Origin of the sequence: Mesorhizobium sp. LNHC221B00, from assembly GCF_000502935.1 — a bacterium.
GTDB lineage: Bacteria > Pseudomonadota > Alphaproteobacteria > Rhizobiales > Rhizobiaceae > Mesorhizobium > Mesorhizobium opportunistum.
In genome coordinates, this window is record NZ_AYWR01000015.1 from 1 (window position 1) to 111,823 (window position 111,823).

General features: G+C 62.8%; 116 protein-coding genes and 1 pseudogene (1 of these 117 cut by a window edge). 46 read left to right on the forward strand and 71 right to left on the reverse strand.

Features of this window, described 5'->3' with window-relative positions; translation table 11 throughout:
* Positions 1-161: 161 nt before the first annotated feature.
* The 3 genes from X741_RS147385 to X741_RS147375 form a co-directional block, all read right to left on the reverse strand.
* Positions 162-1,595: an aldehyde dehydrogenase family protein gene (locus X741_RS147385; RefSeq protein WP_023778935.1), complete on the reverse strand. Its 1,434-nt coding sequence runs from the start codon at positions 1,593-1,595 to the stop codon at positions 162-164.
* A gap of 175 nt (positions 1,596-1,770) precedes the next feature.
* Positions 1,771-2,154, reverse strand: a complete 384-nt coding sequence (locus tag X741_RS147380) for an ACT domain-containing protein (protein WP_023778936.1) — start codon at positions 2,152-2,154, stop codon at positions 1,771-1,773.
* A 27-nt stretch (positions 2,155-2,181) separates the two neighbouring features.
* The gene (locus tag X741_RS147375) at positions 2,182-2,649 is read right to left on the reverse strand and encodes a GNAT family N-acetyltransferase (protein ID WP_023778937.1); all 468 of its coding nucleotides are present in this window, start codon (positions 2,647-2,649) and stop codon (positions 2,182-2,184) included.
* Positions 2,650-3,069: 420 nt separating this feature from the next.
* On the opposite strand from X741_RS147375, the gene X741_RS147370 reads away from it, so the two are divergent.
* Together X741_RS147370 and X741_RS147365 are read left to right on the forward strand one after the other, a co-directional pair.
* Positions 3,070-3,456, forward strand: coding sequence for an ester cyclase (locus X741_RS147370; RefSeq protein ID WP_023778938.1), 387 nt, complete (start codon positions 3,070-3,072; stop codon positions 3,454-3,456).
* 142 nt (positions 3,457-3,598) lie between these two features.
* Positions 3,599-4,675, forward strand: coding sequence for a YeiH family protein (locus X741_RS147365; RefSeq protein ID WP_023778939.1), 1,077 nt, complete (start codon positions 3,599-3,601; stop codon positions 4,673-4,675).
* On the opposite strand, the gene X741_RS147360 is transcribed toward X741_RS147365, so the two are convergent.
* The 3 genes from X741_RS147360 to X741_RS0135360 form a co-directional block, all read right to left on the reverse strand.
* Positions 4,676-5,173, reverse strand: coding sequence for a GAF domain-containing protein (locus X741_RS147360; protein WP_023778940.1), 498 nt, complete (start codon positions 5,171-5,173; stop codon positions 4,676-4,678).
* Positions 5,174-5,625: 452 nt separating this feature from the next.
* Positions 5,626-7,239, reverse strand: coding sequence for a chaperonin GroEL (gene groL / locus X741_RS147355; RefSeq protein WP_023778941.1), 1,614 nt, complete (start codon positions 7,237-7,239; stop codon positions 5,626-5,628).
* Between the two features lie 68 nt (positions 7,240-7,307).
* Positions 7,308-7,691, reverse strand: a complete 384-nt coding sequence (locus X741_RS0135360) for a co-chaperone GroES (RefSeq protein ID WP_023778942.1) — start codon at positions 7,689-7,691, stop codon at positions 7,308-7,310.
* 246 nt (positions 7,692-7,937) lie between these two features.
* Here X741_RS0135360 and X741_RS147350 point away from each other — a divergent pair, with 246 nt between their 5' ends.
* Together X741_RS147350 and X741_RS147345 are read left to right on the forward strand one after the other, a co-directional pair.
* Positions 7,938-8,171 carry a hypothetical protein gene (locus tag X741_RS147350; RefSeq protein WP_013894241.1) on the forward strand — a complete coding sequence of 78 codons (234 nt, stop codon included), beginning with the start codon at positions 7,938-7,940 and terminating at the stop codon, positions 8,169-8,171.
* A gap of 66 nt (positions 8,172-8,237) precedes the next feature.
* Positions 8,238-8,504, forward strand: coding sequence for a DUF1488 domain-containing protein (locus X741_RS147345; protein ID WP_023778943.1), 267 nt, complete (start codon positions 8,238-8,240; stop codon positions 8,502-8,504).
* Positions 8,505-8,681: 177 nt separating this feature from the next.
* Here X741_RS147345 and X741_RS147340 read toward each other — a convergent pair whose 3' ends face one another.
* Both X741_RS147340 and X741_RS1000000171100 read right to left on the reverse strand, forming a co-directional pair.
* Entirely contained in the window at positions 8,682-8,873 is a 192-nt protein-coding gene (locus X741_RS147340; protein ID WP_023778944.1) for a hypothetical protein, read from the reverse strand.
* A 39-nt stretch (positions 8,874-8,912) separates the two neighbouring features.
* Positions 8,913-9,371: a hypothetical protein gene (locus X741_RS1000000171100; RefSeq protein WP_245272746.1), complete on the reverse strand. Its 459-nt coding sequence runs from the start codon at positions 9,369-9,371 to the stop codon at positions 8,913-8,915.
* 124 nt (positions 9,372-9,495) lie between these two features.
* Between X741_RS1000000171100 and X741_RS147330 the strand changes: the two genes are divergently transcribed.
* The 5 genes from X741_RS147330 to X741_RS147310 all read left to right on the forward strand — a co-directional run bounded on the left by X741_RS147330 (position 9,496) and on the right by X741_RS147310 (position 15,974).
* Positions 9,496-10,539 (forward strand): LacI family DNA-binding transcriptional regulator, encoded by a 1,044-nt coding sequence (locus tag X741_RS147330; protein WP_023778946.1) that lies wholly within the window; start codon positions 9,496-9,498, stop codon positions 10,537-10,539.
* Positions 10,540-10,601: 62 nt separating this feature from the next.
* On the forward strand, positions 10,602-11,849 hold the full coding sequence (locus tag X741_RS147325) for a sugar ABC transporter substrate-binding protein (RefSeq protein WP_023778947.1): 1,248 nt from the start codon (positions 10,602-10,604) through the stop codon (positions 11,847-11,849).
* Between the two features lie 312 nt (positions 11,850-12,161).
* Positions 12,162-13,091 (forward strand): sugar ABC transporter permease, encoded by a 930-nt coding sequence (locus tag X741_RS147320; RefSeq protein ID WP_023778948.1) that lies wholly within the window; start codon positions 12,162-12,164, stop codon positions 13,089-13,091.
* A complete protein-coding gene (locus X741_RS147315) occupies positions 13,091-13,948 on the forward strand; it encodes a carbohydrate ABC transporter permease (RefSeq protein ID WP_023778949.1) in 858 nt (285 codons plus the stop codon). The genes X741_RS147320 and X741_RS147315 overlap by 1 nt, the downstream gene beginning before the upstream one ends.
* Before the next feature lie 52 nt (positions 13,949-14,000).
* Complete coding sequence (locus X741_RS147310) at positions 14,001-15,974, forward strand: glycoside hydrolase family 127 protein (protein WP_023778950.1); 1,974 nt, start codon at positions 14,001-14,003, stop codon at positions 15,972-15,974.
* A gap of 96 nt (positions 15,975-16,070) precedes the next feature.
* On the opposite strand, the gene X741_RS147305 is transcribed toward X741_RS147310, so the two are convergent.
* From X741_RS147305 to X741_RS147280, 8 genes are all read right to left on the reverse strand, one after another.
* Positions 16,071-16,475, reverse strand: a complete 405-nt coding sequence (locus X741_RS147305) for a DUF1801 domain-containing protein (RefSeq protein ID WP_023778951.1) — start codon at positions 16,473-16,475, stop codon at positions 16,071-16,073.
* Positions 16,476-16,606: 131 nt separating this feature from the next.
* On the reverse strand, positions 16,607-17,038 hold the full coding sequence (locus X741_RS147300; protein WP_023778952.1) for a DUF1801 domain-containing protein: 432 nt from the start codon (positions 17,036-17,038) through the stop codon (positions 16,607-16,609).
* 22 nt (positions 17,039-17,060) lie between these two features.
* Positions 17,061-17,282, reverse strand: a complete 222-nt coding sequence (locus tag X741_RS147295) for a hypothetical protein (protein WP_023766185.1) — start codon at positions 17,280-17,282, stop codon at positions 17,061-17,063.
* A gap of 37 nt (positions 17,283-17,319) precedes the next feature.
* Positions 17,320-17,505 (reverse strand): hypothetical protein, encoded by a 186-nt coding sequence (locus tag X741_RS1000000171520; RefSeq protein ID WP_280940343.1) that lies wholly within the window; start codon positions 17,503-17,505, stop codon positions 17,320-17,322.
* A gap of 27 nt (positions 17,506-17,532) precedes the next feature.
* Positions 17,533-17,712: a VOC family protein gene (locus X741_RS1000000171525; protein ID WP_280940344.1), complete on the reverse strand. Its 180-nt coding sequence runs from the start codon at positions 17,710-17,712 to the stop codon at positions 17,533-17,535.
* Between the two features lie 77 nt (positions 17,713-17,789).
* Entirely contained in the window at positions 17,790-18,221 is a 432-nt protein-coding gene (locus tag X741_RS147290) for an SRPBCC domain-containing protein (RefSeq protein WP_023766187.1), read from the reverse strand.
* Positions 18,218-18,541 (reverse strand): metalloregulator ArsR/SmtB family transcription factor, encoded by a 324-nt coding sequence (locus tag X741_RS147285; protein WP_013894226.1) that lies wholly within the window; start codon positions 18,539-18,541, stop codon positions 18,218-18,220. The genes X741_RS147290 and X741_RS147285 overlap by 4 nt, the downstream gene beginning before the upstream one ends.
* Before the next feature lie 58 nt (positions 18,542-18,599).
* Positions 18,600-19,367, reverse strand: coding sequence for a gamma-glutamylcyclotransferase (locus tag X741_RS147280; RefSeq protein ID WP_023778953.1), 768 nt, complete (start codon positions 19,365-19,367; stop codon positions 18,600-18,602).
* Between the two features lie 196 nt (positions 19,368-19,563).
* On the opposite strand from X741_RS147280, the gene X741_RS147275 reads away from it, so the two are divergent.
* From X741_RS147275 to X741_RS147265, 4 genes are all read left to right on the forward strand, one after another.
* The gene (locus tag X741_RS147275) at positions 19,564-20,256 is read left to right on the forward strand and encodes a DUF2270 domain-containing protein (protein WP_023766189.1); all 693 of its coding nucleotides are present in this window, start codon (positions 19,564-19,566) and stop codon (positions 20,254-20,256) included.
* A complete protein-coding gene (locus X741_RS1000000171530) occupies positions 20,249-20,371 on the forward strand; it encodes a hypothetical protein (RefSeq protein ID WP_280940345.1) in 123 nt (40 codons plus the stop codon). Before X741_RS147275 ends, X741_RS1000000171530 begins: the two co-directional genes overlap by 8 nt.
* 48 nt (positions 20,372-20,419) lie before the next feature.
* Entirely contained in the window at positions 20,420-21,685 is a 1,266-nt protein-coding gene (locus tag X741_RS147270) for a DUF763 domain-containing protein (protein ID WP_023778954.1), read from the forward strand.
* Positions 21,686-21,865: 180 nt separating this feature from the next.
* Positions 21,866-24,187 (forward strand): cation:proton antiporter, encoded by a 2,322-nt coding sequence (locus X741_RS147265; protein WP_023778955.1) that lies wholly within the window; start codon positions 21,866-21,868, stop codon positions 24,185-24,187.
* A gap of 23 nt (positions 24,188-24,210) precedes the next feature.
* Here X741_RS147265 and X741_RS1000000168785 read toward each other — a convergent pair whose 3' ends face one another.
* On the reverse strand, positions 24,211-24,354 hold the full coding sequence (locus X741_RS1000000168785; RefSeq protein ID WP_023778956.1) for a hypothetical protein: 144 nt from the start codon (positions 24,352-24,354) through the stop codon (positions 24,211-24,213).
* A gap of 307 nt (positions 24,355-24,661) precedes the next feature.
* On the opposite strand from X741_RS1000000168785, the gene X741_RS147260 reads away from it, so the two are divergent.
* Positions 24,662-25,609 (forward strand): helix-turn-helix domain-containing protein, encoded by a 948-nt coding sequence (locus tag X741_RS147260; RefSeq protein ID WP_023778957.1) that lies wholly within the window; start codon positions 24,662-24,664, stop codon positions 25,607-25,609.
* 193 nt (positions 25,610-25,802) lie between these two features.
* Here X741_RS147260 and X741_RS147255 read toward each other — a convergent pair whose 3' ends face one another.
* The 6 genes from X741_RS147255 to X741_RS147230 all read right to left on the reverse strand — a co-directional run bounded on the left by X741_RS147255 (position 25,803) and on the right by X741_RS147230 (position 35,410).
* A complete protein-coding gene (locus tag X741_RS147255; RefSeq protein WP_023778958.1) occupies positions 25,803-26,216 on the reverse strand; it encodes a DOPA 4,5-dioxygenase family protein in 414 nt (137 codons plus the stop codon).
* 495 nt (positions 26,217-26,711) lie between these two features.
* The gene (locus tag X741_RS147250) at positions 26,712-31,046 is read right to left on the reverse strand and encodes a hypothetical protein (RefSeq protein ID WP_023778959.1); all 4,335 of its coding nucleotides are present in this window, start codon (positions 31,044-31,046) and stop codon (positions 26,712-26,714) included.
* 344 nt (positions 31,047-31,390) lie between these two features.
* The gene (locus X741_RS147245) at positions 31,391-31,636 is read right to left on the reverse strand and encodes a MoaD/ThiS family protein (protein ID WP_023778960.1); all 246 of its coding nucleotides are present in this window, start codon (positions 31,634-31,636) and stop codon (positions 31,391-31,393) included.
* Between the two features lie 170 nt (positions 31,637-31,806).
* Positions 31,807-34,071, reverse strand: coding sequence for a xanthine dehydrogenase family protein molybdopterin-binding subunit (locus X741_RS147240; RefSeq protein ID WP_023778961.1), 2,265 nt, complete (start codon positions 34,069-34,071; stop codon positions 31,807-31,809).
* Positions 34,068-34,550, reverse strand: coding sequence for a (2Fe-2S)-binding protein (locus X741_RS147235; protein WP_013894213.1), 483 nt, complete (start codon positions 34,548-34,550; stop codon positions 34,068-34,070). Before X741_RS147235 ends, X741_RS147240 begins: the two co-directional genes overlap by 4 nt.
* Positions 34,550-35,410, reverse strand: coding sequence for a xanthine dehydrogenase family protein subunit M (locus tag X741_RS147230; RefSeq protein WP_023778962.1), 861 nt, complete (start codon positions 35,408-35,410; stop codon positions 34,550-34,552). The genes X741_RS147235 and X741_RS147230 overlap by 1 nt, the downstream gene beginning before the upstream one ends.
* A 248-nt stretch (positions 35,411-35,658) precedes the next feature.
* Between X741_RS147230 and X741_RS147225 the strand changes: the two genes are divergently transcribed.
* A complete protein-coding gene (locus X741_RS147225) occupies positions 35,659-36,102 on the forward strand; it encodes an SRPBCC family protein (protein WP_023778963.1) in 444 nt (147 codons plus the stop codon).
* A 174-nt stretch (positions 36,103-36,276) separates the two neighbouring features.
* Positions 36,277-37,425, forward strand: coding sequence for an amidohydrolase (locus X741_RS147220; protein WP_023778964.1), 1,149 nt, complete (start codon positions 36,277-36,279; stop codon positions 37,423-37,425).
* A 30-nt stretch (positions 37,426-37,455) separates the two neighbouring features.
* Here X741_RS147220 and X741_RS147215 read toward each other — a convergent pair whose 3' ends face one another.
* On the reverse strand, positions 37,456-38,535 hold the full coding sequence (locus tag X741_RS147215) for a LacI family DNA-binding transcriptional regulator (RefSeq protein ID WP_023778965.1): 1,080 nt from the start codon (positions 38,533-38,535) through the stop codon (positions 37,456-37,458).
* Between the two features lie 248 nt (positions 38,536-38,783).
* Between X741_RS147215 and X741_RS01000000166965 the strand changes: the two are divergent.
* The 3 genes and pseudogenes from X741_RS01000000166965 (at position 38,784) to X741_RS147205 (ending at position 42,433) form a co-directional block, all read left to right on the forward strand.
* Positions 38,784-39,625: pseudogene (locus tag X741_RS01000000166965) on the forward strand (ABC transporter substrate-binding protein).
* 90 nt (positions 39,626-39,715) lie between these two features.
* Entirely contained in the window at positions 39,716-41,257 is a 1,542-nt protein-coding gene (locus X741_RS1000000171535) for an amino acid ABC transporter permease/ATP-binding protein (protein ID WP_023778966.1), read from the forward strand.
* Between the two features lie 51 nt (positions 41,258-41,308).
* A complete protein-coding gene (locus tag X741_RS147205) occupies positions 41,309-42,433 on the forward strand; it encodes an FAD-binding oxidoreductase (RefSeq protein ID WP_023778967.1) in 1,125 nt (374 codons plus the stop codon).
* A gap of 24 nt (positions 42,434-42,457) precedes the next feature.
* On the opposite strand, the gene X741_RS147200 is transcribed toward X741_RS147205, so the two are convergent.
* The 8 genes from X741_RS147200 to X741_RS147165 all read right to left on the reverse strand — a co-directional run bounded on the left by X741_RS147200 (position 42,458) and on the right by X741_RS147165 (position 49,223).
* Positions 42,458-43,438 carry a branched-chain amino acid ABC transporter permease gene (locus X741_RS147200; RefSeq protein WP_023778968.1) on the reverse strand — a complete coding sequence of 327 codons (981 nt, stop codon included), beginning with the start codon at positions 43,436-43,438 and terminating at the stop codon, positions 42,458-42,460.
* A gap of 5 nt (positions 43,439-43,443) precedes the next feature.
* Positions 43,444-44,340, reverse strand: coding sequence for a branched-chain amino acid ABC transporter permease (locus tag X741_RS147195; RefSeq protein WP_013894205.1), 897 nt, complete (start codon positions 44,338-44,340; stop codon positions 43,444-43,446).
* Between the two features lie 2 nt (positions 44,341-44,342).
* Entirely contained in the window at positions 44,343-45,053 is a 711-nt protein-coding gene (locus X741_RS147190; RefSeq protein ID WP_023778969.1) for an ABC transporter ATP-binding protein, read from the reverse strand.
* Entirely contained in the window at positions 45,046-45,783 is a 738-nt protein-coding gene (locus X741_RS147185; protein WP_031250233.1) for an ABC transporter ATP-binding protein, read from the reverse strand. The genes X741_RS147190 and X741_RS147185 overlap by 8 nt, the downstream gene beginning before the upstream one ends.
* 78 nt (positions 45,784-45,861) lie before the next feature.
* Positions 45,862-47,163, reverse strand: coding sequence for an amino acid ABC transporter substrate-binding protein (locus X741_RS147180; RefSeq protein ID WP_198023983.1), 1,302 nt, complete (start codon positions 47,161-47,163; stop codon positions 45,862-45,864).
* A 55-nt stretch (positions 47,164-47,218) separates the two neighbouring features.
* Positions 47,219-47,608 carry a nuclear transport factor 2 family protein gene (locus tag X741_RS147175; protein ID WP_023778972.1) on the reverse strand — a complete coding sequence of 130 codons (390 nt, stop codon included), beginning with the start codon at positions 47,606-47,608 and terminating at the stop codon, positions 47,219-47,221.
* Between the two features lie 17 nt (positions 47,609-47,625).
* Positions 47,626-48,420, reverse strand: a complete 795-nt coding sequence (locus X741_RS147170; protein WP_023778973.1) for a MoaF C-terminal domain-containing protein — start codon at positions 48,418-48,420, stop codon at positions 47,626-47,628.
* Positions 48,421-48,434: 14 nt separating this feature from the next.
* Positions 48,435-49,223 carry an SDR family oxidoreductase gene (locus X741_RS147165; RefSeq protein ID WP_023778974.1) on the reverse strand — a complete coding sequence of 263 codons (789 nt, stop codon included), beginning with the start codon at positions 49,221-49,223 and terminating at the stop codon, positions 48,435-48,437.
* A 198-nt stretch (positions 49,224-49,421) separates the two neighbouring features.
* Between X741_RS147165 and X741_RS147160 the strand changes: the two genes are divergently transcribed.
* From X741_RS147160 to X741_RS147150, 4 genes are all read left to right on the forward strand, one after another.
* Entirely contained in the window at positions 49,422-50,924 is a 1,503-nt protein-coding gene (locus tag X741_RS147160) for an aldehyde dehydrogenase family protein (RefSeq protein WP_023778975.1), read from the forward strand.
* A 1-nt stretch (position 50,925) separates the two neighbouring features.
* Entirely contained in the window at positions 50,926-52,515 is a 1,590-nt protein-coding gene (locus X741_RS147155; protein WP_245272747.1) for a GMC family oxidoreductase N-terminal domain-containing protein, read from the forward strand.
* A gap of 248 nt (positions 52,516-52,763) precedes the next feature.
* Entirely contained in the window at positions 52,764-52,904 is a 141-nt protein-coding gene (locus X741_RS1000000169925; RefSeq protein WP_156937918.1) for a hypothetical protein, read from the forward strand.
* Positions 52,895-54,106 (forward strand): alpha-D-ribose 1-methylphosphonate 5-triphosphate diphosphatase, encoded by a 1,212-nt coding sequence (locus X741_RS147150; RefSeq protein ID WP_023778978.1) that lies wholly within the window; start codon positions 52,895-52,897, stop codon positions 54,104-54,106. Before X741_RS1000000169925 ends, X741_RS147150 begins: the two co-directional genes overlap by 10 nt.
* Before the next feature lie 113 nt (positions 54,107-54,219).
* Here X741_RS147150 and X741_RS1000000171540 read toward each other — a convergent pair whose 3' ends face one another.
* Positions 54,220-54,342 (reverse strand): hypothetical protein, encoded by a 123-nt coding sequence (locus X741_RS1000000171540; protein WP_280940346.1) that lies wholly within the window; start codon positions 54,340-54,342, stop codon positions 54,220-54,222.
* A 368-nt stretch (positions 54,343-54,710) separates the two neighbouring features.
* On the opposite strand from X741_RS1000000171540, the gene X741_RS147145 reads away from it, so the two are divergent.
* On the forward strand, positions 54,711-56,735 hold the full coding sequence (locus X741_RS147145) for an amidase (protein ID WP_023778979.1): 2,025 nt from the start codon (positions 54,711-54,713) through the stop codon (positions 56,733-56,735).
* 153 nt (positions 56,736-56,888) lie between these two features.
* Here the strand turns inward: X741_RS147145 and X741_RS147140 are convergent, their stop codons facing one another.
* The 3 genes from X741_RS147140 to X741_RS147130 form a co-directional block, all read right to left on the reverse strand.
* Positions 56,889-57,233: a hypothetical protein gene (locus X741_RS147140; RefSeq protein ID WP_023778980.1), complete on the reverse strand. Its 345-nt coding sequence runs from the start codon at positions 57,231-57,233 to the stop codon at positions 56,889-56,891.
* Positions 57,234-57,294: 61 nt separating this feature from the next.
* Entirely contained in the window at positions 57,295-57,942 is a 648-nt protein-coding gene (locus X741_RS147135; RefSeq protein ID WP_023778981.1) for a ThuA domain-containing protein, read from the reverse strand.
* Positions 57,943-57,987: 45 nt separating this feature from the next.
* Complete coding sequence (locus X741_RS147130; protein ID WP_023778982.1) at positions 57,988-59,010, reverse strand: LLM class flavin-dependent oxidoreductase; 1,023 nt, start codon at positions 59,008-59,010, stop codon at positions 57,988-57,990.
* Positions 59,011-59,174: 164 nt separating this feature from the next.
* Here X741_RS147130 and X741_RS147125 point away from each other — a divergent pair, with 164 nt between their 5' ends.
* Together X741_RS147125 and X741_RS147120 are read left to right on the forward strand one after the other, a co-directional pair.
* Complete coding sequence (locus X741_RS147125; protein WP_023778983.1) at positions 59,175-60,260, forward strand: CaiB/BaiF CoA-transferase family protein; 1,086 nt, start codon at positions 59,175-59,177, stop codon at positions 60,258-60,260.
* Positions 60,261-60,274: 14 nt separating this feature from the next.
* The gene (locus X741_RS147120; RefSeq protein ID WP_023778984.1) at positions 60,275-60,787 is read left to right on the forward strand and encodes a peptide deformylase; all 513 of its coding nucleotides are present in this window, start codon (positions 60,275-60,277) and stop codon (positions 60,785-60,787) included.
* Between the two features lie 118 nt (positions 60,788-60,905).
* Here X741_RS147120 and X741_RS147115 read toward each other — a convergent pair whose 3' ends face one another.
* The 11 genes from X741_RS147115 to X741_RS147065 all read right to left on the reverse strand — a co-directional run bounded on the left by X741_RS147115 (position 60,906) and on the right by X741_RS147065 (position 70,890).
* Positions 60,906-61,967, reverse strand: coding sequence for an ABC transporter ATP-binding protein (locus tag X741_RS147115; RefSeq protein WP_023778985.1), 1,062 nt, complete (start codon positions 61,965-61,967; stop codon positions 60,906-60,908).
* Between the two features lie 10 nt (positions 61,968-61,977).
* Positions 61,978-62,790 (reverse strand): carbohydrate ABC transporter permease, encoded by an 813-nt coding sequence (locus tag X741_RS147110; RefSeq protein ID WP_023778986.1) that lies wholly within the window; start codon positions 62,788-62,790, stop codon positions 61,978-61,980.
* On the reverse strand, positions 62,790-63,665 hold the full coding sequence (locus X741_RS147105) for a sugar ABC transporter permease (RefSeq protein WP_023778987.1): 876 nt from the start codon (positions 63,663-63,665) through the stop codon (positions 62,790-62,792). The genes X741_RS147110 and X741_RS147105 overlap by 1 nt, the downstream gene beginning before the upstream one ends.
* Before the next feature lie 75 nt (positions 63,666-63,740).
* On the reverse strand, positions 63,741-65,033 hold the full coding sequence (locus X741_RS147100; protein WP_031250237.1) for a sugar ABC transporter substrate-binding protein: 1,293 nt from the start codon (positions 65,031-65,033) through the stop codon (positions 63,741-63,743).
* 62 nt (positions 65,034-65,095) lie between these two features.
* Positions 65,096-66,118, reverse strand: a complete 1,023-nt coding sequence (locus X741_RS147095) for a Gfo/Idh/MocA family oxidoreductase (RefSeq protein ID WP_023778989.1) — start codon at positions 66,116-66,118, stop codon at positions 65,096-65,098.
* A complete protein-coding gene (locus X741_RS147090; protein ID WP_023778990.1) occupies positions 66,115-66,822 on the reverse strand; it encodes an N-acetylmannosamine-6-phosphate 2-epimerase in 708 nt (235 codons plus the stop codon). Before X741_RS147090 ends, X741_RS147095 begins: the two co-directional genes overlap by 4 nt.
* Before the next feature lie 65 nt (positions 66,823-66,887).
* A complete protein-coding gene (locus X741_RS147085) occupies positions 66,888-67,784 on the reverse strand; it encodes an N-acetylmannosamine kinase (protein WP_023778991.1) in 897 nt (298 codons plus the stop codon).
* Positions 67,768-68,595 carry a MurR/RpiR family transcriptional regulator gene (locus X741_RS147080; protein ID WP_023778992.1) on the reverse strand — a complete coding sequence of 276 codons (828 nt, stop codon included), beginning with the start codon at positions 68,593-68,595 and terminating at the stop codon, positions 67,768-67,770. Before X741_RS147080 ends, X741_RS147085 begins: the two co-directional genes overlap by 17 nt.
* A gap of 15 nt (positions 68,596-68,610) precedes the next feature.
* Positions 68,611-69,759 carry a GNAT family N-acetyltransferase gene (locus X741_RS147075; protein ID WP_245272748.1) on the reverse strand — a complete coding sequence of 383 codons (1,149 nt, stop codon included), beginning with the start codon at positions 69,757-69,759 and terminating at the stop codon, positions 68,611-68,613.
* Positions 69,760-69,975: 216 nt separating this feature from the next.
* Positions 69,976-70,251 (reverse strand): hypothetical protein, encoded by a 276-nt coding sequence (locus tag X741_RS147070; protein ID WP_023778994.1) that lies wholly within the window; start codon positions 70,249-70,251, stop codon positions 69,976-69,978.
* A 201-nt stretch (positions 70,252-70,452) separates the two neighbouring features.
* The gene (locus X741_RS147065) at positions 70,453-70,890 is read right to left on the reverse strand and encodes an Lrp/AsnC family transcriptional regulator (protein ID WP_013894172.1); all 438 of its coding nucleotides are present in this window, start codon (positions 70,888-70,890) and stop codon (positions 70,453-70,455) included.
* A 130-nt stretch (positions 70,891-71,020) separates the two neighbouring features.
* Here X741_RS147065 and rocF point away from each other — a divergent pair, with 130 nt between their 5' ends.
* From rocF to X741_RS1000000168795, 4 genes are all read left to right on the forward strand, one after another.
* Entirely contained in the window at positions 71,021-71,953 is a 933-nt protein-coding gene (gene rocF, locus X741_RS147060) for an arginase (RefSeq protein ID WP_023778995.1), read from the forward strand.
* Positions 71,954-71,955: 2 nt separating this feature from the next.
* Positions 71,956-73,011 carry an ornithine cyclodeaminase gene (locus X741_RS147055; protein ID WP_023778996.1) on the forward strand — a complete coding sequence of 352 codons (1,056 nt, stop codon included), beginning with the start codon at positions 71,956-71,958 and terminating at the stop codon, positions 73,009-73,011.
* Between the two features lie 123 nt (positions 73,012-73,134).
* Positions 73,135-74,106: an SDR family oxidoreductase gene (locus X741_RS147050; protein WP_023778997.1), complete on the forward strand. Its 972-nt coding sequence runs from the start codon at positions 73,135-73,137 to the stop codon at positions 74,104-74,106.
* Between the two features lie 40 nt (positions 74,107-74,146).
* Entirely contained in the window at positions 74,147-74,293 is a 147-nt protein-coding gene (locus X741_RS1000000168795; RefSeq protein ID WP_084018751.1) for a hypothetical protein, read from the forward strand.
* A gap of 56 nt (positions 74,294-74,349) precedes the next feature.
* On the opposite strand, the gene X741_RS147045 is transcribed toward X741_RS1000000168795, so the two are convergent.
* From X741_RS147045 to X741_RS147030, 4 genes are all read right to left on the reverse strand, one after another.
* Positions 74,350-74,856, reverse strand: coding sequence for a ferritin-like domain-containing protein (locus tag X741_RS147045; RefSeq protein ID WP_023778998.1), 507 nt, complete (start codon positions 74,854-74,856; stop codon positions 74,350-74,352).
* A 326-nt stretch (positions 74,857-75,182) separates the two neighbouring features.
* Entirely contained in the window at positions 75,183-77,462 is a 2,280-nt protein-coding gene (locus tag X741_RS147040) for a xanthine dehydrogenase family protein molybdopterin-binding subunit (protein WP_023778999.1), read from the reverse strand.
* Between the two features lie 3 nt (positions 77,463-77,465).
* Positions 77,466-78,488 (reverse strand): xanthine dehydrogenase family protein subunit M, encoded by a 1,023-nt coding sequence (locus tag X741_RS147035; RefSeq protein WP_023779000.1) that lies wholly within the window; start codon positions 78,486-78,488, stop codon positions 77,466-77,468.
* A gap of 1 nt (position 78,489) precedes the next feature.
* A complete protein-coding gene (locus tag X741_RS147030; RefSeq protein WP_023779001.1) occupies positions 78,490-79,107 on the reverse strand; it encodes a (2Fe-2S)-binding protein in 618 nt (205 codons plus the stop codon).
* A gap of 196 nt (positions 79,108-79,303) precedes the next feature.
* Between X741_RS147030 and X741_RS147025 the strand changes: the two genes are divergently transcribed.
* Both X741_RS147025 and X741_RS147020 read left to right on the forward strand, forming a co-directional pair.
* Positions 79,304-79,621, forward strand: a complete 318-nt coding sequence (locus tag X741_RS147025) for a hypothetical protein (protein ID WP_013894164.1) — start codon at positions 79,304-79,306, stop codon at positions 79,619-79,621.
* Between the two features lie 32 nt (positions 79,622-79,653).
* Positions 79,654-80,097, forward strand: a complete 444-nt coding sequence (locus tag X741_RS147020; protein WP_023779002.1) for a PPC domain-containing DNA-binding protein — start codon at positions 79,654-79,656, stop codon at positions 80,095-80,097.
* A 16-nt stretch (positions 80,098-80,113) separates the two neighbouring features.
* Here the strand turns inward: X741_RS147020 and X741_RS147015 are convergent, their stop codons facing one another.
* Positions 80,114-80,722, reverse strand: coding sequence for an isochorismatase family cysteine hydrolase (locus X741_RS147015; protein WP_023779003.1), 609 nt, complete (start codon positions 80,720-80,722; stop codon positions 80,114-80,116).
* 735 nt (positions 80,723-81,457) lie between these two features.
* Here X741_RS147015 and X741_RS147010 point away from each other — a divergent pair.
* Entirely contained in the window at positions 81,458-81,877 is a 420-nt protein-coding gene (locus X741_RS147010) for an HD domain-containing protein (RefSeq protein WP_023766241.1), read from the forward strand.
* A gap of 47 nt (positions 81,878-81,924) precedes the next feature.
* Here the strand turns inward: X741_RS147010 and X741_RS147005 are convergent, their stop codons facing one another.
* The 5 genes from X741_RS147005 to X741_RS146990 form a co-directional block, all read right to left on the reverse strand.
* Positions 81,925-82,353: a DUF427 domain-containing protein gene (locus tag X741_RS147005; protein ID WP_023779004.1), complete on the reverse strand. Its 429-nt coding sequence runs from the start codon at positions 82,351-82,353 to the stop codon at positions 81,925-81,927.
* A 434-nt stretch (positions 82,354-82,787) separates the two neighbouring features.
* On the reverse strand, positions 82,788-83,465 hold the full coding sequence (locus tag X741_RS01000000166975) for an alpha/beta hydrolase (RefSeq protein ID WP_245272749.1): 678 nt from the start codon (positions 83,463-83,465) through the stop codon (positions 82,788-82,790).
* Entirely contained in the window at positions 83,462-83,644 is a 183-nt protein-coding gene (locus X741_RS147000; protein ID WP_023779005.1) for a hypothetical protein, read from the reverse strand. Before X741_RS147000 ends, X741_RS01000000166975 begins: the two co-directional genes overlap by 4 nt.
* Positions 83,645-83,720: 76 nt before the next feature.
* The gene (locus X741_RS146995) at positions 83,721-83,915 is read right to left on the reverse strand and encodes a DUF2934 domain-containing protein (RefSeq protein ID WP_023779006.1); all 195 of its coding nucleotides are present in this window, start codon (positions 83,913-83,915) and stop codon (positions 83,721-83,723) included.
* A gap of 210 nt (positions 83,916-84,125) precedes the next feature.
* Positions 84,126-84,365, reverse strand: coding sequence for a hypothetical protein (locus tag X741_RS146990; RefSeq protein WP_023766246.1), 240 nt, complete (start codon positions 84,363-84,365; stop codon positions 84,126-84,128).
* Positions 84,366-84,551: 186 nt separating this feature from the next.
* Here X741_RS146990 and X741_RS146985 point away from each other — a divergent pair, with 186 nt between their 5' ends.
* On the forward strand, positions 84,552-85,271 hold the full coding sequence (locus tag X741_RS146985) for a Crp/Fnr family transcriptional regulator (RefSeq protein ID WP_023779008.1): 720 nt from the start codon (positions 84,552-84,554) through the stop codon (positions 85,269-85,271).
* Positions 85,272-85,372: 101 nt separating this feature from the next.
* Here X741_RS146985 and X741_RS01000000166980 read toward each other — a convergent pair whose 3' ends face one another.
* Positions 85,373-85,591, reverse strand: a complete 219-nt coding sequence (locus tag X741_RS01000000166980; protein WP_032928045.1) for a hypothetical protein — start codon at positions 85,589-85,591, stop codon at positions 85,373-85,375.
* A gap of 172 nt (positions 85,592-85,763) precedes the next feature.
* Here X741_RS01000000166980 and X741_RS146980 point away from each other — a divergent pair, with 172 nt between their 5' ends.
* Complete coding sequence (locus X741_RS146980; RefSeq protein ID WP_023779010.1) at positions 85,764-86,438, forward strand: DUF1236 domain-containing protein; 675 nt, start codon at positions 85,764-85,766, stop codon at positions 86,436-86,438.
* A 163-nt stretch (positions 86,439-86,601) separates the two neighbouring features.
* On the opposite strand, the gene X741_RS146975 is transcribed toward X741_RS146980, so the two are convergent.
* The 4 genes from X741_RS146975 to X741_RS146960 all read right to left on the reverse strand — a co-directional run bounded on the left by X741_RS146975 (position 86,602) and on the right by X741_RS146960 (position 89,814).
* Positions 86,602-87,219 (reverse strand): NAD(P)H-dependent oxidoreductase, encoded by a 618-nt coding sequence (locus X741_RS146975; RefSeq protein WP_023779011.1) that lies wholly within the window; start codon positions 87,217-87,219, stop codon positions 86,602-86,604.
* Between the two features lie 59 nt (positions 87,220-87,278).
* Positions 87,279-88,628 carry a sorbosone dehydrogenase family protein gene (locus tag X741_RS146970; RefSeq protein ID WP_031250238.1) on the reverse strand — a complete coding sequence of 450 codons (1,350 nt, stop codon included), beginning with the start codon at positions 88,626-88,628 and terminating at the stop codon, positions 87,279-87,281.
* Positions 88,625-89,071, reverse strand: coding sequence for a DUF2231 domain-containing protein (locus X741_RS146965; protein WP_023779013.1), 447 nt, complete (start codon positions 89,069-89,071; stop codon positions 88,625-88,627). The genes X741_RS146970 and X741_RS146965 overlap by 4 nt, the downstream gene beginning before the upstream one ends.
* 131 nt (positions 89,072-89,202) lie before the next feature.
* Positions 89,203-89,814 (reverse strand): alpha-ketoglutarate-dependent dioxygenase AlkB, encoded by a 612-nt coding sequence (locus X741_RS146960; RefSeq protein WP_051410490.1) that lies wholly within the window; start codon positions 89,812-89,814, stop codon positions 89,203-89,205.
* 289 nt (positions 89,815-90,103) lie between these two features.
* Here X741_RS146960 and X741_RS146955 point away from each other — a divergent pair, with 289 nt between their 5' ends.
* Positions 90,104-90,706 carry a hypothetical protein gene (locus X741_RS146955; protein WP_023779015.1) on the forward strand — a complete coding sequence of 201 codons (603 nt, stop codon included), beginning with the start codon at positions 90,104-90,106 and terminating at the stop codon, positions 90,704-90,706.
* 151 nt (positions 90,707-90,857) lie between these two features.
* Here X741_RS146955 and X741_RS146950 read toward each other — a convergent pair whose 3' ends face one another.
* The 6 genes from X741_RS146950 to X741_RS146925 form a co-directional block, all read right to left on the reverse strand.
* Complete coding sequence (locus X741_RS146950) at positions 90,858-92,099, reverse strand: NAD(P)/FAD-dependent oxidoreductase (protein ID WP_023779016.1); 1,242 nt, start codon at positions 92,097-92,099, stop codon at positions 90,858-90,860.
* A 4-nt stretch (positions 92,100-92,103) separates the two neighbouring features.
* Positions 92,104-92,820 (reverse strand): methyltransferase domain-containing protein, encoded by a 717-nt coding sequence (locus tag X741_RS146945; RefSeq protein WP_023779017.1) that lies wholly within the window; start codon positions 92,818-92,820, stop codon positions 92,104-92,106.
* Positions 92,817-93,884, reverse strand: coding sequence for a type III polyketide synthase (locus X741_RS146940; RefSeq protein ID WP_023779018.1), 1,068 nt, complete (start codon positions 93,882-93,884; stop codon positions 92,817-92,819). The genes X741_RS146945 and X741_RS146940 overlap by 4 nt, the downstream gene beginning before the upstream one ends.
* A 228-nt stretch (positions 93,885-94,112) precedes the next feature.
* On the reverse strand, positions 94,113-95,117 hold the full coding sequence (locus tag X741_RS146935; RefSeq protein ID WP_023779019.1) for a L,D-transpeptidase: 1,005 nt from the start codon (positions 95,115-95,117) through the stop codon (positions 94,113-94,115).
* A gap of 163 nt (positions 95,118-95,280) precedes the next feature.
* On the reverse strand, positions 95,281-96,459 hold the full coding sequence (locus X741_RS146930) for an acetate/propionate family kinase (protein WP_031250239.1): 1,179 nt from the start codon (positions 96,457-96,459) through the stop codon (positions 95,281-95,283).
* Complete coding sequence (locus X741_RS146925) at positions 96,456-98,777, reverse strand: phosphoketolase family protein (RefSeq protein WP_023779021.1); 2,322 nt, start codon at positions 98,775-98,777, stop codon at positions 96,456-96,458. The genes X741_RS146930 and X741_RS146925 overlap by 4 nt, the downstream gene beginning before the upstream one ends.
* A gap of 302 nt (positions 98,778-99,079) precedes the next feature.
* Here X741_RS146925 and X741_RS146920 point away from each other — a divergent pair, with 302 nt between their 5' ends.
* The 4 genes from X741_RS146920 to X741_RS1000000170460 all read left to right on the forward strand — a co-directional run bounded on the left by X741_RS146920 (position 99,080) and on the right by X741_RS1000000170460 (position 102,130).
* Positions 99,080-101,071: a protein-L-isoaspartate(D-aspartate) O-methyltransferase gene (locus tag X741_RS146920; RefSeq protein ID WP_023779022.1), complete on the forward strand. Its 1,992-nt coding sequence runs from the start codon at positions 99,080-99,082 to the stop codon at positions 101,069-101,071.
* 91 nt (positions 101,072-101,162) lie between these two features.
* Positions 101,163-101,369 carry a hypothetical protein gene (locus X741_RS146915; protein ID WP_013894139.1) on the forward strand — a complete coding sequence of 69 codons (207 nt, stop codon included), beginning with the start codon at positions 101,163-101,165 and terminating at the stop codon, positions 101,367-101,369.
* Positions 101,370-101,411: 42 nt separating this feature from the next.
* Positions 101,412-101,882, forward strand: coding sequence for a YbhB/YbcL family Raf kinase inhibitor-like protein (locus X741_RS146910; RefSeq protein ID WP_023779023.1), 471 nt, complete (start codon positions 101,412-101,414; stop codon positions 101,880-101,882).
* 86 nt (positions 101,883-101,968) lie between these two features.
* Entirely contained in the window at positions 101,969-102,130 is a 162-nt protein-coding gene (locus X741_RS1000000170460; protein ID WP_023779024.1) for a hypothetical protein, read from the forward strand.
* Between the two features lie 62 nt (positions 102,131-102,192).
* Here the strand turns inward: X741_RS1000000170460 and X741_RS146905 are convergent, their stop codons facing one another.
* Positions 102,193-102,621, reverse strand: coding sequence for a hypothetical protein (locus tag X741_RS146905; RefSeq protein WP_023779025.1), 429 nt, complete (start codon positions 102,619-102,621; stop codon positions 102,193-102,195).
* Between the two features lie 226 nt (positions 102,622-102,847).
* Here X741_RS146905 and X741_RS146900 point away from each other — a divergent pair, with 226 nt between their 5' ends.
* From X741_RS146900 to fabG, 5 genes are all read left to right on the forward strand, one after another.
* Positions 102,848-105,118, forward strand: a complete 2,271-nt coding sequence (locus X741_RS146900; RefSeq protein WP_023779027.1) for a propanediol/glycerol family dehydratase large subunit — start codon at positions 102,848-102,850, stop codon at positions 105,116-105,118.
* Positions 105,115-105,534 carry a diol dehydratase small subunit gene (locus tag X741_RS146895; protein WP_023779028.1) on the forward strand — a complete coding sequence of 140 codons (420 nt, stop codon included), beginning with the start codon at positions 105,115-105,117 and terminating at the stop codon, positions 105,532-105,534. The genes X741_RS146900 and X741_RS146895 overlap by 4 nt, the downstream gene beginning before the upstream one ends.
* Positions 105,535-105,543: 9 nt before the next feature.
* Positions 105,544-106,242 carry a cysteine hydrolase family protein gene (locus tag X741_RS146890; RefSeq protein WP_023779029.1) on the forward strand — a complete coding sequence of 233 codons (699 nt, stop codon included), beginning with the start codon at positions 105,544-105,546 and terminating at the stop codon, positions 106,240-106,242.
* 98 nt (positions 106,243-106,340) lie between these two features.
* Positions 106,341-107,867: an APC family permease gene (locus tag X741_RS146885; RefSeq protein WP_023779030.1), complete on the forward strand. Its 1,527-nt coding sequence runs from the start codon at positions 106,341-106,343 to the stop codon at positions 107,865-107,867.
* A gap of 82 nt (positions 107,868-107,949) precedes the next feature.
* Positions 107,950-108,714, forward strand: coding sequence for a 3-oxoacyl-ACP reductase FabG (fabG, locus tag X741_RS146880; RefSeq protein WP_023779031.1), 765 nt, complete (start codon positions 107,950-107,952; stop codon positions 108,712-108,714).
* 81 nt (positions 108,715-108,795) lie between these two features.
* On the opposite strand, the gene X741_RS146875 is transcribed toward fabG, so the two are convergent.
* Both X741_RS146875 and X741_RS146870 read right to left on the reverse strand, forming a co-directional pair.
* A complete protein-coding gene (locus X741_RS146875) occupies positions 108,796-109,806 on the reverse strand; it encodes a phosphotransferase enzyme family protein (RefSeq protein ID WP_023779032.1) in 1,011 nt (336 codons plus the stop codon).
* 117 nt (positions 109,807-109,923) lie between these two features.
* The gene (locus X741_RS146870; protein WP_023779033.1) at positions 109,924-111,207 is read right to left on the reverse strand and encodes an aspartate aminotransferase family protein; all 1,284 of its coding nucleotides are present in this window, start codon (positions 111,205-111,207) and stop codon (positions 109,924-109,926) included.
* 100 nt (positions 111,208-111,307) lie between these two features.
* On the opposite strand from X741_RS146870, the gene X741_RS146865 reads away from it, so the two are divergent.
* Positions 111,308-111,823, forward strand: partial view of an SDR family NAD(P)-dependent oxidoreductase gene (locus X741_RS146865; RefSeq protein WP_023779034.1) — the 5' portion only. 246 nt of this gene lie beyond the right edge of the window; 516 of the gene's 762 nt are visible here — the first part of the coding sequence; the start codon lies at positions 111,308-111,310; the stop codon falls past the right edge of the window.

Sequence of the window (111,823 nt, forward strand, 5' to 3'; positions counted from 1 at the left end):
CGGCTTAATCCTGTCCGGCCCGAGGGGCGCACTCCAGTATCCGGTTCAAAGTGTTACCTATCTATCGGCTGGACACCGGCAGGGCGATGAGGGGCGGCGCCGACCTCCGATGGTCCGGCTCAAGCAGGCTGAGTGCCGTTTCGAACGAAACCGCGTCGTACCTACTCCGCCGCCTCATACCCAGCGATACCCTTGATCTCGAGGAAATCCTCGAGCCCGTATTCGGCGTATTCGCGGCCGTTGCCCGACTGCTTATAGCCGCCGAAGGGCAGTCCGGCGTCCCAGGTCGGGTAGTTGATGTAGACGTTGCCGGAGCGCATGCGCGCCGCCACGTCGCGCGCTTTCTGGATGTCCTTGGCCTGGATGTAGGAGGCAAGGCCGTAGACCGTGTCGTTGGCCTGCTCGACCGCCTGCTCGACCGTGTCGTAGGGCATGATCGCCAGCACCGGCCCGAAGATCTCTTCGCGCGCGATGCGCATGTCGTGGGTGACGTCGGCGAACACGGTCGGCCTGACAAAGTAGCCGCGGTTGAGTTCGGCCGGGCGGCCGGGGCCGCCGGCGACCAGCGTCGCACCCTCGTCGATGCCGGCCTGGATCAGGTCCTGGATCTTGTCGAACTGCACCTGGCTGACGACAGGGCCAAGCTTGGTGCCGGTGGCGTCTGCCGGGCCGACGGTGAACTTTTCCGCCGCCGCCTTGGCGTAGGAAGCCGCCTCGTCATGACGGTCGCGCGGCACGAACATGCGCGTCGGCGCGTTGCAGGACTGGCCGCTGTTGCCGAAGCAGCCTGCGACGCCCTTGCTGACGGCGGTGGCGAGGTCGACGTCCGGAAACAGGATGTTGGCCGACTTGCCGCCAAGCTCCTGATGCACGCGCTTGACCGTGTCGGCGGCGGCCTTGGCGACCAGGATGCCGGCCCGGGTCGAGCCGGTGAACGACATCATGTCGATGTCGGGATGGCTGGACAGCGCCTGGCCGACGCCTGGGCCGTCGCCGTTGACAAGGTTGAACACGCCCTTCGGCACGCCGGCCTCGTCGAGGATCTCGGCGAAGATGATGGCATCGATCGGCGCGATCTCCGATGGCTTCAGCACCATGGTGCAGCCGGCGGCGAGCGCCGGGCCCACCTTGCAGGTGATCTGGTTCAGCGGCCAGTTCCACGGCGTGATCAGGCCGACGACGCCGATCGGCTCCTTGACGATCAGCGAGGAACCCTTGACGTGGCGAAACTCGAACGATTTCAGCACTTCCGCCATCTTCGTCAGATGCGCGAGGCCGACGCCCACCTGGCTGTCGAGCGCGAACTGGCGCGGCGCGCCCATCTCGCGCGACACGGCGAGCGCCAGGTCGGAACTGCGCTTCTTGTAGACCGCGATGACGCGGTTCAGGATGTCGAGGCGCTCTTCCACCGAGGTGAAGCCGAACGTGTTGAAGGCGCGCTTCGCAGCGGCCACCGCCTTGTCGACATCGGCCCTGGAGCCGAGCGAGATCTGCGCGAAGGCATCCTCGGTCGACGGATCGATGACATCGAGCGTGTTGGGCACAACAGGATCGACCCACGCGCCATCGATATAGAACTGCAGATTGTGTGACATGGTTTCTCCTGGGGGCGCGTCGCGTGGCCGTTTCGGCCGTGATATATGGCTAGAAATAACGATGCGCAAACGCCGCTGTCAAACGCAACCCCCGAAGTGGTTGAGCCAGCACGCCAGTGATTGAGCCAGACGCGTTGGCCCAGCGAACCCAGCCGTTTTCGATGACATGGATGAACTACAGCAGCGTGTGTCCTGCCTCAACCAGACGCTGTCTCGCCGCATCCCGGTCCGCCGCTTTCACCAGCAGATGATCGCCGTCGAAGGTGGACACCAAGAAGATGCCCAGCCCGTTTTCCGACAGCGGCTGGATGACCGACAACACGATGCCGGTTTCGTCGAAAGCAAACGGCCCCTGCAATTTGAAGGCGACCCAGTCGCCGTCGTGCTTGACCGTGCCTGGAACGCGATCCTGCAGGCACGTGATCGAGAGCTCGTCATCGGTCCTGGTGATGCTGACGAAGCCCGGCCCGTCCGCCCAGCCGGGAATGCTGTCGCTCGCCCCGAGCCGTGAAATCGCGTACAGCCCTGGAAGTTGCTTCAATTTGATCCTGGCAGCCATCGTCGTATCCATTCCTCCGCTTGCCCGCTATCGTGTCAATTTCTTGCTCATATAGACCGTCAAGCCGCCCATGAACGGCTCCTCCCTGTCGATCGTATAATCGTGCCATTTATACAGCGACACATTGGCCTCGAAAGCGCCGTTGGTCAGCAGGCGCAACTCCCGATGGCCTGCTTCGATCGCCTTCCGCTCGGCCCGTTCCAGCAGCAGCCGCCCGATCCCCCTGCCCTGCGCCTCCGGCGCGACGCAGACATTCTCGATCCACAAATGGTCGTCGGCAAGCATGGTCTCGATCATCCCGACAATGCGGCCCTCTTCGATGGCCAAATCGAACGGATGCTCGGCAACAGCCTTCTCATAGTCGGCGCGCATCGGCAGCGGCTCGCGGCCGATCACCGGCACCCATTTGCCATAGGCTGATCGAACGATATCCCGGATCGCAGCGGCGTCGGCGGGTTCGGCCGGCCGGAACCGGATGGAAGAATTGATGGTCATGACAGGGCTCCAGACATGGAAAACCCCGCCGGCGGGTGTCGCGGGCGGGGCTGGAAACGAACGAACCGGATCTATCCTGCCGGGTCTTGTCGTCGCGCAATCAGCCTGCCGCTTCGCGCTGAATTGCGGCGGCGTCGTTGGATGCTGGCGGGGGCGGAAATGAGCATGGCGCCAAGCTGGCGCAAGTGGCGCGGCGCTGTCAAGCCAGGGCCAACTTGTCGGGAAACATCAAGGCGCTCTCCTCGGCCTGCGGGGCCCTTATCCCCGTGGTGACGGAACGCTGGCTCCGGTATCGACGCCAGGGCAATTCCAGGAACAGTGTGAAACGGTTTCCCTTGGGAATTGCGCTAAAGCTGGACCCCTCCCGGGTCCGTCCTATCTGATCCCTATCCTCTCCACGACAAAAGGGAGCGACCGCCCGTGACAGATATCGACCTTGCCGACACCTATCGTGGCTACATCGCCTGCCTCAATGCCCAGGACTGGCAGGACCTCGAACGCTTCGTGCACGGCGAGGTGCACTACAATGGCGACCGGGTCGGGCTGACAGGATACCGTGACATGCTGGAACGTGATTTCCGGGAAATTCCGGACCTTTATTTCGACATCCAACTGCTGATCTCCGATACGCCTTTCATAGCCAGCCGGCTGCAATTCAACTGCACGCCGAAGGGAAGTTTTCTCGGCCTCCCCGTCAATGGCCGGAAAGTCTCTTTCAGCGAGAACGTCTTCTACGAGTTTCTCGATGGCAAGATCAGGCATGTCTGGTCGGTCATCGACAAAGCGGCCATCGAAGCGCAGTTGTAGGCGTCTTCGCTCCTTGAACGGAACGATTTCGGCGCGGAGTCGGCAATCGTTCGTCAGAATCGATCATTCTAACGAAAATAATTCGTTGGAAAGATCGTTTTAGGAATGGCATTCTCCTGAGGCACTCGCCTGGAGAATTGCATTGTCTTCCACCGCCCGCGCTACGAACGATATTCCGAAAAGCACGATTTCCGCCGATCTGGCGGCAAGTCGGAAGCGCCTCGATTCGGCGTGGAACGGCATCATCCCCGGCATCGTCCTGGTGGCGATGATCACCGCCGTCGCCTTTTCGGCCCGCAATGTCTCCGGCTTCGCCCTGTTCAGCCCGATGATTCTCGCCGTCGTCGCCGGCATGGTCTATTCCAATGTGCTCGGCACGCCCGCCCATGCCAAGGCCGGCATCGCCTTCTCGCAAAAACGCCTGTTGCGCTTCGCCATCGTGCTGCTCGGCTTCCAGCTGACGCTCGGCCAGGTCGTCTCGATCGGCGCCGGCGGCGTCGGCATCGTGGCGCTGACCCTAGGCGCCACCTTCGTCTTCACCATCACGCTCGGCCGCCTGATCGGCGTCGACGCCAAGCTGGCGCAGCTGATCGCCGCCGGCACCTCGATCTGCGGCGCCTCGGCCATCGTCGCCACCAACATCGTCACCGATGCGCATGACGAGGACGTCACCTACGCCGTCGCCTCGATCACGCTGTTCGGCACCGTGGCTATGCTCGGCTTTCCGCTGCTGGCTCCCGTGCTCGGCCTCGACCAGCACGCTTTCGGCCTGTGGGCAGGGGCCTCGATCCATGAGGTGGCGCAGGTCATCGGCGCCGGCTTCCAGAACGGCACCCAGTCCGGCGAGATCGCCACCGTCGCCAAGCTGACCCGCGTCGCCATGCTGGCGCCGATGGTCATCGCGCTCGGCCTGATGGCCCGCCGCGGCAGCCGCGATCAATCAAGCGACCAATCCGGGACGCGGCCGCCCATGCCGTGGTTCGTCGCCGCCTTCGTCGCCGTCGTGGCGCTGAACAGCCTTGTCGCGATCCCCGCCGAAGTGAAGACGGCGATGGCGCTCGCCACCACCATCATGCTGACCATGGGCCTGGCAGCCATGGGCCTGCAGGCCGACATTTCGCAGCTGCGCTCGCGCGGCCTGCGCCCGCTGGCCCTCGCCTTCTCGGCCTTCCTGTTCATCGGCGGCTTCAGCCTGACGCTGGTGAAGTTTGTAGGCTGATTAGTCCTCGAACGAACTCGCCGCGACATAGATCGCGGCCAGCGCCTCGATGCCGGACTGGTCGGCCTTGTCGAAGCGGCCGGGCAGCGGGCTGTCGAGATCGAGCACACCGAAGACGCCGTTGTCGTCTTCCAGGAGCACGACCAGTTCCGAGCGCGAATCGGCGTCGCAGGCGATGTGGCCGGGGAAATCGTGGACGTCCTTGATCAGCATCGAGGTGCCGAGTTCGACCGCGGTTCCGCACACGCCCTTGCCGACGGCGATGCGCACGCAGGCCGGCTTGCCCTGGAACGGGCCCAGCACCATCTCCTCGTCCGACGCCAGGAAATAGAAGCCGGCCCAATTGAGGTCGGGCACCATCTGGAAGATCAGCGCCGAGGTGTTGGCGGCATTGGCGATCGAGTCGCCCTCGCCGTCGAGCAGCGCCTTCAGTTGCGTGGCAACGTCGCGGTAGAACGCGGCCTTGTCCGAGGTGTCGATGGCCTTGGCGGCAAACATGGCTTGTCTCCGAACTGAGAATCGCGGTTCCGTTTCCGGCAAGCTGCACCAAACGACCACCGGGCCATATTAGCGTGAATTCCAGCCCCCGCGAAAGCCGCAAGATCAGGATCGCCGCCGCAATTATCGCGGACGTGTGGCTCGATCTTGCCGCCGGGCTGCATGAAGGCGCTGGTGCTGCGGTTGAGTGGGAAGTAGCAGCTTCAATACGAGCGTCCTTCTCCCCGTTCACGAGGAGAAGATGGCGGCAGCCAGATGAGGGGCAACGCGACGCTCGCAACAGGCCCGTTACCGCAGCGAAGGACTGGATATGGAAAGGTCGCATTCTCCTTGTGGAGCGTTGGCGCCGCCCCTCACCTGCCTGCCGGCATCCTCTCCCCGTATAGTGACGGGGAGAGGGACGACGTTGTCGCCGCTTTCGCCAATCATTGGCGTCGCAGGTCGTCTGAAACCTAGAAGCCGCCGCCCGCCGGTGCTGCATCCTTCGGCGGAACGTCGCTGATCATCGCTTCGGCGGTGATCAGCAGGGCCGCGATCGAGCCGGCGTCCTGCAGTGCGGTGCGTACGACCTTCGCCGGGTCGACGATACCGGCCTTGATCATGTCGACATAGGTCTCGTTCTGGGCGTCGAAGCCCTGATTGTGGTCCTTGCTGTCGGCGAGCTTGCCGACCACGATCGAGCCTTCGACGCCGGAATTCTCGGCGATCTGGCGGATCGGCGCTTCGAGCGCCCGCAGAACGATCGAGATGCCGGCGGTGACATCGGCATTGGCGCCGTTCAGGCCTGATAGCGCAGATTTGGCGCGCAGCAGGGCCACGCCGCCGCCGGGCACGATGCCTTCCTCGACCGCCGCGCGCGTTGCGTTCAGGGCGTCGTCGATGCGATCCTTCTTTTCCTTCACTTCCGACTCGGTGACGCCGCCGACGCGGATGACGGCAACGCCGCCTGACAGCTTGGCCAGCCGTTCCTGCAGCTTTTCCTTGTCGTAGTCGGACGTCGTCTCCTCGATCTGGCCCTTGATCTGGGCAACGCGCGCCTGGATGGTCGCCTTGGTGCCGGCGCCGTCGACGATCGTGGTGGTGTCCTTCTCGATCAGCACGCGCTTGGCGCGGCCGAGCATCTCGATGGTGACGTTTTCGAGCTTGATGCCAAGATCCTCGGAGATCATCTGGCCTGCCGTCAGTACCGCGATGTCTTCCAGCATCGCCTTGCGACGATCGCCGAAGCCCGGCGCCTTGACCGCCGCGACCTTGAGGCCGCCGCGCAGCTTGTTGACGACCAGCGTGGCCAGCGCCTCGCCTTCGACGTCCTCGGAGATGATAAGCAACGGCCGGCCGCTCTGCACCACGGCTTCGAGGATCGGCAGCATCGCCTGCAGATTGCCGAGCTTCTTTTCGTGGATGAGCACATAGGGCTCTTCCAGCTCGACACGCATCTTGTCGGCATTGGTGACGAAATAGGGTGAGAGATAGCCGCGATCGAACTGCATGCCCTCGACGACGTCGAGCTCGGTTTCGGCGGTCTTGGCTTCCTCGACGGTGATGACGCCGTCATTGCCGACCTTGTCCATCGCCTTGGCGATCATGGCGCCGACGCTGGCATCGCCATTGGCGGCGATGGTGCCGACCTGGGCGATCTCGGCCGACGACTTGACCTTCTTGGCCTTCGCCTTGATTTCCACGACGACAGCGGCGACGGCCTGGTCGATGCCGCGCTTCAGGTCCATCGGGTTCATGCCGGCGGCGACCAGCTTGGCCCCTTCGCGCAGGATCGAGGCGGCCAGCACCGTGGCGGTGGTGGTGCCGTCGCCGGCGAGGTCATTGGTCTTCGAGGCCACTTCGCGCACCATCTGCGCGCCCATGTTCTCGAACTTGTCGGCAAGCTCGATTTCCTTGGCAACGGTGACGCCGTCCTTGGTGATGCGCGGCGCGCCATAGGCCTTGTCGATGACGACATTGCGGCCCTTGGGACCGAGAGTCACCTTGACGGCGTTGTTGAGGAGCTCGACGCCGCGCAGCATGCGGTCGCGCGCGTCGGTGGCGAATTTGATTTCCTTGGCAGACATTTTTTCAATCCCGTTCGTGTGAGTGGACCCGTTCGCCACCGAGCCGCTGAGGCTCGGTGTTTGCCGGGTCAGGCGGCCTTCTTGGCCCCAGGCTTGTCGGTGACGGCCGTCTCGCTCTTGTCGATGACGCCAGTCTCGCTCTTGTCGATGACGCCAGTCTCGCTCTTGTCGATGACGCCCATGATGTCGGCTTCCTTCATGATCAGAAGATCCTCGCCGTCTATCTTGACCTCGGTGCCCGACCATTTGCCGAACAGGATGAGGTCGCCGGCCTTGACGTCGAGCGGCACCAGCGCGCCGTTTTCGTCGCGTGCGCCGGGGCCGACGGCGACAACTTCGCCTTCCTGCGGCTTTTCCTTGGCAGTGTCGGGGATGATGATGCCGCCCTTGGATTTGATGTCGCCTTCGGCGCGCCGGATGACGACGCGATCGTGGAGTGGCCGAAACTTCATGAGAACTTCTTTCTGGGGCCGGCTTAGGCGGCCGCACCCATCCTATAGGCGCTTTGGCACTCGATAGATAGGAGTGCCAAAATTATTCGCGACCAAAATTAAATATTGAAAAGTATTATTTCGGCACCCGGTTTCGTGGTACCGAAAACCGGTCAAATAACTCAAAAAATTGAATTTTGCCGGTCGAGTGCCTATTTATCGGACAAGTTCACTTTCACGATTTCAGGGCACAAGGAGATTTCCACAATGGCCGACGGCAATCAGACGATCATGGAAAAAGCTGAAGCCCGCTTTGTCGACAAGCAGAAGAAGACGGCGGAGCGCAACAAGGCCACCGCCGAGTACATGTCCGAGGCAAGGGCCAGGGAGATCAAGACGGCAAGGCTGAGGCAATTGCGCCTGGCCAAGGAAGAGGCCGACCGCGTCGCGGAAGCCCTGAACCCGACGCCGAAGAAGAAGCGGGCTGTGAAGAAAGCCTAAGCAATTCCAGGAAAAGTGCGAAGCGCTTTCCCTTGGGAATGGCGCCAAAACAAAGGAGGCAAGAACATGAGCCTGACCTTTCCCAACCGCAGCCGCAGCTATGACGAAGCCGGCAAGCGGATCCGCTTCGTCGGCCATGACGGCATGTTCCAGATTTCCTTTTCCGTCGCCGCCGACGCGATGACCAAGATCCAGCCGCGAACCAGCGCCACCGAAGCCGGCTACCTCGCCACCTTCGACATCGAAAGCAGCGTCATTCGCGATGTGGCGTCGAAGGCCTACGATCGCACACGCAAGAGCATGTATGTGTTGACATCGGACGATTTCGGCTGAGACCTGCTTCCGAATGCGGTGATCCGGATCAGGGCTTGCGTTCTGCTCCCCGCATTGCAGTTGCACTGACGGCCAAAGCATGTCGCCCAAAAGTACCTGGGGTTTGGGGAAACGACATGAAAACAAAGACCTAAAGCAATTCGCATGAATCCGCTTCAGCACGACGCGATTTAGGAATCAGCTCTTTCGTTCCGCCCTCTCCCGGCGTTTGACGTCGCGGACATTCATCTGCACCACCATGTCCTCGGCATCCCGCGGGCTCATGCCCACCATCACTCTTTGCCGTACCACGGCGGGCTGGCCGGTGAAGACATCAATGATGGTCCAGCTCTGGGGAAGCTCCATTCGCAGTGCGTAGCGATTTGCCATCTGGCGTCCCGTCTTTCGGCCCGGCCGCTCTGTCGAGCCTCAACCCTTGATCAAGAAAAACACGGCAGCCAGGATTGTTACCGTCCAGGCGATGACCGACAGCTTCAACGCCATGCCGCCATGCGTGACCAGGACCTCGCGCAGTCGCGGCACGATACCCGCCGGCCGGGCTCGCACCGCCGCCCCGGCGGCGGGCGCCTTGACGCCCTGTTTCCCAAAGACCGGCAGCAGCGATGGTTCACGCACGAAGATGGCCTCGAATGTCAGGGAAAAATCGGCAGCAAGGATGCTCGCGTGACTTCCATAGCACTCTTTTCGCCGGCGCCCGCATGCCAAATCAAGAATAGGCGCCACGGACCCAATGGGACGATGGTGCCAGCCGGAACCGTTCCACATCTTCAACGCCGAACCCGGCGGGAAAGGCCGCAGCGCCGCGGCTTGATCCGCGGCGGCGCTTGCCCCTGCCCAACCATTTTTCCCTCTTGAACGCTCACCCAATCTGGCCTAGCCTTGGCTTGAGAAAAGGTTTTTCCAAACATTTCCGATCAAGCTCGGCCATCGACCGGGCTCTGTTTCGACTTGTAAGAGAAAACCTTTTCTCAAGCTAAGGATTTTCGGCGCGATGCCATCGGACGATCAGCCTGTTCCGGTCTTTCCCAAGCCCGTCACCTTGCGTGACGTGGCTGCGCAGGCCGGCGTCAGCGTCGCCACCGCCTCGAAGGCGCTCAACGACCAGGGGCGCATGACCGCCGAGACCCGCGAGCGTATCCGCGAGACGGCGCGCAGCCTCGGCTTCCGCCCCAATAGCCTGGCGCAGAGCCTGCTACGGCGCCGCAGCTTCACCGTTGGCCTGCTCACCAACGATACTTATGGCCGCTTCTCGCTGCCGCTGATGTCGGGCATTTCGGACGCGCTGGTCGACAAGGGTGTCTCGGTGTTCCTGTGCAATGTCGAGGAGGATCCGCGGCTCGGCCAGATGCATGTGGACGCCATGCTCGACAAGCGCGTCGACGGCATCATCGCCACCGGCAAGCGCATCGACCGCCATCTGCCGATCGACCTCTCCAACCTGCGCGTGCCGGTGATCTATGCCTTCACCCAGCCCGATCCGGACGCCGTCGCCTTCGTCTCCGACGACGCCGGCGGCGCGCGGCTGGCCGTCGAGCATTTCTGCCGGCTCGGCCGCCGACGCATCGTCCATGTCAGCGGACCGGCGAGCTTTGCCGTGGTCCACGCCCGCGCCCAGGCCTATCGCGACGTGCTCGCCGAAAACGGCCTGCCGGTCACCGAACCGCTGCTCGGCTCCTGGTCGGAAGCCTGGGGGCACCAGGCGGTGGCGCAGCTGTTCGACGGCAAAAGCGACAGGCCGGACGCCGTCTTTTGCGGCAACGACCAGATCGCGCGCGGCGTCATCGATGCGTTGCGCGAGCGCGGCCTCGACGTGCCCAATGATGTCGGCGTGATCGGCTTCGACAATTGGGAGATCGTGGCGGAAGCGACGCGGCCGCCGCTGACTTCGGTCGACATGAACCTGACCGCGCTCGGCCGCGAGGCCGGGCTGACCCTGCTTTCACTGGTCGGCGGCACAGCCGCCGCGCCGGGCATTCGAAAACTGCCGTGCCGGTTGGTGGTGCGGCATTCCTGCGGCCGTCCGATGGACGGCTGAAAACGAGGCGCCGCGCGAGCGGCGCCAAGCCGCGGACAGCGGCCAACCTGGAGGAGGAGAACATGAGGAACCTGATTGCCAAACTGGCCCTGGCCGCTGCCGTTCTGGGCGGAGGCCTCGGCACTGCCGCCGCTGAAACGGCCAACATCTGGGTGCGCGCCGACGGCTCGAATTTCATGCCGAGGATCGTCGACGCCTTCAACAAGGCGCACAAGGACCAGGTCAAGCTCGACATCATTCCCAATGCCGAGATCATCCCGAAATACGGTGCGGCCGCCGCTGGCGGCACCGCGCCCGACGCGCTGTCGCTCGACCTGATCTATACGCCCTCCTTCGCTGCCGCCGGCCAGTTGGAGGACATCACCGACTGGGCCAAGTCCCTGCCCTATTTCTCCAGCCTGTCGCCGGCGCATGTGAAGACCGGCACCTACAAGGATCATATTTACGGCCTGCCGTTCTCGGCCGACGCCTCGGTGCTGATCTGGAACAAGAAGCTGTTCAAGCAGGCCGGGCTCGATCCTGAAAAGGGCCCGGCCAACTGGGCCGAGATCGCCGCCGACGCCGAAAAGGTCAACGCGCTCGGCGGCAACATCAAAGGCTTCTACTTCTCCGGCAATTGCGGCGGCTGCAACATCTTCACCTTCACGCCGCTGATCTGGGCCGCCGGCGGCGACATCCTCTCCGCCGACGGCTCGAAGGCGACACTCGACAGCCCGCAACTGCGCGGCGCCATCGATCTCTACCGCTCGATGGTCAAGAAGGATCTGGTGCCGGCCGGCGCGCAGACCGATACCGGCGCCAACTTCTTCGCGGCGTTTGCAGCCGGCAATATCGGCATCTCGCCGTCCGGGGCCTTCGCCATCGGCGCGCTCAACACCCAGTATCCCAATGTCGACTACGGCGTCACCTTCCTGCCGGGCAAGGATGGCGGCTGGTCGTCCTTTGCCGGCGGCGACAATTTCGTCGTCACCAAGGGCACCACGAAGCTCGCCGTGGTGAAGGAATTCCTGGACTTCGCCTATTCGCTGGAAGGCCAGACCATCCTGGCGAAATATGGCAGCCTGCCGGTACGCGGCGACATCGCCAAGGACGCGCTGAAGGATCTCGATCCCCGCTACCAGGTCGCCGCCGAGGCCATGGCCAAGGGCAAGACGCCCTATTCGGTGGTGTTCAACGACTTGATCAACTCCGCCAACGGCCCGTGGACGCAGATGATCAACGAGGTCTTCTTCGGCGACGACGTCGACGGCGCGATCGCCAACGCCCAGGAGACCATGCAGTCGATCATCGATCAGGCGCCGCAGAAGTAAGCGGCCGCCTGCCGGCCGCCCGCCTGTCTCCCTGGGCGAGCGGCCGGCGCGTTTTTCGTTCAAATGGCAGAGTAAGGCGTTGAGAACACTTACTTGTATTGGCAGTTCGGGGCGTCGCAAGTTGCGCTCCCCCTTCTCCCCTTGCGGGAGAAGGTGGCCTCGCGCAGCGAGATCGGATGAGGGGTGTTCCAGCTTGGCGACAGGTTCGAAATTGCCGTTGCCTCATTCCATGGCGCACCCCCCATCCGTCTCGGCGCTGCGCGCCGATCCACCTTCTCCCACAAGGGGAGAAGGAAAAGTAGGCGCCCAGACATGACAACCATCGCAACCACGACCACCGCCCCGTCCCGCGCCCGAAAACTGGTCGGCGCCGGGCGCCGGCAATGGATTGGCCTCGTCTATGTCGCGCCGGCCGTGGCGTTGGTGATGGTGTTCTTCGTCATCCCGCTCGGCATGACGGCGTGGATGTCGCTGCACAACTGGCCGTTGATGGGCGAGCACTCCTTCATCGGCCTCGACAACTATTTCGCGATCCTGCGCGACACCAGGTTCTGGAACGCGCTCAAATTCACCGGCTACTACACCGTCATCGTCACCATCGCGATCTTCGCCATTGCTTTTCCGCTGGCGATCTTCATCGAGAAACCGCGGCCGCTGACCAACCTCTACCGCACCGCCTTCTTCATGCCGGCGGTCGTCGGCTTCGCCTCGGCGAGCCTGCTCTGGTCGTGGCTGCTCAATGTCGATTCCGGCCTGTTCAGCCCCGCCGCCTACGATCTCGGCCTGATCGACAGGAAGTTCAACCTTCTGGCCACTTTCCAGCCGGCCTTCTGGTCGATCATCGCCATGGTCGTGTGGAAGGTCGCCGGCTTCACCATGATCATCCTGATGACCGGCCTGCAATCGATCCCGCAGGATCTGCAGGAGGCGGCCGTCATCGATGGCGCCGGGCCGTTCGCCCGCTTCCGCGCGATCACCTTGCCGCTGATGCGCCGCACGCTCGCGCTGGCGCTGATCCTGTCGGTCGCCGGCTCGATCCTCGCCTTCGACCAGTTCTACATCATCCTGCGCGGCGGCCCGCGCAACCAGACGCTGACGGCGGTCTACTGGATCTTCAACCAGTCCTTCGTCTCGTTCAAGCTCGGCTATGGCGCGGCGCTGTCCATGGTGCTGCTGGTGATCCTGGTGGCGCTCAGCCTCATCCAGCTCTGGCTGCTGCGCAAGCCGGAAGGGCTCGACTGATGGCGCAGGCAATATCAGCCCGAGGCAAGCTCGCCGCCCGCTTGGCCAGGCACTCCACCAGCATCGTCGCCTCGGTGCTGTTCGTGGCGCCGATCGTCTGGACCGTGCTGTCGGCCTTCAAGCCGGCCGCCGAAGCACGCCTGCCGCCGCTGCCGCCATGGCCGACCACGGGCTTCTCGCTCGAAAACTACGCCACGCTCAACTCCTTCGGCGACGGCCTGTGGGCCTCGGCGCAGAACAGCATCTACGTCTCGGTGATGACCGTGGTGCTGTCAGTGATCGTCAGCGTCTTGGCCGGCTATGGCTTCTCGCGCTTCCGCTTTCCGTTCAAGGACCTGTTCTTCGTCCTCATCCTGTCGACGATCATGATCCCGTTCCAGTCGATCCTGACGCCGATCTTCCTGGTGCTGACCAAGCTTGGCCTGCACAACACGCTGACCGGGCTGGTCGGCGTCTATGTGACGCTGCAACTGCCGTTCTCGATCTTCATGATGCGCAACGCCTTCGACGCGGTGCCACGCGAGATCGAGGAGGCCGCGCGCATGGACGGGGCCGGCAACGCCACCATGCTGGTCAAGGTGATGCTGCCGCTGGTCTGGCCGGGCGTCGTCACCATCGCGCTGTTTGCCTTTCTCGGCGCCTGGAACGAGTTCCTCGCAGCCCTCGTGCTGATGACCGACCAGTCCAAATTCACGCTGCCGGTGATGATGACCGCGCTTCAGTCGGGCCGCTTCGGCGCCATCGACTGGGGCGCCGTGCAGGCGGGCGTTACCGTGATGATGGTGCCGTGCCTGATCCTCTTCCTCGCTCTGCAACGCTTCTACATCCGCGGCCTGATGGCCGGGGCCGTCAAATAGTCGCCTGACGGCCGGGGCCGTCGAACAATCGAAAGAGTAATGGAGTAAGTTCATGACCGCATCGCCATCCGTAAAAACCGGAAACCCGAAGCTCGCCTTCCGTCCGCTGCCGGTGCCGCAGGTCGACGTGCACGGCTTCTGGGGCGATCGCGCCGACGCGGTGGCAAAGCGCACCGCCGAGATCCTCTACGAGCGCTGCGTCGAAGCCCGCATGCTGGAGCAGATCGACCCGGACCGCCCCTCGCCCGGCGTCGTGATTCCGTTCCATTCGCCCTCGCCCGACGAAGCGGACCGCCAGGGCGCCGAGTTCACCGGTTCGACGGTCACCACGCAGATGTTTTGGGATTCCGATCTCGGCAAGACGATCGAGACCGCTGCCTATTCGCTTTACCGGCGCAAAAACCCAGAGCTGGAGAAGAAGATCGACGCCGCCATCGATATGTATGGCAAGCTCCAGCAAGAGGACGGCTATCTCTCCAGCTGGTACCAACGCATCCAGCCCGGCAAGCGCTGGACAAACCTGCGCGACTGCCACGAACTCTATTGCGCCGGGCACCTGATCGAGGGTGCGGTTGCCTACTACCAGGCGACGGGCAAGCGCAAGCTACTCGACATCATGTGCCGCTATGCCGACCACATCGCCTCGGTGCTCGGACCCGAGCCCGGCAAGAAAAAGGGCTATTGCGGCCATGAGGAGATCGAACTGGCCCTGGTCAAGCTGGCGCGGGTGACGGGCGAGCAAAAATATATGGAGCTGGCGAAATACTTCATCGACCAGCGCGGCCAGCAGCCGCATTATTTCGACGAGGAAGCGCGCGCCCGCGGCGCCGACCCGAAAGCCTATCATTTCAAGACCTACGAGTACAATCAGTCGCACATTCCGGTGCGCGAGCAGGACAAGGTCGTCGGCCATGCGGTGCGGGCCATGTACCTCTATTCGGGCATGGCCGACATCGCCACCGAATATGGCGACGACACGCTGCGGGTGGCGCTCGACCGGTTGTGGGACGATCTCACCACGAAAAACCTCTACATCACCGGCGGGCTTGGACCGTCGGCGCACAATGAGGGTTTCACCAGCGACTACGACCTGCCCAACGAGAGCGCCTATGCCGAGACCTGCGCGGCGGTCGGCCTGGTGTTCTGGGCGAGCCGCATGCTCGGCATGGGACCGAACAGGCGCTATGCCGACATGATGGAGCGCGCGCTCTACAACGGTTCCATCTCGGGTCTGTCGCTCGACGGCTCGCTGTTCTTCTACGAGAATCCGCTGGAAAGCCGGGGCCGGCACAACAGATGGAAATGGCACCGCTGCCCGTGCTGTCCGCCCAATGTCGGGCGCATGGTGGCTTCCATTGGCAGCTATTTCTACAGCCTGGCGGACGACGCACTTGCCGTTCATCTCTACGGCGACTCGACCGCCCGCTTCGAGATTGCGGGCACGCCGGTCAGCCTGACGCAGGCGAGTCGCTATCCTTGGGACGGCGCCGTCGAGATCACGCTCGAACCGCAGGCGCCGGTGGAGTTCACCCTTCACCTGCGGGTGCCGGTTTGGAGTTCCAGCGCGACGCTTCAGATCAACGGCGAGACGGTCGAACTCGCCGGGATGACCAGCGACGGTTATGCCGCGATCCGGCGTGTTTGGAAGAAGGGCGACAGCGTCCGGCTCGATCTCGAAATGCCGATCGAGCGGCTCTACGCCAATCCCGAGGTCAGGCAGGATGCCGGCCGCGTCGCGCTGTCGCGCGGACCGCTGATCTACTGCGTAGAAGCGACGGACAATGAGACCCGGCTGCACCGCCTCGCTCTGCCGCGCACAGCAGATATAGAGGCGCATGATCAGCCCGGGCTTCTCGGCGGCGTGGTGGCGCTTTCAGCCACGGCACAAGCCGACGCCGGCTGGCAGGACGGGCTCTACCGCTCGAAGCCGCCAGCAAGCGTCGAGACGCGGTTGACCGCCATCCCCTATTTCGCCTGGGACAACCGCGAGCCCGGCGAGATGCTGGTGTGGCTGCGGGACGGATGACGGCCCCTCCCCACGCGATACCATCCGGCTTTGGGGAAAATATCGTCCGAACAAAGGGCTAGAGCCGGACTCTGACTCAATCCGGCATCGAAATCTCTAGCGTTTGGCCGTGGCCTTGGACTTGTTCAAGGCGATCGCCGCGCGCACCAGTGCCTTGAATGCCTCCTCGTCCACTTCCTCGCCTTTCTGGAAATCGATGGCACGTCGTGTATTGCCTTCGAGGCTGGAGTTGAACAGGCGCGTCGGATCGGGCAGTGCAGCCCCCTTGGCGAAGGTCAGCTTGACGAGGCTCTTGTAGGTCTCGCCGGTGCAGATGATGCCGTCATGTTCCCACACCGGAACACCGCGCCATTTCCACGTCTCGACCACCTGGGGATCGGTTTGCCGGATCAGGGCGCGCAGCCGGCCGAGCATCTCGCCGCGCCAGTCGCCGAGTTCCTCGATCCTGCCGTCTATCAGCTGGGTTGGAGATTTACCGTCCTGCGTCTCGGTGTCTGTCATGTCGTTTCTCCTCCGAGCTTCGATGGATAGAGCAATCCCGGCAAAGTGTGCAGCGGTTTTGCATCCGCAATTGCGTAGAACATCAAGACAGGGCATTGGAGGCGACCTTCGCCGGAAATGCCCTGGAGTACTCACATGCGCTCGCCAGGCAATTGGCTGGCCTGCTTCACCCAGGCGCTGAATTGGGCCCCGTCGAACGCATCGTCCTCATGGATGTCGAGATAGCGCGTGTCCTTGCTCTTGGATTCGCCCGGCGGCACCGGATCGAGCGACAGGCCGCGGAAGAAGGCCACCTTGATGTAACGGGTGAAGCAGTGAAAGCTCAGGAACCAACCCTCGCCTTCGACGCCGTAGAACGGCGAGTTCCATTTGACGGCCTTGTGCACGCCGGGCACCGCGCGCTCGATGAGCGCATCGAGGCGCTCTCCCACCTCGCGCTTCCAGCCCGGCATGGCCGCGATATAGGCCTGCACCGGAGCATCGCCATAACCCTTGGCGATCTGCGGGTTGCCGCCCGAAAGCAGCTTCGGCTCTGCCTTGGCGGATTTGGTCGACTTTGCCATGCCTTCCTTCCTGTCCGCTGACCTATCCGATGGCACGCTGCACGTTGCGCGTCTTCGCAACATAGGGCAGCACGAACATATAGAGGCCGCTGAACAGCAAAAGGAAGAGCGGCGGGAGTGGCGAATAGACCACCCAGGCAGGCGGCTGCCCGAACGCCATGGTGACGAAGTTGGCGACGACGGTTGCCGTGAAGATGATCGACAACCAGCGATGCGTTTGCCTGATCCATTTGCTCCAGTCCAAGATTACCTCCCTTGAAAAACGCGTGAAATAGGACGCCTTACCAGCGCGCCAACTGGGTGATCTGCACGAGATTGCCGCAGCCGTCGTTCAGTTTGGCGATGGTCGAGCCGGTCACCTCGGTCGGCGGCATGGTGAACGTGCCGCCGTTCGCCGCGATGCGCTCGTGGTCGCCCTTGATGTCGCCGGTGAAGAACATCACCGCCGGCTGGCCCTGATCGAACATCGCCTGCTGGTAGGCCTTGGCCGCCGGCTAGTCGTTGAGCGCCAGTTGCAGTTCGGTGCCCTCGGGCTCGTCCGGCGAGGCGACCGTCAGCCAGCGGAACGGCCCGTTGCTGAAATCGGCCTTCTTGGTCAGGCCGAGCACGCCGGTATAGAAGGCAAGCGCCTTTTCCTGGTCGTCCACGTAGATGCTGGTCAATTTGATCTTCATCGTCTTCCTCCATAGGTTTTGCTGGCGGCGAACCGCCCTGTGAAATCAGCTGTGGTTTTCAATTTGACCGGCGGACCTCAGTCCGTCCGGTCCAGAAGCTGTTCCAGCTTCTCGAAAAATTGCGGCCAACCCATCTTGGCGCCGCCATAGGCACGCCTCTGCTCGGGCCGGAAGCCGGCTTGCTCCATGCGCAAATGGGTTCCCGCCGGCGTCGGGGTGAGCGTGAAGGTCACCACGCTTCTGAGATCGAAGGCCGGGTCCTGGTGCGCGAGGTTCCAGGTGTAGGACAGCGTCTTGTGCGGCTCGACGGCAAGCACCTCGCAATCCAGCACGCCACCCCAATCGGCGCTGATGTTGAAGCGATGGCCGACGACCGGATTGAAATTGTTCTTCATCAGCCACTCCTCGATCAGATGTGGTTGCGTCAGCGCGCGCCAGAGTTTTTCGGGCGGATGGGAAATCTGCCGCTCGACGACGACGGTGCGGGTCTCCTCGGCCCTATCGTTCACTGGTCCATCCTTTTGAGCAAATCCTCCAGATCGTCGAACCGGCTTTCCCAAAACCCCGCCATCTGGCGTGTCCAGTCCATCAGCGGTGCCAGCGCGCCGAGCTGCGCGCTGTAATGCGTCTGGCGGCCTTGATGGCGGTCGCGCACCAGCCCGGCCTGTTTCAGCACGCCAAGGTGCTTCGACACCGCCGGTTGCGAGACGCCGGACTGCGTCGTCAGCGCCCCCACGGTCTGCTCACCCTGCCGGCACAGGCGTTCGAAGATCGCCCGCCTGGTCGGGTCGGCGAGCGTCCTGAAGAGCATGTCGTGAGCGTCCGGCATTCGCAATCGATAACCCATTGGCTATTGGTTGACGTATAACCGCAGGGATATGTGTTCGTCAAGTAGGAGATTTGGAGAGGCCGGCGGGAAGCTGGACTGCGGCGTGGGCACGCCCGATCTCTTGCGCCACCAGTTCCTGCAACTGCCACAGATTGCGGTCGCGGATGCCGCAGGCGTCGAGATGTCGGATCGTCTCGAACAGATACTCGGCTCCCGAGCCCCAGTGGCCGACGGCCCTGGCGAGCGTCGCCGCGATCTCAGACTTGTCGAGCTTGCCGGCATAGCGCGGATTGGCGGGATCGACGACGAAGCCGAGCGCCTGGCTCACCCCACCCCCGGTTATCACCTGCAGCCAGCGTGGTACGTTGACGGCGGGCAGGATGGTCATCTCCCGGCGCAGCAGCGCTTCGAGATTGGCGGCTACAGGCTCGGCGATCTCGAACACCATGCCCTGGCACTGGCCGCCACGATCGAGCGCCATCATCAGGCCGGGCTGCTCGAGCGTGCCGCGAAAGCGCTGCACCGTGAAGCAGAACGACCGGTGCCAGCCTCGCGCCACCGCCCGCTCACCGCCTCGCACCTCGCCGGCCGGCTTCCACAGCAACGAGCCGTAGGCGAACAGTTTCAGCGGCCCGGCGGGTGCCGAGCCCAGGATCTCGTCGCGAAATCGCGCATAGTCGGCGTCGGTCATGTAGACCATGCCCGGCGTCGGCCCGGCATCCTCGACAACGCGCATTGTACGGGCCACCAGCGCCTCGGTCAGCGCCATCGGCGCCTTGCGCTGGGCCGATTTGCGTGACGATACAGACGAAATAGGATCGTTCATCTCAGCGCTCCCAACCTTGCCGCCATGTTGCCGAAGGTTGGGGGGACTCTCAAGGGCCCGTCGATGGGCGCGAATCCGGCGGCGAATCCATACTGTCGCCGCAGGATTACGCGCCTGCGAATCGTCCCGCGCGGACGCCGTGAGGTTGCGGAACGAGATCGCCTTCGAGACGTTCTATTCAGGTCGGAGGAACCCCATGAACGACGCCCCGGCAACGCCCATCGGCAGGTCCCTGTCGCCGGGCGAGCTGGTTACCGTGATGTCCCATTTCCACCGCGCCGAAATTGCGCGCATGGCCGGTTGGCGTGACCGCATCGACCGCACCAGCAACTGGGCGATCACCGTAGTCGCGGCCATGTTGTCCGTGTCGCTGTCGACGGCCAGCGCACATCACGGCGTCCTGCTGTTCGCCATGCTGCTGGTCCTGCTGCTGCTGTGGATCGAGGCGCGGCGCTACCGTTTCTTCGATGTCTATCGTGCCCGCGTGCGCCAGTTCGAGCGACACTATTTCGCACAGATCTTCTCGCCCCAGCCCGACTTCGCGTCCGACTGGCTGCTGATCCTCGGTGAAAGCCTGCGGGCGCCCAAATTCCTCGTCTCGCAGCGTGTCGCGCTGGCGCGTCGTTTGCGCCGCAACTACATCCACATGATGCTGATCCTGCTGCTCGCCTGGATACTCAAACTCTCGACACCGAGCCTGATCGACCAAGGCGTTCCGGCCGGTTTCGTCGGCACTCTGCGCCAAGCCGTCAGCGCTGCGGCCCTGGGCCCGATTCCGGGATATGTCATCGTAGTGGCGATCGCGGTCCTCTATGCCGGACTGTTCGCCGCAGCCTTCCTGACACCCGGGGATGATGGCGAACTGTCCTTCGGCGACGTGCATGTCTAGCCTGAAGCAGGGCGCAAAAATTATTGCCGAACAGCTGGATGGGCAGAAATCCGGAATCAATATCCGAACGGCATGTTCACCTCAGCTTGTAAAATACAGCGCCGATGCCATCTAGTTCGATGGATGCCGGCGCGAATCGTCGGCCAAGGGAGACGTAGACGAAGTGACACAGCGAAGCGGCAGCGCCGACCTGCCGCTGCATGGCGGACGGGTTCCGAAATGGCTGGGCGATCGCATGACGCGCCTGGGCGCGGTGCTGTGCGAGGCGATCATCCATCACTATGGCCGCGACGAATTGCTGCGCCGGCTGGCGCATCCTTTCTGGTTCCAGTCCTTCGGCGCGGTGATGGGCATGGACTGGCACTCCTCCGGCATCACCACCAGCGTCATCGGCGCGCTGAAGCGCGGGCTGACGCCGCTGTCAGGCGAACTCGGCGTCCATGTCTGCGGCGGCCGCGGCACCCATTCGCGCAAGACCCCGCATGAGCTCGAGATGATCGGGGAGCGCGTCGGCATCGACGGCACGGCACTGGCCACCGCCAGCCGGCTGGTCGCCAAGGTCGACAGCGCCGCCGTCCAGGATGGTTTCGATCTCTATCTGCACGGCTTCATCGTCACCGACGACAGCCGCTGGGTGGTCGTCCAGCAAGGCATGAACGGCGACAGCAAGCTGGCGCGCCGCTACCACTGGCTCTCGGAGGGCCTGAAAAGTTTCGTCGACGAGCCGCATGCAGCGATCGAAGGCGAGCGCCAGGGTGAGATCGTCAACCTGACCGACCACCGCGCCGAGGCTTCGCGCAGCGGCCAGCTCGACCTGTTGCGCCAGCTCGGCCCCGACAGGATTGTGCGTGAATTCGCCGCCATCGAACCGCCGGCGGCTCCCGTCACCGCCCAGCCGATGCTGCCCAACCTGATCATGCCGGCCCACCATGATGTGCGTGAAAGCGACATCGTCATGCGCCGCCTGCACGGCAATATTTCCGCGGCGATCGAGAGCGGCCCGGCGGATTTTCCCGAACTGCTGCTGGTGCCCGGCGTTGGCGCGCGCACCGTGCGGGCACTGGCCATGGTGGCGGAGGTCGTGCATGGCGCGCCGTGCCGCTTCTCCGATCCGGCGCGGTTCTCGCTGGCGCATGGCGGCAAGGACCGGCACCCCTTCCCGGTGCCGCTGAAAGTCTATGACGAGACCATCGCGGTGATGAAGTCCGCGGTGCGCAAGGCCAAGCTCGGCAACGAGGAAGAGCTAGGCGCCCTGCAGCGGCTCGACGGACAGGCGCGGCGGCTGGAGCGCTACGTCACCGGGCCAAGCCTGAAGGAAATCGTCGCCGGCGAGTTCGACCAGTCGCACCAGCTCGGCGGCCGCAGCGTCTTCGGCTGGGAGCCGCCTCCAGGCGAGGCTTTGCCGGGCGGCGCCAAAAAGTCAGGCTAGATCGCTCGGTCGCTGCCTATCCGCGACAGCGTCTTTCTCCCGTATGGCGGCGGGGCGAACGCAGCTTGCCGCCTATGTCGGCATTTGCCCAAACTGATTGGCCCGATCCCGTCGCAACCTTGCGCTACATCGCACGTTTATCGGCAATGCGTGCGGACTTGATCCGCGTTGAGGGGTTGGATGACCAGGCACTGCCCGCAAGCGAGATTTCTCCCTGCCATTCTCATCCCGTTCGCCGTCCTTGAATTTGCCGGCACGGCCTGGGCCGCGCAGCCGGCGGGACACGCCTCCGGCATGGGCGGCTCGGCGGAAGGATTGTTCGTCGCCGAGATCGTACTTCTGCTGCTGGTCGGGCGTGGGCTGGGTGAAATCTTCCAGCGTTATGGCCAGCCCGCGATCATGGGCCAGCTGATCGGCGGCATCTTGCTCGGCCCTTCGCTGTTCGGCTGGATATGGCCCGGCGCGCAGCACCTGATCTTCTCCACCGACCCGGCGCAGAAGAGCATGATCGACGCCGTCTCGCAGCTCGGCATCCTGCTCCTCCTGCTGTTGACCGGCATGGAGACGGATTTGCGCCTCGTGCGCCGCGTCGGTGCCGCCTGCTTCTCGATCTCGATGTCAGGCGTCGTCGTGCCCTTCGCCTGCGGTTTCGCGCTGGCGCAGGTCCTGCCGGGCTCGCTGCTGCCCGACCCGACGCAGCGCATCGTCGCCGGCCTGTTCCTCGGCACCGCGCTGTCGATCTCCTCGGTCAAGATCGTCGCCATGGTCGTGCGCGAGATGAACTTCATGCGCCGCAATCTTGGCCAGGTCATCATCTCCTCGGCCATCATCGAGGACACGATCGGCTGGCTGATCATCGCCGTCACCTTCGGCATCGCCACCAATGGCAGCCTGCAGGTGCTGCCGCTCATCACCACCGTGGCCGAAGTGGCGCTGTTCATGGTGTTCTCCTTCACCATCGGCCGCCGCCTGGTGTTCACCCTGATCCGCTGGAGCAATGACAGTTTCCGCAGCGAATACGCCGTCATCACCGTCATCCTCATCATCATGGGCGTGATGGCGCTGATCACCAACCTGATCGGCGTGCATACCGTGCTCGGCGCCTTCGTCGCCGGCATACTGGTCGGGGAATCGCCGATCCTGTCGAACCACATCGAGAGCCAGCTGCGCGGCGTCATCACCGCGCTGTTCATGCCGATCTTCTTCGGCATGGCCGGCCTGTCCGCCGACCTCACCGTGCTTGCCGATCCGACGCTGGCGTTGCTGACGCTGGCTCTGGTGACGATCGCCAGCGTTGGCAAGTTCGGCGGCGCCTTCATCGGCGGCCGCTTCGCCGGCATGTCATTGAAGGAGGCGACGGCCGTAGGCAGCGCCATGAATGCGCGCGGCTCGACCGAGGTCATCGTCGCCAGCATCGGCCTATCGATGAACATCCTGTCTCACAATTTGTTCACGATGATCGTCACCATGGCGGTCATCACCACGCTTGCCATGCCGCCCATGCTGCGCTGGGCGCTTGGCCGGCTGCCAGTCGGCGATGCCGAAAAGCAGCGCGTCGACCGCGAGCTGCTCGACGAGCGCGGCTTCGTCTCCAGGCTGGAACGTCTGCTGCTTTTGGTTGATGACAGCCCGGCCGGCAAGTTCACGGCCTATCTCGCCGGCCTTATCGGCGGCGGCAGCGGCATGCCGACCACGCTTCTCCACCTCGAGGGCGGGCAACTGCCCGGCGCTGTCCGCGACAAGGGTCCGGAACGGGCCTCCAGGGAGGTCAAGAAGGGTGCGGCCAGAAGCGCCAGGGCCGTCAGAAAGGCCGAGGACACGCCCGTCGACAAGGTCCACCTCACGGCCCGCACCGAACTCGAAGCCACCGCTGAGACGATCGCGACGGAAGCCCGCAAGGGCTACGGCCTGCTGCTGGTCGGGCTGGAGAACGCGCTGACCGACAAAGCCACCTTCAGCGGCGCCCTGAACGACATCACCAGCGGCTTCGACGGCCCGCTCTGCCTGGTGCTGAATGGCGCCAAATCCACCGGCAAGATGCCGATGCTGCGCGCCGGCACCACGATACTGGTCCCCGTCAACGGCACCGAGGTCGCAAGGCGCGCCGCCGATTTCGCCCTTGCCCTGGCACGGCCGCATCGAGCCCGCGTCAAGGTCCTTTATGTCTCGCAGGTCCGCAAGGGCAGTCGGCCGGGCTCGGTCTCGCATCGCCGCGAGGAGGCCGTGCTGAAGGACGTCGTCGATCTCGCCGACCGCTACGGCGTCGCCGTCGACACCGCGATCCGCACCCGCGCCACGCCGGACAAGGCGATCGCCAGGGAGGTGACCAAGGGTGCGGCGATGGTGGTGATGGGCGTCACCCAGCGGCCCGGCGAAGAGCTGTTCTTCGGCGACACCGCCACGGCGGTGCTGGCCGCGGTCGCCTGCCCGGTCGTGCTCCTGGCCAGCGAGCGCGTCAGGCGAGCGGAAGCCGAGGAGGCGGCAACCGAGACCGGCCCCTGATGCCCTCGGCCAAGGTTTGCGGCCTAGATGCCGAAGAACTGCCGCCCGATCATGTACCCCAGCGCCGCCACGATGAGCGGAAACAGCGCCGGCGCCGCCTTGCTGAGGAAGGAAGCTTTCGTGTCCTTGGGCGGCATATAGCGTGCGTTGCCGAGATTCTTGGTCATTGCGTACCCCGCGCCAAACCAATCAGTTTTGCGCATGTCCTTATCCCGAAACCGCTGCGCGGTTCCGGTCGACATGCATTAGAAAGAACTTATTAACAGCACGGCCAAATTAACGGCTTACAAAGAAATTAGATCGAATAGCCGACCATTTGCGGGACTGCCTGGCATGCATCAGTGCCGTTGCGGCCGAGATAATTATCATGTTAAGTTGTTGGTCGTTGCATCGAGGCATGACACCGAGCCACAATCCCGCGCCAAGACGGGTCCGCGACAAGAACGGAAGGCTATTTGGAGGAGGAAAACTAGAATGCACGCCCACCATGTGAGCGTCGCCGACGGCGAGGCTTTCCTGTCGACATCGCGCCTTTTGTTCGGCCCGATCACCCAACGCTTCTCGCGCGGCACGGTGCCGTCGATCCCGCAGCTCGTCTCGGTCAACCTTGGCGCCTGCCGGCTGTCCGAGATCAAGGCCAATTCGCATCTTGTGGTCAACGACCGTCTGTTCTGGCGCAGCTTCGATCCCGACGCGATCAAGATCCTGGTGCAGCGCCGCGGCCGCAGCCGCTTCGAGCAGCAGCAGGTCGCCGTCGACCTCGGCCCGCGATCGGCTGTTATCTACGACCCGGTGCGCAGCTATTCCCTGCAGAACCTCTCGGATGTCGACCAACTCATCCTGCAGGTGCCACGCTCGACCTTCGGCGACGACACGCTCGCCCGCCTCTCAGCCCCGCTGCCGCTGCCTGGCAATGGCGACAGCCTGACCCACATCGTCTCCGGCTTGATGCAGATGGCGATCGGCGAGGCGCACAAGCTCGACGAGGCCGGCAGCCGGCGCGTCGGCGACAGCCTGGTCCAGCTCGTCAACGGCCTGATCCAGGCCAAGCCGATGGCGCCCGAATTCCGCCGCTCGCCGCTCGAAGCCCTGCGCGAGCGCATCGTCGCCTATATCGACGCCAACCTGGCGCGCAGCAGCCTGTCGGCCGAGGATATCGCCCGCCACATGGGCTGCTCCCGGCGCTATCTGCACCGCGCCTTCGAAGGCGAAGGTGCGACGCTGGAACGCTTCGTCTGGGACCGCCGGCTCGAACGCAGCAAGGAAGAATTGCTGTCGCCCGCCCGCGCCTCGGCCTCGATCTCCGAAATCGCCTTTGCCTGCGGCTTCAATTCGAGCGCGCATTTTTCCCGCGCCTTCAAGAGCCGGTATGACGTGGCGCCGAGGGAGCTGCGCGAGCGGTTGCGGGCGGTGATGCATTAGAAGCAATTTCAGGAAAAGTGTGAAACGGTTTTCCGTCCGGAATTGCGTTGAAACAAAGAGTTAGCGCAGTTCACCGGTTCTTTTAGACGGTGAACTGCCCCAGAAGCAATTCCAGGAAACTGTGAGCGGCTTTCCCGGGAAAAACGCGTAGCGCTTTCCCTAGAGAATTGCGTCAGAGCAAAGAGCGAAAACGCTATGCCGGCAGCGTCGGCTCGGTGTTGGGCTCCAGCGCCTCTTCCGCCTCATGCTCGTCCGGCAGGACATCGCCATGCACCCCCAGCGGCCGGCCTATCCAGATCGGATCGACCAGATGGTCGCGCTTGGGGTTGGTGGTGTTCGGGTGGATGAGGATGCTCAGGCCGCAATGGTTCAGCATCAGCCACGGCACGAGCGAAGCGAAGACCTCGTTGGCGAACGAGACCTGGAACATCGCCTGCTCATGCGGCCCGACTTGTCTGTCATGCCAAGCCCCCAGGCGCACCCGAAAACGCTCCCCAATGCGCAGACGCAGCCATTCGGCATGCTGCCGCTCGGCCCGTCCGGCGTAGTAGATATGGGCGTGATAGCTGGCGATCTCGGCAAGTGGTCTTGGGGTGGGTTCGGTCACCTTGATGTCCTCCCTCGCAGCGTGTCGCGCCATTCAGCCCAACAACGTGGCTTTAAGCAAGGCCAGCTCCGCTCGACCCGCCGGGAAAATCGGCAACGGCCGGACGGTTGTCATCGACCTTGCACCTCGTCATACGGCTCGCGGTGCAAGGCTTTCCGGCGCACTGCCCCAAACAATACCGCTTTGACCGCATCGTCGTCGACGACCTGGAGCAGGAGAAGAAGATGCCCAAACCATGGCCGACCCCACGCTGGTCGCCCGGCGACCTGACGGGCCTGGCATGCGGTGATTTTGCGGGAGACAAAGCCCGAGCGATACCGCAAGTAGGCGATCGAGGGGTGGCCTGTAGTTCCTAGCGCCATGCCTTGGAAAAGAGCTGCCATCTGTCGGCTCGGTTGAGATAGCCCGCTATGACCAACCGCTTGTCTCCCTTGTCACTGGCGGTGTCGTCGCAGAACGGCTGAAGGAGGACAGGGTTTCGTCTTCCCCACAATTCTACGCAGCTCTTTTTAGGAGGTCTAAGCCGATGACCGTGACTTCATCTACGCCCGGAAACGCATGCGAAATCTCTTCCCAACGGTTCTGAAGCGCCGCAATCAAGCCTTCAAAATCAACCCGATTGGCTGCTCCTGGCACGTCCCAACCGGCCTTTTCACCATTGCGCACGAGAACGAAAATGCCGCGCATCGATCTGTTATCGCGCAGATAGTCGCCGCAAAGCTGGTTCTCCAGGCGTTCGAAAAGTTCTGGGCCGGTCCACTTGTCAGCCAGCTTTAATTCCGCCGGCACGGGTGCATCAAATCCCATCCCGTGAAACCTGATGTCGGGCTTCTTGGCATCTGCAAACTCCTCCTCTTGCGGGACGGAATAGCGAGCGGATGCCTTTTCACGAAACTCACGCCCGATATATTTCCGCATGTCGGTTTCAAGCGTCGCACCGGCTTTGAGGATTGCCGCGATGCTGCTGTCACCATTCTCCAGATCATCTTTCAAATCGAGAAACCGCATTATCGCAAGCTCCGCCAATTCTCGGTGGTTGGCGGGCGTTCGCTCCAGCTTGTCATGGAAGTCGCGCACCTGCCCAGGCGTCCACGACGCGATATCCGAATCCTGCTCCGCCTTCACCTTTGCCAAGTGGGCGAACCATGGGCGGGATTCTACCTCCGGGTGCGACTGCGATATTTCTTGCAGCGCTACGAAGGCTTCCTTGCCGGGAATCTTGTTCAGCAGATCAAAGAGACCGTTCCTTGAGTCCTGCGCATTGTCGCGCAAACCTGGTGAATAGACGCCCTTGCCGGCGCGATCGATATCCTCGCTTCGCCGGATGTGGCCATGCATAAGCAGGTAGAGGGTCTTCAAATGTCGAGGTGTTTGATATTTGGCTCTGGTGCTGGCTGCGCTTCTGCGACCGCCCCATAGGTTCGTCACAAAGCTCATTGCGAACTCTGTTCGCGCCTCGCCATCCGACAATTTCTCAAAATAGGTTGCAAGGTCGGGAATTGCGGCTTCCGGATCGACGCCAACCCAGACAGCGTACCAGTGGGCCACATGCTCGGACGCACGTACCGACCGGACTTTTTGCGAGGCAATATCCGATACCTGTTCATCTGACAGTGCCGATCCCTGCAAAATCTTGAGGAGCCTGCCTAACGTGGCTGTGTTTGCAGGCTCGGATTCCTTCAGTAGATCTGCGATGTGCGGGCCGAGGGTCGCCCAGCTCCATTCACCGGACCAGCTAACGTCACTGAGGACATAGTTATCTTCCTTCTCGGGTGTTGCCTTTGAGAGTTCGAAGCGAACCTCTTGGAGAAGGAAATCTGTGACGGTGCTCGTATGCACCTCGAAGAGTTTGGGAAACCAGGTTGGGAAACCGTTCAATTCGAACGAAGCATAGCGGCAGACGAGTTCGATGTCTGCTTCGCTTAGGCCTTGCGCCCAGTTTGGCGTCTCCTGTGCTTCGATTTCGAGTCCGGCCAAGCCCAGAATTACGGACATAGGGGTCGAGTTTTCTGGTGCGCCTTCGGATCGAATAACAGGAGTTTCGCGCCGCCAGCGGGCAACGATCCCATCTCGAAAGGCTTGAGCAACGTCCTCGCCGAACTCGCTTCCCAATATCTTCCAATTGCCATGCGTCCAGCGACCGGAGCGATCCCCATCGCGGCGCATCCGGTCGTGGAGGTAGGTTAGGCCGTTGAAGACATACCCGGGCATGGTCAGACTCGGGTCGCGCAATTTGTCGAGGTTTTCGCTCAGATATTTTTTTGAGTCCGTGAGGTTTTTTTCCTCTTTTCGCTTTCTTTCTTCCGATCGTCTCTTCCACTGGGCCTCCTGGCGTTTCCAGGCGCGAGCATCTTTTCCTTGTGCTGGGGGATTGAGCAGCTTGTTCAACTCATCCGACAACTCCGCGTTGCCAGAGGTGAGCCGCTTGAGCTGTTCACGCCATATACGCGGGCGATCATTCGTGACGTAGAGTCTGAAAGACAACGACAACGCGACGAGCTTGTCGTCTTGGAAGGACTGAGTTTCAATTTGTTCGGAGACGTAGTCGAAATCCTCCGCGCCAAAGCGCCAGAACGGCTCCATGACAAAGACCGGCCAGAAATCGGTAAGCCGCTCGTTGCGCTTTTGGTCTCGCCGGTCTCTCACGACGTTAATCTCATACCAAAATAGCGCCCTATTCAGCTCCGGCCACTCTGGCACAAACGTTGAGAACTTCGATTTCGCATCGTTGAGTTCGCTGTCGAAATAATGTCGTCCCATCCCGAATTTATCGAGGACGGACAGCACTGGGGGTCCTAGTGACGCTGCGTGGCGGGCTTGAATCAGGCGCTCGACCGCTTGGAAAGCGGGCGTCATCAGCCAAGTGAATTTCTCCGATATTTCGCAGAAACGCCTCTCGATCACTGGAGGTGTGTTGAGCAGTTGATCAAAGCCGATGAGCAACTCTGGCAGTTGTTCAAGGTCGGCCGCCTGAACGAAAGTGCTCACAGCATCGGAAAGGCGATCGACGCTGTACCGCTCTTTGTCTTCCGTTTTACCCAAGCACTTAAGCAGCCACTTGATCGTGTTCGACCTCGGAGCGGTTTCCTTCGTCAATTCCGCAAGCCAGTCGCGATCCAGCTCGGCCGCTTCTGCGAGAAAAATGTTGCGAATGTCTTCTTGATCCTGCGCGGGTCCAATTGCCCGAACCGCTCGAAACGCGGCGATACGCGTGTACTGTGAAGCGGAGGGTGAAAGCGCAATCTGCTTTGCCTCGGGCAATGCACCGGAGAGCTGGCCCAGCCAAACCATTCGGAGCAGAAAAGCTTTCAGCTCTTCATCGGTCGCGTACTTGGCTAGAAGGCGGCGCACATCGTCGGTCAGATCGGGATTGGAGAAGCGTTGTACAGCCGCGTAGTCGGTCATCGAGCGACCGGATGTGCCGCTCGCCAGTTGTTCGCATGCTTCATGGAGAATGAGCTTTCGCGTCTCCAACGGTAGCTGGCTCGGGTCGCCGCCTTCAAAAACCACCTCAGGGGCAACTTTTCGCAACCTCTCTCGGATCTTGGAATCGAGAATAGCCAACCAAGGCAAGATCGGGCGAAGTGTGGGGACGATGATGTCCAGCCCGTACTGATTGGTGAAGAAGAGAGCTTCGATTTTTCGTCTCGAGGTTTCCCGACTCAGCAGAGCAGCGAACCATTCGGCCGCGAGGTACTCGCGGACGGAGCGATGATGGAAGCGCACCGTCCCATAGATTGCTTCGTCGAATATCGGTCGGGACAGTAGGGTTGAGCGCTCCCTGTCGTCCCAATCCGGAAGCACGTCGTGGAGAGCGATGCCTTTCGAATTTTCGGCCCCATCCGGAACTCGAATAGTCGAGTCTTGGGCCAAGGTGGTCGCTGCGGCTATCAGCCTTGCTCCCTGCAGAGCTTTTTGGGGAGCTAATGGATATACGTCGATGCGCCCTTGGTCTCTCTCTTGGAGGCGCCGCGATATGCTGTTGCGCATTATTTCCAGGCGGCTTCCGATGCGGCCCTGATCAAGCCAGAATTCTGTCAGCTCCATCAAATCCTGTGGTCTTGACGTGAAGGACCATGCATCCGCGCGCTCGATGGACTCGATGAAGGCTTTGGTGTCATTGATGGCGCGTGCACTCGCAAATTCTTCGATCTGAGAGCGAGAAAGGTCGTCCAACGTGACGATCTTAAAGACGGGCTGGGACTTTTCTGCCGGTCTATCCGAAGTCTCAACAGCGTCCTCTATCGTATCGTCGGTGTGGGAAGCCTCGTCTTCTCGCGCCGTTGTCGTGGCAAGCGTGAAAGGCAAATGAGTGACGCAAAGCGCAAGATCAGTTTTGGGGCGCCACGCATTGGTTCGTCCGGTGACAACGATGTGCGTGCGATCCTTGGCTGTCGCGATCCGCCTTCCTAGCTTCTTGATTGCGAGCGCGAAGTCTCCGGGGTTGCGCAGGCGCGCTTCGTCAACGGAGTCTAGCAGAAGCCAGCCCTCATCATTTGATCCCAACCAGGATTCGAACTCTTCAAACGTCCCGACCTCGAACCCGTCCTCGAAATCATTGGGCACATGTTCGAGGCGGATAAAAAACGCGGACTTGCCTTGGGCCCGTAGATCGAGGGCGACATTTCGGATTTCGGCGGTTTTTCCTGAACCGGCTTCCGACAGGATAATGACTCGGTACCGCTCAATCAGGTTCGACCAAGAAAGCCGATCACCGACATGAAACGCATGACTTAGGTCGAGTTCATTGTCCTCGTTGGCGTACCTAGACAGCTCGTGAAAAGTGCGATTCAGCTCTATAAATTGATATTCGGACTCGCTTTCGGGCATCTGATTCCATTCTGAATACGCGACGAAATCTTACTACCACGCGCAGCGGAACAAGAGAAGAACAAGCAAGAAGCACTGTGGTTCTCATGGCGCTGATCTGGGCTGTCAGCGCGCCGATAGGCAGCCCCAAAATGTGCCTGCCGGAGGCAGCAGGGGTGCAAAGAAACCCGACCGGGTTGGCCGGGGGCCAGTCCGATCTGGAAGCGAGTTCCGGACTCTGATAGTAGTCTTCCGGGACACGAAATGTCATCTTTGCCCGATCCGAGCATAAAAGCTGCCTGGCCACTCCCAGCCCCATCAAGGGATTCGATAGCTTGGTGCCAAGCAAAGGCAGCGAGACACAATTATCCCCCAGCCAGCCTCGGCAGCAGAAAAATCTCCGCCCCTTCCGGCAGCTTCTTCGACCAGGTATCCCGATAAATGACCCCGTCGATCGCCACAGCGATGCCACGATCGATCCACGGCTCGAACCCGGGATACTGTTCAGCCAGTTTCCTGAACAGCTCCCTTATGTCCTTGGCCTCGACCTCGACCTTGCTCTTGCCGCCGGCGAGCTGGCCGAGGGCGCCCCAGAGGGTGACTTCGACCATCGGCGCTACGGTGTGCTGATATTCAGGTGAGGCCAGCCTGCAAATGGCACGTTCCTGCGCTTCCGGTGCTCACGTACTTCAAGTACGCTCCGCTCCGGTTCTCGGAACTCGCCACTTTCGGCTCGGCCTGACCTGACTCTCAACACACCTTATCCCTAGCTTTCGCCCCTTCAGCCTTCCCGTTCCGCCTCGATCGCCGCGAGAATCCGGGGCGGCGACATCGGGATGTGGGTCATGCGCACGCCTGCCGCGTTCGACACCGCGTTGGCGATCGCGGCCAGCGGCGGCACGATCGAGGTTTCGCCGACGCCGCGCACGCCATAGGGGTGGTTGGGGTTGGGGATTTCCAGGATCTGCGTGTCGATCATCGGCAGGTCGGAGCAGACCGGGATGCGGTAGTCGAGGAAGCCGGCGTTCTGCAGCCGCCCGTCCTTGCCGTAAATATACTCCTCGTTCAGCGCCCAGCCGATGCCTTGCGCGGCACCGCCCTGGTACTGGCCCTCGACATAGGTCGGGTGCACCGCCTTGCCGGCATCCTGCACCACCGTGTAGCGGATGACCCTGGTCGAGCCGGTCTCGGGGTCGACCTCGATGTCGCAGATATGGGTGGCGAAGGAGACGCCGGCGCCGTCGGCGACCAGTTCGCTGTGGCCGGCGATCGGCCCGCCGGTCTTGCCGGACTGGGCGGCGATCTCCTTCAGCGACAGCTTGCCGAGATTGCCGTGCTTCTCGCCCTTGGCGACCGCATGGCCCTGTTCCCAGACCACGTCGTCGACGGAGATGTCCCACATCTGCGCGGCGCGCTCACGCAGGATCTTGATCGCGTTGCGGGCAGCCGAGATCGTCGCCATGGAGGACGAGAAGGTGCCCCGGCTGCCGTCGGTCATGTCGTTGTAGCCGAGGCTCGACGTGTCGGCGACGATCGCCTTGACCTGGGAATAGTCGATGCCGAGCTCCTCCGCCGCCACCAGCGACAGCGACGCGCGGGAACCGCCGACATCGACCGTGCCGACGGCAAGCGAGACCGAGCCGTCCATGCCGATGTTCAAGTCGGTGCAGGTCTGGCCGCCGAAATTGAACCAGAAGCCGCAGGCCATGCCCCGGCCCTGGTTCTTGGCCAGAGGTGCCTTCATGTGCGGATGGTTCTTCACCGCTTCCAGCGTCGGGCCGATGCCGATCGGGCCGTAGACTGGCCCATAGGACGATCTCGTGCCTTCCTGCGCGGCGTTCCTGATGCGGAAGTCGACAGGGTCCATGCCGATCTCCTTGGCGAGCTCGTCGACAGCGCTTTCCACCGCGAAGGCAGCCATCGGCGCCGAAGGCGCGCGATAGGCGGCGGTCTTCGGCCTGTTGACCAGCACCTCGTAGCCGACGGTCTTGACGTTCTCGAGCTTGTAGCAGGCGAACGCCGTCATCGCGCCGATCTCGGCCCAGGAGCCGGCATAGGGGCCGCAGGAATACCGCAGCGTCGCTTCGGCGGCGGTGATGGTGCCGTCCTTGCGGGCGCCGATCTTGACGTCGATCGAGGTGGCGCTGGTCGGGCCCGAGGCGCGGAACACCTCGTCGCGGGTCATCACCAGCTTCACCGGCCGTCCGGCCTTGCGCGACAAGGCAAGCGCCACCGGCTCGGCCCAGACATGGGTCTTGCCGCCGAAACCGCCGCCGATCTCGGACGAGGTGACGCGCAGCTTCGAGGCTTCCATGCCGAGCAGTTGCGCGCAATGCTGGCGGTAGACGAAATGGCCCTGTGTGCAGACCCAGAGGTCCGCGGTGCCGTCGGACGAGACGCTCGCCACGCAGGCATGCGGCTCGATATAGCCCTGGTGCGTCTGCTCGGTCTTGAAGGAGCGCTCGACGATGAAATCGGCGTGGCCGAAACCCTGGTGGACATCGCCATGGCCGAACTGGCTGCGCTTGGTGACGTTGGACGGTTTTACCGGCTTTTCCTCGAGGCCCTCGGTAAAGATGGCGTCGTTGATCAGGGGTGCCGCGTGCTTCATCGCCTCGTCGACATCGGTGACATGCGGCAGCACCTCGTAGTCGATCTCGATCAGCTTCAGCGCCTGCCTGGCCGTGCGGGCATCGACCGCAGCGACAGCAGCCACTGCATGGCCGTCATAGAGCGCCTTGGTGCGCGCCATGCAATTGTCGAGGATGTCGTACATGGCGGCATCGCCATCGGTAAGGTCGGGCAAGTCGGCGGCGGTGATCACCGCCTTGACGCCGGCAAGCTTCTCCGCCTTCGAGGTGTCGATCTTGCGGATTTTTGCATGCGCGTGCGGGCTTCTGAGGACACGCCCGACCAATTGCCCGGCCATGTTGAAGTCGGCGCCGTAGCGGGCGCGGCCGGTCACCTTGTCGACGCCGTCGGGACGAATGGGGCGCGTGCCGACGGATGCGAATTTACGCCCGGAAAAACGCGGATCGAAGTTCATGCGTGCGCTCCCTTCATCACGTTTGCGGCGTCCTGGACGGCGCGTACGATCTTGTCGTAGCCGGTGCAGCGGCACAGGTTGCCGGCCAGGCCGAAGCGGATTTCCTCCTCGGTCGGGTCGGGGTTCTTGGCCAGAAGATCCTTGGCCGCGATCAGGAAGCCCGGCGTGCAGATGCCGCATTGCAGCGCGGCGTGTTCGAGGAACTTCTGCTGCAGCGGATGCAATTTGTCGCCATGCGCCATGCCCTCGACGGTCTCGATGCGCCGCCCTTCTGCTTCCGCGCCCAGCACCAGGCACGAGCACACCAGCCGGTCGTCGACGATGACGCTGCAAGCGCCGCAATCGCCGGTGCCGCAGCCTTCCTTGGCGCCGGTCAGCCCGAGCCGATCGCGCAGCACATCGAGCAGCGTTTCGTCAGGTTGGCAAAGGTACTCGACGCTGTCGCCGTTGATTGTGGTTGAGACTGCTACGCCGGCCATCATTTGCCTCCTGCACGTGTATAAGCCGAAGTGGCGGCACGCCTGGCCAGCACACCCGCGACCTTCCTACGGAAATCGATTGTACCCCGCTTGTCGTCGATCGGGCGGCAGGCGCCCGCGCAGACCTTGGCGAGCCGCTCCAGTGCCGCTTCGTCGAGCTTCCTGCCGATAAGCGCCTCGGCGGCCTCCTCGACCAGAAGCACGGTAGGTGCCGCCGCGCCCAGCGCCACGCGGGCCGCCTTGATGACGCCGTGTTCGTCGATCGTCAGGTTCACCCCGGCGCTGACCACGGCGATATCCATCTCCGTGCGCGGAATGAACCGCAGATAGGCATCGCCCGAACGCGGCGCTTGGCTGTCGAGCAGGATCGCCTCGATGATCTCGCCCTTGGCCAGCGACGTCTTGCCCGGCGCGGTCGGCACGGCCTCCACGGCAATGGTGCGCTTGCCCGAGGGACCGACGATCACAGCCTTGGCTCCGGCCGCGACCAGCGCCGGCACGCTGTCGGCCGCCGGCGAGGCGTTGCAGAGATTGCCCACGATGGTGCAGCGCCCCTGCACCTGCTTCGAGCCGATCAGCTTGGCGGCTTCGACGACGCCCGGCCAGGCCTTCTTCAGCGCCTTGTTTTCCCCGAGCACGGCGCAGGGCACGGCGGCGCCTATACTGAAGCCCTCGGCCGTTTCCCTGATCTCGCCCAGGGACGCGATCGCCTTGATGTCGACGATCAGGTCGGGCTCGACAAAGCCGCCCTTCATCCTGACCAGGAGGTCGCTGCCTCCCGCGAGAATGGCCGATATGCCGGCCGATCCGGCCAACTGGCCAACGGCATCTTCTATTGAAAGCGGACGTATGTAACGCATCGTCTCCCCTTGGTCATCTCGATCTCAGCGACCGTTATAAACACTCTCCTCATAATGGCTATCCGGTTCCTGGTTTTCGGCGATTGGGCCAGGCGTCATAAAATCGAGTCCCAAATCGGCCTGATCCGCCGCGGGCCATGACCATACGGGCCGGTAGCCGAGCCCCGAAAAATCTGACAGCCTGTGTCGGACTGGCCAGGCCCCGTTCGTCCTAGGGGCATCGAACAGGCATCATGAAAGGATAGGATATGCCCGGTACCGTACGTTTACACCGCGTTCTCACCACCAGCCCGGAGAAGGTCTATCGCGCCTTCGTCGAAGGCGACGCGCTGGCCAAGTGGCTTCCGCCGAACGGCTTCACCTGCACCGTCCATCAATTCGAGGCCAAGGTCGGCGGCACGTTCAAGATGTCCTTTCGCAACTTCACCACCGGCGACAGCCATTCCTTCGGCGGCGAGTATCTCGAACTCGTTCCCGGCGAGCGCCTGCGCTACACCGACAGGTTCGACGATCCCAATCTACCCGGCGAGATCCAGGTGACGGTCATCCTGAAGAAAGTGTCGGTCGGCACCGAAATCGACATCACCCAGGCCGGCATCCCGGACGTCATTCCGGTCGAGGCCTGCTATCTCGGCTGGCAGGAATCGCTCAGGAACCTGGCAAAGCTGGTCGAACCCGAGATCAATCAGTAAGGGAAATCCCATACCCCGTTTGCGGCGGTTTCGGCCGCTGCGAACGGGGTGCACACCGTTCTCGCGGGCGTCGCCGCGCCTCTGGCCCGCTGAAGCCCGGCACTTGGACCGTGGCAGGCACGGTCATTTGTCGCTAGCAATTCATCATCGGTTTTTGATGCGGAGGCGCAAAGCATGACCTTGACCAATCGCGACATCGTCGAGCTGACCGAGTGGCGGCGCAAGCTGCACCAGCAGCCGGAAATCTCGAACGAGGAAGAGAAGACGGCACAAGAGGTCGTCTCCTTCCTCGCCGATACGGGACCGGACAAAGTGTTGACCGGATTGGGCGGCCACGGCGTCGCGGCCATTTACGACAGCGGCAAAAACGGACCGACCGTCCTGTTTCGTTCGGAACTCGACGCGCTGCCGATCGAGGAGCTGTCGGGCGTGCCGCACTCCTCACGCGTGCCGGGCAAGTCGCATATGTGCGGCCATGACGGGCACACGGCAATCCTGGCCTCGCTCGGCCGCCAGCTCGGGCGCGAGCGGCCTGCCAGCGGCCGCGTCGTGCTGATGTTCCAGCCGGCTGAGGAAACCGGCAATGGCGCGGCCGGCGTCGTCGCCGATCCCCGTTTCGGCGAGATCGCGCCGGATTTCGCGTTTTCGCTGCACAATCTGCCCGGCGTGCCGTTCGGCGAGGTGCGGCTCAAGCCCGGCGTGGTCAACTGCGCCTCGCGCGGCATGCGCATCGTGCTGGAGGGCAAGACCGCGCATTCTTCCATGCCCGAGACCGGCGTCTCGCCGATGCTGGCGATCAGCGAGCTGATGCCGGCTTTGCCCGCGCTCGGCCGCGCGACCTTCGCCGACGATGATTTCTCCATGGTCACCGTCACCCATGCCGCGATGGGCGAAGCCGTGTTCGGCATCGCGCCCGCGCACGGAGAGGTCTGGGCGACCCTGCGCACCCGGCATGACGAGCGCATGGCGGATCTGTGCGCCGCCGCCGAAGCGCTGGTCAGCGAGATCGCCGGCCGGCATCGGCTTGCCGCGCGCTTCGACTATCACGAGATCTTCGTCGCCAGCGTCAACGCACCGGACGCCGTGGAGCATCTCAAGCGGGCGCTCGACGAAGAGGGTGTGACGCACGGACAAGAAGCCCTGCCGATGCGCGCCTCGGAGGATTTCGGCCTGTTCGGCCACAGCGCCAAGTCGGCCATGTTCTTCCTCGGCGCCGGCGAGCGGCACCCTGCCCTGCACAATCCCGACTATGATTTTCCCGACGACCTGATCCCGATCGGCTCGAGGATTTTCATGCGCACGGCACGCAATCTGCTGGGCTGAGCTGATCGCGGCACCACGAACGACTGGCGTCTACGGCCTTCTGTCCGGGGGCGGGCCGACGGATCCGCGTTCAATGATCGTGGTCGGCAGAACGAGCCTTTCGGGCGGTTGTGTGTCGCCCTTCAACCGCCGGATAAGCAATTCCGCGACACTCTTGCCAAGCGCGTAGACGGGCTGGTCGATGACGGTGATGGGCGGGGTTGTCACGCTCGTCCAATCCGCATCATGGAAGGTAATTAGCGAGACGTCCTCGGGAACTCCCAGACCGCGCTGGCGGATCACCCTGAAGATCTCCAGCGCTATGACGCTGTCGGAAGCAAGGATCGCCGTCGGCCGATCTGGTCCGGACAGCAGCTTCTCGGCAATCCTGCGCGTTTCGACAGGGCTTGTTGCGCCAAGGCAAACATAACGCTCTGGCCGGTCCATTCCGGCCCCTCGGCACACGGTGAGGAAACCGTCGATACGCTCGCGGACCGATGACGTGTAGATTTGCCCGAGATCGCGGTATTCCTGCCCTTCGGCATCGACCGCGGTCACATAGGCGATGTTGCGGTGGCCGGCATCCGCAAGGATGCTGGTTGCCCGCATCGCTATGCCGCGATCGTCGACGGTGACGGTATCGACATCCAGATCGGGCAGCGCCCTGTCAAGCAGCGCAAGCGGCCGGCCAGAACGGTGGATGTCGCGCAGGTGTGATATGTCGCGCGATTCCGATGGCGTGACGATCAGCCCGTCGACACGCTTGCCGATCAAAAGCCGCACGGCTGCCTTTTCGGCTTCGATCCTCTCGCCGGAGTTGGCCAGGATCACGTTGAACCCGGCCGCCCTTGCCGCATCGCTGATGCCGCGCACTGCCAGGCTGAAGAACGGGTTCTCGATGTCGCCGACAACCACCCCGATGATGCCAGACCGGCCGGTCGTCATGCTGCGGGCCAGCTCGTTGGGACGGTAGTCCAGTGCCTTGGCCGCGGCCATGACGTCCGCGCGGATCGTATCGCTGACAACGCCGTATCCGCCGAGCACGCGTGCGGCTGTCGCTTTCGACACGTCCGCCGCGCGGGCGACGTCGCTGACTGTTATCGAGCGGGTTTTGGGCGCGGTTCTTTTCATCGGACGAACGACTACAAGAGTTGTTGACGGAAGGTCAATCTGCCGATAACCATTATCAAAGAGACCGGTCTCACGCAATAAGAGACCGGTCTCTTTGAAAAAACCGGGAGAGCCAGGAGCATGATGTCAGCCCACCGTTCGAGCCGCTGCCGCGGCGACCAACGATGTGAGGCCTGAAACTACGCGCTCGACGCAAATGCCAAGAAGAACGTGCCAAGAAAAACAGACCTTCAGAGTGGAGAGAAGACATGAGCAGGATTGGAATTCTCAAGTCGTTGATGTCACCGGTCCGGGCCGGCGCAATGGCACTTATGGTTCTATGCATCGGATCGGGTCTGGTTTCGCGGGCTGCCGCGGCGGATGACAATCCCTATGGCCTCATCGATGCGAAGGTCATCAGCGTCGGCACCATGGGAGACGCCAAGCCATACGCTTTCACCCAGGCGGATGGCACATTCACCGGGTTCGACCTTGAATTGTTTCGCAACGTCGCCGGCCGCCTTGGATTCAAACCCGACCAGGTGATCTTCACCGGCCAGGAATTCTCGGCGCTTATGCCCTCGGTTGCCAACGGGCGCTTCGATGTTGCGGTCGCCGCGATCGGCACGACGGATGCGCGCAAGAAGACTGTCGACTTTTCGGATGGCTATCTCGCGGGCTATCTCTCGGTGCTTACCGCCGACAAGGCCATGAAGTCGGCGGACGGGCTCAAGGGCAAGCGTCTTGGCGTCGTCCAGGTACGCTGCAGGAAATCTACGCAGCGAAGAATTTTGTCGGAACGGATCTCGTCAAGTTCCCCGACAACAACTCTGCCGTCTCCGCGCTGAACAACGGAACCGTCGACGCGCATTTCCTCGATTACGAGGCCGCCAAGGACTATGCGGTTCGCTATCCGGACTTGAAGATCGCGGTGAACATCCCCTCCTTCGACGCACCCGCGGGCTTCGTCCTGCGCAAGGGCAACGACAAGTTTCGCGAGGCATTGAACACCGCCCTGCATGCGGCGATGCAGGACGGCACCTGGAAGACGCTCTACGAGAAGTGGTTCCCCGGTTCCCCGATGCCTGACCAGTACCTCCCCAAGAAGTAACCGCGACTCAGCCGCCGGCCGTGGCCGGCGGCGGACGCGCTCTCGCGCCGGGTTTTTGACTGCGCGAACGGAGCAATGGAAAGGGGTCGAATGAATTGGCTTGAAAACCTGCGGCGCAGTTTCCTCGACTGGCAAGCCATGGCGGACGTGCTGCCGAGCATGATCACCATCGGGCTGAAGAACACCTTGATCCTCGCCGCTGCGTCCACGGTGATCGGTGTTGTCCTCGGCATGATCCTTGCTGTCATGGGCATCTCGCAATCACGCTGGCTGCGCATTCCGGCCCGGGTTTATACCGACATTTTCCGGGGCCTTCCGGCGATCGTCACGATTCTGCTGATCGGCCAGGGCTTCGCCCGCATTGGCCGTGAAATTTTCGGGCCTTCGCCCTATCCGCTCGGCATTCTCGCCCTCAGCCTGATTGCCGGCGCCTACATCGGCGAAATCTTCCGCTCCGGCATCCAGAGCGTCGAGCGTGGACAGATGGAAGCCTGCAGGGCTCTGAGCATGAGCTACGGACAGGGCATGCGGCTGATCGTGGTCCCGCAAGGCATCCGCCGCGTCCTGCCGGCTCTGGTCAACCAGTTCATCGGCAACGTCAAGGATTCGAGCCTGGTCTACTTCCTCGGCCTGCTCGCGTCGGAGCGCGAAATTTTCCGCGTCGGCCAGGACCAGGCTGTGGTCACGGGCAACCTCTCGCCATTGCTCCTGGCTGGCGTTTTCTATCTCGTCATCACGGTGCCGTTGACCCATGTGGTCAACTACATCGACAACTCGCTGCGGGTGGGAAAGCAAAAGGCCGGCCTCGTCACCAGCGGCCTCGCCGAGGTGAGCGAACTGGAAAGCGCGATCGGCGGCCCGTCTTCGCAGACCAGCCCCGACGGCAGCCCGGCGCTTCCCCGGTTCAAGGGCGGCAGTCTCGCCATCACTGATCTCGACATGGCTTATGGCGATCTCGATGTCCTCAAGGGCGTCAGCCTGACGGTCAAGCCGGGCACGGTCACATGCGTCATTGGTCCGTCGGGGTCGGGCAAGTCGACGCTGTTGCGCTGCCTCAACCGCCTGGTCGAGCCCAAAGGCGGCGACGTGCTGCTCGACGGCGCGAGCATCCTGGCGGTGAAGCCCGAAAAATTGCGCCGGCGTGTCGGCATGGTGTTCCAGCAATTCAACCTGTTTCCCGACCACACAGCCCTGGAGAACGTCATGCTGTCCCTGACCAAGGTCAAGGGCATTCCAGTGCCGGAGGCCGAGCGCATCGCCGAGGCGCGCCTGGCCGATGTTGGCCTTGCCGCACGCAAACACCATCGTCCCGGGAGCCTTTCCGGCGGCCAGCAGCAGCGCGTGGCAATCGCCCGTGCGCTTGCCATGGACCCCGAGGTTATCCTGTTCGACGAAGTGACCAGCGCTCTTGATCCCGAACTGGTGAAAGGCGTCCTCAACCTGATGGCGGACCTCGGCCGGCGTGGCATGACGATGGTCGTGGTGACCCATGAAATGGGTTTTGCCCGCAAGGTCGCCGATCAGGTCATCTTCATGGATGAGGGCCGTGTCATCGAGGCCGGCACGCCCGCCGCGATCTTCGACACTCCGAAAAGCGCGCGTCTGAAGCACTTCCTTGCCGAAGTGCTTTGATCGCACCACCGCATGGCCCAATCCAACCTCCACACAGTGAAAGAACATGCCATGGCTACATCACATTCGGTCGCAAAGGTCGTTGTTGTCGGGGGCGGTATCTTCGGTGTCTCCTCGGCCGTTCATCTTGCACGGCTCGGCATCGAAACCGTCCTGGTCAATGACGGACCGCTCGCCAAGGGAGCTTCCGGCCGCTCACTCGCCTGGCTCAATTCCGCCCGCAAGCGGTCGGCTGAATACCATCGCCTGCGCATGATCGGCATCGATCGCTACCGGACGCTGTCGGCGAGATATCCGAATGCCGCCTGGCTGCGTTTCGACGGCGGTCTGACATGGGATGCGGACGGCGCCTCAAACGAGATCGCGGATGTCTTCGCTCATGAGAAAATTCTTGGTTATGACGCGCAGCTTCTGTCCGCGGGCGCCATAGCGTCGGTCACCCCGGGTATCGCTGCAGATGCCGTCACGCCACAGGGAGCGATCTTCAATCCGGGCGAAGGCTGGGTCGACCTGCCATCGCTGATCGAGCTATTGGTTGCGGAATTCATGGAGCACGGCGGGCAGTTGGTCACCGATGCCGGAAGCGCGGCGGTCACGGTCGTCGACGGTCGCGCCACCGGCGTCACCACCACAGGCGGCATCGGCTTCGCCGCCGACGCGGTGCTGCTGGCGACCGGCGGTGATGTGCCGCGAATGGTCGCGGACTCCGGCCAATATATTGCCGACGGGACGCCAATCGCGCTGCTGGTCAGGACCAAGCCGCAACACTTGCCCCTTCGGGCCGTGCTCAATACCCCGCGCGTCGCCATCCGCCCGATGCCGGACGGAGCCCTTGCGCTCGATTCCGCCTGGTCGGAAGAAGAGGTGGTCGTCAATTCGGACGGTACTTATGGCGTGAAGGATTCGACCGTCCAGGGGCTTCTCGACGAAGCCTCGAAGGTTCTCGAGGGCCATCCGAAGTTGGAGCTGGAAAGCTATGGCGTCGGCCCCAAGCCGATCCCCGCGGGCGGCGATCCGGTATTCGGCCAGTTGAAGGACATCAAGGGATATTACGTCGCCTTCAGCCACAGCGGCGCAACGCTTGGCCTGATCGCCGGCGAGCTGCTTGCCGGCGAGATCGCCACCGGAAGAGAGCACCCACTTCTTGCAAACTTTCGGCCGGCTCGGTTTTCTTGAGGGCGTTGCAAAATCTGAACCGCGTCACGCTGCCCTTCCCCCAAGACTCCGCATCAGCCCCTTCGGCAGAAACAGCATCGCCAGGATGATCGTCAGGCCCGAGATCACCGGGTGATAGTCCGGCACCACGATCCGCGCGAGGTCGAACACGGCGTACATCACGAAGGCGCCGAGGATCGGGCCGAGCAGCGTGCCGGTGCCGCCGACCACTGTCATCATCAGCGGCAGCAGCATCCAGTCGAGGGCGAACACCGAGTCCGGCCCGACATGGAAGATGTAGTAGGTGTAGAGGCTGCCGGCGATGCCGGCGATGAAAGCGCTGCCGGCGAAGGCGGCGACCTTGACCCTGAGCACATCGATGCCGTTGGCCGAGGCCGCCATCTCGTCGTCGCGCACGGCGATCAGCGCCAGCCCGTAGCGCGAGCGCATCAAAAGGCGGATGGCAAGTGCCGTGCCGACCATCAGGCCTAGCCCGACCAGATAGTGCGGCAAGAGCGTGTCGAAAGTGCTGGCAGGCGCCACGACGCCAAAGGCGCCGCCGGTGAAGTCGCCGCCATTGATGAACATCACCTTGACGATCTCGCCGAAGCCGAGCGTGCCCAGCGCGAAATAGTCGCCGCGCAATTTGGACAAAAGCGGCAGGCCGATGATGATGGCGGCAGCCGCCGCCACCAGCCCGCCCAGCACCATAGTCACCGGGTCGAAATAATAGATGCGTGGATAGGCGTCATAGAGCGAGCCCCAGAGATAATTGCCGCTCCACAAGATCGCGGTGGTGTAGGCGCCGAGCCCGAAGAAGGCATGGTTGCCCAGGCTGATCTGGCCGCCGAAGCCGGCGACCAGGTTCCAGCCCTGCGCCATGATGGCGTAGATGAAGACGAAGAACAGGAACGAGAAGGCGTAACTGTCGATCGCGCCGGGCAGCAGCGGCACCAGGGCGAGTGCCACGACGACGGCAATGGCAATCCCCGTCTTGGCTTGCTTGTTCCAGGCTTGCTTCAACATGGTGCTCAAGCCTTCTTGTAAGGCCGGCTGAACAGGCCTTCCGGCTTGAACATCAGCACCGCCAGGAACACGCCGTAGGCAATCGCGTTGGTCCAGCCGCCCGAGATGAAATACTGCACATAGGCCTCGATGAGGCCGAGCAGGATGCCGCCAGCAAGCGCACCCGCGACATTGCCGATGCCGCCCAGCGCCAGCGCCACCAGCGCCTTCAGGCTGAAGATGAAACCGGCGAACGGGTTGAACGGGAAGGTGGTCGCCACCGCGACGCCCGCCGCTCCCGCCAGCGCGATACCGATGGCAAAGGCAATCGCATTGACGCGATGCGGGCTGATGCCCATCAGCGTCGCCGCCTCCATGTCCTCGGACGCCGCGCGCACCGCCTTGCCAACCAGCGTCTTGCGCAGGAACAGCACCACCAGCCCGGTGCCGGCAAGCGCGATCAGGAAGCCCATGGAGCGGGTGAAGGAGGTGCGCACGCCCAATATCTCGATGCCGCTCGCCGTGTAGGAGGTGACGATTGCGGCGGTATTGCCGCCCCACACCACCGTCATCAGGTTCTGGATCAGGAACATCAGGCCGACCGCGATCAGGAGCGAGATGTTGCGGTCCTCCGCGGCGGCTGCCTTGCGGAACAGGCCTTGGTAGATCAGCCAGCCGACGACGAGCCCGACCGGCACGACGATCAGCAGCGACAGGAACGGGTCGATGCCCAGCCCGTAGAACAGCGCCCGCACGAAATAGGCGGCCAGGATGATCATCGCGCCCTGCGCCAGGAAGATCAGCCGCATGGTGCCGAAGATGAGGCTCAAGCCAACGGCGGCGACGCCATACATGGCGCCGCCCAGCGCGCCGTTGAGCGACAGTTGCAGCAGGATGTCGGGAGGCGGAATGTTGAACGTCATCACTACTCCAACACGCCCATATAGGCCTTCTGGATTTCGGGATCGGCAAGCAGCTCGGTGCCCGTGCCTTGCATGGCGAGCTCGCCGGTCTTCAGCACGAAGGCATAGTCGGCCACCTTCAGCGCCTGGTGGATGTTCTGCTCGACGAGCAGGACGGTGACGCCTTGGCTGTGCAAGGTCCCGATCAGCGCAAACATCTGCTGCACCACGATCGGGCTGAGACCCAGCGACGGCTCGTCGAGGATGAGCAGCGATGGGTCCGACATGGTGGCGCGAGCGATCGCCAGCATCTGCTGCTCGCCGCCCGAGAGCGAGCCGGCCTTCTGCCCTGCCCGCTCCTTCAAACGTGGAAACAGCGCATAGGCCTTTTCCAGAGATTGCTTGAAGCGCTTCCGGACCTTGGGCTGGAAGGCGCCAAGTTCGAGGTTCTCCAGCACCGTCATCTGCCGGAACAGGCCGCGCCCTTCCGGCACATGCGCGATGCCCATGCCGGCGATCTCCTCCGGCGCCTTGCCGGCCAGCGGCGCGCCGGCGAGGAAGATCTCGCCGCGCTTCGGCTTGAGCAGGCCGGAGATGGTCTTCAGCAGCGTCGTCTTGCCGGCGCCATTGGCGCCGACAATGGCCACGATCGTACCGGGGTCGACATGGATCGACACGCCCCACAGCGCGCCGACGTCGCCATAGGCGACTTCCAGATTGTTCACGTCAAGCAGCCGGTTCGCCAAGATAGGCCTCTATCACTTTGCGGTTGGCGACGATCTCGCGAGGCGTGCCGTCGGCGATTTTCTCGCCATGGTCGAGCACGATCACCCGGCTGCACACTTTCATGATGGCGTCGACCTTGTGCTCTACCCACAGGATCGACACGCCACGCTCGTTGCGCACGCGGCGGATGACATCGACCATGCGCTGGATCTCGGTCGGGTTCAGCCCCGCCATCGGCTCGTCGAGCAAGAGCAGCGCCGGGCTGGACGCGACTGCCCGCGCGATCTCCAGCAGCCGCCGGTCGGACAGCGTCATATGTGCGGTGCGGACATCGCGTTTCGCGGTCAGGCCGACCAGTTCCAGCGCTTCCTCGGCCGCGGCAGTGGCGTGCCTGACGCGCCCGCCACCGCCATAGACCGCGCCGACCATGATGTTCTCGAATGCCGTCATGGTCAGGAAGGTGCGCACCAGCTGGAAGGTACGCGCGATGCCGAGCCTGCAGATGCGATGTGGTGCGGTGCCGGTGATGTCGCGCCCACGAAACCGGATACGCCCTTGTGTCGGCGTGTAGAGCGCGGTGATGAGGTTGAACAGCGTCGACTTGCCGGCGCCATTGGGACCGATTAGCCCGATCAGCTCGTTGGCGCCGACGGCGATGTCGATGTTGTTGAGCACGACGAGCCCGCCGAACCGCTTCTGTACCGCCTCGAGGCGAAGCAAGGTTTCGTCGGGCTGCATCGTGTTTTCCGTTTCTGTCGTCAAGGATGTTGGGGCGGACACAGAAGCCGCGCCCGCCCCATTCGCCGCACCAATTGCTCAGCGCTTGTCCCAGGCCGGTGCCGGCTTGTAGGTCCAGTTGCCGTCCGGGTAGATCAGCTGGTGCTTGCCTTGCCACCATTGCGTGGCGACGCTGGGGATCAGGGCAAAGCCGGTCTGGTCGAATTTGAGATCGCCAACGACGGTGTCCTTGAATTCCTGGTTGAAGATCGCCTCATGCAGCGCGTCGGCGTCGGTGGAACCCGCCTTCTCGATCGCCTGCGCCAGCACCTGCGCGTTGGCATAGAAGGCGCCGACGGTGACGGAGTCCTTTTTGAACTCGGCCTCGTAGCGGTCGCCGAGCTCCTTGGCGCCCTTGTAAGGGTAGCTCGCCGACCAGAAGCCGTCGGTCAGGATGTAATCGGAATCCGGCCCGAGCGCCTCGTGGAACTCACCCGTCCAGGTGCCCTTCCAGCCGTGCAGATAAGGCACGGAGAAGCCGAGTTCCTTCATCTGGCGCAGCAGCGTCACCGTGTCGGCCGGCGAGCCGAACACCAGCATGGCGTCGACGTCTGCCGCCTTGAGCTTGGTGATCAGCGCCGAATAGTCGGTGGCGCCGATCGCCCAGGGGTCGTCGACGGCGAAAGTGTAGCCATACTTCTTGGCCGCCGCCTCGAAGGCGCCGCCAAAGCCCTTGCCGTCCGGCGAATCCTCAGTGACCAGCGCCGGGTTCTTCGGCTTCTCATTGGCCGGCAGCTTGTTCCAGATCTCGAACGGCACTTCGGCGCCCGGACCCGGGTGGAAGAAGAACAGCGCCGAATATTTGAGCTTCAACGGCTGCCATTCGAAAGGGAAGGCCGTCGTGATCATGTAGAACTTCTTGTATTTTTCCGCGACGATGGCGCCCGCGATGTTCATCGGCCCGGAATGGGTCGAGAGCAGCGCGTCGACCTTCTGCACCTTGATCAGGTTCTCCAGCGCCGATGCGACCTTGCCTTCCGAGCTTTCGTCGTCGGCGAGGACGAGCCGCACCGGCAGTTTCTTGCCGGCCGACTTGACCAAGATGCCGCCGGCCTTGTTGATGTCGGCCACCGCTTGCTCGTAGGCCCATTTCTGCTCCTTGCCGTCGCCAGCCAGCGGCCCGGTCAGGGAGATCGGCGCACCGATGACGATCTCGGTGTCGCCGGCATTCGCCATACTGGTACCGCCGGCCGCGAACACGGCCGACANCGGCGCACCGATGACGATCTCGGTGTCGCCGGCATTCGCCATACTGGTACCGCCGGCCGCGAACACGGCCGACAGGGCCAAGCCCGCCAGCATTCTCTTCCCCGCCAGCATTGCCTTCAGACTGTTTCCCATTTCATCCTCCCAGGTTTTCATCGGGCGGACGCGTCAGCGCGCCCGGCCGCATGTCTCAAGCTGTCGCTGCCGCGACCAGCCTGGTGTCGGTGAACTGCTCGAAACTCAGCACTTTGCCGTCCTCCATCTCCCAGACATGGACGACGCGCGCCGACATCGGCTTGCCGGTCTTTTTGTAGACACCCGAATAGGTGCCGATGCCGACGATGGTGGTGCCGCCGTCGACCAGCTTTTCGAGCTTCAGATTGTAGCCGTCCCACTCCTCGCCGATGCGCTTGAAGACGCCCGCTATGATGGCGTCGGGGCCGACATAGGTGCCGGCATAGGGAAAGCCAGCCATTTCGGTCCAGGCGGTGCGGCTGGTAATCGGCGCCATCATCGCGGCCAAATCCATCGCGTCGGACCCGGCGTAATGCGCCTTGATCGCTTCGTAGTTCTTGTTCATGGCGTTCTCCCGCGCGGTCAGACCGGCGCCTTGCCTTCGTCGTAGACGGTTCTGGATTTCTTCTCGATGTGAGCGCCGGCCGGCTTGTTCTCGACCTTGCCCTGGCTGGTCACACCAAGGAATTTGCCGGTCGAGCGCATCGTGTCCCAATTGTAGAAGAACAGCGACGCGACCGGGATGATGAACTCGCGGAAACCAAACACATACTGGTTCTCGGCGAACTTCCAGGTCGTGGCCAGATCGACGTCGCCATGGCCGCGCTGCACGCCGACGAGGTTCTGCCAGGCATAGCGCTCGGCGCTCAGATAAATATGTTCGTAGACGTGGTTGGGACTGTAGGTGTAGTGCGCGGTGAGCCCGATCAGGTCCCGGGTCGGTGCCGGCACGATGCCGGTCGGCGCCACGCGGGGGTCGCCGAGCACACCGGCCGACCAGGTCTGCGCCACGCGTGGCTCGCCGGGCGCCTCGCCTGCTTCACGCACCCGTTCGCGTACCGACAGCACGCGGCGCGTACTGGTGTTGACGATGAGCGCCTCGTCCTCCGTCGGCCGGGCGGCGAAACTCATGTTGATGAAGAACACATCGGAGGCGACTTCGAGCGCCTCGTACCAGTCCGCGCCGGCTTTCGTGCCCTCGCTCCACGCCACCGTATCGGCTGACGTGAAGGCCAAGTCGATGGTGCGGCCGGTGTCGAGCGTGATCTTGAAGGTCTGCCCGCGCAACGCTGATGTCGTCGGCAGCCGGTTGGTGGCGATGCCGGCGGCGAAATCGTCGAAATGCTTCCAGTCGGCCGGCCTGTTCTGGTCGTTCATGGTGCTCCTCCACATCAATCGACAAAAGCTAACGTGGGCAGGTCGACGACGGTGGCGCCGCCATCGACCGTCAGGATCGACCCGTTCATCATCGCCGCCTCGTCGGAGGCGGCGAAGCAGATGACGTTGGACACTTCTTGCGGTTTCGCCGGCCGGCCGAGCGGCACGTCCTTCGTCACCAGCCGATAGGCCTCTTCGATCGAGCCAAGCCCGTGCTTTTCGACGATCATCTCCATCTGCTCGTCGGCCATGTCGGTCGACACCCAGCCCGGGCAGATGATGTTGGTGCGCACGCCCTTGCGGCCATAGTCGCGCGCCAGCGATTTGCCGAAGCCGATGCAGGCATGTTTCATGGTGACGTAGCCGGCCGCGTCCGGCCCGGCGAACAGGCCGGCGATAGAGGCGACGACGACGATGTTGCCTCGGCGCTCGATCAGGTCGGGCAGGCATTCGCGGGCGCAAACGAAGGCGGTGTCGAGATTGGTGCGTGTCGCCAGGCTCCAGGTTTCGTCACTCATCGAGATCGTCGGCCCGACGCCATGGCCGCCGGCATTGGCGACGAGTATGTCAACGGGCCCGACCTTGTCATGCACTTCGGCCAGAGCCGCGCGCACCGCCTTCGGATCGGCGGCGTCGCCCTGCACCACCAGCCCACCAATGTCCCTGGTCACGGCCTCCAGCGGCTCGCGCCGCCGGCCCATCAGCACCACCTTCGCGCCGTCGGCCGCCATGCGCCTGGCAACCGCCGCGCCGATGCCGGTGCCGCCGCCGGTAATGAAGGCCGTCTTTCCCGAAAATCGCATTGTTCGATCCCGATTGATGCTGTGCCGGCTGTGCGCCGATCTTCGCCAAGGATAGTGCGGCATCCGCCATTTCGCGTCTTGTCCGAGCGGGAACTTTGTTTTGACTGAGCGCGCACTCGTGCTTTGGGAGGCTTGAAGCCGGCCGATGCGCTCCATAATCCTCGGCTGGGATGTTCATCAGCAATCGAGGAGGATGGCGTGAACGAGAGAACCGTGCCGCCGATCAGCCCTGCCGCCGCCGCTTTCCTGGCGCGTCCGCACCGCCCCTTCATCAATGGCCGCTTCGTCGAGGGCCTCGCTGGTGACGGCCTCGCCGTCGACGATTCCGCCTCCGGCGAGATCGTCGCGCACGTGCCGGAAAGTGGCCCCGAACTGGTCGACCAGGCGGTGCGCGCGGCGCGAGCCGCGCTCGATGGACCGTGGGCATCGATGCGACCGGTCGACCGCCAGAATTTGATGTTGAAGCTCGCCGACGCCGTCGAGGCCGATGCCGACCTCCTTGCAGAGATCGAAAGCATCGAGAACGGCAAGTCGCTCGGCGTCGCCCGCATGCTGAGTGCGGCCGGCACCGTCGACTGGCTGCGCTATTATGCCGGCTGGGCAACCAAGATCGAAGGCTCGACCTTCCAGGTCTCCATCCCGGTACCGCCTGGCGCCAAACATCAGGCGATGACAGTGATGGAGCCGGTCGGCGTCGTCGGCGCCATCGTCCCGTGGAATTTCCCGCTGCTGATTGGCATGTGGAAGATCGCGCCGGCGCTCGCCTGCGGCTGTACCGTGGTGCTGAAGCCACCGCAGGAAACCCCGCTCGGCCTGCTCCGGCTCGCCGAGCTGATCGAGGCATCGGGTTTTCCGCCCGGCGTCGTCAACATCGTCACCGGCAGCGGCTCCGTCACCGGCGAAGCGCTGATCCGCCATCCCGGCATCGACAAGCTGACCTTTACCGGCTCGACGGAAGTGGGAAAACGCGTCGGCCACGCCGCCGTCGACCGCGTCGCCCGCTTCACGCTGGAGCTCGGTTCGAAATCGCCGATGATCCTGCTTGCCGACATGGAGGAAGGCATCGAGCCTTTGGTCGCGGGCCTCGGCATGTTCTTCAACCAGGGCCAGGTCTGCACGTCGGCCTCACGGCTCCTGATCGAGAAGTCGATCTACGACCGCACGCTGGCGCGGCTGGCCGAGATCGCCGACGGCATGTCGCTGGGCGCCGGCCGCGACGCCGATGCGCAAATCAACCCGCTGGTCTCGGCCAAGCACAAAAGAAGCGTCGAGGGCTTTGTCGAGCGCGGCCTGGCGGCCGGCGTCGAACGGGTCAGCGGCGCGCGGCCGGTGCCTGCGAAAGGCCATTATGTGGCGCCGACCATCCTGCACAATGTCCGGCCCGATATGGAGATCGTGCGCGAAGAAGTGTTTGGGCCGGTGGTGGCGGCGATGCCGGTCGCCGATCTCGACGAGGCGATCCGCATCGCCAACGACACGCGCTACGGCCTGTCGGCCTCGATCTGGACCCGCGACATGGGCAAGGCGATGACTGCCATCCACGGCCTCAAGGCCGGCACGGTATGGGTCAATTCGCACAACACGCTCGACCCCGCGGCACCCTTCGGCGGTTTCAAGCAGTCCGGCATTGGCCGCGAGCATGGACGTGCGGCGATCGACGGCTACCTCGAAACCAAGACCGTCATCATGCGCTACGCCTGACATGATGAGCGCAGAATACGACTACATCATCGCCGGCGCCGGTTCGGCCGGCTGCACGCTGGCCAACCGGCTGGTCAATGCGGGCAAGCGCGTGCTGATCGTCGAGGCCGGGCCTGCCGACAACACGCGGCTCATCGACATGCCCGCCACCTTCGCCAAGGTGATCGGCACGGCACGCAGCTGGATCTACGAATCCGAGCCCGAGCCGAGCGTCGGCGGACGTCGGCTGCCGGTGCCGCAGGGCCGCACGCTGGGCGGCGGCTCTTCCATCAACGCCATGCTCTATGTCAGGGGCCAGCCGCAGGATTACGATGGCTGGCGCGAACTCGGCTGCACCGGCTGGGGCTGGGACGAGGTGTTGCCGGTGTTCCGGCGGCTGGAGCGCAACGAGCGGCTGGCCGGCAAGCACCACGGCATCGAGGGCCCACTGCCCGTCTCCGATCCACGCCACCGCCATCCGCTGTCATTGGCCTATGTGCAAGCCGCGCAACAGGCCGGTTATCGCTACAATGACGACTTCAACGGCGCGCGGCAGGAAGGCGTCGGCTTCTACCAGACGACGACTGCGAACGGCGAGCGCCAATCAGCGGCAAAAGTATTCCTGAGGCCGTTGGGCGGCAACGCCAACCTGACCGTGGTCACCGATGCGCTGGTCACCGGCGTGACACTGGAAAACGGGGCGGCAAGCGGCCTCGCCTACACCACTTCGGACGGCCGCAACCATACAGCGACGGCAAGGGCCGAGGTGATCCTCACCGCCGGTGCGTTGGCGACGCCGAAGCTGATGATGCTGTCGGGATTGGGGCCAGCCGAGCATCTGGCCGGGCTGGGCATTCCCGTCATCCGCGACATGCCATCGGTCGGCCGCGACCTGCAGGATCATGTCGCGGCCCCCGTCTATGCATTGACACGCCAACCGATCTCGCTGCTCGGGCAGGACCGCGGCCTGAAGGCGCTGCGCCACGGCATCCAGTACCTGATGTTTCGCAGCGGCCTGCTGACCTCCAACGTGGTCGAGAGCGGCGGCTTCTTCGACACTGACGGCGATGGCCGGCCCGATGTCCAGTTCCACGTCCTGCCGGTGATGATCGAAAGCGCCGAGCATGGTTCGATCGAGCGCCACGGCATGGAGCTCAACCCCTGTGTCCTCCGGCCAAAGTCGCGCGGCACGGTCGGCCTGCGCTCGCGTGACGCCGCCGACCCGATCCGCTTCACCACCGGCTTCCTGTCCGATCCCCATGATCTCGCTCTGCTGCTCGCCGGCATGAAGATTGCCCGCAATATCCTGCGCCAGCCTGCCCTGCAGGCCGCGGTCGCCGAGGAACTGTCGCCGGGTAACGATGCGGATCTTTCCGACCAGACGATAACAGACCACATCCTCGAACACGCCAAGACCGTCTATCACCCCTGCGGCACCTGCCGGATGGGCACCGACGACGGCGCGGTGGTCGATCCGCAATTGCGCGTGCGCGGCGTACCGCGCCTGCGCATCTGCGACGCCTCGATCATGCCGCGCCTGATCAGCGGCAACACCAACGCGCCCGTGATCATGATCGCCGACCGCTGCGCCGATTTCATCCTGGGCGCGTAAGCAGCCGTTCACCTTTGCTTTTCCGCATGCAGCAGCACGCTCGAAAGCTGCACGCGCTCGCTGATCCGTTGATGGCCGCCAGCCTGCTGTCCGCGGTGCCGGTCTTGGTGCTATTCCTGACCGCGCAGCTTAAAAGTAGGCTCCGGGCGCGCGCATCACCTATTCTGGCTTCATGTAAATGTCATAAAAATCAAATGGAAACCGGCATTCGGGTGAACTAGAAAACATAGGGTTGTCCTGGAGAGATCGTGATCGAAGCGGCGGCAACCGTCGCCATGATCGGCGTCTTCCATCACGCGAAAATGTCGCCGAGCTTGTCGCCAGCGAAATCCACCTTGAAACCATTTCCCACCCTGAAACCACTTGCAAGAGACATGACATGTGGCTGAGTGACTTCGAAATTGTCCTGCGTGACCGTGTCGTTGCCAATGGCGCTGTCAGGATCGAAAACGGCCGGATTGCCGAAATCCGAGACCAACCTGTCGAGAATGCCGACATCGAGGGCGGCGGCCGCCTGCTCCTGCCGGGCTTCATCGACATGCATGGCGACATGGTGGAGAAGGAAGTCGAGCCGCGCACCGGCGTCCATGTGCCGATGCAAATCGGCATTGCCGAACTCGACAAGAAGCTCGCCTCCTGCGGCGTGACGACGGCCTATGCCGCGCTCTCCTTCATCGGCGCCAGCGTCACCAGCGGCGTGCTGCGCTCGGAAGATCATACATCCGATATCATCGAGACCATTGCCGGGATGAAGGACGATCTGCTTGTCGACCACCGCATCCATGCCCGGTTCGAGGTCACCTTCACGCCCGCGATCGCCATGCTGCAGAGGTTGATGGATGCAGGCAAGCTGCACCTCATCTCCTTGATGGACCACACGCCTGGACAGGGGCAATACCGCGACGTCGAACTCTACATCGCCCGCATCGCCAAGGAGCGTGGCATGTCCGTTGCCATGGCCTCCGAGATCGTCGGACAGCGGATGGCCGGCCGCGAGGGCCAGGGCGATGTACTCAACGCGCTGCAGGATCTGTCGGCCCGCGCCCGCGCCTGCGGCATCGTGCTTGCCTCGCATGACGACGACACGCTGGAAAAAGTGGAACTGGTCCATGGCCTGGGCGCCGTGCTCAGCGAATTCCCGGTGACGCTCGAAGCGGCGCAGGAAGCCCGCCGGCTCGGCATGCACACCGCAATGGGCGCGCCCAACGCACTGCGCGGAGTTTCCTATTCCGGCAATCTTTCCGCCCGGCGGGCCTATGAGGCGGGATTGCTCGACATGCTGGCCAGCGACTACCATCCGGCCTCGATCCTGCCGGCCGTGCTTGGCCTGGCACAGGTGCGCGACGGCGGCCTGGCAGCGGCGGCCGCGCTGACAAGCGCCAACCCGGCCGCGGCGCTCGGGCTCACCGATCGCGGCGCCATCGAGCCGGGGCTTCTGGCCGACCTGGTGGTTGCCGACCGCCAGCCGGTGGCACGTGTCCGCGCCACCTTCCGCGCCGGCCGCATGATTTACGGCGACGGCACGCTGGCACCAGCCCTCAAGGCAGAACGTTTCGAAGAGGCCGCCGCTGGCCGTTACCGGCTGGCCTGAGGCGCTTTTCCTGGAATTGCCTCAGAGCAGTTCACAAACGGTGAACTGCTCTAACTCTTTGTTTTGACGCAATTCCGGACGGAAAACCGTTTCACACTTTTCCTGGAATTGCTCTAGAGATCGAGCACCACCATCATGCCGCGCACCTCTGCCATTTCCAGCAGCAGATCCTGCAGGCTCTCGACGGTCAGCGCGACACCGGTTATCGCCAGCAACTCCGCGATACTCTCCTTCATCGAAATGACGGCAACCCCGGTTTTTTGGAAAGCATCCGTCCGATGGCTGCGCGGATATGGGCATTCTGTTCAGGCATGATCTCCTCTCATGCTGTGAGATCGGCACGGTTTCCCCCGACAATATGGTTTTCACGCAACTTCCGCGAGCTTTTGCTTACGTCTGCAAGCCATCTTGTTGATGATCGTCCAAATCATCTCGTCGACCGTCATCTGGGCCGGAATTGGCATCGTCATGGGCTCGACAGCCGCTCAGCGGGGGCAGGTCGGCCGCAGGAACAACACCTTCCGACGAAGCCTGCGGATTGGCTCTTGCCGAAGCTGGCGGCCTCGCTCATCCATGGCGTGGAAACGACAGTTTGGAACCAGTGATGACCGATGCCAGCCTTCATCTCGTCGAAGCGACGATCGAACAATTGCGCCGTGCGCTCGATGACGGCACGGTCACCAGCGTCGAGCTGGTCGGTGCGTATCTGCGCCGCATCGCGCATTTCGACCGCCACGGCATCGGCCTCAACGCCGTCCCCGTGCTCAACCCCGACATGTTCGAGGAAGCCGCCGCTTCCGACCAGCGGCGGCGCAGCAAGGCCTTGCTTGGGCCGCTCGACGGCATCCCCTACACCGCCAAGGACAGCTACAAGGTCAAAGGCCTGACGGTCGCCGCCGGCTCGCCGGCCTTCGAGCATCTCGTCGCCAATGAGGACGCCTTCACCATCGCGAGGCTCAGGGCCGGCGGCGCGGTGCTGATCGGCCTGACCAACATGCCGCCAATGGCCAATGGCGGCATGCAGCGCGGCGTCTATGGCCGCGCCGAGAGCCCCTACAATGCCGACTATCTGACCGCCGCCTTCGCGTCGGGCTCGTCCAGCGGTTCGGGCACGGCGACAGCAGCCAGCTTCTGCGCCTTCGGGCTCGGCGAGGAAACCTGGTCGTCCGGCCGCGCGCCGGCCACCAACAACGCGCTGGTCGCCTACACGCCCTCGCGCGGCGTGACCTCCGTGCGCGGCAACTGGCCGCTGGTGCCGACCATGGATGTCGTCGTGCCGCACACGCGGACCGTGCACGATATGCTGGAACTGCTCGACATCATCGTCGCCGACGATCCCGAGACGCGAGGCGATTTCTGGCGCGCGCAGCCCTGGATCAAGCTGCCGAATAGCTCCGAAATGCGGCCGCAACGCTACACCGAACTGACGCTTGCTGGATCATTGAAAGGCAGACGGCTCGGCGTGCCCCGAATGTATATCGGCCGCGACAGCGGCGCCGACCGGCCGATCGAAACCCGGGCCTCGGTGCTTGCCCTGTGGGAACAGGCGGCGGCCGATCTCAAACGGCTGGGCGCCGAAGTGGTGGAAGTCGATTTTCCCGTCGTCTCCAACTACGAGCGCGACCGTCCCGGCGCGCGCACCATGGTAGAGCGCGGGCTCGTGCCGAAGGAGTTCGCGAACCGCGAAATCTGGGACCTATGCATCTGGGGTTGGGACGATTTCCTGCGCGCCAATGCCGACCCTGATATTCCCGACCTCGCCTCGGTCGATGGCCCGAAAATCTTCCCGCAGCCGCCAGGCACGCTGCCCGACCGCTACGAAGGCGGCTTCGACCTCGCGGACTACGTCGAGCGGGCGAAAGCCGGCGTCACGCCCTTCAAGGATATCCCGACGATGGAGGATGGTCTCAAGGGCCTGGAAACGACGCGGCGGATCGATTTCGAGGACTGGCTCGATGCACAAGGCATCGACGCCGTGGTGCTGCCCGCCGCCGCCGATGTCGGCCCGGCCGATGCCGACATCAACGAGGCGTCCGCCGCCCTTGCCTGGCGCAACGGCACCTGGGTCGCCAACGGCAATCTGGTCTGGCGCCATTTCGGCATCCCGACCGTCACCATACCGATGGGCACCATGGCCGATATCGGCATGCCGGTCGGCCTGACCTTCGCCGGCAAGGCCTATGACGACGAACGGCTCCTGTGCATGGCCGGCGACTACGAACGCGCCACGCAGCGCCGCACCCGCCCACCGCGCACGCCGGAACTGGCCGATGACGTGTTTTCGGATCGGCCCACCCGGTGTGGCGACGGCAAGGCGCCACCGCTTGTCATCGCGCTCGCCGCCGAGACGCGTTCTTCGGGCGATCAGGACGAGATATCCATCACAGTCGACCTGCCCGGCGACGCGGAGACGGAGAATGCCAGCGTCAAGGTGCATATCAACGGCGAGCCTGTCGCATTGCAGCGAAGCGGCGCGCGCCTAGTCGGGCGCGCGCTCGTCCCTGCAGCCGAGCATCAGCGGTTCCACAGCGTCTGGCGCGGCCCGTATGGCTCGATCATCACGGCGGTGGTGCGGCTGGAGGATGGGCGAAGCGCTGGCGCCTATGTGGTTGTGGGCGGGATCAGGTGAGGGTCTCAGCGTCCCCGGCTTCGTCATCCTAGTCTAGGGTCTCCGCGACGGAGCTTCGCTCCTGCTACGCGCTAGGATGACGAAGCCAGGGGCCCATGGATAGTCGCACAAGTGCCGTCAATGACAATCGCGAACCCGGGAGCGCCGCTCCGGTCAGCCACTGGCCGAGCGTCTCGCCACAAAGGCCAGGTCCCGCTGAATGACATCCCGCTTGTCTTGCGACAGACCGGCAAGCAGCTTTTCATCGAGATGCCCTGCTCGAATAAGCTGCGCGAACACGAAGAGAAGCTGCGAATAGCGATAGTCGAACGTGCGATCGATTTTCCGTCGCTGTTCACGCAAATAGTCTTCGAGCTCCCACATCTCGGAGGGCTGCGTCACCGCACTCGCCTTGCTTTTGAAGTCGGCCATCGTCTTTGCGAGCGCCGCCTCAAGGGCGGTATCGAAGGCATGGCGCGCGAGCTTCTTTTCGGATCCGGACCACTCGAAATCACTCATTGGATATCTCCATGGATGCCCTGTGAATTCGGCCCAGATTTTCACGAAAACGCGCTTGCTGCTACCCTCGCGCCGCCCATACCAACCCGCGCTCCACAATCAGCGCCATTTCCGGCACCGCGAACTCATCCGCCGTGTGTCCAAGAGAACTATAAAACACCCTGCCCGAACCATACCGGCGCTTCCAGACCACAGGCATGACAACGCCGCCGATGCCCGGAAAATGCGCGTCAGTGAAAGTGGTCGTCGCCAGCACTTCGTTGCTTGGGTCGACATGCATGTAATACTGCTCCGACCGGTAGGCGAAATCGTTGATGCCTTTGGTGATCGGATCGTCCGGCCGGGTGATGGCGACTTGGTAGTCGATGATGTCGCCGGGGTGCGCGACCCATTGGCCGCCGGTCATGAACTGATAGTCGGGCTCGTTGCGAAAACTGTCGCCCATCGTGCCGTGAAAGCCGCCGAGCCCGGTCCCCTGGCGAACGGCCTGCGTCAGGTTCTGCAGCTCGGCCTTTTCGATCGTCGACATGGTGATGACAGGCACGATGAGATCGAATGATGACAACTCCGGATCTGCGAACATCGCCGTGCCCTGGCCCAGCGTGACGGCGAAACCGTTACGCTCGAGCAGCGCGCGGATGACATTGGCGCTGCGCTCCGGCGTATGGCCGTCCCAGCCGCCCCAGGCAATCAAGGCTTTCTTCGCCATGCCGTGAATCTCCTCTCCTCCGTTGTCGCTGTCTTGGCGCGCCTGTCAGCGCCAACCCAACCCAGGCGCGACATGGGTCAGGATCGCCTCGATGACATGAGCGTTATAGTCGACGCCGAGTTGGTTGGGCACGGTGAGCAGCAGCGTGTCGGCCTCGGCGATCGCCTCGTCCTGCGTCAATTCCTTGATCAGCACATCCGGCTCGGCGGCGTAGCTGCGCCCGAAGATCGCCCTGGTATTCTCCTCGATGAAGCCGATCTGGTCGCGGCTCTCATTGCCGCGCCCGAAATAAGCGCGGTCGCGGTCGTCGACCAGCGCGAAGATGCTGCGGCTGACCGAGACGCGCGGTTCGCGCTCATGGCCGGCCGCTTTCCAGGCCTCGCGGTAAATCCGGATCTGCTCTGCCTGTTGGATGTGGAAAGGCTTGCCGGTCTCGTCGAATTTGAGCGTCGAGCTCTGCAAATTCATGCCCAGTTTCGCCGCCCATTCCGAGGTGGCGTTGGTGGCCGCACCCCACCAGATGCGCTCGCGCAGGCCCTCCGAATGCGGCTCGAGCCGCAGCAGGCCGGGCGGGTTGGGGAACATCGGCCGCGGATTGGGCTGGGCAAAGCCCTCGCCGCGCAGCGTGTCGAGGAAAACCTCGGCGTGGTGCCGCGCCATGTCGGCGTCGCTTTTGCCTTCCTGCGGCTGATAGCCGAAATAGCGCCAGCCATCGATCACCTGCTCGGGCGAACCACGGCTGATGCCGAGCTGCAGCCGCCCGCCGGCGATGATGTCGGCCGCGCCCGCGTCCTCGGCCATGTAGAGCGGATTTTCGTAGCGCATGTCGATGACCGCGGTGCCGATCTCGATGCGGCTGGTCTTGGCGCCGACCGCCGCCAGCAGCGGAAATGGCGAGGCGAGCTGGCGCGCGAAATGATGCACGCGGAAATAGGCGCCGTCGGCGCCTAGCTGCTCGGCCGCAACCGCGAGATCGATGGATTGCAGCAGCGCGTCCGAAGCCGAGCGCACCTGCGACTGCGACGAGGGCGTCCAGTGCCCGAAGGAGAGAAAACCGATTTTTTTCATGACCCTGAAGTATATGCGAGCGGCACGTGCTTCAATGCTGAAAGAGCAGGGTTACACACCGTCGCCCACCACGATACCAAAAGTGGGCGATACCAAAAGTGGGCGACACCAAAAGCGCGCGATGCAGATGTGCGCCATACAAGGTTGAAGCCGTGGAGGGTGGAATGCTGAAGGGAACCCGAATCGTCGAGATCGAGGCGCTCGGGCCAGCCCCCTTCGCCGGCATGCTCTTCGCCGATCTCGGCGCCGATGTCATCGTCGTCCATCGCAAGCAGGCGCCGATGCCGGGCCTGCCCGAGCGCTCGCTGCTCGATCGCGGCAAGCGCTCCATCGCGCTCGACCTCAAGGATGCCGCCGACGCCGCCGTGCTGATGCGCCTGATCGCCACCGCCGATGGCCTGATCGAGGGTTTCCGGCCCGGCGTCATGGAACGTCTCGGGCTTGGCCCCGATGTCTGCCTGGCGGCCAACAAGCGCCTAGTCTACGGCCGCATGACGGGCTGGGGCCAGGACGGTCCGCTCGCCCATACCGCAGGCCACGACATGAACTATATCGGCGTGTCCGGCGCGCTCTGGTACGGCTCTTTGCCGGAAGAGGTGCCAAGGGCGCCGCCGACGCTGGTCGGCGACATAGGCGGCGGCGCGCTCTATCTGGTGGTCGGCATGCTCGCGGCCATGATGAACGCCCGGGCCGGCGGGAAAGGCACCGTGGTCGACGCGGCGATCGTCGACGGCTCGGCCCACATGATGAACCTGTTGATGTCGCTCGCCCAGTCCGGCGGCCTTGCCGCAGAACGGGGCAACAGCCTTCTCGACGGACCGCACTGGTGCCGCGTCTACCGAGCGTCCGATGGTGGCTTCATCAGCGTCCAGTGCATCGAGCCGAAATTCTATGCGCTGTTCCTCGACCGGCTTGGCCTCGCCGCCGATCCGCAATTCGCCAACCAATTCGACCGCGGTCTATGGCCGGAGCTCGGCAACCGGCTGGCGGCGATCTTTGCTGCCAGACCGCGTGACGAATGGGTCAAGCTGTTCGAAGGATCGGACGCCTGCGTCGGGCCGGTACTTGGCCCGCGAGAGGCAGCACAGCATCCGCACATGGCCGCCCGCGGCACATGGCTGACGGTGGACGACACTCTTCAAGCGGCGGCGGCACCGCGTTTTTCGGCAAGGGCGCGGCGCTCGCCTGCCGCAAGCCCGGCGCGTGGCGAGAACGATGCAGAAATCCGTGCTTGCCTGGCCGAATCGTGACGTAGGAGGAGTCCATGGCGGTTCGGCCGATCATAAGGTTCCCCAATCCCCTTCTCCGCGCGGTGGCGGAACCCGTAAAACTGTTCGACAGCGACTTGCAGGGTTTGGCCGGTGATCTCGTCGACACCATGCATGCGGCGCCCGGGATCGGCATCACCGCCCTGCATATCGGCATTTTGAGACGCCTGGTCGTGATCCAGCTGCCTTCCGCCGCAAAGCCGGGCATCTACGTCAATCCATCTGTTATCCAGGCCTCGTCCGAAATGATCCATCATGCGGAAGGCAGTGTTTCGATGCCCGGTGTCACCGAGGATATCGAGCGACACGCGCGCATAATTGTTCGCTATCAGGATCTGGATGGCAATGAGCAGTTCGAGAACGCCGATGGTCTGCTGGCGGTTTGCCACCAGCATGAGATCGACCAGCTCGACGGGCTCTTCTGGACGCACAGGCTGACGCGCCTGAAGCGCGACCGGCTGGTCAAGCGCTACGGCAAACTCATGCGAACCTCCCAGACGCCACGATAGATCGTAGAGGACGGGTTCGGCCGGCAAAAAATTGCGCCGCCCGATCGCGATGCGGTGCATGCCGGGGCCGGCAATCCACGCCGGGTTGGGGAACGGCCTGAGGCACCACCAAGCAGGATCAGCGAATGCGCAACCCCTGGGTGTCGAAGATGCGGGTGCGGCTGGGCAGGAAGCGCAGCGTGATCGTCTCGCCGAAACGCGGCTGATCCTCGCGCCGTTCGGCGACCACCGTCTCGCCGCCGGCCAGCGCGCCGTGCACGTAGGAGGTCGATCCCAGGCGTTCGGTGACATCGACGGCCAGCGCAAGCTCGACGCCCTGCTTCTCGTCGAGATGCTCCGGCCTGATGCCCAGGGTAACGTCTTGGCCAATGCCAAGCCGCGTCGTGAGATGAGAGATATCGACACTGGCATCGCCGACAAGCACGGCTTTCCCGTCCTCGGCCACCTTCGCCTTGAGGAAATTCATGCGCGGCGAGCCTATGAAGCCGGCGACGAAGGCGTTATCGGGATCGTCGTAGAGCGACAGGGGCGTGCCGATCTGCTCGATCTTGCCGGCTTTCAGCACGACGATCTTGTCGGCCAGCGTCAGCGCCTCAGTCTGGTCGTGCGTCACATAGACCATGGTCCGGCGGATCGACTGGTGCAGGCGCTTGATCTCGGCGCGCAGTTCCGTGCGCAGCGCCGCGTCGAGATTGGAGAGCGGCTCGTCGAACAGGAACAGCCTGGGATCGCGCACCAGTGCCCGGCCGATGGCCACGCGCTGGCGCTGGCCGCCGGACAACTCACGTGGCTTGCGACCCAGCAAGGGTTCGATCTGCAGCAGCTTCGCCACCGCATCGACCTTCTCGCCTGACGTCTTGCGGTCTAGTCCGCGCATCTTCAGCGGAAAGGCAATGTTCTCGGCCACCGACATGGTCGGATAGAGCGCATAGGACTGAAACACCATCGCCACGTCGCGCTCTCGCGCGGGAAGATTGGTGACGTTGCGGTCGCCGATGACGATGGTGCCGGAATCGATCGGGTTGAGCCCGGCAATCGCATGCAGCAGCGTCGACTTCCCGCAGCCCGAAGGCCCGAGCAGCACGACGAAGGAGCCTTCCTCAACTTCGACCGAGACATCGTCCAGCACGTTGACCGCACCGTAGGATTTCGACACCGACCGTATAGACAAATTCGCCATCGTATCCCCCTCAGCCCTTCACGCTGCCCAGCGTCATGCCGCGCACGATCTGCCCCTGCACCAGAACGCCAAGCACGATCATCGGCAGCATGATGAGCGTGGCGGCAGCGGTAAGCGCGCCCCACTGGATGCCCTGGAATGTCAGGAACGAGGTAATGGAGACCGGCAACGTCTGGGTGTCGCGGCCGGTCAGCACCAGGGCGACGAAGAACTCGTTCCAGGTGAACAGCACGCACAGAATCAGCGTCGCGACGATGCCGCCGCGCGCCGCCGGAAGGTAGACATGCCAGAACACGCTGAACTCGCGCGCGCCATCGACGCGGGCCGCATCGCGCAGCTCCTTCGGAATGTCGTCGAAGAAGGTGATCAGCAGCGAGATGGCGAACGGCACATTGACGAAGGCATAGGCGGCAATCAGCAGCCAGTGCTGGTTGAGCGCGCCGATGCGGGTCGCCAGGTAATACATCGGAATGACGAACAGCAGCGCCGGCGCGATGCGCAGGCTGAGGATGAACTTTTCCTTGGAGCGGCGCAGATTGCCCGGCTGCTGCGCCAACCCGTAGGCGGCGACCGAGCCGATGGCCACCGCCAGCGCGCTGGACAGGATGGAAATGATGAAGGAATTGGCAAACGCGCTAAGGAAGCCGCGATTGGCGAACACAGTGCGGTAGTTGTCGAGCGTCGGGCTGAACAGCCAGACCGGCGGAATGGCGAAGGCGTCGCGCGTCATCTTGAACGAAGTCACTACCACCCAGTAGAGCGGGAACAGCACCGCCAGCAAAAGCATGAGCAGCCCGACATAGAAAACCGTACGCCGGCCCATCAGCGCTCTCCCGCTTTCGGAAACAGCACGCTGTACATGGTCAGGAGCGCGACATTGGTGAAGATGGTCAGGATGACCGCGATGGCGAGCGCGTAGGAAATGTCGAAATTGGTGAAGGCGACGATGTAGCCGTAGTAATTCAGCGTCTCCGTCGACAGCGCCGGCCCGCCGCGCGTCATGATGTAAAACAGGTCGAACGCCTTGATGCTGTCGATCGCCCGGATCAGCGCGACGATGGCGAGCGCCCGGCGCAGCATCGGCAGCAGCACATACCAGGTCACCTGCCATTCGCGCGCGCCGTCGACGCGGGCAGCATTGAGCGGATCGGTGGGGGCCGATTCCAGTGCCGCCATCACCAAGAGAATGACGAAGGGCGTCCATTGCCAGATGTCGGCGATCAGCACCGAAAACAACGCCAATTGAGGGCTGCCCAGCCAATCGACCTGGGAAATGCCGGCGAGCGACAGAAGGTAGTTCGCCATGCCGGTCGCGGGATCGAACAGGAAGCGCCAGGTCAGCCCGACGACGACCGGCGTCATGATGATTGGCACCAGAAGCAGCGTCCGCACCAGCCGCTTCATGGCGAAGTCACGATCGAGGAAAAGCACGACGGCAAGGCCGAGCGCGATCTCGATCATCGTCGCCAGCGTCGTGAACAGCACCGTGCGCCACAGGGCCGCCATGGCGCGCGGATCGCCGAAGAAGCGCAGGTAATTGTCAAGGCCGACGAACTTTTCCCGTCCGGCGCGCATCAGCGACAGATCGTGCAAAGAAATCCAGATCACGAACAGCGTCAGCGCGACCGAAGCCACGGTCAGGCAGACGATGATCGGCTGGAAGAAATGCCTGGTCGGATCCGATGCTGCTGTCGCCAAGGTCTCAATCCACCCGTTGAGGATTTCGCCCTGCCGCGCACAGGGAGCGCACGCGGCAGGGCACGCCTTACCCGCTTATCGGGCGAGCGCGGCGTTGTTTGCCTCGTCCGCCTCCTTCAAGGCATCGGCGGCGCTGGCCGTGCCGGCAAGCGCCTTGGAGACGGCGATGCCGGTGTTGTTGATGATTTCGTTGGCCTGTTCGACCGTTGGCAGGTATTGCGGATTGCCGGCATTGATGGCGGCGATCATGCCGTCCTTGAAGGCGCCGTAGCGCTTGCCGAATGCCTCGCCGTTCAGCACCGAAAGCGAGGTCACCCCGGAATTGGGATCGGTTTCGATCGCCTTCAGCTGCTGCTCCTTGGCGGTCGCCCAGGCGGCGAACAAAGCCGCCGCTTCCTGGTTCTTGGATTCGGCCGAGACATACATCGAGTGCACGGCGAGCGAGGACGAGCCGCCCTTGGGCGAGGAGGATTTCATCGGCACCGGCACATAGCCGACCTTGCCGACGACCGTGGAGACGGTGGGATCCTCGTTGTAGGCGCCGTTGACGGTGGCATCGAGGGTGATCGCCGCCTTGCCTTGCTGGAACAGCAGTCGGTTTTCTTCCCAGCCGAAATTGGCGACGCCAACCGGACCGTAATCCTTCAGCACCTTGGTGAAGGCTTCGAGTGCGGCGGCACCCTCCGGCGTCGCCAGCGCCGACTTGCCGCCGGCGTCGAGGAACGAGCCGCCAAAACCCCACAGATAGGCGGCCCAGACATAGACGCCCTGGATGCCTTGCTGGCCGCGCATGGTGATGCCGGCGATCTGCTTGTTGGTTTTTTCGGAGATCGTCTTGGCAGCATTCTCGATGTCCTCGAACGTCTTCGGCGCCGCAAGTCCGTACTGTTCGAACAGATCCTTGCGGTACATGACAAAGGTGCTCTCGCCGTAGACCGGCAGCCCGTAGACCTTGCCGTCGACCACGTTGGTGTTGAAATAGCCGGGCACGAAATCGGCCCTGTCGAAATTCTCCTTGTGCTTGGCCAGGAAATCGTCGAGCGGCACGACATAGCCCGACTTCACGAAACCCGGCAGGTAGATGATGTTGTTCTGGACGACGTCATAGCGGCCGGACTTGGAGGAGAATTCCAGCAGCTCCTTGGCCGTGATGTCTTGCTCGGGTACGATTTCGAGCGCCACGTCGATGCCGGTCACCTGCTTGAATTCCGGCAACAGCCTCTGGATGGCGTCGGTCGTCGGATGGCCTTCGAGCAGCACCGACAGTTGCACCCCGTCGAACGGCTTGTCCTGCGCGAAAGCCGGCAGGGCCGTGGCAAGCGCGGCCGCGGCCACGCCAAGCATCAAAACATTGCGTCTGTTAAACATTTCTCGTCTCCCATTGTTGGGCCACTCTGGCCTCGTTTCAAATTCTCTGTGTCGTTCGAGCATCACGCCTGGCCGAGACGCACGATTTCGCCGCTCTGCGCCGACTGCATCATCGCGAGGGTGAGTTCGAGCGAACGAAGGGCATCGCGGCCGCTGGCGATCGGCATGTCGGCCCCGTTCAGCCAGGCAAGCAGGCCGCCGAGTTGGCGCGCCAGGTCGCCGTCGAGACGGCCGTTGACGACAGGCCAATGCTGGGTGTCGATCTCGCGCGATGTTTCGTTGCTGGCGTAGTAGAGGCCGCTGTCGCCGCACTGGACCTCGAACGAGCCTTCGGTGCCGATCAGTTCCATGCGGGCATCGATCATGTGGCGCGCGCCGGCCGGCAGCGACCAGGCGCTTTCGAAATTCACCACCGTGCCGCCGGAGAAGCGTACGATCGCGGCCAGGCTGTCCTGCGTGCCCGACTCGCCAAGCAGAACGTCGGTCTGCTGGGCATAGACCGAAACCGGGTGCTGCCCGTCGAGCATCCACAGCACCATGTCGACGTCGTGCACGGTGACATGCAGCGCCAGCGGCAGCTTGCCGCCATAGCGCTTTGGGCCTTCGGTGCGGGCGCTGTTGCGCCGGGCGTAGATGTGGATCGGCTCGCCGATTTTGCCCGAAGTCATCAATTCCTTGGCCGCCGCATAGCGCGGATCGAAGCGCAGGAGATAGCCGATGCCGAGTTTGACCTTGGCCGCCTCGCAGGCAGCGATGATGGCCTTGGCATCCTCGATGGTGGAAGAGATCGGCTTCTCGACGAAGATGTTGATGCCGGCCTTGGCCACGGCAACCGCCGGCGCCAGATGCAGGTTGTCGGGCGTGCAGATCGAGACGAGGTCGAGATCGCGTTCGCCCGTCAGCAGCGCCTCATGGCTGGGGTAGACCTTGCAGCCCGGCGCCTTGGCGGCGACAGCGCCGGCCAGTTCCAGGTTGGGATCGACGATCGCCGCCAGTTCGCAGCCGACCATGTCAGCGAAGATCGCGGCGTGCATGGAGCCCATGAAGCCCGCACCGATAACGGCGACGCGGTGGCGCTTGATCATGACTTGTTCCTCTTCAATTGCGGGTCGGCGCTCCACGACGCGACCTGGTCGACGAAGCCGCGGGTTATGGCGTCGGGCCGTGTGATGGCACCGCCGACGACGATGAAGCGCGCGCCGAGCTCAAAGCAGCGGACCGCCTCCTGCGGTGTCCAGATGCGGCCCTCTGCGACGAACGGCAGGCCGGCGCCGGCAAGCTGCCCCATCAGCTGGAAATCCGGCCCGCGCTGCTGGTTGGAATAAGGCGTGTAGCCGGCCATGGTGGTGCTGATCAGCGAGGCGCCGGCATCGATGGCGCGCTTGCCCTCGTCGAGCGTGCTGACATCGCCCATCGACAGGCGCCCCTTGGCAGCAATCGCACCGAACATCGCCTCAAGATCCGTTGGGCGCGGCCGGTTGGTGGCGTCGAGAGCTACGATGTCGGCCCCGGCCTCGATGATCGACGCCACGTTGGCGAGCGTCGGCGTGATGTAGATTTCGGTGTCGGCACGGCGGGCCTTGATCAGCCCGATGATGGGAACGCCGGTGCGGCGGCGGACGGCGTCTATGTTGGCGACCCCCTCGATCCGCACACCCGCCGCGCCGCCAAGGATGACCGACCGGGCAATGGCGGCAATGTGCTCAGGGGCGTCGAGCGGCATGCGGGATTCAGCCTGGCACGAGACGACCAGCATTCCATCGAGCTGAGCGAGCAGATCGCCTTGCACCTGGGGTTTCTCCTTCGAGCGTTACCCCCTGCAATCAACCGTAGATGAAACTTTTTGTCAAGAAATTATTTTAGATGAAAATTTCCTTCAGACAGCAGTGCGGCCCCCAACAGGCCGGCATCGGCGCCCGCCTGCGCTGCGACGATGGGGCGTTGAAAGACGGCAGGCAACAGCCGGGAGCGCGCCTCCAGGGCGGCAATGAACCCATCCGCCAGCCCGACGCCGCCGCCGACCGCGAAGCAGTCGACATCGACGGCCGCCGTCAGATCGGCGAAGCCGTCGACCAGCGCGTTGATGGCGGAGCCGATCACCTCGGCAGCGTTCGCATCGCCTTGCCTGGCGGCTGCGAACAGGTCAGGTGCGCCAACCGGACGGCCGAGCCGTTCGCTGCCGAGGCGCGCCAGTGCGGTGCCCGACGCGATCGTCTCCAGGCAGCCGCGCCGGCCGCACCCGCACATCGCGCCGCCGGGATCGGACATCATGTGCCCGGCATGGCCGGCAAGTCCCGTCGCGCCGGTTTGCAGGTGGCCATCGATCACCAGGCCGCAACCGATGCCGGTGGAAACGGTGAAAAACGCGAAATTGCGGAAGCCATGGGCGGCGCCAACGCAGAATTCGGCCCAGGCGGCCGCCTGGGCATCGTTGACGACGAGTGGCGGCACACCGAGCGCTTTATCAAGTGCTCGGGCCAGCGGATAGCCGTTCTCGATCGGCAGTGTCTGCGGGTTGAGCGCGGTCAGAGCACCGTCACGAACGATGCCGGTGGTGGCGACGGCGATGGCGTCGAAAGCGTGCTTGGGCGCGAGACCGGCGATCGCCGCGACCAGATCGTCGCCACTGCCCGTCCTCGGCGTTACCGTCTGGCGCCTGTCCAGCAATCGCCCGCCGCGCACTTCGGCGGCGGCGATCTTGGTCCCGCCAATGTCGACGGCGAAGACCGTACGATCAGAAGCTGCGGTCACTCACGACCTCCGCCGTGCGCCCTAGCAGTGCGAGCCGCGCCGGATCCTGCCGCATCATCTCGGCCGCCAGCGCATCGACGATCAAAAGCTGGCTGATCTTCGACGGAAAGGCGCCGCCGGTCAGCGGCGTTTCCGGCCAGGACGCGATCAGGGCGAGATCGCAGGCGGCGACCAGCGGGCTTTTGGAGCGGTTGGATATGCCGATGACGAAGGCACCTTGCGATCGAGCAAGCTCGGCGATCCGCACCGCGTCTATGGTCGATCCCGAACTCGATATGACCACCTGCACGGTGCCCTTCTGCGTGGTTCCCGCCGCCATGACCGCCAGATGCGCGTCGCCAAGCGCGCGGCTGAGCTTGCCGACACGGGTCATCTTGTAGGCGAGGTATTGCGCCGTGATGGCGGATGCGGCGATGCCGAAGCAGTCGACCGCCGTCGCCGCCAGCAGTTGCCGCGCGGCCTTGGCAATGTCTTCCCTGACGATCAGCTGCTCGGTTTCGCGCAGCGAGATGATGGCGGTTTCCACCAGCCGCTGGATGTCATCGGTCGGCAAGCCGATGTCCCGCGCCCGCTCGTCGGTGGCCAACTCCTTGGCCAGCGCCAGCTTGAAGTCCTGGAAGCCGGCAAAACCCTGGTCGCGGCAGAAGCGCATGACGCTGGCCTCCGACGAGGCGGACGCCTCGGCAAGCTCGGTGATGCTCTGGCGCAAAGTGGCGTCCGGCTGCGCCAGCACTGTCTCGGCGACGCGCGCCAGCGCCGGCGTCATGTCTCCAGCCGCCGCCCTCAGCGAGGCGATAAGCGCGTATGTCATGAAAGGTCCTTGTTCCTAGAAATGCTCCGCCACCCAGGGCGGCGGGCCGGCAAACAGCTGATCACACAGACGTATGGCATTCGCATCGCCTGCCACCTGGCCATACTGCGCCAGTTTCGATGCGCTGCGAAAGCCCGTGAAAACCTGCACGAATGCCGGGGTTTGCAGGGCAACGGTCTGATAACCGGCGGTCGCCTCGCGAACCTCGACTGTCCCGCCCCTGATCTCGACCTCCAGCGCCGTGTCCGCCGGTCCGATGCTAAGTGCCAGCCTGATGTCGTCGGCATGGTAACCGCGCTGGCGGAGCGCCGCGGGCGGGTCGAGCACCCGCAACAGCCATTCCTCCTGATGGGCGAGCCGCCAGCCCTTGTCAGGCATCGCCGCCACCAGATCGTCCTGCGGGCCGCCATGCCAGCGCACGATCGGATAGACCGAACGGAATCTGGCCAGGAAGGAAAGTACGCCTTGCGCGGCTTCCGGGGAAGCGGCGTACCAGTCGCGGACATCGAGGCAGGCTTCGTCGCCCATGTCGAGGATCAGATAGGCCGCGTCATCCTCGGCCAGGTAGGCGGCCAGCGCGTCGCTGGGCTTGCGCCGCAACTCGTTCCAGTGCGCCGGACCACGGTGGACCAACCCGGCTTCGCGACCTGCCTTGGCGGCATAAGCCGTGGCAAGGCGCGGATCGTCCGGTTCGACACGCTCGAAGGCGAGCCTGCTCGCGGCCGGCAGGCTGATCGTCTGTGCCTCATAGACGATCTCATGGCCTGCAAGCTCGAAGCCAGCCTTGCGGTAAACCGGCCGCGTCGAGGCGAACAGCGTGGCGATGGCGGCTCCCTTGCCATGCGCCTCCGCGCACAACGCATCGACGAACGGCACCGCCAGCCCCTGACCGCGACGCTCCGGCGCGATCGCCACATGCGCGATGTTGGTCGCCGGCACCGGCTTGCCATGGAAGACATGCGCCGTATCGAGCAACGCCGCGCAGGCATCCGGACGCCCGCCCTCGCCCCGCAGCAGCCTGAGCGCGCCAAGGCCGACATTGGCGATGTATTCATCGGACCGCGCCTTGCCGAAGCCGAAGGCCCAGCTCAACAAGCGCGCGATTTCAGGCGCATCCTTGGCCGTTGGTGCTTCGACGGCCATAGGTTTGGAGTTTTTTTTCATATTTGTCTCATAGTTGGCGATTTTCATCATACCTTGAAATCGCCAATGCGCAATGGCCGACAGCCATGCCCACGAAACGGCCGCGGAATTGAGCGGCCGGCCATGGGTCCTGGGACGATGTTTTATCGTTCAGACGACGTCATGCCGGCCGCGTGTCGGCACCGGGAACCGGGGCGGCGTTCGCGACGTCCTCGCCGGATGCCCGGCAAGGGCCGTTCATTTCCCGCAATGATGATCGTTGATCTTGTTCGTCGCATTCGCGTCCGGCCCCACCCGGTGATAGGAACACGCGCCGGCGGCGGTGGTGAACAATTGCTGGTCATAATAGCGCGGGCCGCCGAACAGGAAGTCGATGAGATCGTCTTCGGCCGGAACGTAGCGTTCCCGTTCAGCCTGATAATGGCGATGCCTGGCGCCGGCCAATGCCGATGGGGACATGCCGCAACCCATCGCCAGGGCAAGAGCGCAGATCGCAATCCGTTTCGTCGTCATCGCCAACACCCCTCCTGGTCGTTCCGATTCCATCTTACATCCAAAATCGCCTCCGCCACAAAAGTTCCGTGCTGGCGGTTTGCCTCGCCGCGATTTGCGGCCAGGGACCGAACCGCACGGCGCATCAGAAGATCGAAACTGCCCCGGCCTGTTAGGCGACGGCAGGAGCAGCAACTGCTCCACGCAACGAGCGCGGTGTCGCTAAAGCCGGGCCTTGGTGCTGCGGGGCGTGGCAAGCAGCAGGCTCGTCTCGCTGCCGGTAATGCCGGGAACGAGCCGGATGCGTCGCAGGATCGCATCGAAATCGGTAAGGGTGGCCGTGTTGAGTTCGACCACAAGGTCCCAGCGACCGTTGGTGGTATGAATGGTCGCGACCTCCGCAAAGCCGCCAAGCGCACGGATGACGCGATCGGCGGCATGGCCTTCGATCTCGATCATCATGATGCCCCTGACCGCCGAACTGATCGCTTCGGCCCGCAGGATCACGGTGTAGCCGATGATCTGTCCCGACTGTTCCAGCCGCTCCATCCGCGCCCTTGCCGTGGCGCGGGAAACGCCGAGATCGCTTGCCAGGTCTGAGATGCTCCGCCGCGCGCTATGGCGCAGCAGCGTGATCAGCTTTTGGTCGAGTGAATCCATTTTTGTCCAATATGGCAGTCTGATTGATCAGAACGATAAGTCTTTTCGGTGGTTTTGCCAATCAGGCCTATTCATTCTGCCGGCCGCATGGGTTTCAACTGGCCTCAGCTTCATTGAGGAGAATGGTCGAGTGGATTGCAAGATCTTGGGTGCGCCGGTGCAGGACGGTGCCGGCCGCATGGGCTGTGAGATGGGGCCGAGCGCCCTGCGGACCGCCGGGCTTGCCGGTGCGCTCCGGGAGCTTGGTCATCAGGTGGCCGACCTCGGAACCATCCTGCCGGCAACCGTGCGGCCGCTCGCCCATGGCAATCTGGCGCTGAAGGCGCTGCCGGAGATTTCGGCCTGGACGGCCGGTATCGCCGAGGCCGCCTATGACGTCAGTGCCGACGCCATGCCGATCTTTCTCGGCGGCGACCATTCGATCTCGGCAGGAACCGTTTCCGGTCTCGCCCGCCGCGCCGCCGAAGCCGGCCGGCCGCTCTTCGTGCTGTGGCTCGACGCGCATCCCGATTTCCATACGCTGGACACCACGGCCAGCGGCAATCTGCACGGTGTTCCGCTCGCCTACGCCAGCGGCCAGCCTGGTTTCGACGGCTATTTTCCGGACCTGCCGGCGGCGGTCGATCCCAAGCGGATCTGCGCCATGGGCCTGCGCAGCGTCGACCCGGCCGAACGCGAAGCACTCAACCAGGCAGGCGTGACCGCGCACGACATGCGGGCCATCGACGAACACGGCATCGCGCCGCTGCTGCGCGCCTTCCTGGCGCGTGTGGCGGCGCAAGACGGTCTGCTGCATGTCAGCCTCGACGTCGACTTCCTCGATCCATCGATCGCGCCCGCGGTCGGCACCACGGTTCCCGGCGGCGCGACCTTGCGCGAGGCGCATCTGGTGATGGAAATGCTGTCCGACAGCGGCCTCGTCTCCAGCCTGGATCTGGTCGAATTGAACCCCTTCCTGGACGAACGCGGCCGCACCGCGACGCTGATGGTCGACCTGACGGCAAGCCTGATGGGCCGCCGCATCATGGATCGCCCCACCCTCAGCCATTCCGGAAGTTTCTGATCATGACCGCCGCAAAGCTGAACATCGTCCCCTTCGTCAGCGTCGACCGCATGATGAAACTGGTGAATGCCATCGGCGTCGAGCGCTTTCTGACCGAACTCGCCGGCTACATCGAGGAGGACTTCCGCCGCTGGGACCTGTTCGACAAGACGCCGCGCATCGCCTCGCACAGCCATGACGGCGTCATCGAGCTGATGCCGACGAGCGACGGACGCCTTTACGGCTTCAAATATGTCAACGGCCATCCGAAGAACATGCGCCAGGGTTTGCAGACCGTCACCGCCTTCGGCGTGCTCGCCGATGTCGGCAGCGGTTACCCGATGCTGCTCACCGAGATGACCATTCTGACCGCACTGCGCACCGCCGCCACATCCGCCGTCGCGGCCAAGTATCTGGCGCCGCGGGGCACCCGCACCATGGCCATCATCGGCAACGGCGCCCAGTCGGAATTCCAGGCGATTGCCTTCAAGGCGCTGGCGGGCATCGACCGGCTGAGGCTCTACGACATCGACCGGTCGGCTTCGCTGAAATGCGCGAAGAACCTTGCCGGCATGGGGTTCGACATCACCATCTGCGAGACCGGGCAGGAAGCGGTTGAAGGTGCCGGCATCATCACGACGGTTACCGCCGACAAGCAATGCGCCACCATTCTCACCGACAACATGGTCGGCTCCGGCGTCCACATCAACGCCGTCGGCGGCGACTGCCCCGGCAAGACGGAACTGCACAGGGACATCCTGCTGCGCTCCGAGATTTTCGTCGAATTCCCGCCGCAGACGCGTATCGAGGGCGAAATACAGCAGCTTGATCCTGACCATCCGGTGACCGAGCTCTGGCAGGTGATCGCCGCCAGGACCCAAGGCCGCCGCGATGCCAAGCAGATCACGCTGTTCGATTCGGTCGGCTTCGCCATCGAGGATTTTTCGGCGCTGCGCTATGTGCGCGACCAGCTACAGGCGACCGGCCTCTACGAGGAGCTTGACCTGCTCGCCGACCCCGACGAACCGCGCGACCTGTTCGGCATGCTGCTGAGGGCGGCGATGCAGCCAGCGGCCTGAGTGCAGACACCCCAAGGCCATCGGGTTGCAAACGCCGAGGTGTTTGAAGGAATGATACGTCAGCCATAAACCTTTTCGTCCGCTATGCGTTGTTTCTTCTCCAAGCTAGCCAAGGAGACCATGATGCAGATGAAGTCGGAAATAGCCGGCGAAGCGGCAAAGCAGCGCCATATCCAACGTGGCATCGATGCCAAGGACAAGTCGAAAGGCAATGGCAAGCAGCAAGGGGCCATGCAGGCTGGCGCCCGCGAATATCCCGAGCCGCCCTTCCCCGAACAGCACCAGCCGAAACCGGGACATGAATGGGCGATAGAGCCGGCGCCGCTGTACGATGCGCCGTACTATCTCGGATCGAAAAAACTCGACGGCAAAGTAGCGCTCATCACGGGCGGTGATTCCGGCATTGGCCGTTCGGTGGCGGTGTTGTTCGCCCGCGAGGGCGCCGACGTCGCGATCGTCTATCTGGCCGAGGACAAGGATGCAAAAGAGACCAAATCCGCAGTGGAGAAGGAAGGCGGACGCTGCGTTCTGGTCAAGGCCGACGTCAGCGATCGCGATCACTGCCGCAACGCGGTGGCCCAGATCGTGAAGGAATTTGGCCGCATCGATGTGCTGGTCAACAATGCAGCTTTCCAAATCCACTCCAGCGATTTCGGCGAGCTGACCGAGGAACATTTCGACACGACGCTGAAGACAAATCTCTATGGCTATTTTCATATGGCACAGGAAGCCGTGCCGCACATGAAGCCCGGTTCGGCGATCATCAACACCGGATCGGTAACCGGCATCGACGGCTCAAAACAGCTGGTCGACTATTCGATGACCAAGGGCGGCATCCATGCCTTCACAAGGGCGCTTTCAGGCAATCTCATCGGCAAGGGCATAAGGGTGAACGCGGTAGCACCGGGTCCGGTGTGGACGCCGCTTAATCCCTCGGACAAAGAGGCGGAAGATGTCTCCAAATTCGGCGCGGACACGCCAATGAAACGGCCGGCGCAACCGGAAGAACTCGCGCCGGCCTATGTCTTCCTCGCTTCGCCGCAATGCTCCAGCTACATCACCGGCGAGATTTTGCCGGTGGTCGGGGGTTACTGAGGCTGGTTGAAGCGAAACGTATGAGCAAGGAGCAGGATGAATGGCCCGTCTGCTTTTCACAGTGGCGCTAGCTTATGTGGCGTACCGCATCTACGCGGAAACCACGGCAGGCCGACATGTGCAGCAGGATGAACGCGAGGCTTTGCGCAAGCAATCGGCGGCCCTGGGTGTCGATCCGTCTCGTTGAGATTGCTCAACTGTCGGCTGGCCGGCGCATCTGCCGGCCAGTCGACAGGAGCAGCCTTATTCCGCCGCCTGCAAGTTGATCTTGCTTTCCGCCATTTCGGTGAGCTTGCGGTCGGTCGCCTGTTCTTCCTTGAGGTTCTTGGCCAGCACGTTGGCGCAGTCAGTGCGGCCGAGTTGCTTTGCCCAGGCGATGAGCGTGCCATAGCGTGTCATCTCGTAGTGCTCGACGGCCTGTGCCGATGCAATCAGCGCCGCATCGAGGACTTCCTTGTCGTCGACGTCGCCACTGACATCGTCGGCTTCCTCGATAATGCCGTCGATAGCCGGGCAGTTGACCTCCTTGGCCTTGACGCCATGCAATTCGAACACTTGTTCGACACGCTCGACATGGCCTCTTGTCTGGTCGAGGTGTTTTTCGAATCCGGCTTTCAACTGCGGATCGGTTGCCTTGTCGATCATCTTCGGCAGCGCTTTCTCAATCTGCTTTTCGGCGTAGTAGATGTCGCGCAGCGTGTGCACGAAGAGATCGTCGAGTGTCTTGATGTCCTTCGAAAAGAAGCCCATGGCCTTGCCTTTCATTGTACTCGAGTTGAAAATTTCAGTGGCGGGTTGCCCGCCGCCTGCAAAGGCCGGGATCGGGTCCCGGCTTGTCTGGTCAACGTACCGGCACGGGAGGAGTTCCTGATTTTCGGGGGCAAACCGCAACCCCTTTCCGACGGCCTGGGATGCCATCGACGGAGAGCCTGGCGTCGACCACGCGTCCTGAAAGAGCGCAAAAACCCCAAAGGGAAAGACTGTCGACGGGGAGAGCCGCGCGCAGGTTCGACGCCATGCGCCGCAGTGACACGCCCGTCACCGCAGCAGAAGAACGGCGCGCCAAATGGTATGCGTCAGACGATCAGATGTTCGATCCTGATCGGCAGATCGCGGATACGCTTGCCCGTGGCATGGTAGACCGCACTTGCCACGGCGGCAGCCGTTCCAACATTGCCGAGCTCGCCCAATCCCTTGACGCCGGCAGGATTGACTTCATGGTCGACTTCCGGGACCAGGATCACGTCGACCTGCTTGATGTCGGCGTTGACCGGCACCAGATAGTCCTGCAGGTCGCGGTTGACGTAGCGCGCGGTGCGTTGGTCGATCTCCGTTGCCTCGTGCAGGGCCTGGCCGATGCCCCAGATCATGCCGCCCATCAGCTGGCTGCGCGCGGTGCGCGTGTTCATGATCCGCCCGGCGGCGAAGGCACCGACGATGCGGGGCACTCTGATTTCATGGGTATGGCGGTTGATGCGCACTTCGACGAATTCGGCGCCGAAGGCATATTTCACCGAATCCTCATCGCCTTCTCCTCCATGGAATTCCGGCTGTCCGGCATAGAGCTTGTTCAATGCCTCCGGTGAGGCGCCCTTAGGTGCAAACTCGGCATATTCCTCGATGGCGCCGACCTGCATGGCCTTGAAGACATCGGCGAGCTTCGCCGATTTGCCGGTTTCGGCGACGATCTTTCCATCGGCCATATCCAGCTTCGCGTTGCCTGAGCCGGCCAGAGGCCCATCCTTGCCAGCTGCCGCCGTGAACAGTTTCTCGCGAACGGCATCGCAAGCCTTCATGACCGCCGAGCAGACACTGGCCGTCGAAATCGATCCGCCTGACACGGGAGCCGGCGGCAAGGCACTGTCGCCCATCTCGACGCTGATCTTGTCCATGCCGACCCCCAGCCTTTCGGCCGCCATCTGGCCGGCGACGGTGCGAACGCCGGTGCCGATTTCATGCGAGCCGCACTGGACCCGAACCTCGCCATCGGCGGTGAGACGAACCCTGGCCGCGCAGGGTGCGGCGGCTGTCGGATAGATCGCCGTCGCGCAGCCCATGCCGACCAGCCAGTCGCCGTCACGCATCGAGCCGGTCTTGGGCTCGCGTTTCGCCCAGCCGAAGGCCTCCGCAGCCTGATCGTAGCACTTGATGAGCGAACGGCTGGAAAATGGCTTGCCGCCGATCGGTTCCTTCTGCGGCTCGTTGATGCGGCGGAACTCGACGGGATCCATGGCGAGCGCAACGGCCATTTCGTCCATGGCATTCTCGAGCGCATAAACGTAAGGCGTCTCCGGCGGCGACCGCATGTATCCAGGCGTATTGCGGTCGGCGTGGACCAATGAAACCTGCGTCAGGACGGAGCCGTAGTCGTACATGCGGGCGGTGGCGGATGTGCCGCCGACGACATAAGGGTCAGGGCGTGACGTCACCTCCCAGCCCTCATGTCCGAACGCCGTGATGCGGCCGTCCTTGCCGGCGCCGATGCGGATTCGATGCCGCGTCTCGGCGCGATAGGTCTGTGTGCCGAAGGCTTGCATGCGGCTGACGACGCAGCGGACGGGACGGCCGATCCGCTGCGCGGCAATGGCAACGATCGCCGTGCGCGCCGTCATCGGTCCCTTCGAGCCGAAGGCCCCGCCTATATAGGGACTGATGATCCGCACATTGGCCGGATCGAGCTTCAGTTGGCGCGCCAGCTCCATCTTCCAGCCGGTCACGTTCTGGGAGGGCTCGTGTATGGTCAGTTGGTCGCCCTGCCACATGGCCGTGGTCGAAAACAGTTCGATCGGGTTGTGGTGCTGGGTCGGTGTCGAGTATTTCTGGTCGATCTTCACAGCCGCATTTGCCCAGGCGGCGTCGAAGTCGCCGGCCTTGGCATCTTCCTTGAACATCGGGTTTTTGCCTGCCGCAGGCTCCATCTTCGTGCCCTTCGAATCGAAGCTGGCGCTGGGCGGTTCGTCCTCATAGTCGGCGCGGATCAACATCGCTGCTTCCTCGGCCGCCTCGAATGTCTCGGCAACGACCAGAGCGATGATTTGGCCGTCGTGGAAAATCGTCTTGTCGTGCAAAGGCCCGATCGAACTCGCGCCGGTGTTGCCGAACTTCGGCGTCTCGGTCTTGTCCATGTCGCCGTAGCTGACGATGTCCAGCACACCGGGCACCGCCCTGGCGTCTTTCGTGTGGAGCGCGGAAACCTTGCCCCGGGCGACGGTGCTGGTGGCAAGCGCGCCATAAGCGACGTTGGCCGTGGCGATGTCGGCCGGATAGCTTGCCTGTCCGGTAACCTTCAGACGGGCGTCGATACGGACAACCGGATCGCCCTGATTTTCCTTGGGAGCGGGTGCAGCTTGGTTCATGGCTCAGACCTTCATGTCCCGGGTTTCGAGCAGCGTTCGCACCAGCGTGCGCTTGCCGAGCGGTATCTTGAAAGCGTTGTGTTCTCGCGGCCTGGCGTCGGCGAAAGCAGCGTCGGCAGCCTTCTGCGCCGCCGCTTCATCGAGCACCTTGCCTTGCAGCGCATTTTCCGCCGCGCTTGCACGCCACGGCACGGTCGCGACACCGCCGAGTGCGACGCGCGCGCCTCTTACCGTGTCGCCATCCATGTCGAGGGCGACCGCGGCCGATGCCAGCGCGAACGCGTAGGATTCGCGATCGCGTATCTTCAGATAGCGCGACCGGCTGCTCCACGGTGCGAGCGGTACTTCGATGGCAGTGATGAGTTCGTCGGCGGCAAGATCCGTCTCGATGTTGGGCGTCTCGCCCGGCGGCCGATGCAGCTTGGCAAAGGCAAGGGTACGGTTGCCTCGCTCGCCTTCGATCTCGACAGAAGCATCGAGCGCTATCAGCGCCTGTGCGAAATCGCCATGGTAGGTGGCGATGCACGCATCACTGGTGCCGAGAACGGCATGCTGGCGGTTGAACCCTTCCATCGCGGCACAGCCGGAGCCGGGTTCACGCTTGTTGCATGACCATGACGTCTCGCGGAAATACTCACAGCGCGTGCGTTGCAGCACATTGCCGGCAAGGCTCGCCATATTACGAAGCTGGCCGCTGGCGGCCAGCTTCAGGCTGTCGGCAAGGAGCGGGCAACGACGCCTGACGTCTTTGTTGTCGGCAGCTTCCCCCATCCGGACCAACGCCCCAAAACGGATGGCGTCATTGCCGATCCTGACCTGCCGCAAGGCCGGCTCGGCAAGCGTGTTGAGGTCAAGCAATCGCTCTGGCCGCGCAACCCCAAGCTTCATGTAGTCGGCCAGGTTGGTGCCGCCGGCAATAAACTGCGCGTCGGCTTCGGTCGGCGGGATGTGTCGTGCATCGCGACGGGACGCCATGGTGACCGCCGCGGAGACGCTGCTTGGTCTTTCATAAACGAAGGGGTGCATCCTAGGCCCTCCTGATCTCGTCGCGCGCCTGGACGATCGCCGCAACGATGTTTGGGTAGGCAGCGCAGCGGCAGAGATTGCCGCTCATATATTCGCGAATATCATCTTCCGACCCGGCATGACCCTCGTCGATGCAGCCGATGGCGGACATGATCTGACCCGGTGTGCAGTATCCGCACTGAAAGGCGTCATGGTCGACAAAGGCCTGCTGCACCGGATGGAGTTCTCCATCCGTCGAAGCCAGGCCTTCCACCGTGGTGATCTCGCGGCCGTGGTTCGTCACGGCGAAGCTCAGACAGGAGAGCACCCGTTTTCCGTCGACCAGAACGGTGCAGGCGCCGCACTGGCCGTGATCACAGCCTTTCTTGGTGCCGGTCAGGCCGACATGATCGCGAAGAGCGTCTAGCAGGCTCGTACGATTGTCGAGGGCGAGGTTGTAGGCCTGTTTGTTGATACGCATGGAAACCGCCGACAGGTCGCGGGACTCCGCCGGTTTTGCGGACGCTGGCTGGGCTGCTCTTGTCGGGGAGGTCGCGAGCGGCATCGCCGCTGCCGCCGAAACAGAGGCTGTCATGAACATGCGTCTGCTCAGGCCATTGGAAGTCTTGGCGTCGGACATGGCTGGCTCCGGGCTGGCTGGGTCTCAAGCGCACCAAACCACCCGTAGAGCACAAAGTTCCCTCCTCACGTGGCTGTGACTGATTTTCTGTCGTGCCGCATCAGGCCTCATAATGCCGGCTTAAATGTCCCCGGCGCGGGAACTCACCCACCGTCTTTTCGTTCAGGCTTAATCCCATCAGACAGGAGAAACCGTCATGCCACGCGGCGAGAAATCGAAATACACCGACAAGCAGGAGCGCAAGGCCGACCACATAGCCGAAGGGTATGAGAAGCGCGGGGTTTCCGAAAAGGAAGCCGAGCGGCGTGCGTGGGCGACCGTCAACAAGGACGATGGCGGCGGCAAGAAGGAAGGCGGCTCCGGCCGCGGCAAGCATACGGGCAACCCGGCAGCACATAAGGGCGGCAGGACCGGCGGCAAGGCGTCGGCGTCGCGGTCCGCCGCAAGCCGATCGGAATCGGCGAAGAAGGCTGCGGCAACCCGCAAGCGGAACGCCGAACACCACGCTCATTGAAGGGGGAGCAGACTGATGTCCGGAGAACAACCATGAAATCACGGCTCGTCAACGAAATCAGTGGCCAACGGACATTTGTCATCGTGCTCGACCCCGGCGAGGAAGCATTCACGGCGCTTACGGATTTCGCGGCTGACCGGAAAGTCGACGGCGCTTCCCTGACCGCGATCGGCGCTTTCGAAAGAGCCACGGTGGGCTGGTTTGATCCGGATGCAAAAACCTACCGCAAGATTCCGATCGACGAACAATGCGAAGTGTTGAGCGCGATCGGCGATGTTGCGCTTGGCGACGACGGCAAGCCCAGCCTCCACGTTCATGCGGTGCTCGGATTGAGCGACGGCACCACCCGTGGTGGACATTTGCTTGACGGCATCGTTCGGCCGACGCTTGAAGTCACGTTGGTGGAAGCGCCCGGCCATCTGCGCCGCAGCAAGCGCCCCGGACTGGGCGTTGCCTTGATCGATCTGGATGCTTGAGCCTCAAACCCGGCTTTCAAATCCAGCTGGAGAGAAGCGTCTCCATCTCGATCGTCTCGACCTGCTGCGCGAAGCGTTGGTGATAGACGGTCAGCAGCGCGTCATGAGTTGCGTCTGAAGAACTGCATAGCGCGTCCGTGACGAGGACGACGCGATAGCCGAAATCGATGGCCCCCAAAACAGTGGCCAGAACGCACACATCTGTTTCGCCACCCGTGATAACCAGCGTGTCGATGTCGCGCTCCACCAGAAGGGCCCTGAGGCGCCCTTCGAACCAGGGCGAGTAGATGTGCTTGTCGATGATTGTCGCCGGCGGGCAATAACCGGCCAATGTCGGCAACAGTTCAGTCATTTCGGGCCCGATGGACTCGATCGTCATCGAAGCCCAGCGCTCGTAATAGCGCCTCCAGGTACCGACGCCCTGCCCCGGCTTACGGGCGGGCAGGAACCGCGTAAAGACCGTCTGTGGCGCGCGTCTTTCGACCAGCCTCTCGATCTGCGGGAGAACCCGGGTGATCCAGGGTGTTGCCCATTGAGACGGCTCGGCAAACAGCCGCTGCATGTCCACGCAGATATGCATGCATCTGTCGCCAAGAGAACCGTATGCCAGGCCCGGCATCGACATCAGCGCGCCTCCAAGAGGCAGTAGTATGTGTCCACGACACCTCTCCCATTGCCAGCAAGAAACGCAACGCCACGCGCCGCGACTGGTTCCTGAGACGGCACAGGAACCGGCGCAAATGACTGGCGTTTCCGCTGAGACGGATGGAGATGCTCGCATGAGACCACGCGACACGTTGGGAGGCAGTAAATCAGGCGGGACGCCAAGATGGAGCTAAGCGGAGGATGTCTGTGCGGCACGATTCGCTTTTGCGTTGGAAGCGAACCGAGAGTGCATTACTGCCATTGTGATATGTGTCGGCGGGCGACCGGCAGTGCTTTCGCGGTTCTGGCCTGGGTGCCTTCTCAAAGCGTGAGCTGGATCAATGAGGCGCCAACCTATCGCTGGTCTTCACCGATTGCCCGGCGGGGGTTTTGCTCCGCCTGCGGATCTCCGCTCAGCCTCGCCTATGATGCATCGCCTGGCGAGATCGCACTGCATGTCGGGACGTTCGACGATCCAGCTCGACTGGAGCCGCGCTACAACTATGGGTCGAGGCAGCGACTTGGCTGGGTCTGCTGTGGAATAGACCTGCCGCACCACGATGCCGAGGAACGATGGTAAGGACGCAGTGGAGGTGGAACTGCACTCTAAAGAAAATCGGCTCTCCCCTGGAACAACAATCTCGGCAACCAATTTGAAACTGAGTTGCAATGCCGCTGTCGCTGGACATGCCCGCGAGCGGCCGGGACAGGCAAGATGAGCATTTTCTACCGTGCCGCCAAGATTGCGGAAGAGGTCCATGCATCGCAGAGTGACAAGACCGGGCAGCCCTATATCGAACACTGCCGGCGTGTCGTCGACGCTGTCGAAACGATGGACCAGAAGGTCGTCGCCTATCTTCATGACGTCGTGGAAAAGGGCGAGGGCTGGAGCCGGACCAGGCTGGAAGAGGCTGGCTTTGGCCCGACCATTGCTTCTGCTGTCGATGCCATGTCGCGCAGGGACGGCGAGGATTATTTCGCCTTCGTGCGGCGAGCTGCCTCGAACCCGTTGGCGCTGCCGGTGAAGCGCGCCGATCTGGAGGACAATATCTGGCAGTCGCGGCAGGTTGGGGCACCGGCTGCCAAATATGAAGAGGCCCTGCGCATCCTCGATGAGGAGTTCTCGAGGCCTTAGCAGTGGTTCCGGTGTCGCCTCGCCCAAACTTCAGGTGTCCGCGGCATTTATTCCGTGACATGGGGCGTGTGCCGCTTGTCCTCCGCGGGTTCGACATCGATCCGTGCCTTTTGCGGATCGAACGTGCCATGACGCGCAATGGCCCGCGCGGCGGTATCCGGCGTTTCGTATGCCCACATGAAATCGTCGGCCGAGCTGCCCACGGCATGGACGCGCCAATAACTTGCAGTTCCCTTAGGCGGGCTCTCGCTTGTCGTATTCGTCTTTTCGAACAGGTCGAAATAGATGTCCTCGAAAGGGATATAGAACACGGGCTCATGTCCTTCTTCCCGCAGCACTTTCGCCCGTTCCGTCGCAGCGACTATGGCGTCGGAAAATCGCACCGTCACCGTTCCGGCAAACGGCTCTATGGCCAATTGGCCAGCATGGTGTGTTGAATCAGCATGGCGTCCTGAAATTGCACCCGAAGCTTGCATCTGAATTCTCCTGACTACCGGTTGATAACGGGCGGATTGATGGCGGGATGACGTTCCGGTTTCGCGATCCGTGAAAACGAAATGCACGCCGGTGGAGTGAGGTTCCGCTCCGCCAAGAAAGGCTGAGCGGCGGCGGTGCCTATCGCTTGCCGTGGCCGTCGAGGAAATTCGCCAACAGCCGCGAAACCTCTTGCGGAGCTTCACGCATGGGGAAATGCCCGACGGCATCCAGCACCAACCGCTTGTAGGACGCGGTGAAATGCCCCTCCAACCCCTCGGAAGATCGAGGCAACACCACGCGGTCATCGCCGCCATGAAGCGTCAGGGTTGGCACGGTGATGATCTTGACCGATGTCGCCTGGCGGGCGAGTTCGGCATAGCGAGGATCGGGCTCGGCTTCTTCCCACCGGACCCGATAGGAATGCAGCGTGACTTCAGCCCAATNGTTCGGCATAGCGAGGATCGGGCTCGGCTTCTTCCCACCGGACCCGATAGGAATGCAGCGTGACTTCAGCCCAATCCGGGTTTTCGAAGGATTTAGCCACTTCATCGAAGATGGCATCGTCGAACCAGCCCAATGGGCTCCAGGTATCCCACTGGAATCTGGCGAATTCCTTGTGGTTCTTTCGCACGAACTCGGCGCCGCGCTTCGTCGCCATGAACCACTGATACCAGAATGCTTTCGCTTGTTCGGGCGATGGCGTCACCAGCTTGCCCGGTTGCCAGCCGAGCGACAACGCGGCGCAGCATTTGATGCGGTCCGGGAAAACCGACGCCAGCAGGTAGGCGATACGGGCGCCCCAATCGTGGCCGACAATTGCAAAGCGGCTGAGGCCGAGCGCATCGGCGAAGTCCAGCACATCCTGCGCCATCGCCGTGATCTCGCCCGAGCGCATGGTTTCCTTCGACAGAAACGATGTCGATCCACAGCCTCGCAGCCAGGGCGAAAATGTCCGAAAGCCGGCCTCATGAAGGGCCGGCGAAATGCGCGCATAAGTGGTCGCGTCGTCGGGCCAGCCATGCAGCAGAACGACTGGAGCACCGTCCTTCGGTCCACCGCTGAGATACGCGATGCGCAGCAGAGGGGTATCGCAATACGAGATGGAGTTCATTGGTTCGGCACTGTCGCCGGCTGGTCGCCGCCAGTCGTGGACTTGGGCCTGGCGTCCTGGTCGACCTGCGGGTTCTTGTTGACGGTGTCGGTGTTGGCTTTCATCGGTTCGGTGTTGTTGTCGCATGCGCCGAGCGCAAGGGCGGCGGCCAACACCAGAAATGACAGAGGACTCCTCATGGCAATCTCCTCGGCTGATAATGGACAAACAAGGCTGCCCGACTTTGGTTGCCGGGATAATGACGATGGCGTGATTTTACGCCTTCGAGCTTTTTGAGCCGTCGTCGACTGTCGGATCGGCCTCGACCGGACCGCGTTCGGTCTCCGGGTCCTCCGCTTCTATCTCCTGCACAGCCTGGTCCCAGTGTTCCTGCTCACGTCCGGTGGGCCGGCCTTCGCGTTCCCAGATTTCGTAGGCCCGCCGTTTGATGCGCTCTTCCCTGCTGTCCATGGATCCGATCCTCCAATCCACAGGTTCCAATCCCGAACGGTATTTTTTGTTCCTCCATCGCCGTGTGGAGGCTTGCTGTCGGTGCTGCGATCCCGGGCAAGGCGTATGTGGATATGGGATGAACCCGGTTGGTTATTTCGTACCAAGTTTTTCGATAACAGCCCGCCACAAGATTCGATGCTGCCGCGAGCCCATGCATTGATGACGCTGTCAGGCGGTCCAGGCGGCGTTGAGGGTAAGAGACGCCTCGAGTACCTGCGTCCCACCCTTGTCGCGCATCTTAAGGGTTATCTTGACGAGATCGCGATCCGGCATTTCATCGCGAGCAATGTCATGCAAGATGCGAATTGCTTCCGCTCTTGCCTGCTCTGGGGATTCAAACAGCTGCCCGTTCTCGTCCGAGACCAGGCCATCGCCATTATAGAGATCGAAATAGTAGCGTTTCATCATGTCACGCTGAAAGCCTCAGCGTTCTAAATCCGTCGACGTGCGAATGGTTCCCCGTGCGCACTGGCGTTTGCGCGAAAACTGGCGCAGCCTGTCAAATGATAGCGTTCGTCATCTTCCGAAGGCCTAGGGTTCGGCTTCCCGACACACAGGCGATCGGCTTCCCACTTCGATCGCCCCGAGGCCGCCATGCTGGAACCACTTTATCTGCAACTTAGTCAGCATGACGATCTATCCAACGAAGAGAAGGCTCTGCTCGCCGAGACGGTCGCTTTTGGACGAGATTTTGAAAAGGGCCAGGATCTCGTCTCGACAGGATCGCGGCCAGCCTACAGCACCATGCTGCTCGACGGCCTGGCGGCACGCTACAAAGTGCTCGAGGATGGTGGCCGGCAGTTCACTTCCTTGCAAGTGCCTGGCGACTTCGTCGACCTCCATGCCTTCCTGCTCCGGAAGATGGACCACGGCATCGTCGCACTTTCGCCTTGCCGTGTCATGTTCGCGGACCACAGCAAATTGAAGGCAATCACCGAGCAGGCTCCGCACCTGGCTCGGTTGCTGTGGCTCGACACACTGGTCGATGGCGCTATTCACCGCGAATGGATCGTGGCAATGGGCAGGCGCTCAAAGACTTCGCATCTCGCCCATCTCATATGCGAACTCTTCGTTCGCCTGCAGGTGGTCAAGCGTACCAGCGGCATGAGCTTCAACCTGCCCCTTTCGCAAGCGGAGATGGCCGATGTGCTGGGGCTTTCGGTTGTGCATATGAACCGGGTGATCGGATCCCTGAAAAAGACCAAGGTCATCAGCTGGGTGAACCACACAGTCACCATTCTGGATTGGGATCAGCTTGCAGAGCTTGCCGAGTTCGATCCTACGTATCTGAGCATGAACAACGAACCCAGGTGAGCGCTTCAAGTCGCAGTGCTGCGCATGCTATCCACTGACTGGCAACGTGCGGGACGTATCGTCATGTCCTTCCAAGCTCACGCATATGTGGAACCGGCCTGCTAAAGGCGTACGATGGTCGCAAGTTTCAACCGCCTGCGCTGGCCCTCTGCATAGGCAAGGGCAGTGGCTTCGAGCTCGAACTGACGGCTGTCCTGTTTGTCGTCTCCGACCACACGGACGAACCATTCGCCACACGCTTCGACGACCTCAATTCGCGGCTCGACGTCGGTCCCGCTGCATTCGAACTCCTCGTCGTTTTCGCGTTGGAGATGAGCCATCTCCTTCCTCCTGATTTGGCGAAAACATCAGCGTCCCATCGCACCAAGGCCCGGTCATTTAAATTTGATGGTGCCGATGACTTTTGGCAATCCCTCGGTTTTATCCCGGAACCAACCCTTTTTTGTGAAGTTTTATCCGGTGAAGGGACGATTTTTTCAGGGAGATTTTCCTATGAAACATGTTCTCATCACCAGCATGCTGGCGATCGGGCTTGGCTGTGGAACGGCAATGGCTCAACAACAGTCGGAAAGCCAGCAGGGAGCAGATACAAACTGCGCTGCCGGGGCGGCTAACTGCAAGACCGGAACGAAGACAGATGAGCAGGCCCAGGGCAAGGCGAAGATGAAGACCGATGAGCAGGCCCAGGGCAAGGCCGGCGCCACCACGGACCAGCAGGCCCAGGGCAAGACCAAGATGAAGACCGATGAGCAGGCTCAGGGCAAGGCCGGCGCCACCACGGACCAGCAGGCCCAGGGCAAGGCCAAGGTCCAGACCGATGAGCAGGCCCAGGGCAACGCCGGCACTACCACGGACCAGCAGGCCCAGGGCAAGACCTCTACGCAGGATAAGACTTCAACCGCTTCGATCAACAATGTGACGGTCGAACAGAAAACCCAGATCACCCAGGTGATCAAAGAAACGAAGGTCGAGCCCGTAGCCAATGTCGACTTCGACGTTTCGGTGGGCATCGAGGTGCCGCGTCACAAGGTCAGGCTGCATCGCTTGCCGGCTCGCATCGTCAAGATTGTCCCGGCTTATGAGTCATATGAGTATTTCGTACTCGCCGACGGCCGGATCGTGATCGTCGACCCGGATACGTACAAGATCGTGCTCATTCTGACCTAGCAGGATACCCCGCAGCCCGTCTTGCCCGCGGCACGACGGGCTGCGTTATTGCCATCCGGCGATTACGGGCAATTACCGATGAAAGGCGAACCGGCGTGGCCTTCGGCTGGAGCATTCAGGCGCTTGGGACACCGAGTGCGAAAACCCCACCGCAAACCGACCTTCACCGCAAGACGCCAGGATAGGCTTCGCCTTTCAACAAGCTGGCGAGATGGGCAGCGTTGGAAGCAGCCATTTCGATCGCGGCGGCAACCTTTTCCGGCGTTTCGGGCAGGTCGACATAGTTGACATCGCCCATGGCCTCGCCGACCCAGTAGATTCCGCTATTGGCGGGAATGGTGAAGCCGACATCGTTCAAGGCTTGAAAGCATGCGGCATGGCAGTGATGCGCCCCATCCTCATTGCCGACAATGGCCACCAGAGCTACCTTTCCGGCTGCCGGCATGCGCCCCCGATCATCGGTTTCGTCCAAGAACGCGTCCATGCGCTCCACCACGCGCTTGGCAACGCTCGAGGGCTGACCGAGCCAGATCGGCAACCCAATCACGAAAATATCGGCTGCCAGAATCTTCTGTCTGAGTTTTGGCCAGTCGTCGCCCTTGCCCATGTCTGAAAGCACGCCCGGCTTGATGTCGTGATCGAGCGAACGCACGATCTCGCCCTTGACCCCATGCGGCACCAACGCCGCCAGAAGATCGGCAAGCAGGCGGTCGGTGGAGGATTTCTCCTTGTCGGCGGAGGCCTTGAGAGAGCAATTGAGGGCGAAGGCTGTCAGTTGCATTTGAACGTCCTTGACTGCTGCGAGAGCTACCCAATCACTCGGCATTGTTGCGGAAATATCTATGGGGATGCGGACGTCACGCGCCAGACCGTGTTTCCGACATCGTCCGCTATCAACAACGCACCCGCCTTGTCGACGGCAACTCCGACCGGCCGCCCATGCGCCTTGTTGTCGTTCTCGAGAAAACCGGTGACGACGTCTTGCGGCTTGCCTTCCGGATGACCGTCCTTGAACGCTACGAAGACGACTTTGTAGCCATTGAAGTGCTTGCGGTTCCAGCTGCCATGCTCGCCGACAAAGGCGCCGTTGCGATAGGAGTCCGGCAGGTTGGTTCCGGTGTAGAACACCAGACCCAAAGGTGCGACGTGGGAACTCAGGGCATAGTCCGGAGGGATGGCTTTCGCCACCAGGTCCGGCCGCCGCGGCATCACGCGCGGATCGACATGCTGGCCATAATAGCTGTACGGCCAGCCATAGAAGGCACCATCCTTGACCGATGTCATGTAATCGGGAACCAGATTGGGGCCGAGCTCGTCGCGTTCGTTGATGACTGCCCACAGCGCCCCGCTCCGCGGCTCCCAGCTCAGCCCGTTGGGATTGCGCAGCCCGCTCGCGAAAATGCGATAGCGCCCGGTGGCCCGGTCGACCTCCCAGATCGCGGCCCGGTCCTTCTCGGCCTGGATGCCGTTCTCGGTGATGTTGCTGTTGGAGCCGATGCCGACATAAAGCAGCGACCCGTCAGGACTGGCGACGAGCGACTTGGTCCAGTGGTGATCGATCGGCCCCCCGGGCAACGGTGTTAGTATGGTGCCGGGCGCGGTGATCTTGGTATCGCCGGTGGTGTAGGGGTAGCGCACGATGGCATCGGTGTTGGCGACGTAGAGATCGTTGCCGACCAGGGCCACGCCGAAGGGCGAATTGAGATGATCGAGGAATATGTCCTGGACATCGGGCATGCCATCGCCGTTCGTGTCGCGCAGCAAGGTGATCCGGTTGCTTCCCTCAGTTCCTCCGCCCGAGGTCGCCATGGACTCGATCCAGCCCATGACCAGGTCTTTCGGACGCTTGATCGCAGCACCGGGCGGCGCCACGGACTCGACCACGAGAATGTCGCCGTTCGGCAAAGTGTAGAGCGAGCGCGGGTGCTTCAGTCCTTTCGCGAAGGCCTTGATTTGCAGGCCCTTGGCGACTGTCGGCGTCTCATCCTGTTTCCATCCGACGACCGAAGCGACGTGCATCGGCGGAACAAGATACTGAGTCAGTTCTGGCAGTGTCGGGTTCGCTCCGACCTGATCGCCTGGGTCCGGCTCATCATTGCTGCACGCCGGCAGTGTGAGGAGCGAACCGCACAGCAGACCGAGACCAGCCGCGCGCTGGATATATCGGCTGGAAAACATCATGGCGCTCATTCGACCACCTCCACGCGATTGCGGCCGAAACTCCATTCCAGCAGACAGAGGAGGAGCAGGACGATCACCGCCGCGACTGACAGGGTGAGCCCTGTCGGCACGACCGAGGTCCAGGCATCACGGCTGTGCACCAGTGCATTGAAGAACGATATGACGAGCACGACGAGATTGCCGAGAAGCGAGGGCCACGCAGACCTTGCCGCACCGGAAAGCCGACCGATGAACAAATCGACAAGCGCCAGCAGAACCGCGAGCACGCCCACGACCAGGCCGGCGAAGAGTAGCCAGGCGGAAAAATCGGCCCACATCACTTCCGCGCTTTGCCAATAGGTTACGTCGGTCAGCAACGTGCCGATGAAACACGCATTGGCCACCGCCACCGGTGTCTTGTGAAGCGGACGCCGGGAGACCACCAACTTGGATTGCGCACGGGCCACGGACATTCTCCACCTGTGAAAGTTGGACCTGTCTTCCAAACCAACTTGTGGTTGGGAGGTTCCCGGAACAGTTTGCGCTCAAGAACTCGTGATGGCATCTCAAGGCGATCTCAAAGCTCAGCAGGAGCGCATGCGATTCAAGAATTTTGAGACCGCAAAGTCCGCAAGGTGATCGAGTATCGATGCAGGTCAACCGGCGGAATGCTGTGCTCCCATTCCGTGCGCGAGGGTCCGGTCATCAGATAGGCCGACCTTGGCTCGACGACGATGGTCCGGCGATCCCATTTGGTGCCGTTCTTTCGCCGGAGCCGGAAGCTGCAGGGCGCCAGCAGCGAGACACCCGCCACGTCCTCGAAATGAGGCTTGTCACGGTGCCAGCCGATGCCGGCGCCAGGCCGATACTCGTTGATCAGCACCTGTGCGAAGGCTTCGGCCGGCCGTCGCGCAAGGGCTGCAACCTTTTCGCGCAGAGGCAACAGAAAGTCAGGTATTGCTGGCGCCTGCACGACCTCGCGCCGATCATAGTCGTAACGCAAGCCAAAACCGACGACCCGCCGGTTGGCCAAATGGCCATGGAAATCGAACGCCTGGAAAGGCAAAGCGCCCAGTTGCCTGGCGAGTTCGGTTTCTTCCCGTGGTGTGATCAATCCGGGCTGGTAGCGAAAACCTTCCGGCAGATCGTCGACAGCACCAAAGAGATCCTGCTGAAGCGAGGATGGGCCGGGTGTTTTCGATTTGAACATCGACATCATGGCTAGATGGTGAAGGCCAGCCCGCCTGGCAATATCGCAACGAAACCACCAATCCCACGGATCGCCCTGCGGAGGACCGTGGGACTCTCGTTTCAGTGCCAGGAGGCGATCGCCGATCGTGATCTCCTCGCGACGAGTCCGGAACCTGCCCGGCACCGCACCGTTGAAGTCTCGTCGAAGCGGGCAAAACACCGTCGTTCTTTACCGCTCGGCATGGTCGGGGTTTCCCCTGATCTAACCAATTGAACAGTGGCGCGAGCGCTCCGCCCAGCCACCGGGGACTGAGATGCTGACCGATCCGACTGTCCTTATTTTGATGTACTTCATCCTGCCGCTCTGGCTCCTGGCCGGGTTCGCAGATTGGCTATGTCATCGCGCCTCGCATATCGAGACGACGACTGGCGCCAAGGAATCTCTTATTCATCTCCTGATGTTCGTTGAGGTCGGCATTCCGCTATTGGCGGCCATGTTCCTCGATATCAACGCCTTGATCATCGCCGGCATGCTTGTGGCATTCCTCGTCCACGAAGCCACGGCCATGTGGGATGTGCGCTACGCCACGACGGCACGAACCGTGACGCCGGTCGAGCAGCACGTTCACAGCTTTCTGGAGATGATCCCGCTGATGGGCATCATCATCGTGATCTCCCTGCACTGGGGTCAATTCCTCGCACTCTTCGGCTTGGGATCAGAGCCGGCACGATTCAATCTTGTCTGGAAATCGGAACCTCTGCCCGTCACCTACATCGTGACGATGCTTGTCATCATTCTGCTGTTCGAATTCCTGCCTTACATCGAGGAATTCGTCCGGGGACTTCGCGCCAATGCCGGAAAACTCGTCCCTGAGAAGGCGCGGAAGGGAGAACCGGGACAGACTGCTCGTCGCTGACGGGCCGACGCCATCATGCGGAGACCGCATAACGCGGTTCTATATCCCGGCCCATTCAGACATGCGCACACCGGAAGATCTTGAGGATCTGCCGAATGCACTTGCCGGTGGCGGTTTGCATCTGTTCCAGATCGCCATCAGATAGCGCCGGTCATGCAAGACCGGGAATCGGCCTCGTCTTGCCGCTCATATACGCGCCAAGTGTCAGTGTTTGCGGGAAATTCCGGACAGCCGCAGCCATCAATGCGGGACCGCCGGGGCCGAGCGCTATTCGGGCGATAGCCGCGGCAGCGTGGACGCGCGTCGAAAACAATCCTCGCCAGGCCGCTTGATAGCGCCTGCCGGCAGCTTCGCGCCCTGCCCGGCCGCTTGGCGCGCCAGCAAGTTCCCTGGCTAGCAGCCAACCAGACTGAAGCGCCATCGAGATGCCTTCGGCGATGATCGGATGAGACTCCCCGGCAGCATTGCCGACGCGGAAGATATCCTTTTCATAACAGGCCCGGATACCGGGACGAATGGGGCCGGCTGCAAGCCATCGCCCATCGAGGCGGGCTCCATCCAGAGCATCGCTGACGCCCCGGCAAGAAGCCATGAGATGATGGAAGACCAAGTCAGCGGCCGACACAGGGCTTGCGACGCCATCATGTCCGGAGCCATGTTTCCCGCGCAGTCGCGCGAGCATCTCGCGCCTTACGCAGCACGAGATCGACAGCCGGCCATGATCGGCCAAGACCATGCCGCCATAGCCGCCGGGAAACGCCAGCAGAGGCATCAGATCGGGCGCGAGCGTCGAGCCGGTGAAGTGCGCCTTGAAGCCGAGCAGGTCCGACGGATGACTGGTCTTTTCGAGCTGGCTTGGCAGCGGTCCCGGTTCCCAGGAACCATGCGCCGCGACAATCACCGGCGCCCGCAAGATCCTCGTCTCGTCGCCCGAATTCTCGCCCCTCGCCTGAATGCGCACCCTTTGCGTGTCCCCATCCCGATCCATGGCGACGGCCCGGCAAGGCTGGAAGATTTCGACGCCCGCCGATCGCACCGCCTGCAACAGCAGCGCGTCGAGAACGTCACGGCCCAGCGCGCGGCCGAAACCTTCTTTTGCAGGACCATATTTTGCGTCCGGCATCGGCGCCTCGACGCAGGTCTCGCCGGAAAAGAAGCCTACGCGGCGGATTTCGGGGCCAGCATCAGCGCGCCAGGCATCGCCGATCTCCAATCGATCGAGAAGCACGAGATTGCTCGCCGAAATGTATTCGCCACAGACCTTGCGGCGCGGGAACGCGCTCTTTTCCACGATCGCCACGGACCACCCATGTCGGGCCAGTGTGAGTGCGGCGGAAGTGCCCGCCGGGCCGGCGCCGATGACGATCGCATCATGGGTCGATAGGTTGCTCACGGGTTCAACTCAAAACCGGCATTGTCGCTGACCCGACGAAGACATGGGAAAAAAGACCGGCGCGCCGTTCCTCGAGCGGCTTGCGACCGGCCGCGAGCCAGAGAGCGGACAGTTCGCTGCCGCGAAAGCCGGCACGCACGCTCTGGGCCGCATCATGTCGGGTCACGTCATTGACGCCGATCGCCGGCAGAAGGCGAGCCGCTGCCAGCGCCGGCATCGATCTCAGCGGTTCCGTCACAAACAGCAGCGGCGCCTTCGGCGCCAGCAGGGAAAACAGACGCACCAGACCGGCATCGTCGAAGTGATGCAGGAACAGATTGACGGTGATCGCGTCGAACCGCTTGCCCCCGGCACCTTCCGCCCAGTCGAACACGTCGGCGGTGATGCCTTCGATGGTCCACCCCAGCCTGCCGAAATCGGCGGAGAGCTCAGCGGTGAGGAGACCGGCGCGATCGAGCATTGTCAATTCCACCTCGGGCCAATGCCTGGCCATGTGCCGCGCCACCGCCAGCATGAAGGTACCGTCGCCCGCACCTATCTCCAGAATGCGCCGTGGCGGCTTCGGCACGAATTTCCGCAGCAATGACGCCATGATCCGCGCCTGGAACATCAGCGCGTTGATGCAGCGGAGATCGCGGCGCGAGGCGAGCGCACGCGGATCGTCGGCCGCCAATCCGTCCAGGATTTCCGGGACAAGGCGACGTTGGTGCAGTTCGCTCATGATACTGTTCGAAAGAGCATGGTTTCAGCCGTCAGGCCGGGTCCGAACGACATGCCGCAACCGAGCAGGCCCGGCGCCGCCTTCAGCATCTCTTGCAGCGCGAACATAACGGTGGCCGACGACATGTTTCCGTATCGGCGCAACACCTCACGCGACGGCTTGAGCGCGGCCGGCGTGAGGTTCAGCGCCCTTTCAACAGCGTCGAGGATAGAGCGCCCGCCGGGGTGAACGGCCCACAGATCGATCGCTTCGGTCGGCCGACCGCCGAGGAAGGCGTCCTGGTTGCTCAACAACGCGTCGTGGATCGCCGCAGGAACCTGGCCAGAAAGAACCATGTCGAAGCCACGATCGCGAATGTCCCATCTCATCAGGTCCCGTCGCTCGTCCGCGACAACGCAGTGGAAACTGTCGAGCTTGATGCCGGGCGGTTCGGCGGTGACGAGCGCGGCCGCGCAGCCGTCGCCCCAAAGACAGAAGGACAGCAGCTTTTCCAGTTCGGTGGTTTCATTGAGATGCAAGGTGCAGAGCTCGATATTGACCAGCAAGACTCTCGATTGCGGGTCGGAGCGAACGATGTGGCGGGCCAGCTTGAGGCCATTTATCGCAGCGTAGCAGCCCATGAAGCCGATCATCGTGCGCTCGACCCTGTCCGACAGGCCGCAGCTCAGAACCAGGTCCAGGTCGATACCTGGCGCGGAAAACCCGGTGCAGGTGGTGACGATCAGATGGGTGATGCGCGACGCTTCGTCGCCAAGCTGCAATCCGTCGACGCCTTTTTTTGCCAGTACAGGAGCGGCTTCACAAAACATCGCCATTCTCGCGGCCGTTCCGGGGAATGCGCCGCGGACAAAGGTTCCGGCACGGTCGACATACGCTCCTTCGGGGTCGATGGCAGGCGCAAAGCAGGAATAGCGGCTTTCGATGCCGGCAAGGCCGGCCATGCGTTCAAAGATCCTCCTGCGATTGGCAGCAAGCATCGAAGCCGCAAACCGCAGATAGAATTGATGAACTTCATGCTCCGGGATCGCTGTCGCGATCCGGTTGATATAGGCGTTGGCAGACATTTCCGGTCTCCTTGGGCGTCGTGCGCGGTATCGCCGCTGCCGAAGGGTCTTTTGCTCTACGGCACCAATGTCGGGGCGCCGGCTTTGAGCGTTGCCTGTCCCACAAACGTTTCCCAAAACGAGTTTCGTCCCGCCGTGCCAGATTCACCCGGGCCATTCGAGGGGCAGCCTCCAACGACAGGAAGTTTTGGCGGCCGCCATCACGGACACCGCTTTCGGCCTGATGTGCTACTGCGGCGGCTCGTTGCCGACGTCCGCCATCTCGTCCTTGAAGTTGACCGTGGTGCCTTCTTGCACCACGGAGGCGAGGTCTTCGGCATCCCAGTTGGTCAGCCGGATACAGCCGTGCGAGAAGGTCGTGCCGATCTTGCCGGGTTCGGGCGTGCCATGAATGCCATAGCTTTCGATGGAGAGGTCGATCCAGACCGATCCCACCGGATTGTTCGGCCCGGCTGCGATAGTGAAGGGCCGTTTGGTCTTGATGCCCTTGAAAGCGAACTTCGGATCGTAGTGATAGGTGGGGTTGTGTACCACGCGCTTGACCTCTGCCGTACCGCTCGGCGCCGGCTTCTCGTCGCTACCGATCGAGGCGGGGTAGACGGCGAGCCATTTGCCGGATGCATCGAGCACGCGCACCACGCGAGCGCCCTTGTCGACCTCGACGCCGGCAATGGCGGCTGGAGGATCGCCTCGGCCAACATCGGGCACCATCAACATCGTGCCTGCCTTCCGGAAGGTGGCGCCTGGATTGAGCATTTTCAGCAATTTTTCGCTGACATGGAAGCGCTCAGCCAGCCTCTCAATCGCGTTGCGATAGCCGAGCCGCCTTAGACGGGCCATCTTCTCCATGCGAGCCGGAATACGCTTGGTGAAAGGTCCGCGCACATCCTTGGGCGCCAGTTCGTAGGCAATCAAGGCCGGATGGGCGGAGGCTGCTACCAGCTTGTCCCAGGTCTCGCGTGTGAGCTTGCCGTCGGCCTGGAGACCGTTCGCAGTCTGATAGGCACCGACCGCCTTGGCGAAGTTCTCCGACAAGCGGCCATCGATCAGGCCCGGCGAGAAACGGGCGCGATCCAAAAGGATCTGCGCCCTTAGAACGGTAGGATCGACGCCTTTCGGCTCGCCGGCGGCGAATTGGGCCTGGTTGACGGCGTTCGGGTCCAGCTTGGCTGCGTCCGTCGCACCGCATGCAAGGGCGAGCGCCGCGGCGACGACAAGAAGGAGCCTGATCATCGATGTCACTTTCCTTGGCTGCAACCAACCTGCTTCTATGACGCGGTACGGCCCAACTGGTTCCCCTGGCTGTCAGATGCACCGTCGGCGTTAGGCGCAATATTAGCGTCGACAGGAGTTGGCGGCCTTCTCCTGCTCGGGCCGGAACTGGATCGCATTTCCTTCAGGCTTGCATCGCCACGCGGCTATGACGCGCAATGATTTTTTCTTCGTCGGTCGCAACCACACGGATTTCCACCTTGCTGTCTGGACAACTGATGATCTCGGCGTGGGCGTCATTGGCATGTTGGTCAAGCGCCACGCCAAGCCACGTCAATTTCCCGCATATCGCCTTGCGGATGGACGATGACCTTTCACCGATGCCGGCGGTGAACACCAGGCATTCGAGCCCACCCATCGTGTTTGCGAGCGCTGCGGCCTCCCTCGCGGCGCGGAAGGCGAAAAGCTCCATCGCCTCATGGGCGCGAGGGTCATCGCTCGCTTCCAGCGTCCGCATGTCGCCCGAAATACCGGATACACCGAGCAGTCCGGATCGCTCGTAGAGCATCGTCTGCAATTCGTCCGCCGCGATGCCTCTTTCCAACAAGAGATACAACAGCGCGCCGGGATCGATGGCGCCGCAGCGCGTACCCATGACAAGGCCGTCGAGGGCGGAAAACCCCATCGTGGTATCGACGCTTTTGCCCCCGCGCAGGGCGCAAAGGCTCGCCCCGTTGCCGAGATGGGCGACGATGGTGCGTTTCGCCACGAGAGATGGCGATATCTCGCCGAGGCGCCCGGCGATATATTCGTAGGAAAGGCCGTGAAAACCGTAGCGGCGCAGGCCCTCTCCTTCATATTCGCGGGGAAGCGCAAAGCTCCGCACGAGCGGCTCGATCGTCCGATGGAAGGCAGTGTCGAAACACCCGACCTGTGGCAGGTCCGGTTGCAAGGCGGCTATGGCGCGGACCGGCGCGAGGCTGCGGGGCTGGTGCAGCGGAGCGAGCGGCGTCAGCCTATCGATGGCCTCGATGATGGCTGGGGTCAACCGGACGGGTTCGATGAACTCGCTCCCGCCATGCACGATGCGATGGCCGGCGCAGATAAGTTTTCTTGCACCAAGTTCGCCCCGCACCCAATTCAGCATCTCGCCTATGGCTGTGTCACGCGGCTTGTCGGCGGCGAGTTGCCGGTCGCACAGAGCAGTTCCGTCGGCCGCTGTCGCGCGCAGTGTGGGTACGTCGCCCAGATCCAGCGTGCCGCGCGAAACGAGTTGTAGATCTTGCGACGAGACAAGATCGTAAAGCGCGAACTTGATACTGGACGAGCCGGCATTCAATGCCAGGATCGATTGGCGCATCATTGAGGGACCTTTGCCGCGTTCGCGGGCCAGCTCCATTTCTGGATTTCGGGCATGTCTTCGCCATGCTCGCGGACATAGGCCTTGTGCTTCACCAGCCGGTCGTGGAGCTCGCCGACAAGGCCTTCGGTCCTTTCGGCCAGCCCCGGCACGCGCTCGATGGCGGCAAGCGCGAGGTGGTAGCGATCGAGTTCGTTGAGCACCACCATGTCGAACGGCGTCGTCGTGGTGCCCTCCTCGCGGAAGCCGTGCACATGCATGTTGTCATGGTTGGCGCGGCGATAGGTCAGGCGATGAATGAGGTAGGGATAGCCGTGATAGGCGAAAATGACCGGCTGTGTTTTCGTGAACAACGCGTCGAACGCCTGGTCGGCGAGACCGTGCGGATGCTCGGTGTTCGACTGCAACGTCATCAGGTCGACGACGTTGACGACGCGGATTTTCAGGTCGGGGATCGCGGAGCGCAGAATGTCCGTCGCGGCCAGCGTTTCCAGCGTCGGCACGTCTCCGGCGCAGGCCATGACCACGTCCGGCTCCTCGCCCTTCACCGCGGTGCCAGCCCATTCCCAGATGCCCGCGCCCGCCTTGCAATGGGCCTCGGCTTCCTCGACGGACAGCCACTGCGGCGCCGGCTGCTTGCCGGCGGTGATGACGTTGATGCGGTTATAGGTCCTCAGGCAATGGTCGGTAATCCACAGCAGGGTGTTGGCATCCGGTGGGAAGTAGAGCCTGACCGTATCGGCCTTCTTGTTGGCGACCAGGTCGGCAAAACCCGGATCCTGATGACTGAAGCCATTGTGGTCCTGTCGCCAGACATGAGAGGTCAAGAGATAGTTGAGCGAGGCGATCGGCTTGCGCCAGGCGAGTTCGCCGGAGGTCTTCAGCCATTTGGCATGCTGGTTGACCATGGAATCGACGATATGGATGAAGGCCTCGTAGCACGAGAACAGGCCGTGACGGCCGGTGAGCAGATAACCTTCGAGCCAGCCCTGGCAGAGATGCTCGCTCAGCACTTCCATGACGCGGCCGTCGCGGGAAAGATGGACGTCGTAGGGCTCGATGCCCTCCATCCAGACCCGATCCGTGACTTCGAACACATCGTCGAGGCGATTGGACGATGTCTCATCCGGTCCCATCAGCCGGAAGTTTTGCGCTTTGGCGTTAAGGCGGAACACATCGCGAAGGTAGCTTCCACAAATCCGCGTCGCTTCGGCAACGACCCCTCCCGGCCGGGGCACTTCCAGCGCCAGGCTTTTCCAGTCCGGAAGCACAAGGTCGCGCTTCAACAGCCCGCCATTCGCGTATGGGCTCGCGCCCATGCGCTTTGATCCAGTCGGAGCCAGCGCAGCGAGTTCCGGCAGAAGGTGTCCGTTTTTGTCGAACAGTTTCTCCGGCTCATAGCTTCGCATCCAGGTTTCGAGTATCTTGCGGTGTTCCTCATTTCCCCGCGCGTTCGACACCGGCACTTGATGCGCACGCCAGAAGCCTTCGACCTTCTCGCCATCGACCTCCTTTGGTCCGGTCCAGCCCTTGGGGCTGCGCAGCACGATCATCGGCCACAGCGGACGCCCGCCACGCCATCCCGGAGACCGGGCCTGTTCCTGAACGGACCGGATGCGATCGAGCACCGTGTCGAGCGTCCCGGCCATGGATTGGTGCATGGCATGCGGCTCGTGGCCTTCGACGAAGAATGGTTCGTAGCCATAGCCGGCGAAAAGGTTTCGCAACTCCTGGTCGTTCATGCGGCCAAGGATTGTTGGATTGGCGATCTTNCCGGTCTCGGCTTCGCCGTCGCCAACGACGCAGGCAACCACCAGATCCGGGTTGTCGAAGGCCGCACCAAAGGCATGGACCAACGCATATCCGAGTTCGCCGCCCTCATGGATGGAGCCGGGCGTTTCGGGCGCGGCGTGGCTTGGCACGCCGCCGGGGAAGGAAAACTGCCGGAACAGTTTCCTCAGGCCGTCTTCGCCCTGCCCGATATCAGGATAGATTTCGCTGTAGGTGCCCTCGAGCCAGGTGTTGGCGACCATCGCGGGACCGCCATGGCCCGGACCGCAGATGAACAGGACATCGAGTTCGCGTTCGCGGATAACGCGGTTCAGATGCACGTAGAGAAAATTCAGGCCCGGCGTCGTGCCCCAATGGCCAAGCAGCCGCGGCTTGACGTGCTCGGCCTTCAAGGGTTCGCGCAACAGCGGATTGTCGAGCAGGTAGATCTGGCCGACCGAGATGTAGTTCGCGGCACGCCAGTAGCGGTCCATGAGATCGATCCGTTCGAGGCCGATCGTCCGCGGCGTTGCACCAGCCTTGTCGTTCATTGCCCAACCTCCGGTACCGGTTCTCCAGCAGCGCTTCGCTGCAGGTAACTGGAGCGGCTGCGCGCCCGAGCAAGCTCTGATCCGCCATCAGGGCCGGCTTCGAACCGCGCACTGCCTAGCAAGAAAGAGCCGTTCGCGATTCACAATGAGCTGGGGGCCTGTGCGGGGAATTGTGGGAACCTTGAAGTCCTCCAGCGGTTAGACAGCCGAGCTCAAGGCGATCGCTAAGGTGCCGCGAAGGATATCCTCCAGGCGTCGCGGACAAGCGATCACCAAAGGGCGGCCACCAAACGGAGCTGGAAATGCTCGATCTCTCCCGTGCCCGCGATCGAATGGTCAAAGTACATGTCGGCCGGCGTGGCATCCGCAATCGCGAGATTCTGCAGGCCATGCGCGAAGTTCCGCGCGAGGCTTTCGTCGATCCTGGCTTCGAAGAGTTCGCTTATGAAGACGGACCGCTGCCGATCGCGGACGGACAGACGATATCCCAACCTTACATCGTTGCACTCATGATCGAGATGGCGGATGTCAAAGCCGGTGATCACGTGCTCGAAGTTGGTACCGGTTCGGGCTATGCGGCCGCCGTGATGAGCCGGATCGTCGAACATGTCTATACGATCGAGCGTCATCCCGGTTTGGCCAAGTCGGCAAAACAACGTTTTGAAAAGCTGGGCTATCGCAACATCGAGGTCCGCACAGGCGACGGAACCAAGGGCTGGCCGGAGGCCGCACCATTTGATGCCATCGTGGTGGCGGCCAGCGGACCGGGCGCGCCGCTGGCTCTGCAGGAACAACTCGATGTCGGAGGTGTCCTTGTCGTTCCAGTCGGCGACGATCCGGATTTGCAGCGTCTGCTAAAGGTCACACGCACGGGCGCTTCGACTTACAGCGAAGAGGACTACGGCGGTGTGCGGTTCGTCCCGCTCATCGGCGAACAAGGTTGGCCGGAGGGCGACAAGCTGGCCGAGGCCGATCGGCCGCTTCGACATCCGCCTCCCGTCAGCCTGCCCGATATGATCGCGAGGGCGGCTGAACCGCTTCCGGATTTCGACGACCCGACCTTTGGCGAATTGTTCGATCGGTTTGCCGACCGGCGCGTCGTCCTGCTTGGCGAGGCAAGCCATGGCACGTCCGAATTCTACAAGGCCCGCGCGGCAATCACCCGCAGGCTCGTCGAACGGCACGGTTTCAGCATTGTCGCGGTCGAGGCGGATTGGCCCGATGCCGCCGAGATCGACCGCTACGTTCGCCGTCGTCAGCCGCAAGCCGGCGCCATTGCGCCATTTCAGCGGTTTCCGACATGGATGTGGCGAAACACCGATTTTGCGGCTTTCGTCGAGTGGATGCGCCACCACAACGAGAAGCTTGAGCCATCAGGGCAAGCGGGGTTCTACGGCCTCGACATCTACAATATGAGCGGGTCCATCGCCGCGGTTCTCGACTATCTCGACCGGGTCGACCCGCAGGCGGCGAAGGTCGCGCGCGAGCGCTATGGCTGCCTGACACCTTGGCAGAACGAGCCATCCACCTACGGCCGCGCTGTGCTCACCGCCGGCTATCAAAAATGCGAGAAAGCGGTGCTTGAGCAATGCCGGGACCTGCTCGCCAGACAACTCGAATATGCAAGGCAGGACGGTGTGGAATTCCTCGACGCCAGCCAGAATGCCCGGCTGATTGCCGCCGCCGAGCGGTACTACCGGATCATGTACTATGGCGGCGCTGAATCCTGGAACCTGCGCGACACCCATATGTTCGACACGCTGGGACATTTGCTGGATGCTGGCGGCCCGAACTCCAAGGCCATCGTGTGGGCGCACAATTCGCACATCGGCGATGCCCGCTACACCGAGATGGGTGTCATCAGGGACGAACTGAATATCGGCCAGCTTTGCCGGCAGCGTTTCGGCGATGAGGCCGCGCTGATCGGCCTTGGCACCCATTCCGGCACCGTGGCTGCCGCCAGCGACTGGGATGGGGAGATGGAAGTGAAGCAGGTTCGCGCCTCCCACCCCGACAGCTACGAACGGCTTTGCCACGATAGCCGCGTGCCGCGTTTCCTGCTCGACTTGAGGCGCGACGAAGCGCTGCGCGAGCGCCTGCTGGAACGCAGGCTGGAGCGCTTCATTGGTGTGATCTACCGGCCGGAAACCGAGTTGCGCAGCCACTATGCCGACGTCTCCTTGCCCCGGCAATTCGACGCGTTCGTGTGGTTCGACAAAACCGCGGCGGTGACGCCGCTTGGCCCGGAACACGCAGGAACCGGTGTTCCCGACACTTATCCGTTCGGGCTTTAGCCGAGGCGGACAGCGAGCCCATGAAAGAGGCCGGAACAATTCATCCGGCTTGCGATTTTGAAACCGAAAACCTCTTCGAAGGAGTTTTCTGATGACCGGAACCAAGCATCCAAAGTGGAAGAAACCGAGCGATGCCGACTTGGCGAACAACCCTGGTATCGGCACCTCGAAGGGAACGATCAAGGAAGGCGAAGAGTTCGAGCTTGAAGGCGAGAACACGGTTGAAGGCGACGTCGAAAACGACACCAACGCCGCCGGCGGGATCAATCCGAGACAGAAGATGCGGACCAACAAATAGCGTGCCGATGCACGCGATCAACTGTCGCCGTAGGAGTGAAGCATGCCCCTCACACTCAGCAGTACCGCCTTTGCCGAAGGCCGACAGATTCCCGAAAAATACACCCGAGACGGCAAGAACGTGTCTCCGCCGCTGAAGTGGGCTGGTGTGCCGGCCGAGACGAAGAGCCTCGTTCTCGTCGTCCAGGATCCTGATGCCCCAAGCGGCATGTTCGGCCATTGGGCAGTGTTCAATATCTCCCCCGCCACCCGCGAACTTCCCGAGGCGGAAAGCGGCAAGCCGGGTCCGCAGGCCCTCAGGCAAGCCACGAATGATTTCGGAAACGCCTATTATGACGGCCCTCAACCACCCGTCGGGCATGGCGTCCATCACTACCATTTCCGGCTGGCTGCGCTCGACACGCCGAGCCTTGCCATCCCGGCGAGCGCGGGCGTCGAACGGATCTGGCAGGAGGCGCAAAAACACGCGCTTCAGCAAGCCGAACTTGTCGGAACATACGAACGCGGCCGGTAGTTCGAGTGCCGTCAAACGCGTCACCCATGTCGTCATGAGCGGAACGGTTCTTCTCCTTGCCGATTGTCTGGGAAAGGAGATGTGCCATGTTTGAAAGTGTCATGTGGTTGCTTGTCGTCGCCGGTGGGCCATTGTTGCTGGTCATATTGATGGCCTATGTTGTTGCGAGGCGTCGCCGTCCTGGCCCCGCCGAACGCAGGGAAAGCGACCGGGCGACCGACCGGCTGTATCACGAGGACAAGGGTTGATCCCCGCGTCGGGTAACGAAGACCTTATATCGGCTCAACCAGACGACGATCCCCGCCTCCGGTCAGCGCATTATCGTTTGCTTCAACCACGTAAAGAACCTGCCGCTAATCGCTGAGCGGACCCGGCTGGCGGCCCAGCGCGCTTTCATGGTTGAGCCGACGTGGCAATCGCAGACGATGTCGTGCAGCTGCCAGTCGTTCAGCTCGAAAAAGCGCTTTGCCTCGCCATACGTATCGTCTTTCAAACCCGATGCGCGCAGCACCGGATCTTCGAAGGCAACCGAAATTGCCGATCCCTCGCCCCGCATCGCTGCACGTGCTCCAGGGTGAAGATGTTCGGTGCCTGCAAACGCACCAAGGCATCGCTCGGGATTACGCTCCAGCAGTTCAGCCCAGCGCTCTATGCGCTGATTTCGTGTCATTGCGGAATATGCAGCCGAGGATTCAATCTTGGCGACGGCATGCAGTTGGTCGAGTGTCTGATGTTTCATGGCCGGCTCCTTTCAGGAGTGAAAAACCCACCCCCTCAGGAGAATTATCGCGCTGTGATGCCTCGACAAGAGCGGGAGATCGAAGCGGTCGAGATCGAAATGGCCAGAAAGCGTTCAATGGCGCGGGTCGATGGCATCGGCCAGGGGATCCAGGGCTGTTCGATCCGGGCCATTGTGCGACGAGCGGGCATTCAATAGTCTTTCCGCTGGGTCGAGGAACGCACGCATGACGCCGAAACTGAACCGTTGGAAGCGCTTCGCCGACTGGGACGAGCGGCCGTTGCGACTGGACAAGTTCGCGGCGGAAGACCCCGCCAATGGCTTCTCCGCCTTCTCCAGCCCGGCCGATCCCAAACCCGGCATCGGCATCCAGGGCGGGCGCGTCGTGTCCCTTGATGGCGTGCTCGAGCACGATTACGACATGATCGACCGCTTCATAGCCCGCCATCACATCGACCCGGAGGTGGCGCCTGAAGCGATGGCGCTGGACTCGGCGACCGTCGCACGCTGGCTGGTCGACATGAATGTGCCGCGCGAAACACTGGTGCGGCTAGCGCATGGCATGACACCCGCCAAACTCGCCGAGGTCGTGTCGCAGCTCAACGCGTTGGAGATCGCCTTCGCCTATTCGAAGATGCGGGCACGCAAGACGCCGGGTAACCAGGCGCATGTGACCAACGCCAAGGACGACCCGCTGCAGCTCGCCGCCGATGCCGCAACCGCCGTCGCCTTCGGTTTCGACGAGATAGAGACCACGATGCGCGTGTCGCGCAACGCCTGGTCCAACGCGGTGGCGTGTGCGGTGGGCGGCGCCGTCGGCCGCTGGGGAACGCTGTTCCAATGCTCCAGCGAGGAGGCGGAGGAGCTGCGCATCGCCATGGCCGGCTTCACGTCCTATGCCGAAACCGTTTCCGTCTACGGTACCGAAAAATCGTTCACCGATGGCGACGACACGCCGTGGTCCAAGGCATTTCTCGCCGCCGCCTATGCATCGCGCGGCGTGAAGATGCGCTGCACGTCGGGTGCCGGCTCCGAATTGCTGATGGGCTTCCATGAGGCAAAATCGCTGCTCTACCTGGAGGCACGCTGTCTCTGCCTGCAGCGCGGCATGGGGGTGCAGGGTACGCAAAATGGCGGCATCGACGGGGCGCCTTTGACCGCCACCATACCTGGTGGCGTCCGCGAGCTGATGGCAGAGAACCTCATCGCCGTCTGGCTCGACCTCGAATGCGCATCCGGCAATGACGCGCGCTCCACCGAATCGGAGATTCGCGTCGGCGCAAAGATCCTTCCCTACCTGATTGCCGGCTCGGACCTGATCTGCTCGGGGATGGGATCGATCCTGAAATACGACAATTCATTCAACCCGTCGCTGATCAACGGCGAGGAGTTGGAAGACTATCTGGTGCTGCAGCGCGATTTCGAGGCCGATGGCGGATTGACGCCACTGCCCGAGTCACGCGCGATCGAGTTGCGCGAGCGGGCGGTGGAGGCGATCGCCGCAGTGTTCGAGGAACTCGGTCTGTCGACGCCGACCGAGGACATGAAGACCAGTGTGGTCTACGCCTCCGGCTCCGACGATACGCGCAGCCTGATGCCGCGCGACGTGAGCATCATCAGCGAGGCCATCAAGGAGCGTGGCATCACCGTGATCGATGTGATCAAGGTGCTGGCCAACCGGGGTTTCCGCGAAGAGGCCGAGAACCTGCTGAACGTGGTGAAGCTGCGCCTTTCAGGCGACTATCTCCAGACCTCGGCCATGATCCGCAACGGGCGCATCGTCAGCGCGGTCAACGATCCGAACGACTATCTCGGTCCGGGCTCCGGCTATCGCGTGTCTGAAGAACGGCGGCTCCAGCTCAACGACATTCGCGATGTGCTGGACCAGAAGGAAGTGTTGCGTTCGGAGGCGCTGCACGAGAAAGACGAGGCGAGACATATCCGCTATCGCAACGTTGGGCCCGCGGCCAATGGATCGGCGAAGGACGACGTGGTCATCGGCATCAGCCCGGCCTTCGGGCTGAAGCTTTACCGGACGACGGCCGGGCATCGGCTTTCCGAGGTCCTTGGCGCCATGCTGGATGCAATTCGCGGGCGCGGGCTCAAGGCGCGCGTCGTTCGCTTTCGCCACACTGCCGATACCTCCTTCCTCGGCCTGTCCGCCGCTAGGCTTGCCGGCAGCGGCATCGGCATCGGCATCCAGGCCAAGGGCACGGCTGTCATCCATCAGCGCGACCGCCAGCCGCATAACAACCTCGAACTGTTTTCCAATGCGCCGATCACCAGGCTCGAACATTATCGCGCGTTGGGTGCCAATGCGGCCGCCTATGCGCTGGGCGAAATGCCGGAGCCCATCGTGGTGCCGCAGCGGGGCGAGGCCATGGGTTCGCGCTACCACGCCCGCGTCGCCCTCATCTATGCCATCGAAACCGGGCTGACCGAGGCTGGTGCGGCTCCCGAAGAGGTCGATGTCGTACTGACGGGAGCGAAATCATGACCCATACCCGCGCCGACTATCCACTTGCCGAAACACAGCCCGGAGAGGTGACCGGCAAGCACGGCAAGGCGCTTTCACAGATAACGCTGGATGCGGTGCTTGCCGGCGAGGTCACGATGGAAGACCTTCGCATCACGCCGCAAGCGCTGCAGGCTCAAGCCGATGTGGCGCGCGACGTCGGACGGCCGACACTGGCCCTCAACTTCGAGCGAGGGGCGGAACTCGTCGAGGTGCCGCAGGATTTCATCATGCAGGTGTACGAACTGCTGCGTCCCGGCCGTGCCAAGTCCAAGGAAGAATTGCTCGAGGCGGCCGCCACGATGCGCGATACCTACCAGGCCGAACGCATCGCCCGTTTCATCGAAGAAGCCGCCGAGACCTATGCGGCGCGCGGCCTTTTCACATTCCGCTTCTGAAAGGATCGCATGAGCTGGAAAACCGGATACCGTTCGCTCTACTACCTCGGTGCACCCGAGCCGGATGATCCGGTGCTGGTGCCGGCGCAAACCGCCATCCTGGTCATCGACGTTCAGAACACATACCTGGAACGGCCGGATCGCGCGTCGCTTCCGCCAGAAGAACAGCACCGCTACGATCTGTGGACGCCGTTCCACGAGCGCATGCACGGCACGGTCATACCGAACACGGCAAGACTGCTCGATCTGGCACGGCAAAATGGCATCGAATGCCTTTTTGCCCGCATCGCCAGCCACACCAAGGACGGCCGCGACCGTTCGCTCTCCCAGAAAATGCCGGGCTGGAACAATTTGCTGCTGCCAAAGAATGACGCGCCGTCGCAGCTGGTTGCCGAGCTTCAGCCGGCCGGCGACGAAATCGTGGTCACCAAGACCACCGATTCAGCGCTGACAGGAACAAATCTGCGCCTGATCCTGCACAATCTGGGCATCAAAAATCTCATCTGCTGCGGCATCTTCACGGACCAGTGTGTGTCCTCGACCGTGCGCAGCCTGGCGGATGAGAGCTATGCCGTCATCGTGCTCGAGGATTGCTGCGCGGCGGCGACCGAGGAGCTTCATCGCAAAGAACTCGAAATCATCAACATGATCTACTGCCACGTCATGTCGAGCGGCGAGCTATGCAAAATCATGGACTTGGCAAAGTGACGCAGCGTCCGTAGTGTGATGGCTGCACACGCAGGCTGGGACACATCGGCCGCCACGTGCGGGGACCAAATACAGCTGTCACGAATGGAGAGGGCTTCATGGCCATAGAAACTGCACGCGGGACGATCGACGTCTCGAAGAGTAACAGCATCAATCTTTTGCACTCCAAGGCCGTGGGGCTCGCGGGAGTGCTCTTTCTGGCCGTCACCGGCGCGGCGCCTATGTCGGCGATGCTGGGCAACGTGCCGTTCGCGGCAGGCTACGGCATCGGCAAATACACGCCGGCCGCCTTCCTGATGGCGACGATCGTGCTGACCATCTTCTCGGTCGGCTATGCCGCGATGGCATCGCGCGTCTCGTCCGTCGGCGGCTTCTACTCCTTCATCAGCCAAGGGCTCGGCCGCGAGGTCGGCATGTCGGCGGGCATTGGCTCGCTCGCCTGCTACTCACTGTTCGAAGCCTCTCTCACTGGTCTGTTTGCATTTTTCGGCAATCTTTGGATTTCCCAGCATTTCGGCATCAACGTGCCGTGGATCGTGCTCGCGCTCGCCATGATCGTGGTCATCGCGGCGCTTGCCTATCGTGATGTGAAGGTGTCGGCGCGGCTACTCGGGATCGCACTCATTCTTGAAGTGATCATGCTGGTGATCTTCTCGCTGGGCGTGCTTTTCGCTCATGGCCCGACGAATTTTTCCGGCGATTCACTAAATGTGTTCAAAGTGTTCACGCCTGTCGCCGAGCAGAAAGTCGGCGATGTGGCCATACCCGCCGGCGAGGCCGCTGTCGGTATCTTCATGGCGTTCTGGTCGTGGGTCGGCTTCGAGATGGCGCCGAACTACGCCGAGGAATCCCGTAATCCCAAGCGCATCATTCCACAGTCGCTGTTGATTTCGGTGATTGGCCTTGGCCTGTTCTACACCTTCGTCAGCTGGTGCGCGGTGGCGGCCTATCCCACCGAGGCCGACATGGTGGCCAAGGCCTTCTCCGATGGCGTGAACTTCTTCCTGACGCCGGTTCAGAGTTTCGTCGGCGGCTGGGGCTACCAGCTGATGTCGCTGCTCATCCTGACCAGTTCCTTCGCCTGCGGCATGGCTTTCCACAACACCGCTTCCCGCTATCTGTACTCGCTGGCGCGCGAAGGCGTCCTGCCGCAGGTGATCGCGGAGACGCATGACCACCACAAGAGCCCGCACAAGGCCTCGGCGCTGCAGTCGGTGCTGGCGGCGATATGGGTCCTGCTCTACGGTCTGGCCTACGGCTTCGACGATCCGTCGGGACAGGCCTGGCTCGGTGTCTATACTCTGTTCGCGGTGCTGGGCACCGGATTGCTGCTTGTGCTGCAGGCCGTCGTCTCGCTGGCGATCTACATGTGGTTCAAGAAGAACGGCGGCGGCAGCCTGCTGACGACAGTCATCGCGCCGTTGATCTCGCTGGTAGTCCAGCTGCTCCTCGTCTACACGCTGGTGGCCAATCTCGCGACGCTCGGCGGCACCAATGGCTTTGCCAGGAGCATCCCCTATGTCGGGCTTGCGATCCTTGTCGTCGGCCTGATCTGGGGCTTTGTGCTGAAATCCGCCAACCCCAAGGCGTACGAGAACATCGGTCACATGGTGAACGAAGGCTAGGGGCGGACGCCGCCCTGGCATCCTTTTCCGCAACGGGGACAGAGTATCGCTCTGTCCCCGTCTCATTTTGGAGCTCCAGATCATGACCCAGTCTTTGAAGGGTCGGTCCGTCGTTGTTACCGGCGGATCGAAAGGCATCGGCAAGGGCATAGCGCGGGTGTTTGCGCTATCTGGCGCCAAGGTCGCCATCATCGCGCGCCATCTCGACCAGGCAGAAGCTGCTGCCACCGAGATCGGCCACGGTGCCTTCGGCGTGGTTGGCGACGTCACCTCGCTCGCCAGCATCGAGAGCGCCTTTGCGACAGTGGCCGCGAGAAACGGGGGCATCGACGTGTTGTGCGCCAATGCCGGAATTTTCCCGCAGGCCCGGCTAGAGGAGATGACTTCGGAACAATGGGACGAGGTCGTCGACACCAACCTCAAAGGCACCTTCCACGCGGTCAAGGCGGCGATTGGCTACCTCAAGAAATCCGACCAGGGTCGGGTCGTGCTGACGTCATCGATCACCGGCCCGGTCACCGGTTTTCCCGGCTGGTCGCACTACGGCGCCACCAAGGCCGGGCAACTCGGCTTCATGCGCACCGCCTGCATCGAGTTGGCGAAATACGGCATCACCGTCAACGCCGTCATGCCGGGCAACATCATCACCGAGGGCCTTGCCGGCCTGGGCGAGGACTACCAGAAGACCATGGCCGCCTCTGTCCCGCTCAAGCGGCTCGGAACCGTGGAGGACATCGGCTACGCCGCACTCTACTTTGCGTCGAAGGAAGCCGGATACGTGACGGGGCAGACGATCGTCGTCGATGGCGGCCAGATCCTGCCGGAGAGCTTGGAGGCCCTGGCATAAAGCTGTTCATCGCGAACCGATCTATCTTCTTGTTTTGATGCTATTCCCAAGCGAAAGCGCTCATACTTTTCCTGAATTGCTCTAGGAAAATTTGCTCAGATAGGCTTCGCACAGCCCCTCCGTTCCCTCGGTGTATGGCAGGCCCATGGACCGGGCGAGGTCCGTTTCAGCGTGCGAGCCGATCCATGCAACCAGCAACAGGCGGCGCAGCATCACGAAGGTCGGGATCTCGTCCTCGTCCGCCTTGGGCAGGTCAAGCACACGGCGATAGCCGGTCGTCCACGCTTGGATCAGATCGGCTGCCTGCGGCTCGTGCTCGTAGAAAGAGATGGGCGTTGCCGCGTCGTACATAAACCAGCCGAAGCCGCAGTCGTCGAAGTCGATGACCTTGACCGTCTTGCCGTCGATCAAAAGGTTGGCGAGCCGCAGGTCGCAATGGATGAGGCCGAAGCGGTCTTGGCCCTTGCCGAAGGCATCGAGCCTGCGGCCGATCAGCTCCACGGTACGGCCAAACAGTTTGGCTTTCGCGGCGTCGACTCCCATGCCGTCGCGCCAGCGCCCCCAATGAGGTCTTTCCTCACCCAGGCTTGTCTCGAAATCCCACACGTGACGGCTGAACCAGGAAGGGCGCCGCCACTGCCGGGCATGGATATGCATACGGGCCGTCACCTCGCCCAGCACCTCGAAGGGCTCGCCAAGCGCCTCGCCTATGCCCGGCTCCGAACCGGTCTCCCATTGCGACAACACGACATTGCGCGGTCGCGCCAGTCCGGCATGGCCGACAAGCTGGATTTGGTCGCCGTCCTTGCCCGCCACCGGAACGGGTGTGGAGACGATCCCGGTCTGGCGCAGATCCGTAAGCCAGGCCAGTTCGGATTGGATGGCCGCCCTTGAATGGTAGCCGTCGCGATGGATGCGAAGCGCCCAGCGCCGGCCGTCGCGAGCTGCAATCTTGTAAGTCGCGTTCTCCGACAGGTTGATCATCTCGACGGAGACATCCGCCGGCAAGTCGTAGTTGGCGGTGGCCGCCTCCGCCGTCTCCTGCAGGATGCCGAGTTGCTTGTCGTGCGTGAGCGCGTCGAAATCCGTCATTGCCCGTCCTGCCCCATCATTGCACCATCCGCCCCTGCCCAACCCTGGGCGATCCCGGCAAGTCCAGCGGCCAGCCCGCACTGGATGCCTGGCAGTTTCAACCAGGTTCGGGGCATGTCAACTCGCCTTGCCTGCCTGATGCAGCAGCTCGCGGGCGCGTGGCATCGCGGCATCGAAACGATCCATGATGTCCCGGCAGGTTTCGGGATCCAGAAGAACGCCGGGCTTCCATTGCAACACCCGCTTGTCGAGCGACGAAAAAATCGCCCAGACGCCCTGCTCGTAGAGTGCGCGCGAGACGAACACCGCGCCTTCCGGATGATTGCTGAACTCCAGGCCGAGGATCACGCCTTTCTGGCGCACCCCGGTGAAGACATCGCCGTGACGAGCCTGCATCTCACCCATGGCTTGCGCCATGAACTCGGTCACGGTGCCGACATTGGCCACCAGTTCAGGCCGCTGCAGCATCTCGATGACCTTGTGGGCAACGACACAGCCGAGTTCGGCCCCGCCGGTGGTCGAAATGTGGGCCGCCCCGTCCTCGTTGAGCCAGCCTCCGGCCCTGTCGTTCACCAGCGTCGCGCTGATCGGATAGAGGCCGCCGGACAGGCCCTTTGCCGTCACCATGATATCCGGCTGGACGCCATAGGCCTGCCACCCCCACATGCTGCCGGTCCGCATCAGGCCGGTCTGGACCTCGTCGGCGATGTACATCACGCTATGTTTTTCGCACAGCGCCTTGCAGGCGCCGAGATAGCCGTCCTTCGGCATCGGGAAACCGTATGTGGCGGGGATCGTCTCCATGATCAGCGCCGCGACGTCTTCGCCCTTCAGCGCCTGCTCCATGGCGTCGATATCGTTGAAGGGAACCTGGATGAACGTCTCCGGCTGGTCGGAAAGAAAGATCTTGGTGAAGCGATCGTCGCCGGTCGCCACCGCGAGCCCCGAATGCCCGTGATAACCCTTGATGATCGACACGATCTTGCGCCGCTTGGTGGCATAGCGAGCGCTCTTGATGGCGATGTCCACCGCCTCCGCGCCGCCCGGCGCGAAGATCGCATATTTCATTCCCGGTGAGACATTGACCAGGGATTCGGCCAGCGCCGTCCGCGCCACGGACGGAAACCAGTGATTGCCGATATCGAAATAATCGAGCGCGCTCTTCAGCGTCTCGACCAGCTCCGGATTGCGGTGACCGAGATTATAGGTGCCGCCATTGAGATGCAGGTCGATCAGGCGGCGGCCCGACATGTCGTAGAGGAAATAGCCTTCCCGCCTGCCGATCACCAGATCGATCCCGGCTTTCTGCCAGAACCTGGTCTTGTCGGGATTCCAGAAACGGATTGCCTTGTCGAAAAAATCCTGCTTCGACTCGAACTTGAAGGGGCCGAAGTCGTACATGCCTGTTTTCCCCAGAGGTTGATCGGCGCGCACCCAAGCTTGGGGGGCTCGTCCCCCGGATGATGCAGGATTACGGGCCGGCGAGAAAGGGGACTGAAAGATGATCCTGAAGGACAGGACCGCGATCGTCACCGGGGCGGGATCGGGCATCGGCAGGGCGGCAGCGCTGATCATCGCGCGCGAGGGTGCGGTGGTCGGCGTGACGGACCGCAGTGCTGACGGCGCGAACGCGACCGTCGACCAGATTGTTGCTGCTGGTGGCCGGGCGAAAGCGCTTGTGTTCGACCTGACCGACGATCAGGCGCTTGAAGCCGGTTTCCACGATTTCATCGACGCACAAGGCGGGATCGACATCCTGCACAATCATGCCGGCGTACAAATAGAGGGTGACGTGCTCGGTGTGAGCGTCAAAGGCTTCGACACGTCCTGGACACTCAACGTGCGGGCTCACTTCCTCGGTGCCCGCATCGTCATGCCCTTCATGAAAAAGGCTGGTCGCGGGGTGATCCTCAACACGTCGTCGAGCTCCGGCGTTCTCTACGACCGCGAGATGATCGCCTATACGACGACCAAGCACGCGGTGATCGCGATGACGAAGCAGATGGCGGGCGACTAT

Coding starts and splice junctions, on each gene's coding strand:
- X741_RS147385 (WP_023778935.1), bottom strand. CDS start 1,595: ATGTCACACAATCTGCAGTTCTATATCGATGGCGCGTGGGTCGATCCT.
- X741_RS147380 (WP_023778936.1), bottom strand. CDS start 2,154: ATGGCTGCCAGGATCAAATTGAAGCAACTTCCAGGGCTGTACGCGATT.
- X741_RS147375 (WP_023778937.1), bottom strand. CDS start 2,649: ATGACCATCAATTCTTCCATCCGGTTCCGGCCGGCCGAACCCGCCGAC.
- X741_RS147360 (WP_023778940.1), bottom strand. CDS start 5,173: ATGTTTGCCGCCAAGGCCATCGACACCTCGGACAAGGCCGCGTTCTAC.
- groL (WP_023778941.1), bottom strand. CDS start 7,239: ATGTCTGCCAAGGAAATCAAATTCGCCACCGACGCGCGCGACCGCATG.
- X741_RS0135360 (WP_023778942.1), bottom strand. CDS start 7,691: ATGAAGTTTCGGCCACTCCACGATCGCGTCGTCATCCGGCGCGCCGAA.
- X741_RS147350 (WP_013894241.1), top strand. CDS start 7,938: ATGGCCGACGGCAATCAGACGATCATGGAAAAAGCTGAAGCCCGCTTT.
- X741_RS147345 (WP_023778943.1), top strand. CDS start 8,238: ATGAGCCTGACCTTTCCCAACCGCAGCCGCAGCTATGACGAAGCCGGC.
- X741_RS147340 (WP_023778944.1), bottom strand. CDS start 8,873: ATGGCAAATCGCTACGCACTGCGAATGGAGCTTCCCCAGAGCTGGACC.
- X741_RS147330 (WP_023778946.1), top strand. CDS start 9,496: ATGCCATCGGACGATCAGCCTGTTCCGGTCTTTCCCAAGCCCGTCACC.
- X741_RS147325 (WP_023778947.1), top strand. CDS start 10,602: ATGAGGAACCTGATTGCCAAACTGGCCCTGGCCGCTGCCGTTCTGGGC.
- X741_RS147320 (WP_023778948.1), top strand. CDS start 12,162: ATGACAACCATCGCAACCACGACCACCGCCCCGTCCCGCGCCCGAAAA.
- X741_RS147315 (WP_023778949.1), top strand. CDS start 13,091: ATGGCGCAGGCAATATCAGCCCGAGGCAAGCTCGCCGCCCGCTTGGCC.
- X741_RS147310 (WP_023778950.1), top strand. CDS start 14,001: ATGACCGCATCGCCATCCGTAAAAACCGGAAACCCGAAGCTCGCCTTC.
- X741_RS147305 (WP_023778951.1), bottom strand. CDS start 16,475: ATGACAGACACCGAGACGCAGGACGGTAAATCTCCAACCCAGCTGATA.
- X741_RS147300 (WP_023778952.1), bottom strand. CDS start 17,038: ATGGCAAAGTCGACCAAATCCGCCAAGGCAGAGCCGAAGCTGCTTTCG.
- X741_RS1000000171520 (WP_280940343.1), bottom strand. CDS start 17,505: ATGTTCGATCAGGGCCAGCCGGCGGTGATGTTCTTCACCGGCGACATC.
- X741_RS1000000171525 (WP_280940344.1), bottom strand. CDS start 17,712: ATGAAGATCAAATTGACCAGCATCTACGTGGACGACCAGGAAAAGGCG.
- X741_RS147285 (WP_013894226.1), bottom strand. CDS start 18,541: ATGCCGGACGCTCACGACATGCTCTTCAGGACGCTCGCCGACCCGACC.
- X741_RS147280 (WP_023778953.1), bottom strand. CDS start 19,367: ATGAACGATCCTATTTCGTCTGTATCGTCACGCAAATCGGCCCAGCGC.
- X741_RS147275 (WP_023766189.1), top strand. CDS start 19,564: ATGAACGACGCCCCGGCAACGCCCATCGGCAGGTCCCTGTCGCCGGGC.
- X741_RS1000000171530 (WP_280940345.1), top strand. CDS start 20,249: ATGTCTAGCCTGAAGCAGGGCGCAAAAATTATTGCCGAACAGCTGGAT.
- X741_RS147265 (WP_023778955.1), top strand. CDS start 21,866: ATGACCAGGCACTGCCCGCAAGCGAGATTTCTCCCTGCCATTCTCATC.
- X741_RS1000000168785 (WP_023778956.1), bottom strand. CDS start 24,354: ATGACCAAGAATCTCGGCAACGCACGCTATATGCCGCCCAAGGACACG.
- X741_RS147260 (WP_023778957.1), top strand. CDS start 24,662: ATGCACGCCCACCATGTGAGCGTCGCCGACGGCGAGGCTTTCCTGTCG.
- X741_RS147250 (WP_023778959.1), bottom strand. CDS start 31,046: ATGCCCGAAAGCGAGTCCGAATATCAATTTATAGAGCTGAATCGCACT.
- X741_RS147245 (WP_023778960.1), bottom strand. CDS start 31,636: ATGGTCGAAGTCACCCTCTGGGGCGCCCTCGGCCAGCTCGCCGGCGGC.
- X741_RS147240 (WP_023778961.1), bottom strand. CDS start 34,071: ATGAACTTCGATCCGCGTTTTTCCGGGCGTAAATTCGCATCCGTCGGC.
- X741_RS147235 (WP_013894213.1), bottom strand. CDS start 34,550: ATGGCCGGCGTAGCAGTCTCAACCACAATCAACGGCGACAGCGTCGAG.
- X741_RS147230 (WP_023778962.1), bottom strand. CDS start 35,410: ATGCGTTACATACGTCCGCTTTCAATAGAAGATGCCGTTGGCCAGTTG.
- X741_RS147225 (WP_023778963.1), top strand. CDS start 35,659: ATGCCCGGTACCGTACGTTTACACCGCGTTCTCACCACCAGCCCGGAG.
- X741_RS147220 (WP_023778964.1), top strand. CDS start 36,277: ATGACCTTGACCAATCGCGACATCGTCGAGCTGACCGAGTGGCGGCGC.
- X741_RS147215 (WP_023778965.1), bottom strand. CDS start 38,535: ATGAAAAGAACCGCGCCCAAAACCCGCTCGATAACAGTCAGCGACGTC.
- X741_RS1000000171535 (WP_023778966.1), top strand. CDS start 39,716: ATGAATTGGCTTGAAAACCTGCGGCGCAGTTTCCTCGACTGGCAAGCC.
- X741_RS147205 (WP_023778967.1), top strand. CDS start 41,309: ATGGCTACATCACATTCGGTCGCAAAGGTCGTTGTTGTCGGGGGCGGT.
- X741_RS147200 (WP_023778968.1), bottom strand. CDS start 43,438: ATGTTGAAGCAAGCCTGGAACAAGCAAGCCAAGACGGGGATTGCCATT.
- X741_RS147195 (WP_013894205.1), bottom strand. CDS start 44,340: ATGACGTTCAACATTCCGCCTCCCGACATCCTGCTGCAACTGTCGCTC.
- X741_RS147185 (WP_031250233.1), bottom strand. CDS start 45,783: ATGCAGCCCGACGAAACCTTGCTTCGCCTCGAGGCGGTACAGAAGCGG.
- X741_RS147175 (WP_023778972.1), bottom strand. CDS start 47,608: ATGAACAAGAACTACGAAGCGATCAAGGCGCATTACGCCGGGTCCGAC.
- X741_RS147170 (WP_023778973.1), bottom strand. CDS start 48,420: ATGAACGACCAGAACAGGCCGGCCGACTGGAAGCATTTCGACGATTTC.
- X741_RS147165 (WP_023778974.1), bottom strand. CDS start 49,223: ATGCGATTTTCGGGAAAGACGGCCTTCATTACCGGCGGCGGCACCGGC.
- X741_RS147155 (WP_245272747.1), top strand. CDS start 50,926: ATGATGAGCGCAGAATACGACTACATCATCGCCGGCGCCGGTTCGGCC.
- X741_RS147150 (WP_023778978.1), top strand. CDS start 52,895: ATGTGGCTGAGTGACTTCGAAATTGTCCTGCGTGACCGTGTCGTTGCC.
- X741_RS1000000171540 (WP_280940346.1), bottom strand. CDS start 54,342: ATGAAGGAGAGTATCGCGGAGTTGCTGGCGATAACCGGTGTCGCGCTG.
- X741_RS147145 (WP_023778979.1), top strand. CDS start 54,711: ATGACCGATGCCAGCCTTCATCTCGTCGAAGCGACGATCGAACAATTG.
- X741_RS147140 (WP_023778980.1), bottom strand. CDS start 57,233: ATGAGTGATTTCGAGTGGTCCGGATCCGAAAAGAAGCTCGCGCGCCAT.
- X741_RS147135 (WP_023778981.1), bottom strand. CDS start 57,942: ATGGCGAAGAAAGCCTTGATTGCCTGGGGCGGCTGGGACGGCCATACG.
- X741_RS147130 (WP_023778982.1), bottom strand. CDS start 59,010: ATGAAAAAAATCGGTTTTCTCTCCTTCGGGCACTGGACGCCCTCGTCG.
- X741_RS147125 (WP_023778983.1), top strand. CDS start 59,175: ATGCTGAAGGGAACCCGAATCGTCGAGATCGAGGCGCTCGGGCCAGCC.
- X741_RS147120 (WP_023778984.1), top strand. CDS start 60,275: ATGGCGGTTCGGCCGATCATAAGGTTCCCCAATCCCCTTCTCCGCGCG.
- X741_RS147115 (WP_023778985.1), bottom strand. CDS start 61,967: ATGGCGAATTTGTCTATACGGTCGGTGTCGAAATCCTACGGTGCGGTC.
- X741_RS147110 (WP_023778986.1), bottom strand. CDS start 62,790: ATGGGCCGGCGTACGGTTTTCTATGTCGGGCTGCTCATGCTTTTGCTG.
- X741_RS147100 (WP_031250237.1), bottom strand. CDS start 65,033: ATGTTTAACAGACGCAATGTTTTGATGCTTGGCGTGGCCGCGGCCGCG.
- X741_RS147095 (WP_023778989.1), bottom strand. CDS start 66,118: ATGATCAAGCGCCACCGCGTCGCCGTTATCGGTGCGGGCTTCATGGGC.
- X741_RS147080 (WP_023778992.1), bottom strand. CDS start 68,595: ATGACATACGCGCTTATCGCCTCGCTGAGGGCGGCGGCTGGAGACATG.
- X741_RS147075 (WP_245272748.1), bottom strand. CDS start 69,759: ATGAAAAAAAACTCCAAACCTATGGCCGTCGAAGCACCAACGGCCAAG.
- X741_RS147070 (WP_023778994.1), bottom strand. CDS start 70,251: ATGACGACGAAACGGATTGCGATCTGCGCTCTTGCCCTGGCGATGGGT.
- X741_RS147065 (WP_013894172.1), bottom strand. CDS start 70,890: ATGGATTCACTCGACCAAAAGCTGATCACGCTGCTGCGCCATAGCGCG.
- X741_RS147055 (WP_023778996.1), top strand. CDS start 71,956: ATGACCGCCGCAAAGCTGAACATCGTCCCCTTCGTCAGCGTCGACCGC.
- X741_RS147050 (WP_023778997.1), top strand. CDS start 73,135: ATGCAGATGAAGTCGGAAATAGCCGGCGAAGCGGCAAAGCAGCGCCAT.
- X741_RS1000000168795 (WP_084018751.1), top strand. CDS start 74,147: ATGGCCCGTCTGCTTTTCACAGTGGCGCTAGCTTATGTGGCGTACCGC.
- X741_RS147045 (WP_023778998.1), bottom strand. CDS start 74,856: ATGGGCTTCTTTTCGAAGGACATCAAGACACTCGACGATCTCTTCGTG.
- X741_RS147040 (WP_023778999.1), bottom strand. CDS start 77,462: ATGAACCAAGCTGCACCCGCTCCCAAGGAAAATCAGGGCGATCCGGTT.
- X741_RS147035 (WP_023779000.1), bottom strand. CDS start 78,488: ATGCACCCCTTCGTTTATGAAAGACCAAGCAGCGTCTCCGCGGCGGTC.
- X741_RS147030 (WP_023779001.1), bottom strand. CDS start 79,107: ATGTCCGACGCCAAGACTTCCAATGGCCTGAGCAGACGCATGTTCATG.
- X741_RS147025 (WP_013894164.1), top strand. CDS start 79,304: ATGCCACGCGGCGAGAAATCGAAATACACCGACAAGCAGGAGCGCAAG.
- X741_RS147020 (WP_023779002.1), top strand. CDS start 79,654: ATGAAATCACGGCTCGTCAACGAAATCAGTGGCCAACGGACATTTGTC.
- X741_RS147015 (WP_023779003.1), bottom strand. CDS start 80,722: ATGTCGATGCCGGGCCTGGCATACGGTTCTCTTGGCGACAGATGCATG.
- X741_RS147010 (WP_023766241.1), top strand. CDS start 81,458: ATGAGCATTTTCTACCGTGCCGCCAAGATTGCGGAAGAGGTCCATGCA.
- X741_RS147005 (WP_023779004.1), bottom strand. CDS start 82,353: ATGCAAGCTTCGGGTGCAATTTCAGGACGCCATGCTGATTCAACACAC.
- X741_RS147000 (WP_023779005.1), bottom strand. CDS start 83,644: ATGAGGAGTCCTCTGTCATTTCTGGTGTTGGCCGCCGCCCTTGCGCTC.
- X741_RS146995 (WP_023779006.1), bottom strand. CDS start 83,915: ATGGACAGCAGGGAAGAGCGCATCAAACGGCGGGCCTACGAAATCTGG.
- X741_RS146990 (WP_023766246.1), bottom strand. CDS start 84,365: ATGATGAAACGCTACTATTTCGATCTCTATAATGGCGATGGCCTGGTC.
- X741_RS146985 (WP_023779008.1), top strand. CDS start 84,552: ATGCTGGAACCACTTTATCTGCAACTTAGTCAGCATGACGATCTATCC.
- X741_RS01000000166980 (WP_032928045.1), bottom strand. CDS start 85,591: ATGGCTCATCTCCAACGCGAAAACGACGAGGAGTTCGAATGCAGCGGG.
- X741_RS146980 (WP_023779010.1), top strand. CDS start 85,764: ATGAAACATGTTCTCATCACCAGCATGCTGGCGATCGGGCTTGGCTGT.
- X741_RS146975 (WP_023779011.1), bottom strand. CDS start 87,219: ATGCAACTGACAGCCTTCGCCCTCAATTGCTCTCTCAAGGCCTCCGCC.
- X741_RS146970 (WP_031250238.1), bottom strand. CDS start 88,628: ATGAGCGCCATGATGTTTTCCAGCCGATATATCCAGCGCGCGGCTGGT.
- X741_RS146965 (WP_023779013.1), bottom strand. CDS start 89,071: ATGTCCGTGGCCCGTGCGCAATCCAAGTTGGTGGTCTCCCGGCGTCCG.
- X741_RS146960 (WP_051410490.1), bottom strand. CDS start 89,814: ATGTCGATGTTCAAATCGAAAACACCCGGCCCATCCTCGCTTCAGCAG.
- X741_RS146955 (WP_023779015.1), top strand. CDS start 90,104: ATGCTGACCGATCCGACTGTCCTTATTTTGATGTACTTCATCCTGCCG.
- X741_RS146945 (WP_023779017.1), bottom strand. CDS start 92,820: ATGAGCGAACTGCACCAACGTCGCCTTGTCCCGGAAATCCTGGACGGA.
- X741_RS146940 (WP_023779018.1), bottom strand. CDS start 93,884: ATGTCTGCCAACGCCTATATCAACCGGATCGCGACAGCGATCCCGGAG.
- X741_RS146935 (WP_023779019.1), bottom strand. CDS start 95,117: ATGATCAGGCTCCTTCTTGTCGTCGCCGCGGCGCTCGCCCTTGCATGC.
- X741_RS146930 (WP_031250239.1), bottom strand. CDS start 96,459: ATGATGCGCCAATCGATCCTGGCATTGAATGCCGGCTCGTCCAGTATC.
- X741_RS146920 (WP_023779022.1), top strand. CDS start 99,080: ATGCTCGATCTCTCCCGTGCCCGCGATCGAATGGTCAAAGTACATGTC.
- X741_RS146915 (WP_013894139.1), top strand. CDS start 101,163: ATGACCGGAACCAAGCATCCAAAGTGGAAGAAACCGAGCGATGCCGAC.
- X741_RS146910 (WP_023779023.1), top strand. CDS start 101,412: ATGCCCCTCACACTCAGCAGTACCGCCTTTGCCGAAGGCCGACAGATT.
- X741_RS1000000170460 (WP_023779024.1), top strand. CDS start 101,969: ATGTTTGAAAGTGTCATGTGGTTGCTTGTCGTCGCCGGTGGGCCATTG.
- X741_RS146905 (WP_023779025.1), bottom strand. CDS start 102,621: ATGAAACATCAGACACTCGACCAACTGCATGCCGTCGCCAAGATTGAA.
- X741_RS146900 (WP_023779027.1), top strand. CDS start 102,848: ATGACGCCGAAACTGAACCGTTGGAAGCGCTTCGCCGACTGGGACGAG.
- X741_RS146895 (WP_023779028.1), top strand. CDS start 105,115: ATGACCCATACCCGCGCCGACTATCCACTTGCCGAAACACAGCCCGGA.
- X741_RS146890 (WP_023779029.1), top strand. CDS start 105,544: ATGAGCTGGAAAACCGGATACCGTTCGCTCTACTACCTCGGTGCACCC.
- X741_RS146885 (WP_023779030.1), top strand. CDS start 106,341: ATGGCCATAGAAACTGCACGCGGGACGATCGACGTCTCGAAGAGTAAC.
- fabG (WP_023779031.1), top strand. CDS start 107,950: ATGACCCAGTCTTTGAAGGGTCGGTCCGTCGTTGTTACCGGCGGATCG.
- X741_RS146875 (WP_023779032.1), bottom strand. CDS start 109,806: ATGACGGATTTCGACGCGCTCACGCACGACAAGCAACTCGGCATCCTG.
- X741_RS146870 (WP_023779033.1), bottom strand. CDS start 111,207: ATGTACGACTTCGGCCCCTTCAAGTTCGAGTCGAAGCAGGATTTTTTC.